102 protein-coding genes, 3 rRNA genes and 7 pseudogenes (1 of these 112 cut by a window edge) are annotated in these 113,535 nt (G+C 71.1%); 45 read left to right on the plus strand and 67 right to left on the minus strand.

Features of this window, described 5'->3' with window-relative positions; translation table 11 throughout:
- Positions 1-177, minus strand: the beginning of a protein-coding gene (locus BN1555_RS13770; RefSeq protein WP_093799657.1) for a VanZ family protein. The gene continues 459 nt to the left of window position 1, outside the view; 177 of the gene's 636 nt are visible here — the first part of the coding sequence; it begins with the start codon at positions 175-177; its stop codon lies off the left edge, out of view.
- Between the two features lie 157 nt (positions 178-334).
- Between BN1555_RS13770 and BN1555_RS13775 the strand changes: the two genes are divergently transcribed.
- From BN1555_RS13775 to BN1555_RS13795, 4 genes are all read left to right on the plus strand, one after another.
- Positions 335-1,516: a sensor histidine kinase gene (locus tag BN1555_RS13775; protein ID WP_176710033.1), complete on the plus strand. Its 1,182-nt coding sequence runs from the start codon at positions 335-337 to the stop codon at positions 1,514-1,516.
- Positions 1,513-2,157, plus strand: a complete 645-nt coding sequence (locus tag BN1555_RS13780; protein WP_093799659.1) for a response regulator transcription factor — start codon at positions 1,513-1,515, stop codon at positions 2,155-2,157. The genes BN1555_RS13775 and BN1555_RS13780 overlap by 4 nt, the downstream gene beginning before the upstream one ends.
- Positions 2,158-2,621: 464 nt before the next feature.
- On the plus strand, positions 2,622-4,268 hold the full coding sequence (locus BN1555_RS13790) for a PH domain-containing protein (protein WP_093799660.1): 1,647 nt from the start codon (positions 2,622-2,624) through the stop codon (positions 4,266-4,268).
- Positions 4,269-4,339: 71 nt separating this feature from the next.
- Positions 4,340-5,083 (plus strand): Mut7-C RNAse domain-containing protein, encoded by a 744-nt coding sequence (locus BN1555_RS13795; RefSeq protein ID WP_093799661.1) that lies wholly within the window; start codon positions 4,340-4,342, stop codon positions 5,081-5,083.
- 76 nt (positions 5,084-5,159) lie between these two features.
- Here the strand turns inward: BN1555_RS13795 and BN1555_RS13800 are convergent, their stop codons facing one another.
- Positions 5,160-5,810: a TetR/AcrR family transcriptional regulator gene (locus BN1555_RS13800; RefSeq protein WP_093799662.1), complete on the minus strand. Its 651-nt coding sequence runs from the start codon at positions 5,808-5,810 to the stop codon at positions 5,160-5,162.
- 83 nt (positions 5,811-5,893) lie between these two features.
- Here BN1555_RS13800 and BN1555_RS13805 point away from each other — a divergent pair, with 83 nt between their 5' ends.
- Both BN1555_RS13805 and BN1555_RS13810 read left to right on the plus strand, forming a co-directional pair.
- Positions 5,894-6,256, plus strand: a complete 363-nt coding sequence (locus tag BN1555_RS13805; RefSeq protein ID WP_093799663.1) for a YnfA family protein — start codon at positions 5,894-5,896, stop codon at positions 6,254-6,256.
- A gap of 10 nt (positions 6,257-6,266) precedes the next feature.
- Positions 6,267-7,022 carry an SDR family NAD(P)-dependent oxidoreductase gene (locus tag BN1555_RS13810; protein WP_093799664.1) on the plus strand — a complete coding sequence of 252 codons (756 nt, stop codon included), beginning with the start codon at positions 6,267-6,269 and terminating at the stop codon, positions 7,020-7,022.
- A gap of 201 nt (positions 7,023-7,223) precedes the next feature.
- Here BN1555_RS13810 and BN1555_RS13815 read toward each other — a convergent pair whose 3' ends face one another.
- The 5 genes from BN1555_RS13815 to BN1555_RS13835 all read right to left on the minus strand — a co-directional run bounded on the left by BN1555_RS13815 (position 7,224) and on the right by BN1555_RS13835 (position 12,041).
- Positions 7,224-7,880: a DUF3618 domain-containing protein gene (locus BN1555_RS13815; RefSeq protein ID WP_093799665.1), complete on the minus strand. Its 657-nt coding sequence runs from the start codon at positions 7,878-7,880 to the stop codon at positions 7,224-7,226.
- Positions 7,856-8,239 (minus strand): phage holin family protein, encoded by a 384-nt coding sequence (locus BN1555_RS13820; protein ID WP_255306026.1) that lies wholly within the window; start codon positions 8,237-8,239, stop codon positions 7,856-7,858. Before BN1555_RS13820 ends, BN1555_RS13815 begins: the two co-directional genes overlap by 25 nt.
- Positions 8,240-8,306: 67 nt before the next feature.
- Positions 8,307-8,981 carry a hypothetical protein gene (locus tag BN1555_RS13825; protein WP_141662849.1) on the minus strand — a complete coding sequence of 225 codons (675 nt, stop codon included), beginning with the start codon at positions 8,979-8,981 and terminating at the stop codon, positions 8,307-8,309.
- A 254-nt stretch (positions 8,982-9,235) separates the two neighbouring features.
- Positions 9,236-10,471: a Cmx/CmrA family chloramphenicol efflux MFS transporter gene (locus BN1555_RS13830; protein ID WP_093799668.1), complete on the minus strand. Its 1,236-nt coding sequence runs from the start codon at positions 10,469-10,471 to the stop codon at positions 9,236-9,238.
- A gap of 376 nt (positions 10,472-10,847) precedes the next feature.
- Positions 10,848-12,041, minus strand: coding sequence for an RtcB family protein (locus BN1555_RS13835; RefSeq protein WP_093799669.1), 1,194 nt, complete (start codon positions 12,039-12,041; stop codon positions 10,848-10,850).
- 159 nt (positions 12,042-12,200) lie between these two features.
- Here BN1555_RS13835 and BN1555_RS13840 point away from each other — a divergent pair, with 159 nt between their 5' ends.
- The 3 genes from BN1555_RS13840 to BN1555_RS13850 all read left to right on the plus strand — a co-directional run bounded on the left by BN1555_RS13840 (position 12,201) and on the right by BN1555_RS13850 (position 15,323).
- Positions 12,201-13,079 carry a hypothetical protein gene (locus tag BN1555_RS13840; RefSeq protein ID WP_093799670.1) on the plus strand — a complete coding sequence of 293 codons (879 nt, stop codon included), beginning with the start codon at positions 12,201-12,203 and terminating at the stop codon, positions 13,077-13,079.
- 41 nt (positions 13,080-13,120) lie between these two features.
- A complete protein-coding gene (locus BN1555_RS13845; RefSeq protein ID WP_093799671.1) occupies positions 13,121-13,831 on the plus strand; it encodes a DUF3558 family protein in 711 nt (236 codons plus the stop codon).
- 166 nt (positions 13,832-13,997) lie between these two features.
- Entirely contained in the window at positions 13,998-15,323 is a 1,326-nt protein-coding gene (locus BN1555_RS13850) for a DUF2637 domain-containing protein (RefSeq protein WP_093799672.1), read from the plus strand.
- Here BN1555_RS13850 and BN1555_RS13855 read toward each other — a convergent pair.
- A complete protein-coding gene (locus BN1555_RS13855) occupies positions 15,320-15,520 on the minus strand; it encodes a hypothetical protein (RefSeq protein ID WP_093799673.1) in 201 nt (66 codons plus the stop codon). The two genes, BN1555_RS13850 and BN1555_RS13855, sit on opposite strands and share 4 nt — an antisense overlap.
- Positions 15,521-15,695: 175 nt before the next feature.
- Complete coding sequence (lysS, locus tag BN1555_RS13860) at positions 15,696-17,462, minus strand: lysine--tRNA ligase (protein ID WP_176710034.1); 1,767 nt, start codon at positions 17,460-17,462, stop codon at positions 15,696-15,698.
- Positions 17,463-17,609: 147 nt separating this feature from the next.
- Here lysS and argS point away from each other — a divergent pair, with 147 nt between their 5' ends.
- Positions 17,610-19,373 (plus strand): arginine--tRNA ligase, encoded by a 1,764-nt coding sequence (argS, locus tag BN1555_RS13865; protein WP_093799674.1) that lies wholly within the window; start codon positions 17,610-17,612, stop codon positions 19,371-19,373.
- 92 nt (positions 19,374-19,465) lie between these two features.
- On the opposite strand, the gene BN1555_RS13870 is transcribed toward argS, so the two are convergent.
- Both BN1555_RS13870 and BN1555_RS13875 read right to left on the minus strand, forming a co-directional pair.
- Positions 19,466-20,338, minus strand: a complete 873-nt coding sequence (locus tag BN1555_RS13870) for a hypothetical protein (RefSeq protein WP_141662850.1) — start codon at positions 20,336-20,338, stop codon at positions 19,466-19,468.
- Between the two features lie 194 nt (positions 20,339-20,532).
- On the minus strand, positions 20,533-20,805 hold the full coding sequence (locus BN1555_RS13875; protein ID WP_093799676.1) for a DUF1876 domain-containing protein: 273 nt from the start codon (positions 20,803-20,805) through the stop codon (positions 20,533-20,535).
- Between the two features lie 187 nt (positions 20,806-20,992).
- On the opposite strand from BN1555_RS13875, the gene BN1555_RS13880 reads away from it, so the two are divergent.
- Positions 20,993-21,865, plus strand: coding sequence for an NAD(P)-dependent oxidoreductase (locus BN1555_RS13880; RefSeq protein WP_093799677.1), 873 nt, complete (start codon positions 20,993-20,995; stop codon positions 21,863-21,865).
- Here the strand turns inward: BN1555_RS13880 and BN1555_RS13885 are convergent.
- Complete coding sequence (locus BN1555_RS13885) at positions 21,855-22,265, minus strand: ATP-binding protein (protein WP_093799678.1); 411 nt, start codon at positions 22,263-22,265, stop codon at positions 21,855-21,857. The genes BN1555_RS13880 and BN1555_RS13885 overlap by 11 nt on opposite strands.
- A gap of 152 nt (positions 22,266-22,417) precedes the next feature.
- On the opposite strand from BN1555_RS13885, the gene BN1555_RS13890 reads away from it, so the two are divergent.
- Both BN1555_RS13890 and BN1555_RS13895 read left to right on the plus strand, forming a co-directional pair.
- The gene (locus tag BN1555_RS13890; protein WP_255306027.1) at positions 22,418-23,203 is read left to right on the plus strand and encodes a helix-turn-helix domain-containing protein; all 786 of its coding nucleotides are present in this window, start codon (positions 22,418-22,420) and stop codon (positions 23,201-23,203) included.
- On the plus strand, positions 23,200-23,388 hold the full coding sequence (locus BN1555_RS13895; RefSeq protein WP_093799679.1) for a DUF397 domain-containing protein: 189 nt from the start codon (positions 23,200-23,202) through the stop codon (positions 23,386-23,388). Before BN1555_RS13890 ends, BN1555_RS13895 begins: the two co-directional genes overlap by 4 nt.
- A 105-nt stretch (positions 23,389-23,493) precedes the next feature.
- Here BN1555_RS13895 and BN1555_RS13900 read toward each other — a convergent pair whose 3' ends face one another.
- The 7 genes from BN1555_RS13900 to BN1555_RS13930 all read right to left on the minus strand — a co-directional run bounded on the left by BN1555_RS13900 (position 23,494) and on the right by BN1555_RS13930 (position 30,889).
- Positions 23,494-24,009: a GNAT family N-acetyltransferase gene (locus BN1555_RS13900; protein WP_255306028.1), complete on the minus strand. Its 516-nt coding sequence runs from the start codon at positions 24,007-24,009 to the stop codon at positions 23,494-23,496.
- A gap of 208 nt (positions 24,010-24,217) precedes the next feature.
- Positions 24,218-25,219, minus strand: a complete 1,002-nt coding sequence (gene hemB, locus BN1555_RS13905) for a porphobilinogen synthase (protein WP_093799680.1) — start codon at positions 25,217-25,219, stop codon at positions 24,218-24,220.
- A 157-nt stretch (positions 25,220-25,376) separates the two neighbouring features.
- Positions 25,377-27,041 (minus strand): bifunctional uroporphyrinogen-III C-methyltransferase/uroporphyrinogen-III synthase, encoded by a 1,665-nt coding sequence (locus tag BN1555_RS13910; RefSeq protein ID WP_093799681.1) that lies wholly within the window; start codon positions 27,039-27,041, stop codon positions 25,377-25,379.
- Positions 27,038-27,997: a hydroxymethylbilane synthase gene (gene hemC, locus BN1555_RS13915; protein WP_093799682.1), complete on the minus strand. Its 960-nt coding sequence runs from the start codon at positions 27,995-27,997 to the stop codon at positions 27,038-27,040. The genes BN1555_RS13910 and hemC overlap by 4 nt, the downstream gene beginning before the upstream one ends.
- Positions 27,994-29,568, minus strand: coding sequence for a glutamyl-tRNA reductase (locus tag BN1555_RS13920; RefSeq protein ID WP_093799683.1), 1,575 nt, complete (start codon positions 29,566-29,568; stop codon positions 27,994-27,996). Before BN1555_RS13920 ends, hemC begins: the two co-directional genes overlap by 4 nt.
- The gene (locus BN1555_RS13925) at positions 29,565-30,335 is read right to left on the minus strand and encodes a redox-sensing transcriptional repressor Rex (RefSeq protein ID WP_093799684.1); all 771 of its coding nucleotides are present in this window, start codon (positions 30,333-30,335) and stop codon (positions 29,565-29,567) included. Before BN1555_RS13925 ends, BN1555_RS13920 begins: the two co-directional genes overlap by 4 nt.
- Positions 30,336-30,607: 272 nt before the next feature.
- On the minus strand, positions 30,608-30,889 hold the full coding sequence (locus tag BN1555_RS13930; RefSeq protein ID WP_093799685.1) for a glutaredoxin family protein: 282 nt from the start codon (positions 30,887-30,889) through the stop codon (positions 30,608-30,610).
- 126 nt (positions 30,890-31,015) lie between these two features.
- Between BN1555_RS13930 and BN1555_RS13935 the strand changes: the two genes are divergently transcribed.
- The 3 genes from BN1555_RS13935 (at position 31,016) to BN1555_RS13945 (ending at position 34,525) form a co-directional block, all read left to right on the plus strand.
- A complete protein-coding gene (locus BN1555_RS13935; RefSeq protein WP_093799686.1) occupies positions 31,016-31,963 on the plus strand; it encodes an HAD family hydrolase in 948 nt (315 codons plus the stop codon).
- Between the two features lie 331 nt (positions 31,964-32,294).
- Complete coding sequence (locus BN1555_RS13940) at positions 32,295-33,077, plus strand: ECF subfamily RNA polymerase sigma factor, BldN family (RefSeq protein ID WP_093799687.1); 783 nt, start codon at positions 32,295-32,297, stop codon at positions 33,075-33,077.
- A 239-nt stretch (positions 33,078-33,316) separates the two neighbouring features.
- Entirely contained in the window at positions 33,317-34,525 is a 1,209-nt protein-coding gene (locus BN1555_RS13945) for a DUF5667 domain-containing protein (protein WP_093799688.1), read from the plus strand.
- A gap of 76 nt (positions 34,526-34,601) precedes the next feature.
- Here BN1555_RS13945 and BN1555_RS13950 read toward each other — a convergent pair whose 3' ends face one another.
- From BN1555_RS13950 to BN1555_RS14000, 11 genes and pseudogenes are all read right to left on the minus strand, one after another.
- Positions 34,602-35,690: a lysophospholipid acyltransferase family protein gene (locus BN1555_RS13950; protein ID WP_093799689.1), complete on the minus strand. Its 1,089-nt coding sequence runs from the start codon at positions 35,688-35,690 to the stop codon at positions 34,602-34,604.
- A 1-nt stretch (position 35,691) separates the two neighbouring features.
- Positions 35,692-36,732, minus strand: coding sequence for an NAD-dependent epimerase/dehydratase family protein (locus BN1555_RS13955; protein WP_093799690.1), 1,041 nt, complete (start codon positions 36,730-36,732; stop codon positions 35,692-35,694).
- Between the two features lie 179 nt (positions 36,733-36,911).
- Positions 36,912-37,010 carry a 30S ribosomal protein bS22 gene (locus BN1555_RS13960; protein ID WP_003948845.1) on the minus strand — a complete coding sequence of 33 codons (99 nt, stop codon included), beginning with the start codon at positions 37,008-37,010 and terminating at the stop codon, positions 36,912-36,914.
- Positions 37,011-37,120: 110 nt separating this feature from the next.
- Positions 37,121-37,333, minus strand: coding sequence for a helix-turn-helix domain-containing protein (locus tag BN1555_RS13965; protein WP_014046653.1), 213 nt, complete (start codon positions 37,331-37,333; stop codon positions 37,121-37,123).
- 130 nt (positions 37,334-37,463) lie between these two features.
- Positions 37,464-38,279, minus strand: coding sequence for a phosphatase (locus BN1555_RS13970; protein ID WP_093799692.1), 816 nt, complete (start codon positions 38,277-38,279; stop codon positions 37,464-37,466).
- Between the two features lie 93 nt (positions 38,280-38,372).
- Positions 38,373-39,548: an acetoin utilization protein AcuC gene (locus tag BN1555_RS13975; RefSeq protein ID WP_093803388.1), complete on the minus strand. Its 1,176-nt coding sequence runs from the start codon at positions 39,546-39,548 to the stop codon at positions 38,373-38,375.
- A pseudogene (locus BN1555_RS13980) lies at positions 39,517-40,720 on the minus strand (MFS transporter). The gene BN1555_RS13975 and the pseudogene BN1555_RS13980 overlap by 32 nt, the downstream one beginning before the upstream one ends.
- Before the next feature lie 41 nt (positions 40,721-40,761).
- Positions 40,762-41,406 carry an HAD family hydrolase gene (locus BN1555_RS13985; protein WP_093799693.1) on the minus strand — a complete coding sequence of 215 codons (645 nt, stop codon included), beginning with the start codon at positions 41,404-41,406 and terminating at the stop codon, positions 40,762-40,764.
- 62 nt (positions 41,407-41,468) lie between these two features.
- Positions 41,469-41,585, minus strand: a 5S ribosomal RNA gene (rrf, locus tag BN1555_RS13990).
- Between the two features lie 75 nt (positions 41,586-41,660).
- Positions 41,661-44,785 (minus strand): 23S ribosomal RNA (locus BN1555_RS13995).
- A 307-nt stretch (positions 44,786-45,092) separates the two neighbouring features.
- Positions 45,093-46,618: ribosomal RNA gene (locus tag BN1555_RS14000) — 16S ribosomal RNA — on the minus strand.
- Together the 16S, 23S and 5S rRNA genes form the textbook arrangement of a ribosomal RNA operon.
- An 833-nt stretch (positions 46,619-47,451) precedes the next feature.
- Here BN1555_RS14000 and trpS point away from each other — a divergent pair.
- Together trpS and BN1555_RS14015 are read left to right on the plus strand one after the other, a co-directional pair.
- Complete coding sequence (gene trpS / locus BN1555_RS14010; RefSeq protein WP_093799694.1) at positions 47,452-48,450, plus strand: tryptophan--tRNA ligase; 999 nt, start codon at positions 47,452-47,454, stop codon at positions 48,448-48,450.
- 82 nt (positions 48,451-48,532) lie between these two features.
- Positions 48,533-48,838, plus strand: a pseudogene (locus tag BN1555_RS14015) (isochorismatase family protein); the annotation flags it as partial.
- A gap of 10 nt (positions 48,839-48,848) precedes the next feature.
- On the opposite strand, the gene proC reads toward BN1555_RS14015, so the two are convergent.
- From proC to BN1555_RS14030, 3 genes are all read right to left on the minus strand, one after another.
- Complete coding sequence (proC, locus tag BN1555_RS14020) at positions 48,849-49,658, minus strand: pyrroline-5-carboxylate reductase (protein WP_093799695.1); 810 nt, start codon at positions 49,656-49,658, stop codon at positions 48,849-48,851.
- A 287-nt stretch (positions 49,659-49,945) separates the two neighbouring features.
- Positions 49,946-50,683 carry an ABC transporter permease gene (locus BN1555_RS14025; protein ID WP_093799696.1) on the minus strand — a complete coding sequence of 246 codons (738 nt, stop codon included), beginning with the start codon at positions 50,681-50,683 and terminating at the stop codon, positions 49,946-49,948.
- The gene (locus BN1555_RS14030; protein WP_255306409.1) at positions 50,680-51,465 is read right to left on the minus strand and encodes an ABC transporter ATP-binding protein; all 786 of its coding nucleotides are present in this window, start codon (positions 51,463-51,465) and stop codon (positions 50,680-50,682) included. The genes BN1555_RS14025 and BN1555_RS14030 overlap by 4 nt, the downstream gene beginning before the upstream one ends.
- A gap of 616 nt (positions 51,466-52,081) precedes the next feature.
- Between BN1555_RS14030 and BN1555_RS14045 the strand changes: the two genes are divergently transcribed.
- Complete coding sequence (locus BN1555_RS14045; RefSeq protein WP_141662851.1) at positions 52,082-52,441, plus strand: hypothetical protein; 360 nt, start codon at positions 52,082-52,084, stop codon at positions 52,439-52,441.
- Positions 52,442-52,705: 264 nt separating this feature from the next.
- Here BN1555_RS14045 and BN1555_RS14050 read toward each other — a convergent pair whose 3' ends face one another.
- From BN1555_RS14050 to BN1555_RS14060, 4 genes and pseudogenes are all read right to left on the minus strand, one after another.
- Positions 52,706-53,158 carry a hypothetical protein gene (locus BN1555_RS14050; protein ID WP_255306410.1) on the minus strand — a complete coding sequence of 151 codons (453 nt, stop codon included), beginning with the start codon at positions 53,156-53,158 and terminating at the stop codon, positions 52,706-52,708.
- A gap of 77 nt (positions 53,159-53,235) precedes the next feature.
- Positions 53,236-53,541, minus strand: a pseudogene (locus tag BN1555_RS40320) (hypothetical protein); the annotation flags it as partial.
- On the minus strand, positions 53,469-53,687 hold the full coding sequence (locus tag BN1555_RS14055) for a hypothetical protein (RefSeq protein WP_093799702.1): 219 nt from the start codon (positions 53,685-53,687) through the stop codon (positions 53,469-53,471). The gene BN1555_RS14055 and the pseudogene BN1555_RS40320, both read right to left, overlap by 73 nt.
- A 23-nt stretch (positions 53,688-53,710) precedes the next feature.
- A complete protein-coding gene (locus tag BN1555_RS14060) occupies positions 53,711-54,061 on the minus strand; it encodes an SH3 domain-containing protein (protein WP_093799703.1) in 351 nt (116 codons plus the stop codon).
- A gap of 127 nt (positions 54,062-54,188) precedes the next feature.
- On the opposite strand from BN1555_RS14060, the gene BN1555_RS14065 reads away from it, so the two are divergent.
- Complete coding sequence (locus BN1555_RS14065; protein WP_093799704.1) at positions 54,189-56,438, plus strand: protein kinase domain-containing protein; 2,250 nt, start codon at positions 54,189-54,191, stop codon at positions 56,436-56,438.
- Between the two features lie 82 nt (positions 56,439-56,520).
- Here BN1555_RS14065 and ilvD read toward each other — a convergent pair whose 3' ends face one another.
- The 4 genes from ilvD to BN1555_RS14085 form a co-directional block, all read right to left on the minus strand.
- A complete protein-coding gene (gene ilvD, locus BN1555_RS14070) occupies positions 56,521-58,371 on the minus strand; it encodes a dihydroxy-acid dehydratase (RefSeq protein WP_093799705.1) in 1,851 nt (616 codons plus the stop codon).
- A gap of 196 nt (positions 58,372-58,567) precedes the next feature.
- Complete coding sequence (locus tag BN1555_RS14075; protein WP_093799706.1) at positions 58,568-59,203, minus strand: TetR/AcrR family transcriptional regulator; 636 nt, start codon at positions 59,201-59,203, stop codon at positions 58,568-58,570.
- 38 nt (positions 59,204-59,241) lie between these two features.
- Positions 59,242-60,060 (minus strand): sugar phosphate isomerase/epimerase family protein, encoded by an 819-nt coding sequence (locus BN1555_RS14080; protein ID WP_093799707.1) that lies wholly within the window; start codon positions 60,058-60,060, stop codon positions 59,242-59,244.
- A 142-nt stretch (positions 60,061-60,202) separates the two neighbouring features.
- Complete coding sequence (locus BN1555_RS14085; RefSeq protein WP_093799708.1) at positions 60,203-61,165, minus strand: Ppx/GppA family phosphatase; 963 nt, start codon at positions 61,163-61,165, stop codon at positions 60,203-60,205.
- 41 nt (positions 61,166-61,206) lie between these two features.
- Here BN1555_RS14085 and BN1555_RS14090 point away from each other — a divergent pair, with 41 nt between their 5' ends.
- The gene (locus BN1555_RS14090; RefSeq protein WP_093799709.1) at positions 61,207-62,034 is read left to right on the plus strand and encodes a DUF3109 family protein; all 828 of its coding nucleotides are present in this window, start codon (positions 61,207-61,209) and stop codon (positions 62,032-62,034) included.
- A gap of 118 nt (positions 62,035-62,152) precedes the next feature.
- Here the strand turns inward: BN1555_RS14090 and BN1555_RS14095 are convergent, their stop codons facing one another.
- Positions 62,153-63,862, minus strand: coding sequence for a BACON domain-containing protein (locus BN1555_RS14095; protein ID WP_093799710.1), 1,710 nt, complete (start codon positions 63,860-63,862; stop codon positions 62,153-62,155).
- Between the two features lie 139 nt (positions 63,863-64,001).
- On the opposite strand from BN1555_RS14095, the gene radA reads away from it, so the two are divergent.
- Both radA and disA read left to right on the plus strand, forming a co-directional pair.
- Positions 64,002-65,417 (plus strand): DNA repair protein RadA, encoded by a 1,416-nt coding sequence (gene radA / locus BN1555_RS14100; RefSeq protein ID WP_093799711.1) that lies wholly within the window; start codon positions 64,002-64,004, stop codon positions 65,415-65,417.
- A gap of 91 nt (positions 65,418-65,508) precedes the next feature.
- Positions 65,509-66,633, plus strand: a complete 1,125-nt coding sequence (gene disA / locus BN1555_RS14105) for a DNA integrity scanning diadenylate cyclase DisA (RefSeq protein ID WP_093799712.1) — start codon at positions 65,509-65,511, stop codon at positions 66,631-66,633.
- Positions 66,634-66,691: 58 nt separating this feature from the next.
- Here disA and BN1555_RS14110 read toward each other — a convergent pair whose 3' ends face one another.
- Positions 66,692-67,594 (minus strand): hypothetical protein, encoded by a 903-nt coding sequence (locus BN1555_RS14110; RefSeq protein WP_093799713.1) that lies wholly within the window; start codon positions 67,592-67,594, stop codon positions 66,692-66,694.
- A 175-nt stretch (positions 67,595-67,769) separates the two neighbouring features.
- Here BN1555_RS14110 and BN1555_RS14115 point away from each other — a divergent pair, with 175 nt between their 5' ends.
- Positions 67,770-68,393, plus strand: a complete 624-nt coding sequence (locus BN1555_RS14115; RefSeq protein WP_093803389.1) for a phosphatase PAP2 family protein — start codon at positions 67,770-67,772, stop codon at positions 68,391-68,393.
- On the opposite strand, the gene BN1555_RS14120 is transcribed toward BN1555_RS14115, so the two are convergent.
- Complete coding sequence (locus tag BN1555_RS14120; protein WP_093803390.1) at positions 68,383-69,060, minus strand: response regulator transcription factor; 678 nt, start codon at positions 69,058-69,060, stop codon at positions 68,383-68,385. The genes BN1555_RS14115 and BN1555_RS14120 overlap by 11 nt on opposite strands.
- A 5-nt stretch (positions 69,061-69,065) precedes the next feature.
- The gene (locus BN1555_RS14125; RefSeq protein ID WP_255306029.1) at positions 69,066-70,844 is read right to left on the minus strand and encodes a sensor histidine kinase; all 1,779 of its coding nucleotides are present in this window, start codon (positions 70,842-70,844) and stop codon (positions 69,066-69,068) included.
- Between the two features lie 30 nt (positions 70,845-70,874).
- Between BN1555_RS14125 and BN1555_RS14130 the strand changes: the two genes are divergently transcribed.
- The 5 genes from BN1555_RS14130 to cseC all read left to right on the plus strand — a co-directional run bounded on the left by BN1555_RS14130 (position 70,875) and on the right by cseC (position 75,282).
- Positions 70,875-71,786, plus strand: a complete 912-nt coding sequence (locus BN1555_RS14130) for an HhH-GPD family protein (RefSeq protein ID WP_093799714.1) — start codon at positions 70,875-70,877, stop codon at positions 71,784-71,786.
- 183 nt (positions 71,787-71,969) lie between these two features.
- Positions 71,970-72,527, plus strand: a complete 558-nt coding sequence (locus tag BN1555_RS14135; protein WP_093799715.1) for a SigE family RNA polymerase sigma factor — start codon at positions 71,970-71,972, stop codon at positions 72,525-72,527.
- Positions 72,528-72,568: 41 nt separating this feature from the next.
- Positions 72,569-73,183: a hypothetical protein gene (locus BN1555_RS14140; protein WP_255306411.1), complete on the plus strand. Its 615-nt coding sequence runs from the start codon at positions 72,569-72,571 to the stop codon at positions 73,181-73,183.
- 30 nt (positions 73,184-73,213) lie between these two features.
- Positions 73,214-73,918 (plus strand): two-component system response regulator CseB, encoded by a 705-nt coding sequence (gene cseB / locus BN1555_RS14145; RefSeq protein ID WP_093799716.1) that lies wholly within the window; start codon positions 73,214-73,216, stop codon positions 73,916-73,918.
- 74 nt (positions 73,919-73,992) lie between these two features.
- Positions 73,993-75,282, plus strand: a complete 1,290-nt coding sequence (gene cseC, locus BN1555_RS14150; protein WP_255306412.1) for a two-component system sensor histidine kinase CseC — start codon at positions 73,993-73,995, stop codon at positions 75,280-75,282.
- A gap of 19 nt (positions 75,283-75,301) precedes the next feature.
- Here the strand turns inward: cseC and BN1555_RS40325 are convergent.
- Positions 75,302-75,419: pseudogene (locus BN1555_RS40325) on the minus strand (VOC family protein); the annotation flags it as partial.
- 151 nt (positions 75,420-75,570) lie between these two features.
- The gene (locus BN1555_RS14160; protein WP_093799718.1) at positions 75,571-77,112 is read right to left on the minus strand and encodes an MDR family MFS transporter; all 1,542 of its coding nucleotides are present in this window, start codon (positions 77,110-77,112) and stop codon (positions 75,571-75,573) included.
- A gap of 143 nt (positions 77,113-77,255) precedes the next feature.
- On the opposite strand from BN1555_RS14160, the gene BN1555_RS14165 reads away from it, so the two are divergent.
- Entirely contained in the window at positions 77,256-77,828 is a 573-nt protein-coding gene (locus tag BN1555_RS14165; protein ID WP_093799719.1) for a TetR/AcrR family transcriptional regulator, read from the plus strand.
- Here BN1555_RS14165 and BN1555_RS14170 read toward each other — a convergent pair.
- The gene (locus BN1555_RS14170; protein ID WP_255306030.1) at positions 77,818-78,519 is read right to left on the minus strand and encodes a M23 family metallopeptidase; all 702 of its coding nucleotides are present in this window, start codon (positions 78,517-78,519) and stop codon (positions 77,818-77,820) included. The genes BN1555_RS14165 and BN1555_RS14170 overlap by 11 nt on opposite strands.
- A 425-nt stretch (positions 78,520-78,944) precedes the next feature.
- Between BN1555_RS14170 and BN1555_RS14175 the strand changes: the two genes are divergently transcribed.
- Together BN1555_RS14175 and dacB are read left to right on the plus strand one after the other, a co-directional pair.
- Positions 78,945-82,277: an NACHT domain-containing protein gene (locus BN1555_RS14175; protein WP_093799720.1), complete on the plus strand. Its 3,333-nt coding sequence runs from the start codon at positions 78,945-78,947 to the stop codon at positions 82,275-82,277.
- A gap of 153 nt (positions 82,278-82,430) precedes the next feature.
- The gene (gene dacB, locus BN1555_RS14180) at positions 82,431-84,065 is read left to right on the plus strand and encodes a D-alanyl-D-alanine carboxypeptidase/D-alanyl-D-alanine endopeptidase (RefSeq protein ID WP_093799721.1); all 1,635 of its coding nucleotides are present in this window, start codon (positions 82,431-82,433) and stop codon (positions 84,063-84,065) included.
- 198 nt (positions 84,066-84,263) lie between these two features.
- Here the strand turns inward: dacB and BN1555_RS14185 are convergent.
- A pseudogene (locus BN1555_RS14185) lies at positions 84,264-86,791 on the minus strand (ATP-dependent Clp protease ATP-binding subunit).
- A 430-nt stretch (positions 86,792-87,221) separates the two neighbouring features.
- Between BN1555_RS14185 and BN1555_RS14195 the strand changes: the two are divergent.
- The gene (locus BN1555_RS14195) at positions 87,222-87,842 is read left to right on the plus strand and encodes an SCO3374 family protein (RefSeq protein WP_093799722.1); all 621 of its coding nucleotides are present in this window, start codon (positions 87,222-87,224) and stop codon (positions 87,840-87,842) included.
- Here BN1555_RS14195 and BN1555_RS14200 read toward each other — a convergent pair.
- From BN1555_RS14200 to BN1555_RS14245, 10 genes are all read right to left on the minus strand, one after another.
- Positions 87,821-88,156: a histone-like nucleoid-structuring protein Lsr2 gene (locus tag BN1555_RS14200; protein WP_093799723.1), complete on the minus strand. Its 336-nt coding sequence runs from the start codon at positions 88,154-88,156 to the stop codon at positions 87,821-87,823. The genes BN1555_RS14195 and BN1555_RS14200 overlap by 22 nt on opposite strands.
- 144 nt (positions 88,157-88,300) lie before the next feature.
- Entirely contained in the window at positions 88,301-88,819 is a 519-nt protein-coding gene (locus BN1555_RS14205; protein WP_093799724.1) for an amino-acid N-acetyltransferase, read from the minus strand.
- A gap of 9 nt (positions 88,820-88,828) precedes the next feature.
- Positions 88,829-89,269, minus strand: coding sequence for a BlaI/MecI/CopY family transcriptional regulator (locus BN1555_RS14210; RefSeq protein ID WP_255306031.1), 441 nt, complete (start codon positions 89,267-89,269; stop codon positions 88,829-88,831).
- A gap of 109 nt (positions 89,270-89,378) precedes the next feature.
- The gene (locus BN1555_RS14215; RefSeq protein ID WP_093799725.1) at positions 89,379-89,564 is read right to left on the minus strand and encodes a hypothetical protein; all 186 of its coding nucleotides are present in this window, start codon (positions 89,562-89,564) and stop codon (positions 89,379-89,381) included.
- Between the two features lie 14 nt (positions 89,565-89,578).
- A complete protein-coding gene (locus BN1555_RS14220; protein WP_093799726.1) occupies positions 89,579-90,145 on the minus strand; it encodes a hypothetical protein in 567 nt (188 codons plus the stop codon).
- Positions 90,146-90,283: 138 nt separating this feature from the next.
- The gene (locus BN1555_RS14225; RefSeq protein WP_093799727.1) at positions 90,284-91,090 is read right to left on the minus strand and encodes a type III pantothenate kinase; all 807 of its coding nucleotides are present in this window, start codon (positions 91,088-91,090) and stop codon (positions 90,284-90,286) included.
- Between the two features lie 3 nt (positions 91,091-91,093).
- The gene (nadC, locus tag BN1555_RS14230; RefSeq protein WP_093799728.1) at positions 91,094-92,095 is read right to left on the minus strand and encodes a carboxylating nicotinate-nucleotide diphosphorylase; all 1,002 of its coding nucleotides are present in this window, start codon (positions 92,093-92,095) and stop codon (positions 91,094-91,096) included.
- A 2-nt stretch (positions 92,096-92,097) separates the two neighbouring features.
- Complete coding sequence (locus BN1555_RS14235; protein WP_093799729.1) at positions 92,098-93,813, minus strand: L-aspartate oxidase; 1,716 nt, start codon at positions 93,811-93,813, stop codon at positions 92,098-92,100.
- Entirely contained in the window at positions 93,810-94,895 is a 1,086-nt protein-coding gene (panC, locus tag BN1555_RS14240; RefSeq protein ID WP_093799730.1) for a pantoate--beta-alanine ligase, read from the minus strand. Before panC ends, BN1555_RS14235 begins: the two co-directional genes overlap by 4 nt.
- Positions 94,892-95,854, minus strand: coding sequence for a Rossmann-like and DUF2520 domain-containing protein (locus BN1555_RS14245; protein ID WP_093803394.1), 963 nt, complete (start codon positions 95,852-95,854; stop codon positions 94,892-94,894). The genes panC and BN1555_RS14245 overlap by 4 nt, the downstream gene beginning before the upstream one ends.
- Before the next feature lie 139 nt (positions 95,855-95,993).
- Here BN1555_RS14245 and BN1555_RS41605 point away from each other — a divergent pair, with 139 nt between their 5' ends.
- Positions 95,994-96,317, plus strand: a complete 324-nt coding sequence (locus BN1555_RS41605) for a hypothetical protein (RefSeq protein WP_093799731.1) — start codon at positions 95,994-95,996, stop codon at positions 96,315-96,317.
- A 192-nt stretch (positions 96,318-96,509) separates the two neighbouring features.
- Here BN1555_RS41605 and BN1555_RS14255 read toward each other — a convergent pair whose 3' ends face one another.
- Positions 96,510-96,797, minus strand: a complete 288-nt coding sequence (locus BN1555_RS14255) for a hypothetical protein (protein WP_093799732.1) — start codon at positions 96,795-96,797, stop codon at positions 96,510-96,512.
- A 105-nt stretch (positions 96,798-96,902) separates the two neighbouring features.
- Here BN1555_RS14255 and BN1555_RS14260 point away from each other — a divergent pair, with 105 nt between their 5' ends.
- Positions 96,903-98,033: a DUF5937 family protein gene (locus BN1555_RS14260; RefSeq protein ID WP_093803395.1), complete on the plus strand. Its 1,131-nt coding sequence runs from the start codon at positions 96,903-96,905 to the stop codon at positions 98,031-98,033.
- 87 nt (positions 98,034-98,120) lie between these two features.
- On the opposite strand, the gene BN1555_RS14265 is transcribed toward BN1555_RS14260, so the two are convergent.
- Together BN1555_RS14265 and BN1555_RS14270 are read right to left on the minus strand one after the other, a co-directional pair.
- The gene (locus BN1555_RS14265) at positions 98,121-99,263 is read right to left on the minus strand and encodes an NADH-quinone oxidoreductase subunit D (RefSeq protein WP_093799733.1); all 1,143 of its coding nucleotides are present in this window, start codon (positions 99,261-99,263) and stop codon (positions 98,121-98,123) included.
- 269 nt (positions 99,264-99,532) lie between these two features.
- The gene (locus tag BN1555_RS14270; RefSeq protein ID WP_255306032.1) at positions 99,533-100,513 is read right to left on the minus strand and encodes an SAM-dependent methyltransferase; all 981 of its coding nucleotides are present in this window, start codon (positions 100,511-100,513) and stop codon (positions 99,533-99,535) included.
- 95 nt (positions 100,514-100,608) lie between these two features.
- Here BN1555_RS14270 and BN1555_RS14275 point away from each other — a divergent pair, with 95 nt between their 5' ends.
- Both BN1555_RS14275 and BN1555_RS14280 read left to right on the plus strand, forming a co-directional pair.
- Positions 100,609-101,811 (plus strand): sensor histidine kinase, encoded by a 1,203-nt coding sequence (locus BN1555_RS14275; RefSeq protein ID WP_093799735.1) that lies wholly within the window; start codon positions 100,609-100,611, stop codon positions 101,809-101,811.
- 66 nt (positions 101,812-101,877) lie between these two features.
- Positions 101,878-102,564: a response regulator transcription factor gene (locus BN1555_RS14280; RefSeq protein ID WP_093799736.1), complete on the plus strand. Its 687-nt coding sequence runs from the start codon at positions 101,878-101,880 to the stop codon at positions 102,562-102,564.
- Between the two features lie 57 nt (positions 102,565-102,621).
- Here BN1555_RS14280 and BN1555_RS14285 read toward each other — a convergent pair.
- From BN1555_RS14285 to BN1555_RS14300, 4 genes and pseudogenes are all read right to left on the minus strand, one after another.
- Positions 102,622-103,637: pseudogene (locus tag BN1555_RS14285) on the minus strand (hypothetical protein).
- An 85-nt stretch (positions 103,638-103,722) separates the two neighbouring features.
- On the minus strand, positions 103,723-104,703 hold the full coding sequence (locus BN1555_RS14290) for an ABC transporter substrate-binding protein (protein WP_093799737.1): 981 nt from the start codon (positions 104,701-104,703) through the stop codon (positions 103,723-103,725).
- A 61-nt stretch (positions 104,704-104,764) separates the two neighbouring features.
- On the minus strand, positions 104,765-105,451 hold the full coding sequence (locus tag BN1555_RS14295; protein ID WP_093799738.1) for an ABC transporter permease: 687 nt from the start codon (positions 105,449-105,451) through the stop codon (positions 104,765-104,767).
- Positions 105,452-105,454: 3 nt separating this feature from the next.
- Complete coding sequence (locus BN1555_RS14300) at positions 105,455-106,195, minus strand: ABC transporter permease (protein ID WP_093799739.1); 741 nt, start codon at positions 106,193-106,195, stop codon at positions 105,455-105,457.
- A 129-nt stretch (positions 106,196-106,324) separates the two neighbouring features.
- Between BN1555_RS14300 and BN1555_RS14305 the strand changes: the two genes are divergently transcribed.
- From BN1555_RS14305 to BN1555_RS14340, 8 genes and pseudogenes are all read left to right on the plus strand, one after another.
- Complete coding sequence (locus tag BN1555_RS14305) at positions 106,325-107,491, plus strand: ABC transporter ATP-binding protein (RefSeq protein ID WP_093799740.1); 1,167 nt, start codon at positions 106,325-106,327, stop codon at positions 107,489-107,491.
- 190 nt (positions 107,492-107,681) lie between these two features.
- Positions 107,682-108,995 (plus strand): annotated as a pseudogene (locus BN1555_RS14310) (phosphatidylglycerol lysyltransferase domain-containing protein); the annotation flags it as partial.
- A 92-nt stretch (positions 108,996-109,087) separates the two neighbouring features.
- Positions 109,088-109,540: a MarR family winged helix-turn-helix transcriptional regulator gene (locus BN1555_RS14315; RefSeq protein ID WP_255306033.1), complete on the plus strand. Its 453-nt coding sequence runs from the start codon at positions 109,088-109,090 to the stop codon at positions 109,538-109,540.
- A gap of 16 nt (positions 109,541-109,556) precedes the next feature.
- Entirely contained in the window at positions 109,557-110,426 is an 870-nt protein-coding gene (gene folP, locus BN1555_RS14320) for a dihydropteroate synthase (RefSeq protein WP_093799742.1), read from the plus strand.
- Positions 110,423-110,875 (plus strand): nuclear transport factor 2 family protein, encoded by a 453-nt coding sequence (locus BN1555_RS14325; protein WP_093799743.1) that lies wholly within the window; start codon positions 110,423-110,425, stop codon positions 110,873-110,875. The genes folP and BN1555_RS14325 overlap by 4 nt, the downstream gene beginning before the upstream one ends.
- 190 nt (positions 110,876-111,065) lie before the next feature.
- Positions 111,066-111,425 carry a dihydroneopterin aldolase gene (gene folB / locus BN1555_RS14330; protein WP_093799744.1) on the plus strand — a complete coding sequence of 120 codons (360 nt, stop codon included), beginning with the start codon at positions 111,066-111,068 and terminating at the stop codon, positions 111,423-111,425.
- On the plus strand, positions 111,422-112,021 hold the full coding sequence (folK, locus tag BN1555_RS14335; RefSeq protein ID WP_093799745.1) for a 2-amino-4-hydroxy-6-hydroxymethyldihydropteridine diphosphokinase: 600 nt from the start codon (positions 111,422-111,424) through the stop codon (positions 112,019-112,021). The genes folB and folK overlap by 4 nt, the downstream gene beginning before the upstream one ends.
- A 93-nt stretch (positions 112,022-112,114) precedes the next feature.
- The gene (locus BN1555_RS14340) at positions 112,115-112,597 is read left to right on the plus strand and encodes a DUF3180 domain-containing protein (RefSeq protein ID WP_093799746.1); all 483 of its coding nucleotides are present in this window, start codon (positions 112,115-112,117) and stop codon (positions 112,595-112,597) included.
- A gap of 58 nt (positions 112,598-112,655) precedes the next feature.
- On the opposite strand, the gene BN1555_RS14345 is transcribed toward BN1555_RS14340, so the two are convergent.
- On the minus strand, positions 112,656-113,525 hold the full coding sequence (locus tag BN1555_RS14345) for an aldo/keto reductase (protein ID WP_255306034.1): 870 nt from the start codon (positions 113,523-113,525) through the stop codon (positions 112,656-112,658).
- Positions 113,526-113,535 lie beyond the last annotated feature (10 nt).

A 113,535-nucleotide genomic window follows, 5' to 3' on the forward strand; every position in this document is an offset into this window, starting at 1 on the left:
CAGCGGGAAGACCGTCAGGGAGAGGACCGCGGCGGCGTAGACGGCGGCGGCCAGCTGCAGCAGGGCACGGCGCGTGTTCCACACGTCGCGCCACACCTGGACGGCGGTGCCGGCAGCGAACAGGACGAGCGCGGGGCCGAGAACGGGCGCGGAGTCCACCTGGTATCGGATGTCCATGAGGGCTGTTCCTTCGATCAGGACGAGCGGCGCTGACGTGGTCCAGCCTCCTTCCGGAGCCGGGTCCGGCAGATCTCCTGAAAGTCCCATTCCCCGGCGGACGGCTACGACTTTCGTCAGAGGGGGCCGGGGGGCGAGCGCGGCTAGATTGCCCACCATGCCCAGTTCACCGCGCGCCGCGGCCGTCGGCCGGTTCGTCGGCGGCGCCTTGCTGCTCTGCGCCCTCGGCCTGGCCCTGCTGATCGACTTCGGCACCGGTGCCCTGGAGCACCAGGGCACCGGAATCCTGCTGTACCTGTCGACGGCCGCGGCGGCGGCCGTCGCCTTCCCGGCGGTGGGAATCACGCTGCCGCCCGCGATGCTGGCGTGGGCGGCGTGCGGAGCGGCCCTGGTGTCGCTGGCCTGCTCGGTCGGACTGCGTGCGGCGGCGGGCAGCGGCTCGCCCCTGAGCCAGGCTTCGGACGCCTACACCCTCTTGGAGCCGGCCGCCCTGATGGTGTTGACGCACGTGACGGCGCGGCGGGGTTCCCCGGCCGGCACCGCCGTCGCTCTGCCGCTGCTCATGACCGCCCTCATCGTGCGGCCGCTGGTGATCGAGGTGGACGAGGGCAGCAGTATCGTCGCGCTCGTCCTGACGCTGGTGGCCAGCGGCGCCCTGGCCTCCGGCCTCACCGGCCGTCTGGTCGTCGTCTCCCGCCGGCAGCGCGAGGAGCAGATCAGGCTCGAACAGCGCCTCGGTTTCGCCCGGGACCTGCACGACTTCGTCGCCCACCACATATCGGGCATCGTGGTCCAGGCACAAGGGGCCCGTGCCGTCGCGGCCAAAAAGCCCCAGGCGGTGGGCGACGCCCTCGAACTGATCGAGACCACCGGAGCGGAAGCGCTGACCGCCATGCGGAAGATGGTCGGCGCCCTGCGCGAGGACATCGTCCCGGACAGACAGGCACCGGGCACGGACGCCGTCCGCGCCCTCGTCGCCGACTGCCGGCTGCCCGGCGCCCGGGTCCGCTTCACCGAGACCGGCCGGACCGACTCCCTCCCCGCGGACGCTGCCCACCTGGTGGAACGTGTCGTCATGGAAGCGCTGACGAACATCCGCAGACACGCCCGCGACTGCACCACCGTGCGGGTGCGCCTGGACGTCTCCCGCCGCCGGGTGACCGTGCGGATCACCGACGACGGACACCAGCACCCGTCCGGCGACACCGGCTACGGACTGCGCGGCCTGCGCGAGGTCACCCACGCCGTCGGCGGCACACTGACCGCAGGGCCCGCCCCGGAGTCCGGCTGGCACGTCGCGCTCGAACTCCCGCTCCCCCTACGACAGGCACTGCGATGACCATCCGTGTCCTTCTCGCGGACGACCAGACGATCGTCCGCACCGGCATGGCCATGATCCTGGCGGCCGAGGACGACATCGAGGTCGTCGCCCAGGCCGCCGACGGGGTCGCCGCGATCCAGCAGGCCGAACAGCACCGCCCCGACGTCGTCCTCATGGACATCCGCATGCCGCGGCTGAACGGCATCGAGGCGCTGAGGCACCTGCACCGGCCCGGGGCCGCGCACGCCCCGCAGGTCGTCATGGTGACGACCTTCGGGGACGACGAGTACGTCCACCAGGCCCTGCACCACGGCGCCTGCGGCTTCCTCCTCAAGGACGCGGGCCCTCGCCTGCTGGCCGAGGCCGTCCGCTCCGCCGCCTCCGGCGAGGCCCTCATCAGCCCCTCCATCGCCGTCCGCCTGCTCCAGCGTTTCGTCCGCCCCGCAGCCGCTCCGGCCCGCCCCTCGCCCCTGTCCCCGCGGGAGACCGAGGTCGCCGCCCTCGTCTCCCGCGGGCACACCAACGCGGAAATCGCCGCCGCCCTGCACATCAGCGCGGGCACCGTGAAGACCCATCTCACCAACGTCCAGGGCAAACTCGGTGTCCGCAACAGGGTCGAGATAGCCGCCTGGGCCTGGGAGTCGGGCCTCGGACGCTGACCGAGAAGCCTTCCTCGGGTGCTTCCCCGGCAGCGCACCCCGGCCGTACGACCGGGCGGCCGGGCGACCGGAATCGGCCCGTCATGTCCGCGCACGGCCTTCAGGACCGGTCGGCGGACACCGCTTCCTGCACGCGTTGCCCTCGGTCGCCAATCCCGTGTCGAACGCCCTGTGCGGGAAGGCGGTTTCGAGCTCGCCGGCCCGTGCGACTCCGAGTTCCCGCCGGGAAGCATCATGCGCTGCAACGACTGGCGCCTGGACCTGATGGCCTGACAGGCCGACGATCCGACAGCCGGGTTCTCCCCGACCGCCGTTCCCGCCCCCCTTTCCCCGCTCGGGCAGTCGTCCGCGCCGCGTACCCGGTCGTGCGGTTATCCAGTCGCCCGGTCGGCAGCGTCGCCGGCCGGAAGACTGCCGCATTGCGCACAAGAACGTACGGCCCTGCCCAGGGCAGCATTTCGTGCATGACCGAGGCCCGTGAAGTGATCTGCCGTTCCCCCTGGACGCGCGCCCTGTGGTTCTCCGTCGGGCTCGGGGCGGCCGGGGCGGTCCTGGCCGCGGTGCGCATGACGTACGGGGGCGGTCTCCTGGACGTGTGGCTGGGTGCCGGCCTGCTGCTCGCGCTGGTGGGCGTCGCGTCGCTCCGCGGGGTCGCCGCCCGGGTGAGCGCCGACGCGTACGGTCTGCACTGCCGGACGCTGCTGCGCCGCCGGAGCGTGCCGTGGCACGACATCGCCGACCTGCGCGTACACCTGAAGCACGTGAACAACCCCCGGGTTCCGGAGACCCGTCGCGCCGGTCTGGTACTGCGCGACGGACGCAAGTGGCTCCTGCCCCTGCCGCGGAGCTGGTCCTCCGACGACCGCCCGGACTTCGACGCGAAGCTGGACGCGCTGCGCGCGCTGCACCGCCGTCACGGCGCCCCGGAGTCGAGCCACGTCCCCGTGGTCTCGTACCGCACCGCCGGGCGCGGCTGGACCGGGTCGGTGGGCCTGTGCGCGCTGCTGCTCGCGGGCGCGGGCGTGGCCGCGTGGTGCGTGCCGGACACCGCGTCGTACGAGCGGGCGTGGGAGTCGGCCGTACCGTGCGCCGCCGGGACGCCCGCCGCGTCCGGGCGGAGCCGGGAGCCGGGGAGGGACTGCCTGACCACGCTGCCGGCGGTGATCGAGCGGGCCGAGGCCAACCGGCCCAGGCAGAGCAGCTGGCTGTACTTCGCCGACAGCCGGCCGATGGAGCGGCTCGGGGTCTCGCAGGAGGGCGCCCAGGGGTTCCGGCCCGGCGACGGCGTCCGGCTGACCGTCTGGCGCGGCGAGGTGAAGGAGGTCGCCGGGGAGCACCACGTGTGGCGCGAGCACGTCCCCGCCCCCGGGGACGTGGCGGTCATCGCGGCCGCACTCGCCCTCGCCGCGGGCTACCCCGGTGCCCAGGTGCTGCTGCGCCTGCGCGGGCGGCGGCTGCCCGACGACGACGTCCTCCCGTCGGCCCTTCCGTTCGCGGGCGCGCTCGCCGGTACGGCCCTGTGGCTGCTGCCGCTCTGTTACCTCCACCCCACGACCCTGCTCACCTCTCCCACGGCGGTCACCTGGGCGGCCGCGGGCTCGTCGGCCACGCTGGGCCTCTTCGTCCTGGCCTGGCGCGCCACCCGCATCCGTACGCCCGGAGAGGTCGGAGGGATCGGACGGGTCGGAGGGATCGGACAGGCAGGCGGGACCGGAGGGGCCCCGGTGGCCCAAGAGGCCGCCGGGGAGGAGAAGGAGGTGTTCCTGGCCGCCCGCTTCCTGGAACACACCGACTACAACCCGTACGGCTTCGGCACCCACGTCGTCCTCGGGGGCGGCCCGCCCGCGGTGACGTCCCACTCCGGTCCGGGCCGGTTCGCGGCGAAACGGATACCGGTGGAGCGGCTCACCGTCCTGGACGTGCGGCGTGCCCGGGGCAGCGACGGCGACACCGTGCCCAGGAGCTGGCACATCGCCGAACTCGACGACGCGGGCACGCCGGTGCGCCTCGCGGCCGCCCCGGCCGACCTGACCCGGATCCTCCACGAGCTGGACCCTGCGGAAGCCGGCCCCGCGAAAGATCACGCGAACACCGTGAACCCCGCGCCATGACCGCCCCCGGCGGCCCCCACCGACCGGAAAGCCGCTGGATGAGGCGTCCGCCCCAGTGGCATGCTGGCGGCGTGAACGGACCGGAGATCCACCTCAGCGTCGCCCCCGAGCTGCACCTCTTCGTCGCGGCGCAGCGGCGCGACGGACGTACGGCCCTGACCACCGACGGCGCCTCGTCGCTCGGCCACGTCGTCGAGTCGCTCGGCATCCCGCTCACCGAAGCGGGACAGCTGCTCGTCGACGGCCGCGAAGTCCCGGCCTCGCACATCCCGGCGGCGGGCGAGAAGGTCGACGTGCGCGCGGTGCGGCGGCCGCAGCGGGTGCCGGGGGCGCCGCTGCGTTTCCTCCTCGACGTTCACCTCGGCACGCTGGCGCGGCGGCTGCGGCTGCTGGGCATCGACACGGCGTACTTCAGCGAGGACATCGGCGACCCGGCCCTCGCGGCGTACTCGGCGCGCGACCGGCGCGTACTGCTGTCGCGGGACCGGGGGCTGCTGCGGCGCCGCGAGCTGTGGGCCGGCGCGTACGTCTACAGCGACCGCCCCGAGGAGCAGCTCGACGACGTGCTCAGCCGGTTCGCGCCCGCCCTCACTCCGTGGACGCGCTGCGTCGCCTGCAACGGCGACCTGGAGGGCGCCACGAAGGAATCCGTCAGCGAATTCCTCGAAGGCGGCACCGAGCGCTCGTACGACGTCTTCGCCCAGTGCACGCAGTGTCAGCGCGTCTACTGGAACGGCGCACACCACTCGCGCCTGCAGACGATCGTCGAGGACGCCCTGCGCACCTACGGCGGCACGGCGGCACGGGCTTCCTGACCCGGTCCCCCTCGACCCGGCGGTCCGGCCGTTCGTCGACCCGGCGGTCCGGCTCGCCGCGCAGTCGGCCGGCGGGTCAGAAACGCCTGCGCCCGCCTCCACCCGCCTGCGGCCGCTCCGCCGTCAGGTACCGCTGCACGGTGGGCGCCAGCCAGTCGACGACCTCCTGCCGCGTCATCTCCACGGCGGGCGGCAGCCGCAGCACGTACCGCGCCAGCGCCATGCCGAGTATCTGGGAGGCCACCAGCGCGGCCCGCTCCGGCGCCTCCTCGGGGTGCGGGACGACAGCGGCGGCGACGGGACCGAGCTGCTCCCGGAACACGGCCCGCATGCGCTCGGCCCCGGCGGCGTTGGTGACACCGACCCGCAGCAGCGCGGTCAGCACCTCGTCCTCCTCCCAGCGGTCGAGGAAGTGCCCGACCAGGACGGCGCCCACCTGCCGGCCCGGCCCGGCCGCCTCCCCCAGGTCCGGCAGCCTCAGGTCGAACTCGGACGCGGCGGCGAACAGTCCCTCCTTGTTGCCGTAGTAGCGCATCACCATCGACGGGTCGATCCCGGCGTCGCGCGCGATCGCGCGGATGGTGGCGCGCTCGTACCCGTCGGCCGCGAACCGCTCGCGGGCGGCGTCGAGGATCGCCGCCCTGGTGGCGTCGGACCGACGGGGCGCGGGGGCGGACACGGGCGCGGGAACAGGGGCGGGTGGAGGCGGGCCGGGTGATTCACTCATGCCAACAAATGTAGGCCAACAACCGTTGACGTGCCATGGCCCGGAAGGAGCGACCGCCCCTCGTCCCGTGGCACGCTGAACGCATGACCGTCGCCCGCTCCGCCGCCCTCTTCCTGCTCGCCGCCCTCCTGGAGATCGGTGGCGCCTGGCTCGTCTGGCAAGGCGTGCGCGGCGGGGGTCAGGGCCACGGGCAGGGACACGGGCGCGGCTGGATCTGGATCGGCGCCGGAGTCGTCGCCCTCGGCGCGTACGGCTTCGTCGCCACCCTCCAGCCCGAGGGCGAATTCGGCCGCATCCTCGCCGCGTACGGCGGGGTCTTCGTCGCCGGCTCCCTCGCCTGGGGCATGATCGCCGACGGCTACCGGCCCGACCGCTGGGACGTCGTCGGCGCCCTCGTCTGCCTCGCCGGAATGGCCCTGATCATGTACGCACCACGCTCTCGCTAGCCTGTACACCATGCCTACGCCTATCGCCGTCATCACCGGAGCAAGCAGCGGAATCGGCGCCGCCACCGCCCGCCGGCTGGCCGCCGCCGGCTACCGAGTCGTCCTCACCGCCCGCCGCAAGGACCGCATCGAGGCGCTGGAGGCCGAACTCACCGCCGCGGGCCACCAGGCGACGGCGTACGCGCTGGACGTCACCGACCGTGCGGCGGTCGACGAGTTCGCCACCGCCTTCCGCACCCTCGCCCTCCTCGTCAACAACGCCGGCGGCGCACTCGGCGCCGACCCCGTCGCCACCAGTGACCCCGCCGACTGGCGCCGGATGTACGAGACCAACGTCATCGGCACCCTCAACCTCACCCAGGCCCTGCTCCCCGCCCTCACCGCGAGCGGCGACGGCACGGTGGTCGTCCTCTCCTCCACCGCCGGCCACGGCACGTACGAGAACGGCGGTGGTTACGTCGCCGCCAAGCACGGCGCGCACGTCCTCGCCGAGACCCTCCGCCTGGAGATCGTCGGCACCCCGGTCCGCGTGATCGAGATCGCGCCCGGCATGGTCAAGACCGAGGAGTTCGCCACCACCCGCTTCCGGGGCGACACCGACAAGGCCGCCAAGGTCTACGAGGGCGTCGCCGAACCCCTCACCGCCGACGACGTGGCCGAGACCGTCACGTGGGCGGTCACCCGCCCCAGCCACGTCAACATCGACCTCCTGGTGGTCCGCCCCCGCGCCCAGGCCTCCAACACCAAGGTCCACCGCGAACTGTGACCGCCCCCGCGCGGCCGGCGGCTCCCCTCCCGGACACCCACGGAACCACCGGCATCACCGGCATCACCGGCATCACCGGCATCACCGGCATCACCGGCATCACCGGCATCACCGGCGGAAGAACGGCCCGCACCGGGAATCAGGATCCCGGTGCGGGCCGTCGGGGAAGAGCGCGTCGCCACAGAGCGCGCCGTGGGCCGCTCACCCCCGCCCGGTCTGGTCCCGGGCCTCGCCCGCGACCGTCTGGCCCGACTGACGCGCCTGCTCCGTGACCTGACCCGCCTGGTCACGCGCCTGCTCCTTCGTCGTACGAGCGGCCTCGGCGGCAGTCTCCTTGACTTCCTGCACCGCCTGCTGCGCGACCTGGGTGGCGTCCTCCTTCAGGTGCTGCGCCGACTCGGCCGCCGCCTGCTTGACCGGTTCGACGGCCCCACTGGCCCGGTCCGACAGCTGCGCGGCCGCCTGCTGCTCGGCCTGCGTACTCGGCAGCATCGAGCCGGCCAGCAGCCCCGCGCCGAAGGCGATCAGACCGGCCGCCAGCGGGTTGCCCTCCGTCTGCCGTATCGCCTCCTCGGGCGCCTTCCTGACCGCTTCGCCCGCCTGGCCCGCCGTCTGGCGCACGGTGTCCGCGGCCTGCCCCGCGGTCTGCTGCGTACGCTCCTGGGCCCGGCTCGTGGTGTGCGAGGCGGTGCCCATGACCCGCTCCCGCACCCCCGACACCGCACCGCGGACCCGCTGGGTGCGGCGGTGCGCCATCCGGCGCGGACTCGTACGGTCGGCCAGCCGGTCGACGTCGCCGGACAGCTTCTCCCGCGTCATCTCGATGTCGGCCCTTACTTGGTCGGGTGACGTGCCCATTGCGCGTCCTCCTTCAGTGTCTGCACGGTCTGTTCCGGCTTCGGTGACACGGTCCGCATCCGGGCGCGTCCCATCACGAACAGGACGGCACCGACCACCGCCCACACCGCGGTGACGATCAGGGCGGCCCAGCCCCCGTCCATCACGTTCGCCAGGCCGAACACGGCTGCCAGTGATGCGAAGAGGGCCGCCATGTATCCGGCGAATCCCGCTCCGCCGTACATCCCTGCGGCCTTGCCCGCCTTGGTGGCTTCCTCACGGATCTCGAGCCGGGCCAGCTCCATCTCCTTGCGGAAGAGCAGCTGCACGTCCGAGGTGACCTCGGACAGCAGTTCTCCCACCGACTTGTCCTCCACCACCGGCCTCTCCTCCACCGGGCTCTGTTGCCTCCGCTTCAGCGGGGCCTGCGGCGAATACGTCGACATCTCACACCTCCGGTGTACCGGGCGTACCGGGTGTACCGGGCAGGTCGCCCCATCCGGCGGCCCGCGGCAGCGTGCCGTCGCCCGGGGGCAGCGTGCCGTCGGCCGGAAGCGGCGGCTGCACCGGGGAAACCTGCGGGGCCGGGCCGACGACGTCACTGCCCGCCGTACCGTCGCTCCCCGTACCGCTGCCGCCCGCCTTGGCGAGCCTGCCGACGGCCAGACCCGCCAGCGCCGCTCCGCCCAGGAACACCCCGGGCCGGCGGCGGGCGAAGCTGCGGACGTTGTCGACCATGCCGCCCACACCGTTCTTCTCCAGGTAGTCGGCAGCGCGGTAACCACCGTCGGCCGCCTGTTCCACCAGGCCGCGCACCGGGGAATCACCAGGCGCGTTCTGCGCCAGCCCGGCGAGGTCGTCCGCCCACTGCCGCACCGTGCCCGCCGCGCGCTCGGTCTGACCCCGCACCTCGTCGTTCACGCGCCCCCGCAGGTCACGCACCGCAGTGCCGGCCTGCTGCCGGGCTTCGTCGGTGACTGCCTTGGCCTGCTGCGCGACCGACCCCGCGACTTCACCCGCGGCCTGCTTGGCCTGGCCGGCCGTGACCGCCGCCTCGTCTTTCGCCGTCTGCCCGGCCTGCTGGACACGCCCGGCACCGCCATTCGCGGACACATCACTCATGGATTCCACCTTTTCCGGGGGACGCGCAGGGCCCCGCACGCCGGCAGAGGCCGGACCGCGGACGGATCGGGGGTGGACCACTCCACCACCGCCACCGCGTGCTGTCGCGCACTCGCCCGGCTCGGTACGCCGGGGCCTGCGCCACGCCCCGTGTGCTCTTGTGCTGGCTGGGACAACCTCCGGGTAACCCACCAGAAGCGGACGAAACGAACGAAAACCATATTCCGAAATCGCGCCGCGCACAGGACGCCTCCTCACACCTCCCCGCCCGCCGCCTCTCGCCCCCGTATCCCGCAGGACACGCGTCCGGCCTCGCCGTCCGAGCGGTTCCCGGCGGCCCGGTCCCGCCGCCGCACCATCAGCAGCAGGACCCCGAAGGTGACCAGTGCGAGGACCATCGACCCGGCACTCACCCACACCGGCGAACGGAAACCGAACCCCGCCCCGATCGCGAGCCCGCCGGCCCACGGACCGGCCGCGCCGCCCACGTTGAACGCCGCCGTGGCGAACGCCCCGGCCAGCGTCGGCGCCTTCACCGCCAGGCGGAACACCCGCGAGATCAGCACCGTCCCGGTACCGAACGCGAGCATCCCCTGCACGCCTACGAGCACGATCGCCGCCACCGGACTCCCGGCGGCCACCGCGAGCACCGCCCACCCGAGCGCGAGCGACGCCATGCCGGCCACCACCAGCACGTCCGGCCGCACATCGGCGATCCGTCCCGCGACGGTCACACCGACGAACGACCCCACCCCGAAGAGCGCGAGCACGGCCGGTACCCACAGGGCCCCCAGCCCGGTGACATGCGTGACCAGCGGCTCCACATAGGAGAACGCGCAGAACGTGGCTCCCTGTACGAGCGCCATCGTCACCAGCGTCAGCAGCAACGGAGCCCCCCGCAGAACCCGCAGTTCCTCCCGCGCGCTCACCTCCCCGGCCCCGGTCCGCTCGTCCGGGATCGTCCGCGCGATCGCGAGGACAGCCGGCAGCGACAAGACGGCCACCGCCCAGAACGCCGACCGCCACCCCCACTGCTCCCCCAGCAGCGCGCCACCGGGCACACCCGCCACGCAGGCGACGGTGACCCCGCCGACCACGACGGACGTGGCACGCGCCCGGGCCTCGGGCGCGACCATGCCGACGGCGGCCACCAGGGCGACGGCCCAGAACCCGGCGTTCGCGAGCGCCCCGGCCACCCGCGTCGCGAGCAGCACCCCGTAGCTGGGAGTGACAGCGCCGATCACATGGACGGCGACAAAGACCCCCAGGAAGAACAGCAGGGCCCGCCGTCGCGGCCACTTCCGGCTCCAGAGCGCCATCAGGGGCGCCCCGATCACCATCCCGACCGCGAACCCCGAGGTCAGCAGCCCGGCGGCCGGGATGGACACGTCCAGATCGTCGGCGATGTCCGACACCAGGCCGGACAGCATGAACTCCGATGTGCCCTGGGCGAAGACGGCCAGCCCGAGCACGAAAACAGCGAATGGCATGAAGGAACCCCAGAAGCGGTCGGCGAATCAACCAGTGAGACCGGTGAGACCGGTGAGAAACGGGCGCCCGCACGCACAGAACGAAACGAGGGGGGCGGCCCACGAAGACCCGGTGATCCGGCGACGACAGCCGCGCGAAGCACGCCCACGGCCTCTCGGGCCGGCGGCTTCAGCGCGCCCAGGGGTCAGCCACCGGACGACCGGTGGCTAGCCTCTGTCGGATTCAGGGCAGGACATGCCGGTGAAGTTACCAGCGCGCCCCCCGGGCCCCTCCACCGGTTTCCGGACGCGCGGAAGGCCCCGGCAACCACAGCCGGGGCCTTCCGTCTTCCGTCTTCCGCCTTCCGCCTTCCGCCTTTCCACGCCCAGGGCGTCGTCAGCCCTTCACGCAGATGACCTGCTTCAGCTTCGCGACGACCTCGACGAGGTCCCGCTGCTGGTCGATGACCTGCTCGATCGGCTTGTACGCGGCCGGGATCTCGTCCACGACACCGGAGTCCTTCCGGCACTCCACGCCCCGCGTCTGCTCTGCCAGGTCCTGCGCGGAGAAGCGCCGCTTCGCCGCGCTGCGGCTCATCCGCCGGCCGGCGCCGTGCGAGGCCGAGTTGAACGACTTCTCGTTCCCCAGCCCCTTCACGATGTACGAGCCCGTGCCCATCGAGCCCGGGATGATCCCGAAGTCACCGGAACCCGCCCGGATCGCCCCCTTGCGGGTGACCAGCAGGTCCAGGCCCTCGTAACGCTCCTCGCTGACGTAATTGTGGTGACAGGAGATGACCGGATCGAAGGTCACCCTGGCCTTCTTGAACTCCCGGCGGACCACGTCCTGGAAGAGCCCCATCATGATCGCGCGGTTGTGCTTCGCGTACTCCTGCGCCCAGAAGAGGTCGTTGCGGTACGCCGCCATCTGCGGAGTGTCCGAGACGAAGACCGCCAGGTCGCGGTCGATCAGCCCCTGGTTGTGCGGGAGCTTCCGGGCCTGGCCGATGTGGTACTCGGCCAGCTCCTTCCCGATGTTCCGCGAGCCGGAGTGGAGCATCAACCACACGGAACCGGCCGAATCGATACAGAACTCGATGAAGTGATTCCCCGACCCCAGGGTCCCCATCTGCTTCGCGGCACGCTCCTGACGGAATTTGACCGCATCGGCCACACCGTCGAACCGCCCCCAGAAGTCGTCCCACTTCGCCGTCGGGAAGCCGTGCAGCCGCCCGGGGTCGACCGGACTGCCGTGCATCCCCCGGCCCACCGGAATCGCCTGCTCGATCTTCGACCGGAGCCGCGAGAGGTCGCCCGGAAGGTCGTTCGCCGTCAGTGACGTCTTCACCGCCGACATGCCGCAGCCGATGTCCACACCGACCGCGGCCGGGCAGACCGCTCCGTGCATCGCGATCACCGAGCCGACGGTGGCGCCCTTGCCGTAGTGGACGTCCGGCATGACGGCGAGGCCCTTGATCCAGGGCAGGGTGGCGACGTTCTGGAGTTGCTGCATCGCGCCGCCCTCGACCGTGGCCGGATCCGCCCACATCCGGATCGGAACCTTCGCGCCCGGTACCTCTACGTACGACATAACTCCCTAATTCCCCCGAAATAAAGAAAACGCAAATCTGGCACCAAGTACCGCGAAAGAGACAGCGGACCGGCGTTTGGCCAGCGCGTGCGATACACATTGTGTCCATCGGCCGCCATCGCGCGGCAACCGCATTTCTGATCGAAGGGAGCCTGGGCCGTGCAGCGAAAGGCGTACGTACCCGGCGTCGCGCTCCTCGCGGCGCTCGCCGCCGGCTGTACCGGCGGCTCCGGCACCGACGACTCCACCGCCGACTCCAAGGTGGGCGAGACCACCACCTCCGTCGCCGCCCCCGGGAAGTACCGCACGCTCCGCGAGCCCTGCGGCTCCGTCGACCGGGGCACCCTCCGCAACCTCCTCCCCGGTGCCGCCACGCTCCCCCAGGAGCAGCAGGAGAAGGTGTACGCGGGCACCGCCGCCGTCACGTACGACACGGACCGGCGCGTCGGCTGTCGCTGGAAGGCGGACTCCCCGGGCACCACGCACCAGCTCCTGGTCGACTTCGAGCGGGTCGTCTCGTACGACTCCGACGTCAGCGACGACGACCGCGCGAAGGAGGTGTACGCCAGGCAGGAGGCCGCGGCGGACCTCCCGGCCCCCGTCGAGCGTCCGGCGGAGAGCGAGAACGAGAACGCCACGGGCGAGGACGCGGGCGGAGAGAAGGGCGGCGAGGGAGAAGCGAGCACGTCCCCCGGAGCCGGCGAATCCCCCACCGCGCCCGCCTCCGGGGCCGCTGACGAGTCCGGCGACGAGTCCGGCACCACGCCCGGCACCGGCACCCAGACCCCCGAAGGTCTTGAGCCCCGCATCCTCACCGGCCTCGGCGACGCCGCCTTCCTGGACGACGCCCTGACCCGCTCCGGCTCGACCATCCAGCGCCGTACCGTCAGCGTGGTGTTCCGCACCTCGAACGTCATCGTGACCGTCCAGTACAGCGCGCAGCCCACCCTGACCACCGATGTCCCCGACAGCAGGGAACTGCAGGAGAAGACGCGGGCCCTGGCCCGCAGACTCGCCGAGCAGTTCAGCGACCAGTGAACAGCCGACCAGTGACCAGCCGACCCATGAGCGAAGGAACCATGCACCGATCAGCCCCGCGACTCTCTCGCACACTCGCCTGCGCAGCCGTCCCGCTGATGCTCGTCGCCGCCGGCTGCTCCTCGGGCTCCGAAGGCGAGAAGGACGCGTCCCCGTCCGCCAGCGCCTCGCCCACGGCGTCGGCGACGCCGACCGTCGAGCCCGCGGTGTTCTCGAAGCTGCCCGAGCCCTGCAAGTCGATCAAGAAGAAGACGGTCGACTCGCTGGTGCCCGAGGCGAAGGACGAGTCCGGTACCGCCGACAAGTCCAAAGACGTCTCCACGCGCGGCGGTTGCTCCTGGAACGGCCTGGACAACAAGGGCGTCGACGGCTCCCAGTACCGCTGGCTCTCCGTCTCCTTCATGCGCTACGACTCCGACCAGACCCGCGGCCCCGGCGACAAGCTGGCCGAGGAGTACTACGCGAAGCAGGTCGACGGCGCGAAGGCGACGGACGGCGCGAAGAAGGTCGAGTCGGAGGCCGCCGAGTCCATCGGCGACCAGGCGACAGTGGTGACGTACGACCTGCGCAAGACGGACGCGGACTTCAAGTACGCAACGGTCGTGACACGTACGGAGAACGTCGTCGCCACCGTCGTCTACAACGGCGCCGGCTACCAGGGCGCCAAGTCCCCCAAGACCTCCGACCTGCTGAAGGACGCCCGGAAGGCGGCCAAGGAGACCGTGGCCTCGGTTGCCGCGGCGAACAAGTAGCACTCGGCAGGAAAAGGGAAACCGGCGCGTACCGGCTGATTCCCGGCAGCTCACGGAGCCCGGCCCTCCCCCGGAGGCCGGGCTCCGTCCGTACCCCCGCAACGGGCCCCGCACGCATGTGCCAGGCTGACCCCGCCAAGTCCGACGTAACGGGAGGGGATCGCGGGTGGCCGCGATGCAGTTGACACGCACGCACCGCATATTGATCGGTGTCGTCGTCGCGGGAGCGGTCGTCATCGCCGCGATCGGTTTCGCCGGCTCGTACGCCGCCGTGCGCGAACTCGCCGAGGAGAAGGGCTTCGGGGACTTCTCGCTGGTCTTCCCGATCGGCATCGACGCGGGCATCTGCGTCCTGCTGGCCCTGGACCTCCTCCTGACCTGGATGCGCATCCCGTTCCCCCTCCTGCGCCAGACGGCGTGGCTGCTGACCGCCGCGACGATCGCCTTCAACGGCGCGGCGTCCTGGCCCGATCCGCTGGGCGTCGGCATGCACGCCGTCATCCCGGTCCTCTTCGTGGTCTCGGTCGAGGCGGCGCGGCACGCGGTCGGCCGGATCGCCGACATCACGGCCGACAAGCACATGGAGGGCGTGCGCCTGACCCGCTGGCTGCTCTCGCCCCTGCCGACGTTCAAGCTGTGGCGGCGCATGAAGCTGTGGGAGCTGCGTTCGTACGAGCAGGTCATCAAGCTGGAGCAGGACCGCCTGATCTACCAGGCACGCCTCCAGGCCCGGTACGGGCGTGCCTGGCGCCGCAAGGCCCCCGTCGAGTCGCTGATGCCGCTGCGCCTCGCGAAGTACGGTGTCCCGCTCGCGGACACGGCCGCCGCGGGCCTGGCCGCGGCCGGCATCGAGCCGGCGCTGCTGCCCCCGGCCCCGGAGATCGAGGCGCAGTCCCAGGAGCGCCGGGCACTGCCGCACCAGCCCCAGTCCCAGCCGGTACGCGAACAGCAGGAGCAGGCCCCGGAGCGGACGCACGGGCAGCCCCACCCCGACGAGGAGTGGCTGGAGGCCCCGGACCTGGACCACGAGGACGAGCACGAGGCGCACGCCACCCCGGAGGAGGGCCCCGGCTCGCACGAGAGCCCGTGGTTCGCCGCACCACAGGCACAGCAGACACAGCAGACACAGCAGACACAGCAGGCGTACGGCAACGCCTACGACCCGACGGCGTACGCCGAGGCCCCGGACCCCGCCCACCCCCTCGGCTCCGTCCCCGGCCCGCGCCATGAGCAGGACCCGGCGCAGTACCCGGCGCAGTACCCGGATGCCGAGCACTACCCCGAGTCCGAAGAGGTCTCCCCCGAGGAGATCTACTACGACGCGTTCCGCAGGTACCTGAGCGAGTACAGCGCCTTCCCGTCGCCCCGTCAGTTCGGCTCCTACGTCCACGACATGTACACCGAGGCCCCGACCCCCGGCGAACTGGCGGAGTACACGAAGCGCTTCAGGGTCCGCTACGAGCACGAACTCGACGCCGAGCACATCGCCTAGGCCCGCTTCCTGCGCGCCGCCCCTCCCCACAGCGCCAGGACGGCCCCGGCCACGGCGAGGGCGACGTAGCCCCCGGCCGGGACGACCCACCACTGCTGCAACAGGCCCCAGGGATGGTCCCCGAAGACGCTCCCGGCGACGCCCGGTGCGCCCTGGACGCCGATGACCCAGCCGACGGTTCCGGTGATCCCTCTCATGTCTCCACGATCACCCGCCGGGCCCCGGAAGCGTCCCGCCCCCGGCCGAACCCCGAGTACACCGAAGGACGCAGCGCCACCGGCCCCCCTCCCCCGCGCGTCCCCCGCACACGAACGGAAGGGCCGCCGCCCCGGCAGTCCGGGAGCGGCGGCCCTTCCGTCGGCGCGGGAGCGGTTACGCCCCGAGCAGCTTGCGCACCCGGTCCGCCCCCACCGCGAGCAGCAGCGTGGGCAGTCGCGGTCCGGTGTCCCGCCCGACCAGCAGCTGGTAGAGCAGCGCGAAGAACGACCGCTGCGCGACCTTCAGCTCCGGCGTCGGCTTCGCGTCCGGTTCCAGCCCCGCCATCACCTTCGGCACGCCGTAGACGAGCGTCGTGAGCCCGTCCAGCGACCAGTGCGAGTCGAGCCCGTCGACGAGCAGCCGCAGCGACTCCCGTCCGGCCTCGTCCAGCGAGCCCAGGATCTCCGCGTCCGGCTCGCCGCGCACGACCGTGCGCTGCTCGGCCGGGACCTGGGTGGTGATCCAGTTCTCGGCGCGGTCGAAGCGCGGCCGCACCTCGTCGAGCGACGTGACCGGGTGCTCCGGGTCCAGCTCGCTCAGGATGCGCAGCGCCTGGTCCTCGTGCCCGGCGGTGATGTCGGCCACCGAGGCGAGCGTCCGGTACGGCAGCGGGCGCGGCGTGCGCGGCAGCTCACCGGCGGCCGTCCTGATCGCGCGCGAGTGCGCCGCCGCGTCGGCCGGCAGCACGGTCCCGTCCGCGACCTTCTTCTCCAGCGAGTCCCACTCGTCGTAGAGCCGCTGGATCTCCTGGTCGAAGGCGATCTTGAACGACTGGTTGGGCCGCCGGCGCGCGTACAGCCACCGGAGCAGCGGCGCCTCCATGATCTTCAGCGCGTCGGCCGGCGTCGGCACGCCGCCCTTGCTGCTGGACATCTTCGCCATCCCGCTGATCCCCACGAAGGCGTACATCGGCCCGATCGGCTGCACCCCGCCGAAGACCTCGCGCACGATCTGCCCGCCCACCACGAACGACGACCCGGGCGACGAGTGGTCGACACCACTCGGCTCGAAGACCACGCCCTCGTACGCCCAGCGCATCGGCCAGTCGACCTTCCAGACCAGCTTGCCGCCGTTGAACTCGCTCAGCAGCACGGTCTCGGAGTGCCCGCAGGCGCACGTGTACGACAGCGCGGTGCTCTCGTCGTCGTACGCCGTCACCGTGGTGAGGTCCTTGCCGCACACCGTGCAGTACGGCTTGTACGGGAAGTACCCCGCGCCGCCGCCGCTGCCGTCGTCCTCGTTCGCCGCCCCGGACCCCTCGGCGGCCTCCAGCTCGGCCTCGTCGACCGGCTTCTGGCCCTGCTTCTTGACCTGCTGCTTGGGGTCCTTCTTCGTCCGGTACCGGTCGAGCACGGCGTCGATGTCGGCCCGGTGCTTCATCGCGTGCAGGATCTGCTCGCGGTAGGCGCCGCTCGTGTACTGCTCGGTCTGGCTGATCCCGTCGTACTCGACGCCGAGCTCGGCGAGCGCCTCGGTCATGGCGGCCTTGAAGTGCTCGGCCCAGTTCGGGTACGCCGACCCGGCCGGGGCGGGCACCGACGTCAGCGGCTTGCCGATGTGCTCGGCCCACGACTCGTCGATCCCCGGGACGCCCGCCGGCACCTTGCGGTACCGGTCGTAATCGTCCCACGAGATGAGGTGCCGGACCTCGTACCCGCGCCGCCGGATCTCGTCCGCGACCAGGTGCGGGGTCATGACCTCGCGCAGGTTGCCCAGGTGGATCGGCCCGGAGGGGGAGAGGCCGGACGCGACGACGACCACCGGGGCGCCGGCACCATCGTGTTTCGCCCCAGGGGCACGTCGCTCCGACTCGGCGATGACCTCGTCCGCGAACCGGGAGACCCAGTCGGTCTCTGTGCTGCTCTGAGCCACGATCGGCACGTCCTTCTTCCTCGATAGCTGGCACAGCCATTCTCCCAGACCGGGCGACCCCGTCCGAGGCTGCCTTTATACGAGAGGACCGCCCCCCGCCCCACATGAAATACTCGTCTGCACATTCCACTTTCCTCTCGACAGGAACGGCAGCTCATGGCCTCGGTCCATTCCCTCGCTTCGACCGTCAACCAGCGCGTCGCGGACGCCCTCTCGGCAGCCCTGCCGGAGGCCGGTGCCGCCGACCCGCTGCTGCGACGGAGCGACCGGGCCGACTTCCAGGCGAACGGCATCCTCGCGCTCGCCAAGAAGGCCAAGGCCAATCCGCGCGAGCTGGCCACGCGGGTCGTCGCGGGCCTGCCCGCCGGCAGCGACCTGATCAAGGAGATCGAGGTCTCCGGCCCCGGTTTCCTGAACATCACGGTCGCCGACAGGGCGATCGTCGAGACCCTCGCGGCCCGCGCCGCCGACGACCGCCTCGGCGTACCGACGGCCGAGAAGCCGGGCACGACCGTCATCGACTACGCGCAGCCGAACGTCGCCAAGGAGATGCACGTCGGGCACCTGCGCTCCGCCGTGATCGGCGCGGCGATGGTCGAGATCCTCGAGTTCACCGGTGAGAAGGTCGTACGCCGCCACCACATCGGCGACTGGGGCACCCAGTTCGGCATGCTCATCCAGTACCTGACCGAGCACCCGCACGAGCTGGACCACCAGCACGGCGGCCCGGAGGAGGGCGAGGCGGCGATGTCGTCCCTCAACCGCCTCTACAAGGCGTCGCGCGCGCTCTTCGACTCCGACGAGGACTTCAAGGCGCGCTCCCGGGACCGTGTCGTGGCCCTCCAGGCCGGCGACCCGCAGACCCTCGCCCTGTGGCAGCGCTTCGTCGACGAGTCGAAGATCTACTTCTACTCGGTCTTCGACAAGCTCGACGTGGAGATCCACGACGAGGACGTCGTCGGCGAGTCCGGCTACAACGCCATGCTCGAGGAGACCTGCCAGATCCTGGAGGACTCGGGCGTGGCGGTCCGTTCCGACGGCGCGCTGTGCGTCTTCTTCGACGACGTGAAGGGCCCGGACGGCAAGCCGTCCCCGCTGATCGTGAAGAAGTCGAACGGCGGGTACGGCTACGCCGCCACCGACCTCTCCGCCATCCGCGACCGCGTCCGGAACCTCGGCGCGAGCACGCTGCTGTACGTCGTGGACGCCCGCCAGTCCCTCCACTTCAAGATGGTCTTCGAGACCGCCCGCCGGGCCGGCTGGCTCAACGACGACGTGCAGGCGGTCCAGCTCGCCTTCGGCACGGTCCTCGGCAAGGACGGCAAGCCGTTCAAGACGCGTGAGGGCGAGACGGTCCGCCTGGTCGACCTCCTCGACGAGGCGATCGAGCGCGCGTCGGCCGTCGTGCGCGAGAAGGCCCAGGACCTGACCGAGGAGGAGATCGCCGAGCGTGGCACGCAGGTCGGCATCGGCGCGGTGAAGTACGCCGACCTCTCGACCTCCGCCTCCCGCGACTACAAGTTCGACCTGGACCAGATGGTGTCGCTGAACGGCGACACGTCGGTGTACCTCCAGTACGCGTACGCCCGTATCCAGTCGATCCTCCGCAAGGCGGGCGACGTGCGGCCGGCCGCCCACCCGGAGCTCGGACTCGCCGGCGCCGAGCGGGCGCTGGGTCTGCACCTGGACCGGTTCGCGGAGAGCCTGGCCGAGGCGGCGTCGGCGTACGAACCGCACAAGCTGGCGGCGTACCTCTACCAGCTGGCCTCGCACTACACGACGTTCTACTCGGAGTGCCCGGTCCTCAAGGCCGAGTCCCCGGCCCAGGTCGAGAACCGCCTCTTCCTCTGCGACCTGACCGCCCGCACACTCCACCGGGGCATGGCCCTGCTCGGCATCCGTACGCCCGAGCGCCTCTGACGATTCCCGTACGCGCACGACGGCGCTGTTCCTCCCCCGCACACAGCGGTGGGGAGGAACAGCGCCGTTCTGCACGCTTCAGCGCTCAGGAATCAGGCGTAGTAGTGGAGGGTTCCCCGGAGTTTCGGACCGTTGCAGTCGTGCGTGAAGGTGGCCGCCAGGGCGGTCACCCTGCCCGAGTCGTCGGCCGCGAGCCGGGTGACGGTGAACTCTCCCCCCACGGTGCAGCCGCGCGGATCGTTGGTCACGTCGAGCTTCGCCGCGCCGAGGGTACCGCGCCAGGTCGCCTGGTAGGTCCGGCCCACCGTCAGCGACTCGCCCTGGGGCGCCGCCAGAATGACCTTCCAGCTGTCGCGCCGGCCGGATGCGGTGAAGGTGACACCGCTCTGCACGCTGCCGGTCAGTCCGAAGGTCGAGGTCGCTCCGGTGAGCGTCTTGCTGAGGCCCTGGCCGATCCATTCCTCCGGGTCGCTGTCGTAGCGGTACGACAGGGGGTACGCGTGATAGCGGACGTTCCCCCGCAGAGCGGGCGCGTCGGCGGCCTCACAGCTCTGGTTGAAGTTCGCCTCCAGCAGGGTCACCGCCCCGGACGCGTCCCGTTCGATCTGGTGCACGGTGAACGTGCCGTAGACCTCCTGGCAGGTGGTGCCGGTCTGACGGACGTCGAGCCCCGGTGCACGTCCGGTACGCGTCCCGGCGTTCTCCGCGTCCCGGTACACCCCGGGGCGCAGCTTCTCGCCGCGCGGCGGCGCGAGGTGGATGTCCCACTCCTCACCCTCGTGGAACACCGAGACCCACAGTGCGTCCGGGTCGTCCTGCCCGGCGCGCAGAGTGATCGTGTCGGCGGGCGCCCGGTACGTCGCGCTGCGACCTCCCCCGACGGGGTCGCCCTCAGCGCTGGTGAACGAGTACGCCGTGACGGCCGCCGGCGCCGGAACAGCGGCCTGCACAGGTGCGACCGTCATGCCCAGCACTGCTCCGACGGCCACAGCGGCGACCAGTCCGGCTCTTCTCGCACGGCTCCATAAGGCCGTACGCCCCTTCTGCGACACTATGTGCCATCCCTCCCTGGTGTGGGCACCCCGATCGGGGTGCCCACACCAGGATGCTGTGAATTCGGTTCACAGGCAAGAGGTTGGTGAACCGCTCTTCAGTCAGTTCACGACGTCAGGGGGTAGGACGGCCGCCCCGCCGCCTCGTCGATCTCGCCGTGCGCCTTCCCCAGGAGCTGCGACGCGAGGTCCATGAGCGCACGCGCGCCCGCGACCTCCTCGCCGACCCGCAGCTGCTCGACGTCGGTCGGGTGCCGTTTGGCGTACCCGTGGGCCCGCAGCTCCACGCCGTCGCTGAGCCGCACCATCGCGGCCGCCCTGGTCCTGCCCTCGTGCTCCTCGAACTCCATCTCGATGTGCCATCCGACGAGTGTGTGCATGGCCGCTCACCTCCAGCAGTTCCCTTTCCCCTCCTCTCCCAGGGTGCGCCGCCGGACCACTGATCACCACTCCCCACTTACCACGAGGTAAGTACCTGACTTAATAGTCGGTACTTGTTGCCAACTCGGCACCCAGCAAGGATCGAAGGGCCCCGGAAACATCAGAAACTTCCCCCCAGGAGCCCCGATGTCCCAGCCCCTTCCCCTTCCCCCCGTGTCCGTCCTCGGCCTCGGCATGATGGGCAGCGCCCTGGCCGCCGCCCTCCTGAAGGCCGGCCACCCGGTCACCGTCTGGAACCGCTCCGCCGCCAGGACCGGCCCCCTGGTCGCGCAGGGAGCGACCCCCGCCGGGACGGTCACCGGGGCCGTGGCGGCGAGCCCGCTGGTGATCGTCTGCCTCACCACCAACGACAACGTCACCGAGACCCTCGCCGACACCGACCTCACCGGCAGGACCCTCGTCAACCTCACCAACGGCACCCCGGCCCAGGCCCGCGACCTCGCCGCCCGCGCCGGGAAGCAGGGCGCGGCGTACATCGACGGCGGGATCATGGCGGTCCCGCAGATGATCGCGACCCCGGCGGCGTACATCCTCTACAGCGGCGACGAGCAGGCGTACGAGACCCACCGGCCCACCCTGGCCGCCCTCGGCGGCACCCAGTGGGTCGGCACCGACCCGGGCCGGGCGGCCCTCCACGACCTGTCGCTCCTCACCGGCATGTACGGCATGGTGATCGGCCTGGCGCAGGCCTTCGCCCTGATCCGTACGGAGGACGTCACGGCCACCGAGTTCGCCGAGCCGCTGCACGCCTGGGTCTCGGCGATGCTGAGCGGACTGATCCCGGAGATGGCCACGGCCATCGACTCCGGACAGCACCTCACCGACGTCTCCAGCCTCGGCATCAACCAGGCGGCTTTCCGGAACTTCCTCGCCACGTACGACGACCAGGGCGTCAGCTCCGAACTCTTCGTCCCCTTCCAGAAGCTCCTGGACCGCTCGGTGGAGGAGGGCCACGCGGCGGACGGCCTCTCGCGCCTGGTGGACCTGCTCAAGAAGTAACGTCCGCCACGGCGAACTCGCACCACACGGTCTTCCCGGGCTCGCGCTCACCGACCCCCCACATGTCGGCGAGCGCCGCGACGAGCAACAGCCCCCGCCCGGACTCCCCGTCCGGCTCCCGCGCCCGGGGCAGCCCGCCACCGCTGTCGTGCACCTCGACCCGCAGGATCCCGCCCCCGTACAGCCACAGGCACAGCCGGTACCCCCGCCCCGGCGGAACCCCGTGCACCAGCGCGTTGGTCGCCAGCTCGCTCACGCACAGCAGTACGTCGTCCACGCGCGCGTGGAGCCCCCATTCCACGACCGCCGCGCGCGCGAACTCCCTGGCACCGGGCACGGACCGACGCTCACGGCGGTAGAACCGCTCGCGCAGGAGGGGGTGTTGTTCCGTCTCGTTCATGAGACAAGGGTCACTGCCTGTGACTACGGTGATGCAGTGCGCGCACCCGTACAAGAAATCCGTACGGGTCGTTCAGGCGTGACGTACGGATGGGGGTGGGGAGTTGGACAGTCATGCACCCCAGGAAGCGACAGCGGAAGAACGCCTCGGCGATGAAGCTTGTGGGCGCGCTGGTGGCCCGGTTCCGGGAGGCCGCGGGGTTCACACAGCGGGAGCTGGCGGAGCAGAGCTGCACGGGCGAGGAGACGATCGCTTCCATCGAGCAGGGCAGACGACCGCTCAAGCCGGACCTGGCAAGGCTGCTGGACCGCCTGCTGGACACCAAGCACGCGCTGGAGACGGCGGTGGAGAACATGCCGGAGATCGACCTGATCCCGGCGTGGGCGGAGCAGTACATGGACCTGGAACGAGAAGCGATCGCGCTGTCGTGGTTCGAGAACCAGGTGCTGCCGGGCCTGCTCCAGACGGAGAGTTATGCCCGTGCGGTCTTCCGTACTGATGTACCGGCTCTCAGCGAGGAGGAAATCGAGCAACGCATCGCAGCCCGCATAGGACGACAGGAGATTTTGCAGCGCACCGAGCCTCCAACAGCGAGCTTCATCATCTCCGAGGCCGTCGTGACCGACCGCCTGGGCGGGGACGAGGTGTACACCGAGATGCTGCGGCACGTCCGAGCCTGCGCAGATATCCCGGGCGTCGCCCTTCAGCTCATGCCGCTCGGACGACAGACCCACGCGGGGCTCTCCGGCCTCTTCATCCTGTTGGAATCTCCGGACCACCAGCACCTCGCGTACGCCGAGACCCAACGCGGCAGCCAGCTCATCTCTCATCCAGACGAGGTGAGCATCCTGGAGCGCAAATATGCAATGCTGCGGACGCAGGCCCTCAACACCGAGGAAACGAAGGGCCTGTTGGACCGGCTGCTAGGAGAGCAATGAACACCGCACTTGAGTGGTTCAAGTCCAGCTACAGCAGCGAGCAAGGCGGCGCCTGCGTGGAAATCGCCACCTGCCCCACCGCCGTCCACGTCCGGGACTCCAAGATCCCCGACGGTCCGGCCCTCACCCTCGCGCCCACCACCTGGTCCTCCTTCGCGACGTACGCCGCCTCCCACGACGGCTGACCGCCCCCGCGACCGGCCGGGCGGGGAGCGAGGAGCGACCCCGGCGCTGCGACCCGCGCCGGGGGCCGGCAGCGGAGTCAGTCACCACCGCCGGCCCCGGGATCGCTACTGGCTCACGCCCGCCGCCCCGGTGGTGCGGCGGAAGCGGGCGACGGTTCCGTCGTCGCTCCAGCGCTCCAGTCCGGCCTTCTCCAGCACACGGACCGAGGCCGGGTTGGACAGCTCCACGCCCGCCCGGACCGTGTGGACGCCGGGTGCGGTCAGGGCGTACTCCACCAGGGCCCGGGTGGCCTCGGAGGCGTAGCCGCGGCCGCGCCGGGACTCGACGATGCCGTAGCCGACCTCAAGAGAGCCTTCACTGGGCGGCCAGAACAACCCGATGGAGCCGACCACCAGATCACCGGCCCGCTCGACGACCTTCCGGTGGCCGTACGCGTTCAGGCCCTCGGGGTGCTCGGCGAGGAACCCCGCGATGACACGGTCGCCTTCGGCGGGGAAGTCCTCCGCCCAGTGCGGCAGGCGGGAGTCGCGGAGAACGGCGGCGAGTTCGTCGGGGGACCACGGCCGCAGCACGAGGCGGTCGGTGATCAGGTCCGTACCGGTCAGGGAGAAAGAAGGCACGCGACACTCCTGGTCGTCGTCAGAGGCGACCGGACCGCTCGACTACCCTCGCGCGGCCCGGACAAGGACATGCTGATGAGGCGCCCGGCGGGCCATATTCATCAACCTCCCTCGTCGCGGCGGCAGTCGCGGGTCTCGCGCGTGGGCGGATCGTACCAAGGGGAGGGAGGCGGCCGGTCCTGCCGGCCGCCTCGCCGCGGTCCGGCGGTTACCGCTCCCGGCCGAGCCGGTGCGCGACCTCGGTGGCCCAGTACGTCAGGATCATGTTCGCGCCGGCGCGCTTGATGCCCGTCAGCGACTCCATGATCGCCTTGTCCCGGTCGATCCAGCCGCGCTCCGCCGCCGCCTCGATCATCGCGTACTCACCACTGATCTGGTACGCCGCGACCGGCACGTCCACGGCCTCCGCGACCTTCGCCAGAACGTCCAGGTAGGGCCCGGCCGGCTTGACCATCACCATGTCGGCGCCCTCCTCCAGGTCCAGCGCCAGCTCCCGCAGGGACTCGCGCACATTGGCCGGGTCCTGCTGGTACGTCTTGCGGTCGCCGCGCAGCGAGGAACCGACGGCCTCCCGGAAGGGACCGTAGAAGGCGGACGAGTACTTCGCCGTGTACGCGAGGATCGAGACGTCCTCCTTGCCGATGGTGTCCAGCGCGTCACGGACGACGCCGACCTGGCCGTCCATCATGCCGCTGGGGCCCACCACGTGCGCGCCCGCGTCCGCCTGGACCTGCGCCATCTCGGCGTACCGCTCCAGCGTCGCGTCGTTGTCGACGCGGCCGTCCGCGTCCAGGACGCCGCAGTGCCCGTGGTCGGTGTACTCGTCCAGGCACAGGTCGGACATGATCACGAGATCGTCGCCGACCTCGGCCCGCACCTCGCGCAGCGCAACCTGGAGGATCCCGTCCGGATCGGTCCCGGCCGTCCCGGCGGCGTCCTTCTTCTCGTCCTCGGGAACGCCGAACAGCATGATCCCCGCGACACCCGCCTCGACGGCCTCGACGGCCGCCTTGCGCAGCGTCTCCAGGGTGTGCTGCCGGACGCCCGGCATGGCCGAGATGGCCACGGGCTCGCTGATGCCTTCCCGTACGAACGCCGGAAGGATCAGATCGGCGGGGTGCAGCCGATTCTCGGCGACCATGCGGCGCATGGCGGGGGTGGTGCGCAACCGACGGGGCCGGGCCCCGGGAAAGGATCCATACACAGTCATGCCAACCACGCTACGCCGCCGGACCGCCCCCTTTTACCGTCACCCCGTCGGTACCGGAAGGGGCGGGCAGGGGAGAAAGTGCCGCGGGCAACCCGCACCGCGCACTCCACCCGCACCCGCCCCACCCACGGACCGCCCCGCGAAACCGCGCCTCGCGTTAAGTGGTCCGCCGCCGCCGGGACCCCGGCCGCCGCTCGCTCGGCCGCGTCACGTGCTCGCCCGCCGCGATCGCCGCCCCGCGCCGCTGCGCGCCGAAGTCGGCCAGCGCCTCGGCCAGCTTGTGCACCGAGGGCTCCGGCGACAGGACGTCGACCCGCAGTCCGTGCTCCTCCGCCGTCTTGGCGGTGGCAGGACCGATGCACGCGATCACGGTCACGTTGTGCGGCTTGCCGGCGATGCCGACCAGGTTCCGCACCGTGCTCGACGAGGTGAACAGCACCGCGTCGAACCCGCCGCCCTTGATCGCCTCGCGCGTGTCCGCCGGCGGCGGCGACGCCCGCACGGTCCGGTACGCCGTGACGTCGTCGACCTCCCACCCGAGCTCGATCAGCCCCGCGACCAGCGTCTCGGTGGCGATGTCCGCCCGCGGCAGGAAGACCCGGTCGATCGGGTCGAAGACCGGGTCGTACGGCGGCCAGTCCTCCAGCAGCCCGGCCGCCGACTGCTCCCCGCTCGGCACGAGGTCCGGCTTGACACCGAACTCGACCAGCGAGGCGGCCGTCTGCTCGCCCACCGCGGCGACCTTGATCCCTGCGAAGGCGCGGGCGTCGAGCCCGTACTCCTCGAACTTCTCCCGGACGGCCTTCACCGCGTTCACCGACGTGAAGGCGATCCACTCGTACCGTCCCGTGACGAGCCCCTTGACCGCCCGCTCCATTTGCTGGGGGGTGCGCGGCGGCTCGACGGCGATGGTCGGCACCTCGTGCGGCACCGCGCCGTAGGACCGCAGCTGGTCGGAGAGCGACGCCGCCTGCTCCTTCGTCCGCGGAACCAGCACCCGCCACCCGAACAGCGGCTTCGACTCGAACCACGACAGCTGTTCGCGCTGGGCAGCGGCGCTGCGCTCGCCGACCACGGCTATGACGGGCTGGTGGCCCTCGGGCGAAGGCAGCACCTTCGCCTGCTTCAGGATCTGGGCGACCGTGCCGAGCGTCGCGTTCCAGGTGCGCTGCCTGGTCGTCGTACCGGCGACCGTGACCGACATCGGCGTATCGGGCTTGCGCCCGGCCGAAACCAGCTCGGCCGCCGCGGCGGCGACCGAATCCAGCGTCGTGGAGACCACGGCCGTGGCGTCGCTGGAGCCGATTTCGGCCCAGCATCTGTCGTCGGCGCTGCGCGCGTCCACGAAGCGCACATCGGCGCCCCGTCCGTCGCGCAGCGGCACACCGGCGTACGCGGCCACGCCGACGCCCGACGCGACGCCGGGCACGACCTCGAAGGGAATGCCCTCGGCGGCGCAGGCGAGCATCTCCTCGCCCGCGTTGCCGTCGAGACCGGGGTCACCGGAGATCGCACGCACGACCCGCCTGCCGCCCCGCGCGGCCTCCATGACAAGATTGACCGCATCCCTGATCGCGGGGATCCCGGCGGCTGTTGACACATCGTCAACCACCGTCAGCTGAGGCGTGCTTACGCCCGCCCTCGCATGGGTGCGCACGACGTCGAGCACGTGCGGCTCGGCGATCAGCACGTCCGCGTTCGCGAGCGCCTCGACGGCGCGCAGCGTCAGCAGACCGGGATCACCGGGTCCGGCGCCGAGGAAGGTGACGTGTCCTGATGCGGAGAACGCCGAAGGTACAGAGGCAGAGGTGGTGGGGCTCATTGTGCTCGCTCCCCCATAAGACCGGCCGCACCCTTCGCGAGCATCTCGGCGGCGAGTTCGCGACCGAGAGACATGGCGTCGTTGTGCGACGTGGGTACGGGACCGGTGGTGGACAGCTGCACCAGCTCGGAGCCGTCGGTCGAACCGACGACGCCGCGCAGGCGCATTTCGTTGACAACCTGTCCGTCGGCCAGCAGGTCGGCCAGTGCACCCACAGGTGCGCTGCAACCGGCCTCCAGGGCGGCGAGCAGGGATCGCTCGGCGGTCACGGCGGCCCGCGAGTGCGGGTCGTCGAGCTCGGCGAGCGCGGCAGCGAGGTCGACGCTCGTGGCGGCGCACTCGACTGCCAGGGCCCCCTGGCCGGGGGCGGGCAGGACCAGGTCGACCGCCAGGAACTCGGTCACCTCGTCGATCCTGCCGATGCGGTTGAGGCCGGCGGCGGCCAGAACCACCGCATCCAGTTCCCCGCTCCGTACATATCCGACACGAGTGTCGATGTTTCCGCGAATCGGCACGGTCTCGATGTCGAGACCGTGGCCGCGCGCGTACGCGTTGAGCTGCGCCATGCGGCGCGGCGATCCGGTGCCCACGCGGGACCCGGCCGGCAGCTGCGCGAAGGTCAGCCCGTCGCGCGCGACGAGCACGTCACGCGGGTCCTCGCGCCGCGGCACGGCGGCCAGCGTCAGATCGTCCGGCTGGGTGGTCGGCAGATCCTTGAGCGAGTGGACCGCGAAGTCCACCTCGCCCCTCAGCAGCGCGTCGCGCAGTGCGGTGACGAAGACGCCCGTACCGCCGATCTGCGCGAGCTGCTCGCGCGAGACGTCTCCGTACGTGGTGATCTCCACCAGCTCGACGGGACGCCCCGTGATCCGGCGCACCGCCTCGGCGACGTGTCCGGACTGGGCCATCGCGAGCTTGCTGCGCCTGGTCCCCAGCTTCAAGGCATTAGTCGTCATGCCCGTCCTCTATTCCCACCGTCGGGGGTGTCGTTCAGGTCGGCCCTGCTGACGGCGGCGACCGTCTGAGGGTCGAGATCGAAGAGTTCACGCAGCGCGTCCGCGTACCCGGCGCCACCGGGCTCGCTGGCGAGCTGCTTGACCCGCACGGTGGGCGCGTGCAGGAGCTTGTCGACGACGCGGCGCACGGTCTGCGTGATCTCCGCGCGCTGCTTGTCGTCCAGTCCGGGAAGCCGGCCTTCCAGCCGGGCGACCTCGTTGGTGACCACGTCGGCGGCCATGCTGCGCAGGGCGACGACGGTCGGTGTGATCTGCGCGGCCCGCTGGGCGGCACCGAAGGCCGCGACCTCGTCGGACACGATGGTCCGCACCTGGTCCACGTCTGCGGCCATGGGCGCGTCGGCGGAAGCCTCGGCCAGCGACTCGATGTCCACGAGCCGTACGCCGTCGAGCCGGTGCACGGCCGCGTCGATGTCACGCGGCATGGCGAGGTCGAGCAGCGCGAGCCGCACCGGTCCGCCGCGCACGCCGGCCCGCTCCCGCGGACGCCCCTGGGCGACGGCGAGAGCGTTGTCGGCCCAGGCGCCGTGCTGCTCCATGGAGCCGGCCGGTCCGGCGACGCCGGCCTGCCGGGCGGCGGGCACGACGACGGTCTCGTCCAGCACGGGGCAGCCCGCGGCCGCACCCGCACCACGTCCCGCCGCGGCCGTGGCGTGCTCCGCACCGGCCGCGCTGTCCACGGCCACCCCGAGCGCGGCGGCGACGTTCTCCGCCGTCAGGACAAGGCCCGTCGCGCCGGTGCAGGAGACGACGACGTCGGCCCGTGCCAGCTCGCGCGCCACCTCGCCCATCGGCACCGCGCGCGCGACACCCCCGGCCTCGCCGAGGATCTCCGCCAGCCGCTGCGCGCGCTCCTGCGTCCGGTTCGCGACGACGACTTCGGCGACCCCGGTGCGTACGAGCGTCGCCGCCGCCAGCGAGGACATCGAGCCCGCGCCGATCACCAGCGCCCGCTTGCCCGCGGCCCACTCGGCGACCGGCTCACCGGCGGCGAGCTGTTCGAGCCCGAAGGTGACGAGCGACTGCCCGGCCCGGTCGATGCCGGTCTCGGAGTGCGCCCGCTTGCCGACGCGCAGGGCCTGCTGGAAGAGGTCGTTGAGGAGCCGGCCCGCGGTGTGGAGCTCCTGCCCCAGCGCGAGCGCGTCCTTGATCTGGCCGAGGATCTGGCCCTCGCCGACGACCATCGAGTCGAGCCCGCACGCCACCGACAGGAGGTGGTGGACGGCCCGGTCCTCGTAGTGCACGTAAAGATAAGGAGTGAGCTCTTCGAGCCCCACCCCGCTGTGCTGCGCGAGCAGCGTGGACAGCTCGGCGACACCCGCGTGGAACTTGTCCACGTCGGCGTACAGCTCGATGCGGTTGCACGTCGCGAGTACGGCGGCCTCGACCGCCGGCTCCGAGGCGAGGGTGTCCTGGAGCAGCTTGGCCCGGGTGTCGGCGGCCAGCGACGCCCGCTCCAGCACACTGACCGGAGCGCTGCGGTGGCTCAGCCCGACGACGAGGAGACTCATGCCGGCATCACGGCGGGGACGTCCCCGTCGGGTCCCTTCCGGTTCGCGGCCGGCCCCCCGCGCAGGGGCGGCGGCGTCACGTCGGCACCCGACGCGGCGGTTTCCTCGCCGGCCTTGCGCTGCTCGTGGAAGGCGAGGATCTGGAGCTCGATGGAGAGGTCGACCTTGCGTACGTCGACCCCTTCCGGCACCGAGAGGACAGTCGGCGCGAAGTTCAGGATCGAGGTGACGCCGGCGGCGATGAGCCGCTCGCTGACCTGCTGGGCAGCGCCCGCGGGGGTGGCGATCACGCCGATGGAGACGCCGTTGTCCTTGATGATCTTTTCGAGCTCGTCGGTGTGCTGCACGGGAATCCCGGCGACCGGCTTGCCCGCCATGGCGGGGTCGGCGTCTATGAGCGCGGCGACGCGGAAACCACGGGAGGCGAACCCGCCGTAGTTGGCGAGGGCGGCTCCGAGGTTGCCGATGCCGACGATGACGACCGGCCAGTCCTGGGTCAGCCCCAGCTCACGGGAGATCTGGTACACGAGGTACTCGACGTCGTATCCGACACCACGCGTCCCGTAGGACCCGAGGTACGAGAAGTCCTTGCGCAGCTTCGCGGAGTTGACCCCGGCCGCGGCGGCGAGCTCCTCGGAGGAGACCGTGGGGACCGAGCGCTCGGAGAGCGCCGTCAGGGCGCGCAGATACAGCGGAAGGCGGGCGACGGTGGCCTCGGGAATGCCTCGGCTACGGGTCGCCGGTCGGTGATTTCGGCCAGTTGCCACGGTGCTCCTGCGGGATGAGCGGGGCTGCAGGCGGCCGTATGTCCCAGGACCGCCCCGTCTCCAGCAGGCTATGCCTTTGTGAACGCGTGCACAAAGATGGTGTCCGTTTTGTCCGGCCAAAGTGACCGGGGTCACGCATGCCGGCCGCCCGATCCCGGAACCGCGGACCGCGCGGACTCGCCGAAGACCCGAAGGGGGCATAACCGCACACACTCCTCACGACCACGCTCCCGAGATCGCCCAAAACGCCCATGATGGCAACCGCCTTTCGGTCAGCCACCCAGCGCCTTGCGCAGCCTCTCCGCGTCCACCCGCCAGAAGGTGTGCTGCTCGCCGTCGACCAGGACCACCGGGATCTGCTCCCAGTACGCCCGGTTCAGCTCCTCGTCCTGCGTGATGTCCTTCTCCTCCCAGGGCACCCCGAGCTCCCCGCACACCTCACCGACCACCTCTCTCGCGTCGTCACAGAGATGACAGCCCGGCTTGCCCACCAGGGTGACCAACCGCTCGCCGGGCTTCCTCTTCGTGTGCGCACGTCGCAGCAAGGGACTCATACCGCCATTCTGGCCCCGTCCGGCCGCGCCTTCCGTCCCCCCGCGCAACGCCGGCGTCCCGCAGAGTTCACTCCACCGCATCCCGCCGGGTCGGGAAGTACCGAACAGACTGGCTATGCTCACGCCATGGCCGCACTGGGATGGCTCACCCCCCGTAGACGCTCCGCGACAGCACGGAGCGTGCTGGCGGGAGAGGCAGCAGCCGAGGCAGCACGCAGGACGTCGCAGGAACTCGAAGAACTCGAAGGTCTCGGCACGACGCCTTCGGGCACGCCCGGAGAGCCCGCGTTCCCCGTCGTCGGAGACGACCGGGCCGCCGCCTTCTTCGATCTCGACAACACCGTGATGCAGGGCGCCGCGATCTTCCACTTCGGCCGCGGCCTGTACAAGCGGAAGTTCTTCCAGCGCCAGGAGCTGGCCCGCTTCGCCTGGCAGCAGGCATGGTTCCGGCTCGCCGGCGTCGAGGACCCCGAACACATGCAGGACGCCCGCGAGAGCGCGCTGTCCATCGTCAAGGGCCACCGCGTCTCCGAGCTGATGTCCATCGGCGAGGAGATCTACGACGAGTACATGGCCGAGCGCATCTGGCCCGGCACCCGCGCCCTCGCCCAGGCCCACCTCGACGCGGGCCAGAAGGTCTGGCTGGTCACCGCCGCTCCCGTCGAGACGGCCACGATCATCGCCCGCCGCCTGGGTCTGACCGGCGCGCTGGGCACGGTCGCCGAGTCCGTCGACGGCGTTTATACGGGCAGGCTCGTCGGCGAGCCCCTGCACGGCCCCGCGAAAGCCGAGGCGGTCCGCGCCCTGGCCACCGCCGAGGGCCTCGACCTGGCCCGCTGCGCGGCGTACAGCGACTCCCACAACGACATCCCGATGCTCTCGCTCGTCGGTCATCCGTACGCCATCAACCCCGACGCGAAGCTGCGCAAGTACGCCCGCGAACGCGAGTGGCGGCTGCGCGACTACCGGACCGGCCGCAAGGCCGCCAAGGTCGGCATCCCGGCGGCCGCCGGGGTCGGCGCCCTCGCCGGCGGCACCGCGGCCGCGATGGCCCTGCACCGCCGCCGCCGCTAGCGGCCCACCGCGACGCGCGAGCCCCGGCAGGCAATCCGGGGCTCCTACCCTCCCGTCCCCGCCGCCAGTCCCACCACCGCGACTCGGGCACAACGCATTCAGCAATCACGCAGATTACGAAGTGATCCGATCAGCAAATGATCACGACCTGCCACTCGAACCGTCACATAGACGCCACAGAAGCGACGGAATCGACGATTTGAGCAACTAGGTGTAGCGCTGCCTGTACGAAGCGTTATTCTCCTCAGACGCATACCGGACCCCACCCGTCAGCACGACGAGTGAACGGTCCCGCACTGAACGTGTTGGAAGCTCTGCCTCTGGGAGTCCCGTGTACCCACACGTCGGGGTTGACGCCTCGGGCCTGGCTACGCTGCGCGCAACGGTCGTGGACCGTTTGCGCGGCTTCGTCCCCACCGCGTACGCCGTCCCCGCCCTTGCCGCCCCTGCACTTGTCGGCCCCTGCTACGCCCTGGCCGACGGCGGTGCGGCGGTCGCCAGACGCAGCCGCGGCGCCGGCTCGGGCACCGGCACGTCCACCGCCCGTCGGCCCAGCGCCGACAGCGACAGCGCACGCATGATGGACCTCGTCGAACGCGCTCAGGCCGGCGAGGCCGATGCGTTCGGCCGCCTCTACGACCAGTACAGCGACACGGTCTACCGGTACATCTACTACCGCGTCGGCGGAAAGGCGACCGCGGAAGACCTGACCAGCGAGACGTTCCTGCGCGCCCTGCGCCGCATCTCCACCTTCACCTGGCAGGGCCGCGACTTCGGCGCCTGGCTGGTCACCATCGCCCGCAACCTGGTCGCCGACCACTTCAAATCGAGCCGGTTCCGTCTCGAAGTGACCACCGGCGAAATGCTCGACGCCAACGAGGTCGAGCGCAGCCCGGAGGACTCCGTCCTCGAATCCCTCTCCAACGCGGCTCTCCTCGAAGCGGTCCGCAAACTCAACCCGCAGCAGCAGGAGTGCGTCACCCTGCGCTTCCTCCAAGGGCTCTCGGTCGCCGAGACGGCCCGCGTGATGGGCAAGAACGAGGGGGCGATCAAGACCCTCCAGTACCGGGCCGTACGTACACTGGCCCGGCTCCTGCCCGACGACGCCCGCTGACATCCGAAAACGCCGATCGGTCGGCCACGACTCACAGTTGGTGACGCCTCCATGACGTTGTGGTCCGTTCATCCTTCGCGCGTAACCCAAGTGCCGCGACGCTCGTTGTGCGGGATGCAGGCCCCCTGCGGTCACGCCATGCCCGCAGCCACTCACTCGATCGGGTGGATGCACTCATGGCGTGCAACCTTCCGGACCCCCAGGGGAGTCGATCGTCATGACGAGAGGAGGTGCCGCCAGTGATCGCGAACGTATCGGCGCACCGGCGGGCGAACGCCTTCGCCCAGGCGCTGGAGGCACAGACGCCCCAGGGCACGGCGGCAGATCAGCCCGAAGAAACAGCTGAAGGGCCGGAGACCACACGGCTTCTGGCCCTGGCGAACGGTCTCGGCGAGCTGCCGTCACCGGAGTTGGACCCCGAGGTCAAAGTCGTCCAGCGGGCCCAGCTCATCGCCGCCATGGAGGCCATGGTCGCCGAGGGCGGTACGCCAACGGGCCCTACGGTGCCCGAGCAGCGGACCGGCCGGGGCGCCCACCGGGCATCCCCGCTCCGGAAGCTGCGCCCGCGCTCCCGATGGTCGAAGGGCATCGCTGCGGGCGGGCTCACCGTCGGTGTGGCCGCAGGAGCCTTCAGCGGAGTGGCCGCTGCGAGTTCCGACGCCCTGCCGGGTGATTCGCTGTACGGGCTGAAGCGCGGTATGGAGGACGTCAAACTCGGCATGGCCGACGACGACGCCGCCCGTGGTGAGCTCTACCTCAACCAGGCGTCGACCCGCCTCCAGGAGGCCCGCCGCCTCATGGAACGCGGCCGGGCCGCCGAGCTCGACCACGAGCAACTGGGCGAGGTCAGACGCACGCTGAGCGGGATGACACACGACGCGGGCGAAGGCCACCGCCTCCTCACCCGTGCCTACGAGCGCGACGGCTCCATCGGCGCGATCCAGACCCTGTCGTCCTTCGCCGAGTCGCACCGCAAAGCATGGAGCAGCCTGCGGGAGCGGCTTCCGGCGCAGCTGACCGATGTGGGCGACCAGGTCAACTCGGTCTTCGAAGCCATGGACGAAGAGGTCGCCCCCCTCCAGTCGCTCCTGCCGCCCACGCCGCAGCCGACCCGGAACCCGGAACGCCCCGGATCCACCCAGGACCGTACGGGCACACCGGACACGGACCGCCCCGCCCCTTCCACCACCACGTCCTCCGGCGGCCGCACGGGCGGTGACACCAAGCCCAACCCTCCCTCGTCCCCCGGCAAGTCCGAGGACGAGGGCCTGCTCGGCGGCAAGCCGGGCGACCTCCTGGATTCCCCGCCGGCCGACCTGACACCCCCGTCGCCCCCGTCCTCCAAGGACAGCGACAGGCGGCCGCCGGTCCCCGACGTCACCGTTCCTCCGCTGCTCCCCGGAATCCTCCCGGGCCTGGGCATCGACGAGGAAAAGGCGCCGGAGTAAGGCAGCAGGACAGCCACACCATGGGCCCGCTCTCCCCGGAGACCGGGCCCATACCCCTGCCCGCCCCGCCGCGCACTCAGAAGAACACCGACCGCCGCTGCACCAACAGCTTGTACAGGGTGTGCTGGATCTGCTCCCGCACCTGATCCGTCAGGTTGAACATCAGCATCGGGTCCTCCGCCGCCTCCGCCGGATACCCCTCCGTGGGAATCGGCTCCCCGAACTGGATCGTCCACTTCGTCGGCAACGGCACCGCCCCCAGCGGTCCCAGCCAGGGGAACGTGGGCGTGATCGGGAAGTACGGAATCCCGAGCACCCGCGCCAGCGTCCGCGCGTTGCCGATCATCGGGTAGATCTCCTCCGCCCCCACGATCGAGCACGGCACGATCGGCGCGCCCGCCCGCAGCGCCGTGGAGACGAACCCGCCCCGCCCGAACCGCTGCAGCTTGTACCGCTCCCCGAACGGCTTCCCGATCCCCTTGAAGCCCTCCGGCATCACACCGACGACCTCGCCCCGCCGCAGCAGCTCCTCCGCGTCCTCCGCGCAGGCCAGCGTGTGCCCGGCCTTGCGGGCCAGCTCGTTCACGACCGGCAGCATGAACACCAGGTCAGCCGCGAGCAGCCGCAGGTTCCGGCCGGCCGGATGGCTGTCGTGCACCGCGGCCTGGAGCATCAGCCCGTCCAGCGGCAGCGTCCCCGAATGGTTGGCGACGATGAGCGCCCCGCCCTCCGAGGGGATGTTCTCGATGCCCTTGACCTCCACCCGGAAGTACTTCTCGTAGAGGGGCCTGATCGTCGACATCAGGACCTTGTCGGTGAGCTCCTCGTCATACCCGAACTCGTCGACCTCGTAGTCACCGGTGAGCCGCCGCCGCAGGAACGCGAGCCCACCCGCGATCCGCCGGTCCCAGCCGCCCCCACTCCCCGGGCCCGCCTTCGGCTCCTCCGGCGCCACGGTCTCCGCGGCCCCCACGCCCACCGCACCGCCCGGACCCGCAGGCTGCTCCGGTACGGGCGCGAGCGGCCCGCCCTTGCGCCCCGGCGGGCGCTTCCCCTTGGCCCCGGTGGAGGCTGCGGCCGCGGAAGAAACCGCGTCCTTGGACCTGGGCCTGGCTCGCCTCGTCCTCGGTTCATCACCGAAGGGGATGACCTTGGCATCGGCCATGTCAGATGCGCTCCTTGCTGACGAGAGTGGAGAGCCGGTCGACGGTACGGGCAAGAGCCTCGGGCGGCAGCAGACCCCCGCCCCGGCTGTCCGCGAAGTCCGAGAATGCCTCCGCGGTCGTGTACGTGGGGTCGAACCCCAGTGTCTCGCGCATCTGAACGGTCCTGACGACCCGTCCGTGCGTCAGCAGCCGGATCTGCTCGGGCGAGAAGTCGGTCACCCCGACGGTCCGCAGCGCGGATCCGACCCAGGTGACGGCGGGCAGCAGCACCGGCACGGTCGGCCGCCCCAGCCGCCGTGAGCACTGCGAGAGCGTCAGCACCCCGTCGCCGGCGACATTGAAGGTCCCGCTGTTCATCGTTCCGCGCCGCGGGTCGTGCGAGGCGATGCGCAGAACGTCGATGACATCGTCCTCATGCACGAACTGAAGCCGCGGGTCGTACCCGAACACCGTGGGCAGCACCGGCAACGAGAAGTAATCGGCCAGCGGGGAGTCCGCACAGGGCCCGAGGATGTTGGCGAAACGGAGCACGCACACGGCCACGTCGGGCCGCCGGCGCGCGAAGCCCCGTACGTACCCCTCGACCTCGACCGCGTCCTTCGCGAAGCCGCCGCTCGGCAACGACTTCGGCGGTGTGGTCTCGGTGAAGACGGCGGGGTCACGCGGCGCCGACCCGTACACGCTCGTACTCGACTTCACGACGAGCCGCTGCACGGCCGGCGCCTTCTGGCACGCGCCGAGCAGCTGCATGGTGCCGATGACGTTGGTCTCCTTCACCGACGTACGGCTGCCGCCGGTGCCCAGCGGCGTACCGGTGACGGCCATGTGCACGACGGTGTCGACCCGGTGCTCGGCGAGCACGCGCGCGATGGCGGGCCGGCGGATGTCCGCCCGCACGAAGTCGGCGTCTCCCAAGGGGTGGTCGGGGGTGACCATGTCGACGCCGATCACCCGCTCCACCTCGGGATCACGCTGGATGCGCCGTACGAAGCGGCCACTCAGCTGCCGGGCCACACCTGTGACGAGCACGACCTTGCCCAAGATCAGCGCCTTCCCTCGGACTTCCCTGCCGCAACCGTAGCGGTTGGGCATTGCTCTGTGATGACCTCACGACACCCGAAATGGCGGCGGACGCGCGCACCCGGGCCACCCGGCCCGGAACGCACCGCAGCCCTCCCACCATGACGGTGGAAGGGCTGCGGGTCACGTACAGCTGCCGCTTACTTCTTGTTGCGACGCTGAACGCGGGTGCGCTTGAGCAGCTTGCGGTGCTTCTTCTTGGCCATCCGCTTGCGCCGCTTCTTGATAACAGAGCCCACGACTACCCTCGCTCACTTCTCTTCACTCGGTGCGGGGCGTCTGGGCCCACACGACCTACGAGGGCCTAGCCTACCCGCCACCGGGAGAGGGACGTAATCCGAGGCCCTCGTCAGGCTGATTCCACCCCCACAAAGGACTCACGGAGGTACTCGTGAACCGCTTGCTCCGGAACCCGGAAGGACCTGCCCACCCGGATCGCCGGCAGATGACCGCTGTGCACCAATCGGTACACGGTCATCTTGGACACTCGCATCACCGAGGCGACTTCCGCCACGGTCAGAAACTTGACCTCGTTGAGAGGCCTCTCGCTGCCAGCAGCCATGACCCACCACCTGTACCTTCCGCACCCGACGCGCACCGGCTTCCCCTCCGGTGACTCTTCGTCGCTGTGCGCTCACTCCCAGACTAGGGGCGGGTGGTACGAGTGGGGAAGAGGAGCAGCCATCGACCACCTACTGTGACAGACACGCCCGATTGAGTACATAGCGAGTAAGCGGCCGGTAGTAATCAGACCGCACAGCGTCATCAAGCGGAACGGCGACAGACACCTGCCCCTCGGCCTCTCCGACGAACAGCGCGGGGTCGTCCGTATCTGCGAGTCCGATGGCCTCAATACCGAGCTGACCTGCACCGCAGACCCACCCGTGGTCCCCCACGACCAGTCCGGGCAGAGGGCCGCCGCCTTCCCCCGCAGCGGCGAGCGCGACCCGGATCGGGAGGGGGGAATGGCTGTGTGCGCCGGTCTCACTCGCGGGGCCGCGCACGCCGGGTTCGCGCATCAGCGCGACTCCTCGTACGTAGTCAAGGCTGTACGTACGTACGCCGAACCGGGTCGTTATGTCGACACATCGCCCCTGCGCGGGTGTGAGGACGAGGCACCCCGCCGCCGACAAAGCGTCTGCGAGGCCGGCGTAGAACTCGAGCAAACGGTGCGGATGCCCGGTCCCGAACAGCACCGGCACCCGCCGTGCGGCGGCTTCCCCCAGCCTCCGCGCGAAGGCCTCCAGCCCGGCCAGAGTCCGCTCGGGGTCAATCACATCAGTCCCGGTGACACATCCCGGATCATCAGAAACCCCACACTTGTCGGCCATCAGAGCCATCACGTCGAGCTCGTCCCAGGCCCATTCGGGATCGAGCCCGAGCAATACCCGCGGATCCCGCGCGGCGAACAGCCGATAGCTCCGCAGGCTCTTCTCGCGCGAGGTGGCCACGGGCCCGGCCAGCCGGGCCGCCAACAGATGCGCACGCAGCGCGCCGGTACTCAACACCCTCCCGATGCTCCCGCACCCTCACCCCCTTTTTCCCGAAACCCCGAACACACCCCACACTCGGCGTAACCCGGCCCGCCGCGCTCCACCGCCCTACGCCAGCAACCCCCGCAGAGGAAACACCGCTCGCCGGGCCGCCAGCACCGCCTGGTCCAACCGGTCCGCCGGGTCGTACCCCGCGTCCCACCCCTTCCAGGCCGGCGTGAGCCCGTCCGTCATCCGCCCCGGACCCAACTGCCGCGTACGCGCGTACACTTCGTCCCGCCAGGACGCCGGGATCACCGACTCCGGATCAATCGGCCGGTGCGCCGCGATCCCCACCAGGTGCGTCCAGGAACGCGGTACGACGTCCACCACCGCATATCCCCCGCCCCCCAGCGCCACCCATGCCCCACCTTCCACGTACTCATGAGCCAGGTCGTGGCAGGCCGCCTGCACCGCCCGCTGGGCGTCCAGCGAAACGGCCAGATGCGCCAGCGGATCCTCGAAGTGCGTGTCCGCCCCGTGCTGCGTGACCAGCACCTGAGGCCGGAAGTCCGCCAACAGCTCCGGCACGACCGCGTGGAACGCCCGCAGCCACCCCGCGTCCCCCGTCCCCGCCGGCAGCGCCACGTTCACCGCCGAACCCTCCCCCGCCCCGCTCGCGCCCGTCTCCTCCGGCCACCCCGTCCCCGGAAACAGCGTCCTCGGGTGCTCGTGGAGCGACACCGTCAGAACCCGCGGGTCGTCCCAGAACGCCGCCTGCACCCCGTCCCCGTGGTGCACGTCCACATCCACGTACGCGACCCGCTCCGCACCCAGCTCCAGCAGTCGCGCGATCGCGAGCGCCGCGTCGTTGTAGATGCAGAACCCCGCCGCGCCTCCCGGCATCGCGTGGTGCAGCCCGCCCGCGAAGTTCACCGCGTGCGCGGCCTCCCCCCGCCAGACCGCCTCCGCCGCCCCCACCGACTGCCCGGCGATCAGCGCGGAGGCCTCGTGCATGCCGGCGAAAGCCGGATCGTCGACGGTTCCCAGCCCGTACGCCTGATCCGCTCCCCGCGGATCCGCCGAAGCCGCCCGCACCGCCGCCACGTAGTCCTCGCGGTGCACGAGCCGCAGCGTCGAGTCCCCCGCGACCGGCGCGGCGACCACATCCACCACCCGGTCGAGCCCGTACGCCCGTACCAGTCCCATCGTCAGGTCGAGCCTGACCGGGTCCATCGGGTGGCTCGCCCCGAAGTCGTAGCCAGTTACCGCGTCATCCCACATCAACAGTGCGCGCCCGCTCATGCCCGCCACCGTATCGGTCGGTCCCCGGATGCGAACGACCGGGCGTACACCAGCGTCACCAACACCAAACCCATGGGTACGAGCATGGCCCCCCGATAGCTCCATGCCTCCCCGAGCGCCCCCACCAACGGCGCCCCGACCAGGAACCCCACGTAATTGAAGACGTTGAGCCGGGCGACAGCCGCGTCACTCGCCGCCCCGGGAAACAACCGCCCCGCCGCCGCGAACGTCTGCGGCACGATCACGCACAGCCCGAACCCGAGCATCGTGAACCCGAGCATCCCCGCGCCCGTCCCCGGCGCCCCCGCCACCACAGCGAACCCGCCCGCGGCGAGCAGCGTCCCTCCCCGCACCACGGCGACGGACCCGAAGCGCCGCACCCCAAGGTCCCCGACGGCCCGCCCGACCAAGGTCGTGACCATATACACGTTGTACGGAAGAGTCGCCGCCTGCTCCGACGAACCGAGCACGTCCTGAAGGTACTTGGCGCTCCAGTTCGAAACCGTCGCGTCCCCGATGTAAGCGAACGTCATCACCAGGCACAGCGGCAGCAGCAGCTTGAAGCCACCCGGCCCACTCCCCGAAGCGGCTTCCTCCTCCCCCGCCGCAACCACACCGTCGGCATACCACCGGCTGCCGCCAAACGCCGCAGGCAACAGCACGACCACCACCGGCAGATACGAGGCGAGCAGCGAGATTCCTCCCTGCGCCCCCACCCACGCCAGCGACGCCCCCACGATCCCACCCAGGCTGTACGCCGCATGGAAACCGAGCATGATGCTGCGCCCGGACGCCCGCTGAAGGCTCACCCCCAGCATGTTCATCGACGCGTCCAACGCCCCGACCGCAAGCCCGAACGCCCCCAGCGCCACACCCACTTGCCACATCTCGCTGCCGGCCCCGACCCCGAGAAGCGCCAGCAGCACCACCGGCTGCGACCACCGCAGCACGGCGCTCGGTGCGACCCGCTTCACCAACTGCTCAGTGCCGACGCTGCCCACACCCGCCAGGATCGGCACGGTGGCCAGGAAGACGGGAAGCAGCCCGTCGGATATCCCGTACCGGTCCTGAACGGCCGGCAGCCGCGTCACGAGAAGCGCGAACGCCACACCCTGTGCGAAGAAGCTCAACCCCAAGGAAGCCCTGCCGTGCCGCAGACGCGCGTCAGTCATGGCCGCACAGCGTAGGCCCGTCACCTACCCACAGGTAGACATCACGCAAGCAACGCCGGCAGCTCTCTCAGCTCGGAGAAATACCCGGTGGCCCCGGGCAGCCTGTCCGCCGGAGTCATGGCCGTGAAGCCGTACACGTGCATCCCCGCGGCCCTGGCCGCCTCCACCCCGAGCGGACTGTCCTCCACCACGACACACCGCTCTGCCGGTACGCCCATCCGCTGCGCGGCGTGAAGGAAGAGGTCCGGCGCCGGCTTGCCCCGCCCTACGTCCTGTGAGCTGAAGATCCAGCTCTCCTCGAACCACTCGTCCAGCCCGGCCACCAGGTGCCCGACCCTGATCCGCTCATGACTCCCGGAGGACGCGAGACAGTACGAGGTCCCGTCCGCCACCAGTTGCCCCAGCAGCTCCTCCGCCCCGGCAACCGGCTTCAGCTCCTGCTCGAAGGCGGCGAAAATCCGGGCATGCAGCGTCTTGTCGAAGTCCTCGGGCAGCCGCTGCCCGGACCGCTCCAGCACGACATCGTGAATCCGGTGCACTGCCCCGCCCAGGAAGTCCCGCAGCGACTCCTCGTAGGAGGTGGGGTGTCCCAGCTCGCTCAGGTAACCGGCGAGGACGGTGTTGGAAATCGGCTCACTGTCCACAAGGACGCCGTCATTGTCGAAAATGATGAGGTCGTAGCGCATGACTTGACCTTAAACGCAAAAAAGCCCCGCACCAGAAGGTGCGGGGCTCTCCCACAAGAATTGTTCGGCGGTGTCCTACTCTCCCACAGGGTCCCCCCTGCAGTACCATCGGCGCTGAAAGGCTTAGCTTCCGGGTTCGGAATGTAACCGGGCGTTTCCCTAACGCTATGACCACCGAAACACTGTGAAGTTGAACCAACCGGACATGGGCACGGTTCGTTACTTCAGAACAAACACAGTGGACGCGAGCAACTGAGGACAAGCCCTCGGCCTATTAGTACCAGTCAGCTCCACCCGTTGCCGGGCTTCCACATCTGGCCTATCAACCCAGTCGTCTACTGGGAGCCTTAACCCCTCGAAGGGGGTGGGAACACTCATCTCGAAGCAGGCTTCCCGCTTAGATGCTTTCAGCGGTTATCCTTTCCGAACGTAGCCAACCAGCCATGCCCTTGGCAGGACAACTGGCACACCAGAGGTTCGTCCGTCCCGGTCCTCTCGTACTAGGGACAGCCCTTCTCAATATTCCTACGCGCGCAGAGGATAGGGACCGAACTGTCTCACGACGTTCTAAACCCAGCTCGCGTACCGCTTTAATGGGCGAACAGCCCAACCCTTGGGACCGACTCCAGCCCCAGGATGCGACGAGCCGACATCGAGGTGCCAAACCATCCCGTCGATATGGACTCTTGGGGAAGATCAGCCTGTTATCCCCGGGGTACCTTTTATCCGTTGAGCGACAGCGCTTCCACAAGCCACTGCCGGATCACTAGTCCCGACTTTCGTCCCTGCTCGACCCGTCGGTCTCACAGTCAAGCTCCCTTGTGCACTTACACTCAACACCTGATTGCCAACCAGGCTGAGGGAACCTTTGGGCGCCTCCGTTACTCTTTAGGAGGCAACCGCCCCAGTTAAACTACCCATCAGACACTGTCCCTGATCCGGATCACGGACCGAGGTTAGACATCCAGCACGACCAGAGTGGTATTTCAAGATTGACTCCACACACACTGGCGTGCATGCTTCAAAGTCTCCCACCTATCCTACACAAGCCGAACCGAACACCAATATCAAACTGTAGTAAAGGTCCCGGGGTCTTTCCGTCCTTCTGCGCGAAACGAGCATCTTTACTCGTAGTGCAATTTCACCGGGCCTATGGTTGAGACAGTCGAGAAGTCGTTACGCCATTCGTGCAGGTCGGAACTTACCCGACAAGGAATTTCGCTACCTTAGGATGGTTATAGTTACCACCGCCGTTTACTGGCGCTTAAGTTCTCAGCTTCGCAACCCCGAAAGGTCACTAACCGGTCCCCTTAACGTTCCAGCACCGGGCAGGCGTCAGTCCGTATACATCGCCTTACGGCTTCGCACGGACCTGTGTTTTTAGTAAACAGTCGCTTCTCGCTGGTCTCTGCGGCCACCCCCAGCTCGGAGTGCAAGACTCGTCACCGGTGATGGCCCCCCTTCTCCCGAAGTTACGGGGGCATTTTGCCGAGTTCCTTAACCATAGTTCACCCGAACGCCTCGGTATTCTCTACCTGACCACCTGAGTCGGTTTAGGGTACGGGCCGCCATGAAACTCGCTAGAGGCTTTTCTCGACAGCATAGGATCATCCACTTCACCACAATCGGCTCGGCATCAGGTCTCAGCCTTGATGAGGGACGGATTTGCCTACCCCTCGGCCTACACCCTTACCCCGGGACAACCACCGCCCGGGCTGGACTACCTTCCTGCGTCACCCCATCGCTTACCTACTACCACCTTGGGCCGGCGGCTCCACCACTTCCCTTTGCCCGAAGGCTCCGGGACGGCTTCACGGCCTTAGCATCAGAGGATTCGATACTGGGCGTTTCAAAGCGGGTACCGGAATATCAACCGGTTGTCCATCGACTACGCCTGTCGGCCTCGCCTTAGGTCCCGACTTACCCTGGGCAGATCAGCTTGACCCAGGAACCCTTAGTCAATCGGCGCACACGTTTCTCACGTGTGTATCGCTACTCATGCCTGCATTCTCACTCGTGTACCGTCCACCACTGCCTTCCGGCGCGGCTTCACCCGGCACACGACGCTCCCCTACCCATCCACACTCCCGTTGGGGATATATGTGTGAATGACACGACTTCGGCGGTACGCTTGAGCCCCGCTACATTGTCGGCGCGGAATCACTTGACCAGTGAGCTATTACGCACTCTTTCAAGGGTGGCTGCTTCTAAGCCAACCTCCTGGTTGTCTCTGCGACTCCACATCCTTTCCCACTTAGCGTACGCTTAGGGGCCTTAGTCGATGCTCTGGGCTGTTTCCCTCTCGACCATGGAGCTTATCCCCCACAGTCTCACTGCCGTGCTCTCACTTACCGGCATTCGGAGTTTGGCTAAGGTCAGTAACCCGGTAGGGCCCATCGCCTATCCAGTGCTCTACCTCCGGCAAGAAACACACGACGCTGCACCTAAATGCATTTCGGGGAGAACCAGCTATCACGGAGTTTGATTGGCCTTTCACCCCTAACCACAGGTCATCCCCCAGGTTTTCAACCCTGGTGGGTTCGGTCCTCCACGAAGTCTTACCTCCGCTTCAACCTGCCCATGGCTAGATCACTCCGCTTCGGGTCTAGAGCGTGCAACTCAACCGCCCTGTTCGGACTCGCTTTCGCTACGGCTTCCCCACACGGGTTAACCTCGCTACACACCGCTAACTCGCAGGCTCATTCTTCAAAAGGCACGCAGTCACGACCGCATGTGCAAGCACATACAGCGACGCTCCCACGGCTTGTAGGCACACGGTTTCAGGTACTATTTCACTCCGCTCCCGCGGTACTTTTCACCATTCCCTCACGGTACTATCCGCTATCGGTCACCAGGGAATATTTAGGCTTAACGGGTGGTCCCGCCAGATTCACACGGGATTTCTCGGGCCCCGTGCTACTTGGGTGTTGCACAAGCAAGCCGTTGATGTTTCAGCTACGGGGGTCTTACCCTCTACGCCGGACCTTTCGCATGTCCTTCGCCTACACCAACGGTTTCTGACTCGCCCAACAGCCGGCAGACTGTTGAAGTGCAATCCCACAACCCCGCATGCGCAACCCCTGCCGGGTATCACACGCATACGGTTTGGCCTCATCCGGTTTCGCTCGCCACTACTCCCGGAATCACGGTTGTTTTCTCTTCCTGCGGGTACTGAGATGTTTCACTTCCCCGCGTTCCCTCCACGCACCCTATGTGTTCAGGTACGGGTGACAGCCCATGACGACTGCCGGGTTTCCCCATTCGGAAACCCCCGGATCAAAGCCTGGTTGACGGCTCCCCGGGGACTATCGTGGCCTCCCACGTCCTTCATCGGTTCCTGGTGCCAAGGCATCCACCGTGCGCCCTTAAAAACTTGGCCACAGATGCTCGCGTCCACTGTGCAGTTCTCAAGCAACGACCAGCCACCCATCACCCCACCCTTACAGGTGAGTGCACTGGGGCCGGCATCGCGAAGCCACAGACCAAACGGTCCGTGCCCTCAGACACCCAACAGCGTGCCCGACCCGATCCACCCGGCCTCACGTTCCACACCCCGAAGGGCAGTACTGGCAAACCTTGCGAACCGTGCCGAGTAGTCAACGTTCCACCCATGAGCAACCAGCACCGGACGTTCGCCGATGAACTGGCCCCTGGACCGGCAGAGCCGGCCTGGAAGTGCTCCTTAGAAAGGAGGTGATCCAGCCGCACCTTCCGGTACGGCTACCTTGTTACGACTTCGTCCCAATCGCCAGTCCCACCTTCGACAGCTCCCTCCCACAAGGGGTTGGGCCACCGGCTTCGGGTGTTACCGACTTTCGTGACGTGACGGGCGGTGTGTACAAGGCCCGGGAACGTATTCACCGCAGCAATGCTGATCTGCGATTACTAGCAACTCCGACTTCATGGGGTCGAGTTGCAGACCCCAATCCGAACTGAGACCGGCTTTTTGAGATTCGCTCCGCCTCGCGGCATCGCAGCTCATTGTACCGGCCATTGTAGCACGTGTGCAGCCCAAGACATAAGGGGCATGATGACTTGACGTCGTCCCCACCTTCCTCCGAGTTGACCCCGGCGGTCTCCTGTGAGTCCCCATCACCCCGAAGGGCATGCTGGCAACACAGGACAAGGGTTGCGCTCGTTGCGGGACTTAACCCAACATCTCACGACACGAGCTGACGACAGCCATGCACCACCTGTATACCGACCACAAGGGGGCACCCATCTCTGGATGTTTCCGGTATATGTCAAGCCTTGGTAAGGTTCTTCGCGTTGCGTCGAATTAAGCCACATGCTCCGCTGCTTGTGCGGGCCCCCGTCAATTCCTTTGAGTTTTAGCCTTGCGGCCGTACTCCCCAGGCGGGGAACTTAATGCGTTAGCTGCGGCACCGACGACGTGGAATGTCGCCAACACCTAGTTCCCAACGTTTACGGCGTGGACTACCAGGGTATCTAATCCTGTTCGCTCCCCACGCTTTCGCTCCTCAGCGTCAGTAATGGCCCAGAGATCCGCCTTCGCCACCGGTGTTCCTCCTGATATCTGCGCATTTCACCGCTACACCAGGAATTCCGATCTCCCCTACCACACTCTAGCCTGCCCGTATCGAATGCAGACCCGGGGTTAAGCCCCGGGCTTTCACATCCGACGCGACAAGCCGCCTACGAGCTCTTTACGCCCAATAATTCCGGACAACGCTTGCGCCCTACGTATTACCGCGGCTGCTGGCACGTAGTTAGCCGGCGCTTCTTCTGCAGGTACCGTCACTTGCGCTTCTTCCCTGCTGAAAGAGGTTTACAACCCGAAGGCCGTCATCCCTCACGCGGCGTCGCTGCATCAGGCTTTCGCCCATTGTGCAATATTCCCCACTGCTGCCTCCCGTAGGAGTCTGGGCCGTGTCTCAGTCCCAGTGTGGCCGGTCGCCCTCTCAGGCCGGCTACCCGTCGTCGCCTTGGTGGGCCACTACCCCACCAACAAGCTGATAGGCCGCGGGCTCATCCTTCACCGCCGGAGCTTTCAACCTCTTCGGATGCCCGAAGAAGTGTTATCCGGTATTAGACCCCGTTTCCAGGGCTTGTCCCGGAGTGAAGGGCAGATTGCCCACGTGTTACTCACCCGTTCGCCACTAATCCACCCCGAAGGGCTTCATCGTTCGACTTGCATGTGTTAAGCACGCCGCCAGCGTTCGTCCTGAGCCAGGATCAAACTCTCCATGAATGTTTTCCCGTGATCGGGACCACACATCACGAAAGAGCGGAACAGAACGGGCCGGAATAAGACCCGCTGTCCTCAACGTCCTCGCTGTGATTCGCCCGGCCACCGCACGGGCGGCCGGGACTTCTTCAAAGGAACCTCAGCCCACCACAGGTGGGCCGGGGTATCAACATATCTGGCGTTGACTTTTGGCACGCTGTTGAGTTCTCAAGGAACGGACGCTTCCTTCGTACTCACCCTCGCGGGCTTTCCTCCGGGCTTTCGTTCGGCATTTCGTGTTCCCGACTCTATCAGACCCTTTCCGGTCCGACTTCCTCGGCACCTTCAAGTTCCCCGCTTCCGCGTTTCCCTTTCCAGCGATTCCGACTCTATCAGATCCTTTCGGACCCGATCCCCGGTCGGCGGGATTTGCCTTTCCGGCCCTTGGGCCGTTCCGACGAGTGAGACATTAGCGGAATCCTCAGCCCCGAGCTAATCGGGGTTTCGTTCCTTCGAACGTGGATTCCTCATTTCGCAAATGCGCACAAGAACGGGGCGACGACAGTCGCTCGCTCAGTGGTTACTGCGAAATGGTTGTCCGGGGCCGGCCGGGGCCGGTGCTCACGTCGGACAACTCGGAGAACACTACGTAGGTGTCAATCCCCTGTCAACCGGGGGCTCCGCCGCTATCGTGGGGGCCATGACTTCGCGTACGTACCCCCAGGGGTGGCGGGCCGCCTGACGGCGGCCGGCAGACACGTATGCGCTCAACGGCCGCCGCTTCGGCGGCCGTTGGCGTTTCTCCCTCCGGGAGGCCGGCCGCCGGTGGTGGCGGCTCCTACCAGGAGGCAAGAGAGATGACGCGGATCTTCAGCGGGGTCAAGCCGACCGGGCACCTGACGCTGGGCAACTATCTCGGGGCCGTGCGGCGGTGGGCCGAGACCGATCAGCACCGGGCCGACGCGCTGTTCTGTGTCGTGGACCTGCACGCGCTGACCGTCGAACACGATCCGGCGCGGGTACGGCGGCTCAGTCGGCAGGCCGCCACGCTGCTGCTGGCGGCCGGGCTCGATCCGGCGCTGTGCACCGTGTTCGTGCAGAGCCACGTGGATGAGCACGCGCGGCTGTCGTACGTAATGGAATGCACGGCCACGGACGGTGAGCTGCGGCGGATGATCCAGTACAAGGAGAAGAGCGCGCGGGCGCGGGCGGCCGGGGAGAGTGTGCGGTTGTCGTTGCTGACGTATCCCGTGCTCATGGCGGCGGACATCCTGGCTTACGGGACGGACGAGGTTCCTGTGGGGGACGACCAGACGCAGCACGTCGAGCTGACGCGGGATCTGGCGGTGCGGTTCAACCAGAGGTACGGGCACACCTTCGTGGTGCCGAAGGCCACGCGTCCGGAGGTGGCCGCTCGGGTCATGGACCTTCAGGAGCCGACTTCGAAGATGGGGAAGTCGCACGCGGCCACCGCGGGGATCGTCTATCTGCTCGATGAGCCCGAGGTGGTGCGGAAGAAGATCATGCGGGCCGTGACGGACAGTGGGCGCGAGGTGGAGTACGACCGGGAGGAGAGGCCCGGGGTCGCGAATCTGCTGGATGTGCTCGCGGCTTGTGAGGGTGGGAACCCGGAGGAGCTGGCCGGTGTATACGAGTCGTACGGGGCGTTGAAGAAGGACACCGCGGAGGCTGTCGTCGAGTTGCTGCGGCCGGTGCGGGAGCGGCACGCGGAGCTGGCGGCCGATCCCGGTTACGTGGATCAGGTGCTGAGGGAGGGAGCGGAGCGGGCTCGGGGGATGGCGCGGCCGACGGTGGACGCCGCTTATCGGGCCATCGGGCTGCTGCCTGCGGGCTGAGGGCGGCGGAAGGCCGCGCGGTAGTCGCGTGGGCTGGTGGCGAGGTGGGCCGCGAAGTCTGAAGGGGGTGGGGGGCACGGGCGGGGTGCGGCAGATCGTCGTGGCCGGGATCCAGACCAACATGTGCGCCGAGACGACGGCTCGGATGGGCGGGAACCTGGGGTACGAGGTGCTGTTCGCGCTGGATGCGACGTACACCTTCGACGGGGTCGGGCCGTGGGGGTGGACGCTGAGCGCCGATGAGCTGGCGCGGGCCACCGCCGTGTCGCTGCACGACGGTGGGTTCGCGCAAGTGGTGGGGGCGGAGGAGCTGGTGCGGGCGGCGGAGCGGGTGGGCGGTTCCGGTTCGCCGGCCCTGGCCCCGGGCGCGGGTGCGGGTGTCGGGTAGTCGCCTGGGCTCAGCCGTTGCCCGAGGCGAGCTCGCGGCTGCGGTCGCGGGCCGCTTCGAGGGCTGCGATGAGGGCGGCTCGTACACCGTGGTTCTCGAGCTCGCGGATCGCGTTGATGGTGGTTCCGGCGGGTGAGGTGACTGCCTCGCGGAGCTTCACCGGGTGTTCGCCGCTGTCGCGGAGCATCACGGCCGCGCCGATGGCTGCCTGGACGATCAGGTCGTGGGCCTGGGCGCGGGGCAGGCCGAGGAGGATGCCGGCGTCGGTCATCGCCTCGACGAGGTAGTAGAAGTACGCCGGGCCGGAGCCGGAGAGGGCTGTGGCCGCGTCCTGCTGGGACTCGGGGACGCGGAGTGTCTTGCCTACACCGCCGAAGATCTCCTCGGTGTGGAGGAGGTGCTCGGGGGTGGCGTGGGTGCCGGCCGAGATGACGGACATCGCCTCGTCCACGAGGGCGGGGGTGTTCGTCATGACGCGGACGACCGGGGTGTTGGGGGCGAGGCGCTCTTCGAAGTAGGCGGTGGGGATGCCGGCGGCGCCGCTGATGACCAGGCGGTCGGCGGGGACGTGGGGGGCGAGTTCGTCGAGGAGCTTGCCCATGTCCTGCGGCTTGACCGTGAGGATGAGGGTGTCGGCGCGCTTGGCGGCTTCGGCGTTGGTCACCGGTTCGACGCCGTAGCGGGTGCGGAGTTCTTCGGCGCGCTCGGGGCGGCGGGCGGTGACCAGGAGGTCGGCGGGGCGCCAGCCGGCTCGGATCATTCCGCTGAGCAGGGCCTCGCCGATTTTTCCGGTGCCGAGGAATGCGACTGTCTGGGTCATGCGGTTCACCTCGCCGGTGGGCGCGTCCGGTGTTGTCCGGTGCGTCTGGTTCTCTGTCGTTCAGGGGACATCTTCGCACCGGGGGGCGGGGCGGGGGCGGGGTGTCCGGTGGGCGGAACGGGATGGGTGACCTGGGGCGGGGTGAGGTGGGGCGGGCGCTGCGTGGGGTTGTTCCCCTGCACGTCTCCTTTCGGAACTCAGGCGGGCCCCAGGCCCCCTTTGCCCTCGACCGCCGGGCGGGCTCGAGGTGGCCGGGCGGAAGTGGGACGGTCCGGTGGGATGAGGTACTACGTGGTGCGGCGGCGGAGGGTGGCTGCGCCCAGGATGAGGACCAGGAGGGCTACGGCCGCGACGATCGCGGCGTCCCGGACGAAGGTGAACGTCACGTCCGTGTGGCGCAGGACTTCGTTCATGCCGTCCACGGCGTACGACATGGGAAACACGTTCGAGATCGCCTCCAGGGCCGGCTGCATCGTGTCGCGGGGAGTGAACAGGCCGCACAGAAGCAGCTGCGGGAAGATCACCGCCGGCATGAACTGGACGGCCTGGAATTCCGACGCGGCGAAGGCCGAGACGAACAGGCCCAGTGCTGTGCCCAGCAGTGCGTCGAGGAGGGCGATCAGGAGCAGCAGCCAGGGAGAGCCGACCACGTCCAGGCCCAGGAACCAGAGGGAGGCCCCTGTGGCCAGGGCTGATTGGACTACGGCCAGGAGGCCGAAGGCCAGGGCGTAGCCCGCGATCAGGTCGGCCTTGGCCAGGGGCATGGCGAGGAGGCGTTCGAGGGTGCCCGAGGTGCGTTCTCGCAGGGTGGCGATCGATGTCACCAGGAACATCGTGATGAGGGGGAAGATCCCGAGCAGGGACGCGCCGATGGAGTCGAAGGTCCGCGGTGACGCGTCGAAGACGAAGCGCAGCAGCGTGATCATCACTACCGGGACGAGGAGCATGAGCGCGATCGTCCGGGGGTCGTGGCGCAGCTGGGTCAGGACGCGGGCGGCTGTGGCGAGGGTGCGGGAAGCGTTCATCGGGTTGCCTCCTGGCGGGAGTCCGCCTCGTCGACCAGGTGGAGGAACGCCTCTTCCACCGTGGCGCGGTGCGTACGGGAGCGGAGGGCTTCGGGGGTTCCCTCGGCCAGGATCTCGCCCTCGCGCATGAGGAGGAGGCGGTGGCAGCGTTCGGCCTCGTCCATCACGTGGGAGGAGATGAGGAGGGTGGCGCCGCGGTCCGCGAGGGTGTGGAAGAGAGTCCACAGGTCACGGCGCAGGACCGGGTCGAGGCCGACGGTCGGTTCGTCCAGGACGAGGAGTTCGGGCATGGCGAGGAGGGCCACGGCCAGGGACACGCGGCTGCTCTGGCCGCCGGAGAGGCTGCCGGCCAGGGCGGCCTGGTGCGAGGTGAGGTCGACGTCGGCGATGGCGCGGGTGACGGCGTCGTGGCGGGCTTCGCGGTGGTCGCGGCCGGGCCGGAGAACGGTCGCGAAGTAGTCCAGGTTCTGACGAACCGTGAGATCGGCGTAGACGGAGGGAGCTTGGGTCACGTAGCCGATGCGGGGGCGGAGGGTCGCGTCGCCGGCCGGGCGGCCCAGGACTTCGAGGGTGCCGGTGACTTTGGCCTGGGTGCCGACGACGGCTCGCATGAGGGTCGTTTTGCCGCAGCCCGAGGGGCCCAGGAGGCCGGTGATTCTGCCTCGGGGGACGGCGAAGTCGAGGTTTCGCAGGACGGTGCGCCGGCCTCGTACGACGGTGAGGCCGTGGGCGGTCACGGCGGCCCCGTCTGCCGTGACCGCGGGCTCGGGGGCGTAATTCATCATGTGTTGAATAATGCTCCCGGTGGTGGTGTGCGTCAAGGACCCGGGCGGTTGATACGCCGCCGGGTCGCGGCCCGGCGGTGGTGGGTCGGGCCCCGCGGGTCTGTGGGGTTCTGGGCCCGTGGGGCTGTGGGGTTCCGGGCCCGTGGGGCTATGGGGCCCTGGGGCTGTCGGGCTGTGGGGCCGTGGAGTCGGTTCCGGGCCGGGAGGCCGCGGACCAGGGCGGGGTGGCGGATGCCAGGCGCAGAGCGCGGATCGTGGAACGTACGATCTGCTCCTTCACGAAGGCGGCCCCGCGGCCGGCCGGTGAGGACGCGCTCGCGGGGCGAGCCGTCGGCGCGAGTCGTCGGCGCGAGTCGTCGGCGCGAGTCGTCGGCGCGCACGAACCGGATCCGGCCCTCGCGGCGTCCCGGACTCACGCACGGGATCATGTACCGGAACTTCAGGGGCTCGGGCTCCTGGCACCGGGCCTCCGCGATGACGGATACGGCGGCGTGCGCGCCCGTGGGCCGGACCGCGGCGCAGGACATGCGCAGGCCGGCGGCCGAGTAGCCCTGCGGCGCGGGTCCCGGGGTGCGGGACCGAGCGCAGGGCCGCGGCCACACGGATGCGGCCCGTGCCGTCGAGGGCCGGGCCGGCGGTGGCCGTCGGCCCGGTGCGGGCGGTCATCGCGCCGGCCCGGACGACGGTACCGGGCGACCGTGCCGGAGCCGTCGGCATGGTGCCCCTCTCCGACACGCACCCCGAGCGCTTCGAGCGTCGTACGGACAGGGGCGCGGTCGCGGAAGGGGAGACCCGGAGCGAGCTGCCCGCCGGTCAGCAGCCGGGCTCGGCGGTGGCCGTCTCGATGCTGGGGAAGTCGCCGCCGATGACGATGACGGCGAAGGCGGGGGCGGCCGGGATGATGCCGGTGGCGCGGGCGGTGTCGTGCTGGGCGCCGGTACCCCGAGGAGCCGGGACAGCGGGTGGGTGGTGAGGGGCGGGCACCGGCGGCGGGTTCGTGCCGGCGTACGGGCGCGGATCGCGGGTCTCGCCGTCCGGGAGCGCCGGCCGGCGCGGCCAGGTCTCCTCTGCGGCGGTGGTGGCGACCGATCCGGTGATGCGGCAGGCGATGCCCCGGAGGCGTGTGTGCTGTTCCTCGAACGCGTCGAGGTCCGCCCCGGAGCCGGTCCTCGCCCGGGGCGGCCGGGGACATCCACGGGCAGGGGGCCGTCCGCGCGGCCTCCTGCCGCCGGGCCCGCTACCGGCGTCGCCTGGGCTTCTTCTTGCGGGCCGCCGGGTTGCCCGTGCGGGATCCCCGGCGGCGTTCGTACTGGATGAGGGCCGTCTCGTACTCGCTGCGGTGCAGCTTCTCGCCCGGGGCCTCGGTGAGCGAGCGGAAGAAGTACGCGAGGAGTACGCCGATGAAGCCGATGCTCTTCAGGCTGCGCAGCGAGGCCTCGGCGGCGGGGTCGGGGCGGTGTGCGTACCCCGTCCAGGTGCGGCGGAAGGCGATCGCGCTGCAGATCGCGAACATGGCGACCACCAGGATGTTCAGGAAGCTGCCGACGTCGGCGATCGCCAGGCCCTGGTAGGCGAAGCGCAGCACGAAGCAGCCGGCGGCAGCGGCGGCCAGTGAACCGACGGCGGCCCCGGCCCGGCGCAGCCCGTAGCCGTTGCCGTGGTCCACCCAGGTCGTGCCGAAGAACCGGATGGGCTCGGGCTGCGGGCCGCCGCCTCCGCCGTCGCCCGGGGCGGCGGGGGTGGTCGGGGTGCCGTCGGCGTTTTCGCTCACGGGTCGATTATCCCCGGTGGGCTAGGGGTGGGAGAGGCGGGCGGTCGGGCGCAGCGCACGGCGACGCGACCGTCGCGGTCCGTATTCACGCGTGCGTCCGAAACGAACTGCCCGCCCGCGATGTTCTCCCGACAGCTCGGGTGTCCCGTACGGGCCCGTGACCGTCTCGCCCGGCTTCCGGCAGTGGAGCAGCAGACGGGAACTCCGACGCCGTACGGCAGGGTCTCGATCAGCCGGTACTGCGTTCCCGGGCCCGGCCTGGCGTTGAGGCGTCAGCCGGGTGCGACCGGGTACCGAGGACCTCGTCGGCCAGGGCTCCGCCGGGGGTGGCCGCGCACCCGGCCGGGGCGGACGCTGCCGTCACTCCGGCGGCGCCCACCACCCGTCCGAATGCGACCAGGGTGCCGTCGACGGTGACGGCGGGTCCGGCGGGACCGGTGGGAAGCATGTGGCGTGCCCCCCTCGTCGTCGTCAGGCGCAGCGCACGGCGACATAGCCGTCGCTGCCGGTGTTGATGTACGCGTCCGAAACGAACTGGCTGTTCGCGATGTTGGACCAGAGGTTCGTCGTCCCGTACGGCCCCGACACGGTCGTCCCGGGGCACTGGCAGTTGATCGGCACGCGTGCGTCGTACGGCAGGACCTTGACGATCCGGTAGTTGGTGCCGGGGCCACTGCGCACGTTCACCCGGTAGCCCGGAGCGACGGGATACCGCACCGCCAGCGTCTCCGCGGTGGCGGTGGCAGCCGTGGTCGCGACTGCCTCCCCGGCGGCCTTCTCGGCGGTCTTCTCGATGGTTCCCGCGTCTTCTCCCACGGCCATGAGGCCCTCCCCCGTCGATGTACGTATTTCGTACGCCGCGCAGGCTAGCAAGCCACACCGACATCGCACGCATCATCGACTAGGCTCCGTGCGTCTCGCTTGCGGACGATTCACACGGGGGTGGACGATGCCGCCGCTGCGCAGCACCGGGACAGGACCGGAAGCGGAGCATCCGGATTACGCCGGGCAGTACCGGCTCGAAGCCGTGCTCGGCTCAGGAGGCATGGGTGTGGTCCATCTTGCCACCTCCGGCTCCGGGTTGCGTCTCGCCGTCAAGGTGGTGCACGCCGACTTTGCCGCAGATCCCGAGTTCAGGGCTCGCTTCCGGCAGGAGGTCTCCGCCGCCCGCCGGGTGAGCGGGGCGTTCACCGCACCCGTCGTGGACGCCGACACGGATGCCGAACGGCCTTGGATGGCCACCCTGTTCATCGAGGGCCCCACCCTTGCCGAACGCGTCAAGCGGAACGGTCCTCTGAGTACAGAGGAGTTGCTCAGACTCGGCGCTGGACTCGCCGAGTCGCTGCGCGACATCCATCGCGCGGGCGTGGTGCACCGCGATCTCAAGCCGAGCAACGTGCTGCTGGCGGCCGACGGGCCCAAGGTCATCGACTTCGGCATCTCCCGGCCGACGGACAGCGATCTGCGGACGGAGACCGGCAAGCTGATCGGTACGCCGCCGTTCATGGCGCCCGAGCAGTTCCAGCGCCCGCGCGAAGTCGGACCGGCAGCGGACGTGTTCGCGATGGGGTCCGTGCTCGTCCACGCGGCGACCGGACGCGGCCCCTTCGACTCCGACAGCCCGTACATCGTCGCGTACCAGGTGGTGCACGACGAGCCGGACCTGACGGACGTACCGGAAGCCCTGGTCCCGCTGTTCACGCGGTGCCTGGCGAAGGATCCCGCCGACCGGCCCACGCCGGACGCGCTGATGGCCGCGCTGCGGTCCGCGGCGTACCGGACCACCGACGACACCCAGGTGTTCATACCGGCCCAGAGGGTTCCGGGCGGGGCGGAGGAAACCGCCGCAAGGAGAAAGCCTCCGGCGAAGGCAGCGACTGCCACGGGAGCCGCGCCGGCTGCTGGGACCGACGCGCCGACCGGGCCGGCCGGGGCCGTTGCCGCCGCTCCCGCCCGCCGGCGCGAGAGCGGCCTCCGGCGGGCCGCGCTCACGGTGGCTCTGGCCTCGTCGCTGGTCGTGGGCGGCGTTCTCGGCGTACGCGCGCTGGTGGACGACGGCCGCCCCGGTCCCACGCCTGTCGCGCAACGGGCCGGGGCGAGTGAGACCGCCCGTCCCTGGAGCGTCTCCCTGTCGGCCGGCGCGCGGAGTCACGCGCCTGCCTGTGCGTACGCGGACGGCGCCCTCTACTGCAGCGCCACCGGTGTCAAGGCTTCCCGTCTGAACCCGGCCGACGGAAAGGCCGACTGGTCGGAGAAGACGGCCGGCGACGCGCCCCGTTCCCGCTCGGACGACAGCGCTCCCGTCCTCGCCGGAGGGCTCCTGCACGTCGTGACACCCGGTGGAGACCGGCTGGAGGCCCTCGATCCGCGGACCGGCGTCCGCCGGTGGAGTACCGGTATCGGCGCCTCCGGCGGCACCGTCGTCCTCCACACCGCGAAGTCGGCGCTCCTGGCCGGCCCGGACGGAGCCGTCAGGGCCGTCGACAACACCACGGGCAGAACCCTCTGGTCGGAGCGGCACGGCGGCGTCGGCACCCGGTGGGTGACATCGCCCGGCCGCCGGGGGCCGGTCTACGCGACCACGGTGTCGGACGACGGTACGTCGACCACGGTCGTCGCGGTCGATCCGGACGACGGCGAAGCGCAGTGGGAACAGCGGCTGAGCGGGATACTCGGCCCGGTCGACACCTCGGACGGCGCTCTGTTCCTGCTGGAGGACGACACCGACGGCGTGACGCGGGCGGTCGTACGCCTCGACACCACGGCGCGCACCGCCCGCCGCGTTCCGCTCGTCGCACCGCTCGACCAGGCGCAGGCCGCGGTGCGCGGGAACACGGCGTACCTCTTCGGTGTCAACGGCTCCCTGATCGCCGTCGACATGCGCGGTACGGGGGATGCGGGGGGCGCGGGGAGTGCTGAGCGCGCGCAGCGGTGGCGGCTGGAGACGTCGGTCAGCCGCGCCTCACGACCGGTAACGGCCGGAGGCCGCGTCTACCTTTCGGCCGCCGACGGGCGGCTGCTGGCGGTCGACGCCGCCGACGGCAGGCTGCTGGGCCAGACCACGCCCCGCATGGGTGAGGGACCGTACACCTTCGCGGCCTCGCTCCCGGCCCCCGTCACCGCTCCCGGCAAGGTGTTCGCCACCGCGCCCGACGGGTCCGTCTTCGCCGTGGGGGACGGGGATCCGGCGCGCTGGTGAGGAAGAGCTGGTGGGAGAACGGGGCCGGGCGGGACGGAGTGGGTTGCTCCGTCCCGCCCGGCCCCGCCGGTGAAGGCTCCGTTCAGCCCAGCTTCGAGACGTCCCGCACCGCGCCCTTGTCGGCGCTGGTCGCCATCGCGGCGTACGCGCGCAGGGCCTGCGAGACCTTGCGGTCGCGGTTCTTCGGGGCGTACACGCCGCCGAGGGCCTCGCGGCGGGCCGCCAGGTCCTCGTCCGCGACGAGGAGTTCGATCGTGCGGTTCGGGATGTCGATGCGGATGCGGTCGCCGTCCTCGACGAGCGCGATCGTGCCGCCCGACGCCGCCTCCGGGGAGGCGTGGCCGATGGACAGGCCCGACGTACCGCCCGAGAAGCGGCCGTCCGTGACGAGCGCGCAGGTCTTGCCGAGGCCGCGGCCCTTCAGGAAGGACGTCGGGTAGAGCATCTCCTGCATGCCGGGGCCGCCCTTGGGGCCCTCGTAGCGGATGACGACGACGTCGCCGTCCTTGATCTCCTTGCGGAGGATCTTGTCGACGGCCTCGTCCTGCGACTCGCAGACGACCGCCGGGCCCTCGAAGGTCCAGATCGACTCGTCGACACCGGCGGTCTTCACGACGCAGCCGTCGACGGCGAGGTTGCCCTTGAGGACGGCCAGGCCGCCGTCCCTGGAGTACGCGTGCTCGACGGAGCGGATGCAGCCGCCCTCGGCGTCCGTGTCCAGGGTGTCCCAGCGCTCGGACTGCGAGAAGGCGGTCGCGGAGCGGACGCAGCCGGGGGCCGCGTGCCACAGCTCGACGGCCTCGTCGGACGGGGAGCCGCCGCGCACGTCCCACGTCTTCAGCCACTCGGCGAGGGTGGCGGAGTGGACGGTGTGCACGTCCTCGTTGAGGAGGCCGCCGCGGTAGAGCTCGCCCAGGATGGCGGGGATGCCGCCCGCGCGGTGCACGTCCTCCATGTAGTACGTGCCGCCGGGGGCGACGTTCGGCGCGACCTTGGCCAGGCACGGGACGCGGCGCGAGACCTCGTCCATGTCGTCGAGGCCGAAGTCGAGCTCGGCCTCCTGGGCGGCGGCCAGCAGGTGCAGGATCGTGTTGGTGGAGCCGCCCATGGCGATGTCGAGCGCCATGGCGTTCTCGAAGGCCTCGCGGGTGGCGATGTTGCGGGGCAGGACACTCAGGTCGTCCTGCTCGTAGTGGCGCTTGGTGATCTCGACGATCATGCGGCCGGCGTTCTCGTACAGGGCCTTGCGGGCGGTGTGCGTGGCGAGGACCGAGCCGTTGCCGGGCAGGGCCAGGCCGATGGCCTCGGCGAGGCAGTTCATCGAGTTGGCGGTGAACATGCCGGAACAGGAGCCGCAGGTCGGACAGGCGTTCTCCTCGATACGGAGGATGTCCGCGTCCGAGATCTTGTCGTTGACCGCGTCGGAGATGGCGTCGACCAGGTCGAGCTTGCGGACCGTGCCGTCGACCAGGGTGGCCTTGCCGGCCTCCATCGGGCCGCCGGAGACGAAGACCGTGGGGATGTTGAGGCGCAGCGCGGCCATCAGCATGCCCGGCGTGATCTTGTCGCAGTTGGAGATGCAGATCAGTGCGTCCGCGCAGTGCGCCTCGACCATGTACTCGACGGAGTCGGCGATCAGGTCGCGGGAGGGCAGGGAGTAGAGCATGCCGCCGTGGCCCATCGCGATGCCGTCGTCGACGGCGATCGTGTTGAACTCGCGGGGGACGGCGCCCGCGGCCAGGATCGCGTCGGAGACGATCCGGCCGACCGGCGCGAGGTGGGTGTGCCCCGGGACGAACTCGGTGAAGGAGTTGGCGACCGCGATGATCGGCTTGCCGATGTCCGCGCTCGCTACGCCCGACGCCCGCATAAGGGCGCGCGCGCCCGCCATGTTGCGGCCGTGGGTGACTGTGCGGGACCTCAGCTCGGGCATCGTCGCTCGCTCCTTAGGCAGATGGGACGTACGAGGCTTACTCACGAGAGTAGCTTCGAGCGTACGCCTCGGATCCACGATCTGGACAGCTCGTCCGATATGCGGGACGGGGCGCTCGGCCTGCGTCACGGTCCCGGGCAGGAAACGGGCCGGGGACCCGGCCGTACCTCGCGCCCTGCCCCGCGTCACGCCCGTGTCACTCCTGCGTCAGATACCGCTGGAGCGTCGGGGCCACCATCGCGATGATCCGCTCCGGATCCGCCGACGCCAGCGGCTCCGCCTTGATGACGTACCGCAGGATCGCGATCCCGACCATGTGCGAGGCCGCGAGCTCCACCCGGAAGGTCGGGTCCGGTACGTCGAGCTCCGCCGCCACCCGCTCCAGCAGCCGGCGCAGCACGAACGTGCGCAGCACCTTCGCCGCCGTCTCGTTCGTCAGCGCGGACCGGACCACCGCGAGCAGCGGTGCCCTGGTCGCCGGGTTCTCCCACACGCCGATGAAATAGCGGGCCAGCCGCTCCCCGACGCCGTCCGTGCCTCCCTGGCCGAGGACCGCGGGGATCACCAGGGCGGGCTCGAAGGACATCTCGATGGCGGCCGCGAAGACGTCGTCCTTCGTACCGAAGTAGTGGTGGACGAGCGCCGCGTCGACGCCCGCCGCCTTCGCGATGCCGCGCATCGACGTCTTGTCGTAACCGCGCTCGGAGAATTCGTCGCGGGCGGCCTGGAGGATCCGCTCGCGGGCTCCGGGGCCTGCGTCCCCGGGCGACCGGCGGGGGCGGCCCCGGCGGCGGGGCTCCGGCGCCGTACCGCTGCTCGCCGTACCGCTCACTGGTCCCCGCTCACTGCTGCTCGCTCACTCGTGTCCGCTCACTGCTGCGACACCCGGGACGCCAGGTGCAGCCGGGTGAAGGCGAGGGCCTCCGCCAGGTCTGCCTCACGTTCGGCGGACGACATGGCCCGCCGTGTATTGACCTCGATGACGACATGGCCGTCGAAGCCGCTGAGCGCCAGGCGCTCCAGCAGTTCGGCGCAGGGCTGGTTGCCGCGCCCGGGGACGAGGTGCTCGTCCTTCGCCGAGCCCTTGCCGTCCGCGAGGTGCACGTGCCCGAGCCGGTCGCCCATCCGGTCGACCATGGCCATGGTGTCGGTGCGGGCGGTCGCGGTGTGCGACAGGTCGACGGTGAAGTGCCGGTAGTCGTCCTTGGTCACGTCCCACTCGGGGGCGTACGCCAGCATCTCGCGGTCCCGGTAGCGCCACGGATACATGTTCTCGACGGCGAAACGGACGTCGGTCTCCTCCGCCATCCGCCAGATACCGGTGACGAAGTCGCGGGCGTACTGCCGCTGCCAGCGGAACGGCGGGTGTACGACCACGGCCGACGCACCGAGCTTCTCGGCGGCGGCCTGTGCCCGCCGGAGCTTCGTCCACGGGTCCGTGGTCCACACGCGCTGGGTGATCAGCAGACAGGGCGCGTGGATGGCCAGGACGGGGACGCCGTGGTAGTCGGAGAGTCTGCGCAGCGCCTCGATGTCCTGGCTGACGGGGTCGGTCCACACCATGACCTCGACACCGTCGTAACCGAGGCGTGCGGCGATCTCGAAGGCCGTCGCCGTCGACTCCGGATACACGGACGCCGTGGACAGCGCGACCTTCGCATCGGGGATGCGCACCACTGGTTCTGCCACGAGGAACAGCGTACGGGCCGTTCCCGGGCGGATGTCGGGCGGGCGGTGGCAGGCGGGTGGACCGGCGGGCGGTCGGGCGGTCGGCCAGACACGGACGGGCGGCCGGGTGGGTGGGTGGGTGGGTGGGCGAGCGGGCGCGCCGTCAGACGGGCGGATGAACAGGCGCGCGGTCAGACGGCGGGGGCAGGTGGTCCAGGCGGCGCAGGATGACGCCTTCGCGCAGCGCCCACGGGCAGACCTCCAGCGTGTCCACCCCGAAGAGGTCCATCGCCCCTTCCGCCACCAGGGCCCCCGCCAGCAGTTGCGCGGCACGGCCTTCCGAGACTCCGGGCAGGCCGGCGCGCTGGACTATCGGCATCGCGGCGAGCTTGGGCACCCACTCCTCCAGCGATCTGCGACTGAGCTCACGCTGGATGTGCAGTCCCTCGGCGGAACGGGCCGCGCCCGCGATCCGCGCCAGCTGCCGGAAGGTCTTGGACGTAGCGACCACGTGGTCGGGCCGGCCGAAGCGGCTGAATTCGCCGACCGTACGGGCGATCTGCGCCCGTACGTGACGGCGCAGCGCCTTCACGTCCTGCGGGTCCGGCGGGTCGCCCGGCAGCCAGGCCGCGGTGAGCCGGCCCGCCCCGAGCGGCAGCGACACCGCCGCGTCGGGTTCCTCGTCGATGCCGTACGCGATCTCCAGGGAGCCGCCGCCGATGTCCAGGACCAGGAGCTTGCCCGCCGACCAGCCGAACCAGCGGCGGGCGGCGAGGAAGGTCAGCCGCGCCTCCTCCGCGCCGCTCAGCACCTGGAGCTCGACCCCGGTCTCGGCCTTGACCCGGCCCAGGACCTCGTCGGCGTTGGTCGCCTCGCGCACGGCGGAGGTCGCGAACGGCAGGACGTCCTCGCACCCCTTGTCCTCGGCGGCCTGCAGTGCGTCGCCGACCGTCGCCACGAGGCGGTCGATGCCGGCGGCGCCGATGGCCCCGTCCACGTCGAGGAGCTCGGCGAGCCGGAGCTCGGCCTTGTGCGAGTGCGCGGGCAGGGGGCGGGCGCCGGGGTGCGCGTCGACCACCAGCAGATGAACCGTGTTCGAACCCACGTCGAGGACTCCGAGTCTCATAGACGGAACGCTACTGCGGCCCCGCGCTTACCCTTGGCCACGTGTCGAAGACGAAAAAGGCGAAGCCGGGCAAAGCCACGAAGCAGCCGAAGACGACCCCGCCGGTCCCCGCCGTCCGGGACGAGAAGGGCGGGCTCGATTTCGCCCGTGCCTGGGTGGAGTTCCCCGACCCCGCCGACGACGAGCAGGTCTTCCGCTGCGACCTGACGTGGCTGACATCACGCTGGAGCTGCGTCTTCGGCAGCGGCTGCCAGGGCATCCAGGCGGGCCGTGCCGACGACGGCTGCTGCACGCTGGGCGCGCACTTCTCGGACGAGGACGACGAGAAGCGCGTCGCAGGCCATGTGGCTCGCCTCACTCCCGACGTGTGGCAGTTCCACGACGTCGGTACGGAGTCCGGCTGGACCCAGACCGACGACGACGGCGAGCGCCAGACGCGCCGCTGGAACGGCTCCTGCATCTTCCAGAACCGCCCCGGGTTCGCGGGCGGCGCGGGCTGCGCGCTGCACATCCTGGCGCTGAAGGAGGGCAAGGAGCCGCTGGAGACGAAGCCGGACGTGTGCTGGCAGCTGCCGGTACGGCGTACGTACGACTGGATCGACCGGCCCGACGACACGCGTGTCCTGCAGATCTCGATCGGCGAGTACGACCGCAGGGGCTGGGGTCCCGGGGGGCACGACCTGCACTGGTGGTGCACGTCGGCGACCTCGGCGCACGGAGCGGGGGAGCCGGTGTACGTCTCGTACCGGCCGGAGCTGACGGAGCTGATGGGGAAGGCTGCGTACGACCGGCTCGTGGAGCTGTGCGAGGAGCGTCTGGCGGCGCTGCTTCCCATGGCCCCGCACCCGGCGGACCCGACTCCGGCCTGACGCTCCCGGCGGACCCGGCCCCGGCCCGGAACACTCCCGGCGGACCCGGATCCGTCCGGTGCCCGAGGACGACGCCCGCGGGGCGTCCGGCCCCGGGGTGCCGGGGCCGGGGCCGCCGCTAGGGCGCCGGTGAGGTCGCGTCCGTCGGGGTCGGGTCCGGTGACGGCGGCGGAGTCGTCGGGTCCGTCGGAGTGGGCTCCGGCGGCGGCGTCGTCGGGGCCGTGGGGGTGGGGGACGCGGTCGTGGGCGGTGGTGTCGGGTCCGGCGACGGGGGCGGTGGCGTCGGATCCGGGGACGACGGCGCCGGCGCGGTCCGGCCGTGGCCCTGCACCACGACGACCGCGCCCGTCGGGTCCACGCCGATGCGCGCGCGCCACGGGCCCGCCGGCTCCCGCTCATGGTCCACGGACACGTACAGCGTGACCGTTTCTCCAGGGGCGAGCGTGCCCGAGGACTGGCTCAGGTAGAGCCAGGACGCGTTCGTCCACGCCGACCAGGACACCGGTGAGCCGCCCGCCGCCCGCAGGGTGACGACGGTCGTGCTGCCCGCGGACCTGGCCTCCACCGTCAGCCGGTCCGCGCCGGACCCCGGGCCGCCCGGCCTCGCCGTACCGCCGCTGACGACCTCGACGGACACGTCCGGCGACCGGCTGCCCGCCGTGAAGCGGGGGTCGGGGGTCGTGCGCGCGTTGCCCGTGTTCTCGTACGCGCCGTTGCCCGTGCCGCCGGGGCCGCCGTACGGGTCGCCGTCGAGCCCGTCGGAGTTGTCCGCCTCGCTCGCGCTGACCGACGCGCCGTGGCTCTCACCGGTGAGCGGCGCGCCCCGGTACGCCGCCCAGAGGGCGAACACGGGGGCGGCGACGACGGTCGCGACGACCGTCGTCGTGACCGCCCTGGTCCGCAGCCGGTCGCGCCGCGCCGCGTGGTCCTTGGGGTCCAGCGGGAAGCCGTTGCGGCCGAACCGCGGCGAGCCCCCGCGCGTCCGGGGTGCGCTCGTCCCCGCCGCGTAAGCGGCCGCCCGCGGTGCCTCGACGAGTGGCAGCGTGGCGGGCGCGGCGCCCGTCCCCGGCCACGGGCCGCCCGCTCCGGCCCGCTCGGCGGAGCGCCGGCAGCGCGGGCAGTCGTCGACGTGCCGGACGAGCTCGCGGCACAGGGCCGCGCCGAGCAGCACCTGGTTGTCACCGGTCAGACGGGAGACGATCGGGCAGCCGCCGTTCTCCACGACGGCGAGCGCGGCCCGGGTGCGCTCCACCTCGCAGGCCGCGGCGGCCAGCAGTTCGCGGGCGGCGGGGTAGTCCATGCCCAGGACGGAGGCGACCTCGCGCGGGCCGAGGCCGTGGCGCACGGCGAGCTCCAGCGCCTCGCGCTGCTCGGGGGTGGTGCCCGCGGCCTCGGGCCAGGCCAGCAGGGCCAGCTCGCGCCGGCGGCGCAGGGCGGTCTCGTCCGCCTCGGCGCTCACCTGCCCGGGGGCGGGGTCCGGCGCGCGGTGCCCGCTGTGCGCCCCCTGCCTGCGCCGCTTCCGCTCCGCGAGCCTGCGCAGGCAGGCCCACCGCGCCAGGGCGTACAGCCAGGCCCTGCGCTCCGGCTCGCGGGACGGGCAGCGCCCGTGCTGCCGCTCGGCGACGGCCAGTACGTCACCGAGCACCGCCGTCGCCGCGTCGTGGTCGCAGAGGACGGACAGGCAGTAGGTGAACAGGCCGTCGAGATACGGCTCGTACGGTTCGTACCGGGCGGGCGGGGCCTGCGCGGGCGTGGGCCGGGGCGCACGGCTGTGCGCCCGGTGTGCGCCGGTGATGTGCGTAGGGGGTTCCAGCCTGCTGCTTGTCACCCGGCGACCGTAGGCAAAGGAGACAGGGCTCTTCGTACCCCTTGAGCAGTTTTAACCCGTACGGGTGAACAGATCCCCCGAAAGGGGACAGGAATTCGGAATTCCGTGACTGTCGGACCCAGCCTGTACGGTCACCACCATGGCTGCCCGTACATCTCGTTCATCCGCGAAGGACCGGCCGTCCTACCGCTGCACCGAATGCGGCTGGACGACCGCGAAGTGGCTCGGCCGCTGCCCCGAATGCCAGGCATGGGGGACGATCGAGGAAACCGGCGCGCCCGCCGTACGGACCACCGCGGCCGGCCGGGTGAGTTCCGCCGCGCTCCCCATCGGCCAGGTCGACGGCCGCACCGCCACCGCCCGCTCCACCGGCGTCGACGAGCTGGACCGCGTCCTGGGCGGCGGCCTCGTCCCCGGCGCCGTCGTGCTGCTCGCGGGCGAGCCGGGCGTCGGCAAGTCGACGCTGCTCCTGGACGTGGCGGCGAAGGCGGCGAGCGAGGACCACCGCACGCTGTACGTCACCGCCGAGGAGTCCGCGAGCCAGGTGCGCCTGCGCGCCGACCGGATCGGCGCGCTCAACGACCACCTCTACCTCACCGCCGAGACCGATCTGTCGGCCGTCCTCGGGCACCTCGACGCGGTCAAGCCGTCCCTTCTCGTCCTCGACTCGGTCCAGACGGTCGCGTCGCCCGAGATCGACGGCGCACCGGGCGGCATGGCCCAGGTCCGCGAGGTCGCGGGCGCGCTCATCCGGGCCTCCAAGGAGCGCGGCATGGCGACGCTCCTGGTCGGCCACGTCACCAAGGACGGCGCCATCGCGGGGCCGCGCCTGCTGGAGCACCTCGTCGACGTCGTGCTGTCCTTCGAGGGCGACCGGCACGCGCGCCTGCGGCTCGTACGGGGCGTCAAGAACCGGTACGGCGCGACCGACGAGGTCGGCTGTTTCGAGCTGCACGACGAAGGCATCACCGGCCTCGCCGACCCCTCGGGGCTCTTCCTCACCCGGCGTGCCGAGGCCGTACCGGGGACGTGCCTGACCGTCACGCTCGAAGGGCGCCGCCCGCTCGTCGCCGAGGTGCAGGCGCTCACCGTCGACTCGCAGATCCCCTCCCCCCGGCGCACCACCTCGGGCCTGGAGACCTCACGCGTGTCGATGATGCTCGCCGTGCTGGAGCAGCGCGGCCGCATCACCGCCCTCGGCAAGCGCGACATCTACAGCGCGACGGTGGGTGGCGTGAAGCTTTCCGAGCCGGCCGCCGACCTCGCGGTGGCCCTCGCGCTCGCCAGCGCGGCCAGCGACACCCCGCTGCCGAAGAACCTGGTCGCGATCGGCGAAGTGGGCCTCGCGGGAGAGGTCAGGAGGGTCACGGGCGTGCAGCGCAGACTCGCCGAGGCCCACCGTCTCGGCTTCACGCACGCCCTGGTCCCGACCGATCCGGGGAAGGTCCCGGCCGGCATGAAGGTCACCGAGGTCGCCGACATGGGCGACGCCCTCAGAGTCCTTCCCCGCCGCTCTCGCGCACAGGCCCCACAAGGCGAGGAACAGCGCCGGTAGACTTTGCCCTGGTCTCGCCCACCCGTACGAGCACGCGAGGCGAAGTTCAGTGCCCTCCAGGGCACCGCAACCCCGTGACCGGAGGAGTGCAGTGGCAGCCAACGACCGGGCAGCAGCATCCGGAAAGTCCGGCTCAGGCTCGGGCACCGAAGCGCTGATGCGCGCCTCGCTGAGCGCTGTCGCGCCCGGCAAGGGCCTGCGCGACGGCCTGGAGCGCATCCTCCGCGGCAACACCGGCGGCCTCATCGTCCTCGGCATGGACAAAACCGTCGAATCGATGTGTACCGGCGGTTTCGTGCTGGATGTGGAGTTCACCGCGACCCGTCTGCGCGAGCTGTGCAAGCTCGACGGCGCGCTCATCCTCGACAAGGACATCACCAAGATCCTGCGGGCCGGCGTCCAGCTGGTCCCGGACGCGTCCATCCCGACCGAGGAGACCGGCACCCGCCACCGCACGGCGGACCGTGTCTCCAAGCAGTGCAACTTCCCTGTGGTGTCGGTCTCGCAGTCGATGCGCCTGATCGCGCTGTACGTCGACGGGGAGCGCCGGGTCCTGGAGGAGTCGGCGGCGATCCTGTCCCGCGCCAACCAGGCCCTGGCCACCCTGGAGCGCTACAAGCTCCGCCTCGACGAGGTCGCCGGCACGCTGTCCGCGCTGGAGATCGAGGACCTGGTGACGGTCCGCGACGTGACGGCGGTGGCGCAGCGCCTGGAGATGGTGCGCCGCATCGCCACCGAGATCGCCGAGTACGTGGTGGAACTGGGCACCGACGGGCGCCTCCTCTCCCTCCAGCTCGACGAGTTGATCGCGGGCGTCGAGCCGGAGCGCGAACTGGTCGTCCGGGACTACGTACCGGAGCCGACGGCGAAGCGTTCCCGCACGGTCGACGAAGCGCTGACCGAGCTGGACGCGCTGTCCCACACCGAACTGCTCGAACTTCCCGTCGTGGCGCGGGCGCTGGGCTACAGCGGCTCCCCGGAGACGCTCGACTCCGCGGTCTCGCCGCGCGGCTACCGGCTGCTCGCCAAGGTCCCGCGGCTGCCCGGCGCGATCATCGAGCGGCTCGTCGAGCACTTCGGCGGCCTCCAGAAGCTGCTCGCCGCGAGCGTCGACGACCTCCAGGCGGTCGACGGCGTCGGCGAGGCGCGGGCGCGCTCGGTGCGTGAGGGCCTGTCCAGGCTGGCCGAGTCGTCGATCCTGGAGCGCTACGTCTGAACCGGGCGGCGGCGCCCGGCCCCGGCGGGCGGGCCCGCGCCCGGGTCCGGGCCCTTCCCTAGTCCTTCTTCAGTGTGAACGTGGCCGGTGACTTCGCGCCCGGCATCTCCAGCAGGTAGGTCCCGTCGCCGACGGACGTGGCGGGCGGTGTCGCGCACTTCGGCGCGCTCTGGCTGAGGTCCCACTGGACGGTGTGCTTGACGGTGCTGTGCGCGGGGACGCGGAGCAGCAGGCTGCCGGAGGTCCGCGGGCAGTGCTTGGAGGACCACACCGTCTCGTTGTCGTCGTCGGTGATGGTGAGCACGGCGGCCTTCGGTCCGAAGTCCATCTTGCAGGCGGCGCCCGAGGTGTTCTCCACGATCAGCTCGAACTTGGGCTTCTCGCCCGCCTCGTACTCGTTCTTGAAGCTGCGCAGGGTCAACTCGATGGTCGCGGCGGTGCAGTCGGGAATGCTGGAGCCGGCCGGTACGCGCTGACCGCCGCCGGTGCCGCCGACAACGCCCCCGGTGCCCGCTCCCGCGCTGCCGCTGCCGCTGCCGCTGCTGCCTCCGGAACCGTCGCTGTCGCCGTCACCGCCGCCGCCGTCGGCCGCGCCGTCGCCACCGCTGCCGTCGCCGCCCGCGTCCGTACCGCCGTCTTCGCCACCGTCGTCTCCGCCGCCGCCGCCGCTGCCGCTGCCGCTGCCGCCATCGCCGGAGCCGGAGCCGCCCGTGTCGTCGCGGCCACCCGGGTCCTCACTGATGGCGGGGCCCGACGAGTCCGGCCCGGGGGTGATGGTGGTGGTCGGCTCGGGCGTGGCGCCGCTGTGGGCCCTGTCGTCCTTGTCGCCCTCGCCGCCGGTGGACATGACAATCCATAGGGCCAGCAGTACGAGCAGCACCATCAGGGACAGCGCGACTGCCCTCCGGCGCCAGTAAATGGAGGAGGGAAGCGGCCCGACTGGATTGCGCATAGATCCCACGGCGCAAACTGTACGAGAGATCGCAGCCAACTCCTGCCCCACCCGCCGCCTGCAACCCCAACTTTTCACGATCATCATTTCGGTCCGCCGCGCCAACCCCTGCCTTTCGTCGGGGTACGGCACCTGACGATCGCTCAATGTCACGGCGCCACCAGGATTCATACGGTCTGTGACCATGGACAGCACCGAGCTCTACCGAGGCGTCACCGCCTTCGCCCGTACCACTCCTTCCTGGGTCCGGCACCTCGCCGAGGTCTGGACGGAGGCGGGCATCCTGCTCTTCGGCCTCCTCTTCGCCGTGGCGTGGTGGCGCGCGCGGAACGGGGACGCGCGCGCCGTCGCGCCGGCGGTGCTCGCGCCGCTCGCGACCGCCGCCGCCTACGGGGCGAGCGAGCTGCTGAAGACGGTGGCCGACGAGGAGCGTCCGTGCCGCGCCGTCGCGAACGCGGCGGCCTCGCTCGTGCCGTGCCCGCCGTCCGGGGACTGGTCGTTCCCCAGCAACCACGCGACGATCGCGGGCGCGGCGGCGGTCGGCCTCGCCGTCGCCTGGCGGCGGCTCGCGTCCCTCGCCGCCTCGACGGCCCTGCTGATGGCCTTCTCGCGCGTCTTCGTCGGTGTGCACTATCCGCATGACGTGGTCGCGGGACTGCTGCTCGGCGCGGTGGTGGCGGCGGTCGCGCTCCGGACCCTCGCGCGCCCCGCGCAGGCGGTCGTCACGGCGATGCGTACGAGCCGGCTCGCCCTCGCGGCCTGGCTCGCGGGACCGGGACCGGGGCCGGGTCGGGGTCTCAGGCCGTAGCGCCGGCGCCCTCCGCCCCGCCGGTCAGCCCCGCCTCGTACGCGACGATCGCCGCCTGGACGCGGTTCCTGACCTCCAACCGCTCCAGGACAGCGCTCACATATGCCTTGACCGTGCCCTCGACGAGATGCAGCCGTGCCGCGATCTCCGGGTTGGACAGCCCGGCGCCGACCAGCGCGAGCACCTCGCGCTCACGGGGCGTCAGCCGCTCGGTGCGGGCGCGGGCGGCGGCGGCGCGGCCCAGCTTCTCGCCGCCGAGCTCCGCGATGACATGGCGGGCCACCTTCGGCGAGAGGAAGGCGGCGCCCTCGGCCACCGCCCGTACACCCGCGACGAGTTCGTGCGGATCGCCGGACTTGAGGAGGAATCCGGTGGCGCCACCGGACAGCGCGCGGGCGATGTACGCGTCCGCCGAGAACGTCGTCAGGATCGCCACGGCGGTCCCCGGAACGGCCCTGGTCACCTCCGCGCAGGCGGCGAGGCCGTCGAGGCGCGGCATGCGGATGTCGAACAGGGCGACGTCGGGTCGGTGGGCGCGGACCAGTTCGACGGCCTCGTGGCCGTCGGCGGCCTCCGCGACGACCTCGATCCCCGGGTCCGCGGCGAGGATCGCCCGTATCCCCGCCCGCATCATCGTCTCGTCGTCCGCCAGCACCACACGGATCACCGCGTTCACTCCTTCTCCCCTTCTCCGGCGTGTTCCCGAGTGGTGCTCAGCGTGGGCACCACCGTCTTCGACACGAGACGGCCGTCCGCGAAGCAGACCCTTAAATGCCCTACCGCCACGAAGAGTTCGCGGCTCGCCCGGTAGTAGCGGCAGTCGGCGCCGGGCGGCGGCGCGGGCGCGCGCTCGACGGGCGGGTCGGTGACGGACCGGTCCGGCAGGACCCGTGCGGCCGCGGCCTCACTCTCCCCGACGCGCAGGCTCGCGTAGTCGGCGGGGGCCAGGACGGAGTGGGACCTGGTGTACGCGTACCAGCCGAGGGCGCCCGCGACCAGTACGGCTCCGGCGCTCCCCGCCACGGCGAACGACACGGCGGCGCGGCGCCGGGCCCGCCGCCGTGCCAGCAGGAAGGCTTCGGGGGCGCGGCTCTCCGCTGCGGCCCCGGCGCCGCCGCGCGGCCGCGCCTCACCGGGGCCCGGGAGCGCGGCCGTCACGCGGAAGCCGTCGCCGTGCGGGCCCGCGCTGAACGCGCCGCCCGCCAGGGCCACGCCCTCCCGCAGGCCCAGCAGGCCGGAGCCCGTGCCCGGGGGGCCTTCGCCGGAAGGGCGCCGGGAGGGCCCGTTCGTGACCGTGACCGTCGTCGCGCCACTGCCCGGGGCCGTGGTGACGTCGACCGTCACCGCCGCCCCCGGCGCGTGCTTCGCCGCGTTCGTGAGTGCTTCCCGGACCACGCGGTACGCCGTGCGCTCCGGCACCCCGGACCGGGCCGGACGTACCGCCGAAGCGGGTGGTGACGACAGCAGACGCACCGGAAGGCCGGAGTCCGCCGCCCGTGCCACCAGGCCCTCGATCGTCTCCCCCGCCGGAGCGAGCGGGGGCCCGGCCGGCGGCTCCCCCTCCCGCAGTACGCCGATGATCTCCCCGAGCCGGTCCGTCGCGTCGGACGCCGCGGCCCGCAGCTCCCGCGCCGCGTCCCGGTGCGGCGCGGCCAGACCGGGCGCGACCTGGAGCGCGCCCGCCCGTACGGCGATCAGGCTGAGCTCGTGGCCCAGCGAGTCGTGCATGTCCTGGGCGATCCTGGCCCGCTCCAGCAGCCGCGCCCGGTCCGCCACGATCCGCTGTTCGCGCTCCAGCTGCGCGGCCCGGCTCCATCCGGCGACGACCAGTTCGCGGCGCTGGCGCCAGTACCGGCCCGCCAGCCACGGGAAGACCGCCCCGAACAGCAGCGTCCCCAGCAGGACCAGCCACTCCACGACCGGGTCGACGCGGCGCACGGCGATCACCGCGGTTCCCGCCGCGGCCACCGCACCGAAAAAAAGCGACGCGCCGCGCACCCGCGCCGCGCGGAGTCCGAGCAGCAGGCAGAAGAGGGAGAGGGCGGGCCCGTACGAGAGGGTGAGGAGCGAGCGCGACACGGCCAGGCCGAGCGCCGCGGCCAGGCCCGCCGCCACCGCGGGCCGGGTCCGCCAGACCGACGCGGCCGCGGCCAGCACCACGAGGCCGACGGCTTCCTGCCACCCCGGGCGCGGCTCGTTCAGGCCCATCCGGTCGACGGCGAGCGCGGGCACGGCGAGCGCCGCCCAGAGCAGGGCGTCGGCGAGGAAGGAGCGTGGGGGGCGACGGGCGGGGCGGGCAGGACGAAGGGGGCGGAAGCAGGCAGGACGAAGGGTGCGGAAGCGGACGGGACCAGGGATGCGGAAGCGGGCGGGCGGCATCCCGCCGACGCTACAAGCGGCCGTGCCGTCCGCGCCCCTGCCGATCGTCAGGTCCTGGCGTGCCGGGATCACGCGCCGAAACGTGTCAGGATCGGTGGTGCCATGACTGCCACAAGTGAGACCCCCGCGAACGCCACCGCCGCCACCGCCCTCCACACCCCCGTCATCGCGTGGTTCGACGCGAACGCCCGCGACCTGCCCTGGCGCCGGCCCGAAGCCGGCGCCTGGGGTGTGATGGTCAGCGAGTTCATGCTCCAGCAGACGCCGGTCAGCCGTGTCCTGCCGGTGTACGAGCAGTGGATGCGGCGCTGGCCGTGCCCCGCCGACCTGGCCGCCGACGCCCCCGGCGAAGCGGTCCGCGCCTGGGGCAGGCTCGGCTACCCCCGCCGCGCGCTGCGGCTGCACGGCGCGGCCGTCGCGATGACGGGCCGGCACGACGGCGACGTACCGAGCGACCACGCCCAGCTCCTCGCCCTGCCCGGGGTCGGCGAGTACACGGCCGCGGCCGTCGCCTCCTTCGCGTACGGGCAGCGCCATCCCGTCCTCGACACGAACGTCCGCCGCGTCTTCGCCCGTACGGTCACCGGCGTCCAGTACCCGCCGAACGCCACCACCGCCGCCGAGCGCAGGATCGCCCGCGCCCTCCTCCCCGACGAGGAGGCGCGGGCGGCCCGGTGGGCGGCGGCCTCGATGGAGCTCGGCGCGCTCGTGTGCACCGCGAAGAGCCCGGACTGCGGGGTCTGCCCGGTCTCCGGACAGTGCGCGTGGCGGCTGGCGGGCAAGCCGGCGCACGACGGGCCGCCGCGGCGCGGTCAGACGTACGCCGGTACGGACCGCCAGGTGCGCGGCAAGCTCCTCGCCGTGCTCAGGGACGCGGACGAGCCGGTTCCGCAGGCCGCGCTCGACGCGGTGTGGCACGAACCGGTGCAGCGGGCGCGGGCGCTGGACGGGCTGGTCGCGGACGGGCTCGTGGAGCCCCTGGGGAACGGCTTCTACCGGCTCCCCGCCGCCTGAGCACAGCGCCGCCCGGGCACGGCCCGTACACAGCCGCCGTCGCACGTCCGCCGTTACACGACCGATGGGTAGCCGTGCGTTTGCCGACGGCTGCCCCGGACAGTGCCGTGACAACGCCTCCGTAGCGTCATCGCCGTAAGCAAGCAGGTCACGGGGTGGCAAGTGGGACGGAGGCGGTTCTTGATGGCGCACGGCGAGGTGCTCGAATTCGAAGAGTACGTACGCACTCGGCAGGACGCCCTGCTGCGCAGTGCCAGGCGTCTGGTCCCCGACCCGGTGGACGCCCAGGACCTCCTCCAGACCGCGCTGGCGCGTACGTACGGCCGCTGGGACGGCATAGCGGACAAGTCGCTGGCCGACGCCTACCTGCGCCGTGTCATGATCAACACGCGGACCGAGTGGTGGCGCGCCCGCCGGCTCGAAGAGGTCCCGACCGAGCAACTGCCCGACGCGAGCGTCGAGGACGGCACCGAGCAGCATGCGGACCGCGCCCTGCTGATGGACATACTCGGCGTACTGGCACCCAAGCAGCGCAGTGTGGTCGTGCTGCGACACTGGGAGCAGATGAGCACGGAGGAGACCGCCGCGGCCCTGGGCATGTCGGCGGGTACGGTCAAGAGCACGCTGCACCGGGCACTGGCCCGACTCCGGCAGGAGCTGGAGAGCCGCGAACTGGACGCGCACGCCCTGGAGCGTGCGGAGCAGGGCGACGAACGGGAGACGGAGCGTTGCGCGGCCTAGGCAGGGGCAGCAGGTCCTCACTGGCGGCGGGCGGCACGGCGATGGCCGGTGCCGCCGTCGTCGGCCTGTTCGTGGTGTCGTGCCACGCCGGGGGGACGGGCGCGCGGGACGCGGGTCCGGCGCGTACGGACCCGGTGGCCAGGGCCACCCTCTCGGAGGGCGAGCCGTCGCAGCCCGCCGCCAAGCGGGTCGACGCGGTGGCGCTGCTCCAAGGGGACCCGGAGGTCAGCGCCACGGTGAAGCGGGACCTGAAGCCGTGTGTCAAGGACGAGTACCCGGTCGACACGTCGTACGGGAAGCTGACCGGCGGGACCGCCAACGACGTCGTGGTGAACGTGATGACGTGCGGGGACGCCGTGGGCATCGGGACGTACGTGTACCGCGAGGACGAGGGCGCGTACAGGAACGTCTTCGCGGCCGAGAGCCCGGCGGTCTACGCGGAGATCGACCGCGGCGACCTGGTGCTGACCAAGCCGGTCTACGGGAAGAACGACCCGATGGCGTACCCGTCCGGCGAAGAAGTGATCACGTACCGCTGGTCCGGGAGCAGGTTCACCGTGCAGGACCACGTGCACAACGACTTCAGCCGTGCGGTCGGCGGGGACGGCGACGCGGTCGGACCCGAGGCTGCTCCGACCGGCCCGTCGGACGGCTGAGGGAACGACCGAGAGAGCAGAGAGCAGCCGATGGCCGAGACCCATGTCCTGTTCGTGGAGGACGACGACGTCATCCGCGAGGCGACACAGCTCGCGCTGGAGCGCGACGGCTTCACCGTCACCGCCATGCCCGACGGGCTGTCGGGCCTCGAGGCCTTCCGCAGCGACCGGCCGGACATCGCGCTGCTCGATGTGATGGTGCCCGGCCTGGACGGCGTGAGCCTGTGCCGGCGCATCAGGGACGAGTCGACGGTGCCGGTGATCATGCTGTCGGCGCGGGCCGACTCGATCGACGTCGTACTGGGCCTGGAGGCGGGGGCCGACGACTACGTGACGAAGCCTTTCGACGGGGCGGTGCTGGTGGCCCGGATCCGCGCGGTGCTGCGCCGCTTCGGACACGCGGGCGGACCGGACCGCCGTACGTCCGACGGGGACGTGGGGCCGGACGGCGGGCTGCTCGTCTTCGGTGAGCTGGAAGTCGACACCGAGGGCATGGAGGTCCGCAGGAGCGGTGAGCCGGTGGGGCTGACGCCGACGGAGATGCGGCTGCTGCTGGAGTTCTCGTCCGCGCCGGGCACGGTGCTGTCGCGCGACAAGCTGCTGGGGCGGGTCTGGGACTACGGGTGGGGCGGGGACACCCGGGTGGTGGACGTCCACGTGCAGCGCCTGCGTACCAAGATCGGCCAGGACCGCATCGAGACGGTCCGCGGCTTCGGCTACAAGTTGAAGCCGTGAGCCGGCGTTTCCAGCCCGTCCGGCGCCCGGGGGCCGGTGCGCGGGGCGGCGCCCCGGCCGCTCCGCGCCCCGCCCTGCGCACCGGTGTCCGCTGGAAGATCAGCATCGCGATCGCCGCCGTCGGCGCGCTCATCGCCGTCGCGCTCAGCCTCGTCGTGCACAACGCCGCCCGCGTCTCGATGCTCGACAACGCCCGTGACGTGCAGATCGAGCGCCTGCAGTTCGCCCAGCGGTGGTACGAGTCCTCGCGCGAGCCCCGGTTCGGCACCAAGCTCAACGATCCGGCCCTGCCCGAAGAGCTCAAGGCCAGCATGGCCAACGGCCGCCGGGCCACCTACGTCACGGAGGGCCGCGACGACGTGCCCGACGTGTGGGCCGCCGCACCCCTCCACAACGGGGACGTCCTGTCGCTGCACACCCGGTTCACCGACCGAAGCGCCACCGTCATGGACGACCTCGACCGCGCCCTGGTCATCGGTTCGGTCTCGGTCGTCTTCGGCGGCTGCGCGCTCGGCGTGCTGATCGGCGGCCAGCTCTCCCGCCGCCTGCGCAAGGCGGCCGCCGCCGCGGGCAAGGTCGCGCAGGGAAACACGGAGGTACGCGTGCGGGACGCCATCGGCGGTGTCGTACGCGACGAGACCGACGAGCTCGCGCGCGCGGTCGACGCCATGACCGACGCCCTCCAGGAGCGGCTGGAAGCGGAGCGCCGCGTCACCGCGGACATCGCCCACGAACTGCGCACCCCGGTCACCGGCCTGCTCACGGCGGCCGAGCTGCTGCCGCCCGGCCGTCCGACCGAGCTCGTGCGGGACCGGGCGCAGGCCCTGCGCACGCTCGTCGAGGACGTGCTGGAGGTGGCGCGGCTCGACAGCGCGGCGGAGCGGGCGGAACTCCAGGAGATCGCGCTCGGCGAGTTCGTCGGCCGCCGGGTCGCGCTCTTCGACCCGGACGCGGTGGTCCGGGTGGTGCACGAGTCGTGGGTGAACACCGATCCGCGCCGCCTGGAGCGCATCCTCGTCAACCTCCTCGGCAACGCCGCCAAGCACGGCAGGGCTCCCTTCGAGGTCACGGTCGAGGGCCGGGTCGTCCGGGTCCGCGACCACGGGCCCGGATTCCCGGAGGCGCTGCTCAAGGAGGGGCCGAGCCGGTTCCGTACGGGCAGCAGCGACCGGGCGGGGCGCGGGCACGGCCTGGGCCTGACGATCGCGGCCGGCCAGGCGCGCGTCCTCGGGGCGCGCCTCACCTTCCGCAACGCGCAACGGGACGGCGGGGCGATCGCGGTCCTGTGGCTGCCGGAACACGCGCCGACCGCCACCGGCAGCTTCCCGGTCGTACGGCTCCCGGACGCCGGGACCCGCCCCTAGCGGGCGGGCCCCGGCGGTCCTAGCAGATCCAGTCCTTCTCCATGCCGAGGCCGCCCTGCCGGGCCTGGGTGAGACGAGAACCAGTTCCCGGAGTCGTCCCGGAAGATCGACTCCGTGCCGTACGGGCGCTCCTGCGGCGCGGCGCGGTGCGCGGTGGCCGGGGCCGTGGTGTCCACGTCCTCGATGCTGCCATGCGGCACGGACAGCGGACGGCCCCCGGCGCGAACACCGGGGGCCGTCCCACGTCCCACACGCCCCACAGGACCGCGGGGGAGCTTTTCCCGCCGCTCAGTCGGCCGCCGGCGCCGGCTGCGGACCCGCACCCCGCAGCGGCACCTCCTTCACGAAGAAGGCCGCCGCGAACCCGATCACCGCGACCAGTCCGCCCAGCAGGAACGCCGCCTGCGTCCCGGAGGCCACCGCGAACTGGTACGCCTCCCGCACCTGGTCCGGCAGTTTCGCCAGGCTCGCCGCGTCCAGCTGAGCCGACTGCCGGGTGACGGCCGCCCCGCCCCGCTCGGTCATCGCGTCCTGCACCCGGCTGTTGAAGAGCGCGCCCATGACCGAGACGCCGAAGGAGCTGCCGAGCGTACGGAAGAGGGTCGCCGAGGAGGACGCGACGCCCATGTCCTTCATCTCGACGCTGTTCTGCGCGACGAGCATCGTGATCTGCATCAGGAAGCCCATGCCGGCGCCCAGTACGGCCATGTAGACGCCCGAGGTCAGCCGCGACGTGTCCGTGTCCATCCGGGAGAGCAGCAGCAGTCCGACGACCATCAGCGCGCCGCCCACGATGGGGAAGATCCTGTACTTGCCGGTGCTGGTGGTCATCCGGCCCGCGATCAGCGAGACGACCATCATCGACATCAGCATCGGGAGCAACAGCAGACCGGAGTTGGTCGCCGAGGCGCCCTGGACGGACTGCTGGAACAGCGGCAGGAAGAGCACCGCGCCGAACATCACGAAGCCCGTCAGGAAGCCGATCACCGACATCAGCGTGAAGTTGCGGTTGCGGAAGATGTGCAGCGGCACGATCGGCTCGGCGGCCCTGGACTCGACGAAGAGGAAGCCGACGAGTGCGGCGACACCGAGGGCGATGAGCTCCATGATGACGGCCGAGGACCAGGCGTACTCCGTACCGCCCCAGGTCGTGACCAGCACGATCGCCGTGATGCCGACCGTCAGCAGCCCCGCGCCGAGGTAGTCGATCCGCGCCTGCGACCGCTCCTTCTTCGGCAGGTGCAGTACGGCGGTGACCATCGCCAGCGCGATCGCGCCGAGCGGCAGGTTGATGTAGAAGCTCCAGCGCCAGCCCAGGTGGTCGGTGATGGTGCCGCCGACGAGCGGCCCGCCGATCATGGCGAGCGCCATCACGCCGGCCATCATGCCCTGGTACCTGCCGCGCTCGCGCGGCGGGATCAGGTCGCCGATGATCGCCATGACGCCGACCATCAGACCGCCGGCGCCGAGCCCCTGGACGGCGCGGAAGCCGATCAGCTGGCCCATGTCCTGGGCCATGCCGCTGAGCACGGATCCGAGGAGGAAGACGACGATGGCGGTGAGGAAGACGCCCTTGCGTCCGTACAGGTCGCCGAGCTTGCCCCAGACGGGTGTCGAGGCCGCGGTGGCCAGGGTGTACGCCGTCACCACCCAGGACAGGTGCTCCAGGCCGCCGAGCTCGCCCACGATGGTCGGCATGGCGGTGCCGATGATCATGTTGTCGAGCATGGCCAGCAGCATCGCGATCATCAGCGCGAGCAGCACGACCCGCACACTGCGCGGCTGGGGCTCCGCCTTCACCGGTTTCGTCTGTTCCGCGGTCGCGCTCATGTACCTGCTCCCTGTCCACTGCCCGCATTACCGCCCGCAGTGCCGCCTACCGCCACTTACTTGCCGCCCGGCAAGTTGACTACACTGGGTGAAAGTAGACCTCAACTAGCCGGTCGTCAAGTAAGTTTTCTTGGGAGAGCAGCGTGTCCAGAGGCAACACTCGCCAGCGCATCCAGGACGTCGCCCTGGAGCTCTTCGCCGAGCAGGGGTACGAGAAGACCTCGCTGCGCGAGATCGCCGAGCGGCTCGACGTCACGAAGGCGGCGCTCTACTACCACTTCAAGACCAAGGAAGACATCATCGTCAGCCTCTTCCAGGACCTCACCAGGCCCGTGGACGAGCTGGTCGCCTGGGGGCAGGAGCAGCCGCGCACCCTGGAGACGAAGAAGGAGATCCTGACCCGCTACAGCAAGGCCCTCTCCGCCGCCGCCCCCCTCTTCCGCTTCATGCACGAGAACCAGGCGACGATGCGCGACCTGAGCATCGGCGAGACGTTCAAGGAGCGCATGTTCGTGCTGCTGGAGCTGGTGAAGGACCCGGACGCGGTGCTGACCGACCAGGTCCGCTGCGTCAGCGCGCTCTTCACGATGCACGCGGGGATGTTCACGCTCAGGGACGCCGAAGGCGACCCCGAGGAGAAGCGCAAGGCCGCTCTCGAGGTCGCCATCGATCTGGTGAGCCAGGCACACGGCCAGGCTCCGGGGGTCACACGCTGAGGCCCTCCGAGCGGAGGAACATCACGGGGTTGATCGCCGTGCCGTAGTTCGGCGTCGTACGGATCTCGAAGTGCAGGTGCGGGCCGCTGGAGTTTCCGGTGTTGCCGGAGAGGGCTATGCGCTGACCCGTCTTGACCTGCTGGCCGGGGTACACGTTGATCTTCGACAGGTGCGCGTACTGCGAGTACGTGTTGTTGTCGTGCTTGACCACGATCGCGTTGCCGTACGCCGGCCCGTCACCGGCACCGTTCGGGCCCGCCTTCACGACGGTGCCGCCGTGCACGGCGTCGACGGCGGTGCCGACGGGCACCGCGAAGTCCTGCCCGGAGTGCTTGCTGGCCCACATGCTGCCGCCCTTGCCGTACGTGGCGCTGAGCGTGTAGTGCTGGACCGGCTTCATCCAGGAGGCCGCCTTCTCGGCCGCCGCCTTCTTCTTCGCCGCCGCCTGGGCGGCCTTCTTCACAGCCGCCGCCTTCTTCGCGTCGGCGGCGGCCTTCTTCGCACCGGCTGCCGCCTTGGCCTGAACCTCGGCCTGCTTCTCGACGGCAGTGGCAGCGGTCCCCTCGACGGCGAACGCCACGCCCGCCGTGCCGAGCATCATCGACGCGCCGAGCCCGGCGGCCACGACGGCGTTACGACGGGTACGGACGGACGAGGAGCGGGCTCGGGAGAACATGTCGAACTTCGGCATACGGGAGGGACCTCCGGGAGTGAGTGAACCCGGCAGTCCGCCGGGCTGGCTTCACATTGGTAACCCGCGCCCCCGCCACACCCAAAACGGCCTATCTACTACTAATGACCGTATTACCGTTATCAACTATTCGACTCTTGACGACATCTCCATCACCCTCCCGAAGCTTGGGAATAAACCTGCTTAGGGTGGTTTAAAGGCACGCCAGACCGGCGCAAACCGGCCGCCGACCTAGGTTTTCACCCCTCCTCCCGCGTGGACCGAAGGTCCTGCCGCCCACCACCCGAAAGTCCTCCGCCCGGCACGCGGCGGGCCCACTACCGCGCCTCGTAGGCCCTGAAACCGCTGTGCGCCTTGTCACCGCGAGGCCCCCCGATACGCTGATCCAACAGCGCACAGCACAGACCTCGGGGGAGGGACCGCGCGTGGATCCCGCAGTCATCGGCGCCCGTCTCGCATCGAGCGTCGCCGGGCCACTGGTGAAGAAGCTGTTCGTGGCACAGCCCTCCGGCGCCGGCCTGGTCGACCGACCGGTCCGCCTGGCCGGTTACGTCTCCTTCCGGGGCGAGAAGCGCACCCTCGCCCACTGCGACCTGCGCAGACTGGCCGCCGAGCTGGTCAAGCAGGCGCTGCGCGCGGCCGGTCCCGGCGAGCGCCCACTGCCCGCCGGCGAGGACCAGGCGGTCGTGGACGCCCTGACCACGACGTTGTACGCCCTGGGGGACCTCACCCTCACGGACGTCGAGGCCGTCGGCCTGGGCCACACCGCCCTGGCCACGGAACTGCGCCGCGCGAGCGACAGCCCCGAGCGCCACCTGTCGGCCGACGCGACGTACTTCTACGAGCGCCTCCTGACCGCCACCTGCCTGCACATCGTCCACTTCTTCACCCAGCGCTCGACCTTCGTCGCGGCGACCCTCGTCGCGCAGAGCCGCCGCCAGGGCGAACTGATCGCCAAGGTCGACGCCCTCATCGCCCGCAGTCCGCTGCCGGGGGCCGAGGACGTGGCCTTCGAGGGGCGTTACCTGGCGCACATGACGAAGAAGCACGGCAAACTGACGATCTTCGGCATCGACCTGAGCAACTCACCGGGGAAGTGGCCGCTGGACGCGGCGTACCTGAGCCTCGAGGCGGCGGCCACCGCGCCCGCCGAGGACGATCTGGCCCAGGTCTTCCGGGAGTCGCGCGACAAGTACGGGGACCACCACCGGCTCCTGGCGGGCCGGATCGACTGGAAGACGGCCCCGGCCCCCGGGCCCGGCGACACCGAGGCGCTCCCGCGCGCGTTCCCCGGAACCCGCCCCGCCGACCAGGTCCTCGCCGACCACGAACGCGTCCTGCTGCGCGGCGAGGCGGGCTCCGGCAAGACCACGCTCGTCCAGTGGCTCGCGGTCTCCGCCGCCCGCCGGGACGGCGCCGACCGGGACGGCACCGGCCGGATGGCGTACCTCCACGACCGGATCCCCTTCGTCCTCCCCCTGCGCACCCTGACCCGCCACGGCGAGCGCCTCCCCGCCCCCAAGGACTTCCTGACCGCAGTGGGCTCCCCGCTCGCCGGGGAACAGGCCCCCGGCTGGGAGTCGCGCGTCCTGACGGCGGGCCGCGCCCTCGTCCTGGTCGACGGCATCGACGAGATCCCGGACGCCGAACGCTCCCGCACCCACGCCTGGCTGAGCGACCTGATCGACACGTACCCGGGGAACCGCTGGCTGGTGACCTCCCGCCCCTCGGCCGTACGGGAGGACTGGCTGGCGGGCGAGGGCTTCACCGAGCTGACGCTCTCCTCGATGAGCCCGGCGGACGTGGCGGCGTTCATCCAGCGCTGGCACGCGGCGGCCCGTACCGGTTCGGACGACGAGGACGCGTCCTCGATGCCGTACGAACGCCAGCTCCTCGCAGCGGTACGCGCCAAGCCCGACCTGAACCGTCTCGCCACCAACCCCCTGATGTGCGCCCTGATATGCGCCCTGCACCGGGACCGCCGCGGCTTCCTTCCCCTCGGCCGCAAGGACCTCTACACGGCGGCACTCTCGATGCTGCTGGTCCGCCGCGACCGCGAGCGCGACATGGGCGGCGTACCCGAACTGCGCGAAGAACCGCAGGTCCAGCTCCTCCAGCGCCTCGCGTACTGGCTGATCCGCAACGGCCGCACCGAGATGGACCGTTCGCGCGCCGAGAGCATCATCGCCGACACCCTGCCCGCCGTCCCGGAGGTGGCCGCGCTCGGTGACGCGAAGGCGGTCTTCGACCACTTCCTGCACCGCAGCGGTCTGCTCCGCCAACCGGGCCCGGTCACGGTCGAGTTCATCCACCGCACCTTCCAGGACTTCCTCGGCGCATGGGCCGCCGTCGACGAGGGCGACTTCGGCGTCCTGACCGGCCACGCGGCCGACGACCAGTGGGAGGACGTCATCCGCATGGCGGTCGCCCACGCACGCCCGCGCGAACGCGCGGAGTTCTTCACCGGCCTGCTCGCGCACGGCGACGCCCACGCGGACCCGGCCGCGCGGACCCGCGTCCACCTGCTCGCGGCGGCCTGCCTGGAGGAAGCCGCCGAACTGTCCCCGGCCGTACGCCAGGAGACCGAGCGCCGCGCGGCGGTCCTGATCCCGCCGGCGGACACCCGGGCGGCCCGCGAACTCGCGGCGGCCGGCCCGATGATCCTGGACCTGCTGCCGGATCCGGAGGATCTGGACGAACGCACCGCCGTGCTGGTGGTCGTCGCCGCGTCCCACGTGCCGTCGGACCGTGCGATCGCGTACCTCGCCCGGTTCTCCGGGCACGAAGGCCGGCGTGTCCGCGCTCAACTCATCTGGTCCTGGGCCCGGTTCGACACCGGCCCGTACGCCGAAGAGGTCATCGCCCGGATCGACCCCGCCGGCCTGTACTTCACCGCCACGGCGGACGGCCACCTCGCGGCCCTGGGCGCGCTCGGCACCCGGCCGATGCTCGACGCGAGAGGCGACCTCTCCGCACACGCCCTGCGGACGTACACGGCCGAGGCGTCGCTCACCCATGCCCGTATCCGCGAGAATCCGTCCCTGCGGGATGTGTCCTTCCTCCGGGGCCAGGACGGGCTCTCGGAGCTGTTCGTCTCCGAGTGCCCCCGGCTGACGGATCTCGCGGGGCTCGAAGGACTGCCCCTGCGGGCGCTCACCCTGGACCTGGCCGACGATGCCGCTCCCGGCCCGCTGTCGTCCCTGGAACGCCTGGAGTCCCTCACCCTCAGGGGGAGCGGGGCCCGCTGGTCCCTGCGGGACCTGCCCGTGTCGGCGCCCCTCGCCTTCCTCAACCTGGAGAAGGCAGCCGGACCGGCCGGCGGCCTGCGCGGACTCCGGAAGTACGGCGAGACCTTGACCGCCCTCCACCTGGGATCGCGGAGCGCGCCGCAGGACCCGGAGGAGTGGGAGGAGATCAGCCGGCTGCCCGGACTGTCCACCCTCGCGGTGACCGGCGACTTCGTCGCCCGGGCCCCCCGCTCCCTGGCCGTCCCGTCCGTCACGAAATTCTGGTTCCGCGACGAAACTCCGGAACCCTCGCTCGCCAGAGTCCCGGAACTGTTCCCCCGCTTCGAAGAACTGACGCTCCAAGGCTCCGCCCCGGAGCCCTTCGACGTCACGCCCCTGGCGTCACTGCCCGGGCTCCGCGTCCTCGACTTCTCCCGTCGCACCCGCACCGTGTACGGCCTGGACCGCCTCCCCGGGCACATCGAGGTGTACGGATACGACCACCGGCGCCCCACGGCCGGTCCGAGCTGAAACCCCGCCCCCTCCCCTCCCCCGGCCTCTTGCCCGTCGAGGCGCGACGCGCACACTCCGCACACCCCGCACGCCACCGGGACGGAGGCGGCCGGGACGAACGCGGCCGGGCGTCCTTCCCGGAACCACCCCCGTCCGGGATGCTCCTGTGCCATGAGTAGACCCGTGATCCGCGCCAAGCGCCGCACGCTCCCTACGCACCCCACCCGCACCCGCGCCCGCCGCACCCACCCCTGGATCTGGCCCGTCGCCGTCGGTCTCGCCTGCACGCTCACCTGGAGCTCGCCCGCCGGAGCCGGCCCCTCCGACACCGGTCTCAAGGGCGCCATCGACACGATCCTCACCGACGCCCGCCTCGACGGCGGCGCCGCGAGCGTCGTGATCGCCGACGCCACCACCGGCGAGACGCTCTACCGGCGCGACGGCGCCGACCGCCTCATGCCCGCCTCCAACACCAAGCTGCCCACCTCCGTCGCGGCCATGGCCCTCCTCGGCCCCGACTACCGCTACCGTACGGACGCCCTCTCCACCGGCAGCCGCCACGGCTCCGTGCTCCGCGGCGACCTCTACCTGCGCGGCACCGGCGACCCCACCACCCTCGCCGAGGACTACGACGAACTCGCCGCCCAGGTGGCGGAATCCGGCATCAAGCGGATCACCGGCCGCCTGATCGCCGACGACACCCGCTTCGACACCCAGCGCCTCGGCCGCTCGTGGGCCGCCGACGACGAGTCGTCGTACTACTCCGCCCAGATCTCGGCGCTCACCGTCGCCCCGGACACCGACTACGACTCCGGCACGGTCGTCGTCGAGGCCGCCCCGGGCACCGAGCCGGGCGCCGCGCCCCGCTTCACCCTCACCCCGCCCACCGGCTACGTGGCCGTCGACGCCCGTGCCGCCAGGACCGTCCCCGCCGGTCAGCCGGACACCCTCACCGTCGAACGCCAACACGGCTCGAACACCATCAGCATCACCGGCAACATCCCTGTCGGCGCGAACCCCACCAAGGAGTGGGTCACCGTCTGGGAGCCGACCGGCTACGCCGCCGCCGTCTTCGCCGACGCGCTGACCGCCCACGGCGTACGCGTCACAGGCCCCACCCGCCTCGGCCGCCCCACCCCCGAGGACGCCAAGCCCCTCGCCACCCACACGTCCATGCCCCTCAAGGAGCTGATGCACCCCTTCATGAAGCTGTCGAACAACATGCACGCCGAGGCCCTCACCAAGACCATCGGCCACGAGACGGCCGGCAAGGGCACCTGGAACGCCGGCCTCGCCGCCATCTCCGCCCACCTCGCCACAGAGGGAGTGGACACGGCCACCCTCCGCCAGGTCGACGGCTCCGGCCTCTCCCGGATGAACAACATCCCGGCCGCCCAGCTCGCCAAGCTCCTCCTCGCCGTACGCACGGCGCCCTGGTACGCCGACTGGTACGCGTCCCTCCCCGTCGCCTGCGCCCCGGACCGCGCCGTCGGCGGCACCCTCCGCTCCCGCATGTGCAAGACCCCGGCCGCCCTGAACGCCCGGGCCAAGACCGGCTCCCTGACCGGCGCCTCCGCCCTCTCCGGGTACGTCACGGACGCGGGCGGCCGCGAGCTGGTCTACAGCATCGTCCTCAACAACTACCTGGCCTCCTCGGTCAAGAGCATCGAGGACGCGATCGTGACCACCCTCGCCTCCTCGACCGGGACCACCACCACCCCGGTACGTCCGCCCGCCCCCCGGGCCGCCGCCCCCGCCACCGACACCACCCTCGAATGCTCCTGGCGCAAGCCGGCTCCCTGCTGAGACGGCATCAGCCCCTGTCAGCACCTGCTCCATGGCGCCGCCGGCGGCCGAGGCCCCGCCGCCGGCCGGGGAAGACCCCGCACGCGCGTCGTCCGGGGCGCCGTCGGCGGCAGTTCCAGCGGCAGCGGGCACGGGTAAAGGGGCGGCCCCGGAACCACGAGGGTTCCGGGGCCGCCCCTTCAGGCCGTCAGGGCGCCGTTACGCGTCCTTCGACATGTTCGGGCCGCTGCTGCCGCCCGTCGCCTGCTCGATCGGGGGGACGTCGGGCAGGGCCGACTTCTCCTCGCCGCGGAAGGTGAACTTCTTCGCCTCACCCTCGCCCTCGACGTCGACGACCACGATGTGGCCGGAACGCAGCTCGCCGAAGAGGATCTTCTCGGACAGGACGTCCTCGATCTCCCGCTGGATCGTCCGGCGCAGCGGCCGGGCGCCCATGACCGGGTCGTAACCCTTCTTCGCGAGCAGCGACTTGGCTTCCGAGCTGAGCTCGATGCCCATGTCGCGGTCCTTCAGGCGCTCGTCCACCTTGGCGAGCATGAGGTCGACGATCTGGATGATGTCTTCCTCGGTGAGCTGGTGGAAGACGACCGTGTCGTCGACACGGTTGAGGAACTCGGGGCGGAAGTGCTGCTTGAGCTCTTCGTTGACCTTGTTCTTCATCCGCTCGTAACCGGTCTTGACGTCGCCCTGGGCCGCGAAGCCCAGGTTGAAGCCCTTGGAGATGTCCCGGGTCCCGAGGTTGGTCGTCATGATGATGACCGTGTTCTTGAAGTCCACGACCCGGCCCTGGGAGTCGGTCAGGCGACCGTCTTCCAGAATCTGGAGCAGGGAATTGAAGATATCGGGGTGGGCCTTCTCGACCTCGTCGAAGAGAACGACGGAGAACGGCTTGCGGCGCACCTTCTCGGTGAGCTGTCCGCCCTCTTCGTATCCCACGTAACCGGGGGAGAACCGAAGAGGCGGGAAACCGTGTGCTTCTCGCTGAACTCCGACATGTCGAGGGAGATCAGCGCGTCCTCGTCGCCGAAGAGGAATTCGGCGAGCGTCTTGGAAAGCTCGGTCTTACCGACACCGGACGGGCCGGCGAAGATGAACGAGCCACCGGGGCGCTTCGGGTCCTTCAGACCGGCTCGCGTACGGCGGATCGCCTGCGAGAGGGCCCTGATGGCGTCCTTCTGGCCGATGACGCGCTTGTGGAGCTCGTCCTCCATGCGCAGCAGGCGGGAGGACTCCTCCTCGGTGAGCTTGAAGACCGGGATGCCCGTGGCCGTGGCCAGGACCTCCGCGATCAGTTCCTCGTCCACCTCGGCGACGACGTCCATGTCGCCGGCCTTCCACTCCTTCTCGCGCTTGGTCTTGGCCGCGAGGAGCTGCTTCTCCTTGTCGCGAAGAGAGGCCGCCTTCTCGAAGTCCTGCGAGTCGATCGCGGACTCCTTGTCCCTGCGGACACCGGCGATCTTCTCGTCGAACTCACGGAGGTCCGGCGGTGCGGTCATCCGGCGGATGCGCATCCGGGAACCGGCCTCGTCGATCAGGTCGATCGCCTTGTCCGGCAGGAAGCGGTCCGAGATGTAGCGGTCGGCCAGGGTGGCCGCCGCGACCAGCGCCGAGTCCGTGATGGAGACGCGGTGGTGCGCCTCGTAGCGGTCGCGCAGGCCCTTGAGGATCTCGATCGTGTGGGGGAGGGAAGGCTCCGCCACCTGGATCGGCTGGAAGCGGCGCTCCAGCGCGGCGTCCTTCTCGAGGTGCTTGCGGTATTCGTCGAGCGTCGTCGCACCGATGGTCTGGAGCTCACCACGGGCGAGCATCGGCTTCAGGATCGAAGCCGCATCGATCGCGCCCTCGGCGGCGCCCGCACCCACCAGGGTGTGGAGCTCGTCGATGAACAGGATGATGTCGCCGCGGGTGCGGATCTCCTTCAGGACCTTCTTCAGACGCTCCTCGAAGTCACCGCGGTAGCGGGAACCGGCGACGAGCGCGCCGAGGTCGAGGGTGTAGAGGTGCTTGTCCTTGAGGGTCTCGGGCACCTCGCCCTTGACGATCGCCTGCGCCAGGCCCTCGACGACCGCCGTCTTTCCGACGCCGGGCTCGCCGATGAGGACCGGGTTGTTCTTGGTGCGGCGGGACAGCACCTGCATGACCCGCTCGATCTCCTTCTCGCGCCCGATGACCGGGTCGAGCTTGGATTCGCGAGCGGCCTGCGTCAGGTTGCGGCCGAACTGGTCCAGGACGAGGGAGGTCGAGGGCGTGCCCTCGGCCGGGCCGCCGGCGGCGGCGGTCTCCTTGCCCTGGTAGCCGGAGAGCAGCTGGATGACCTGCTGCCGCACCCGGTTCAGATCGGCGCCCAGCTTCACGAGGACCTGGGCGGCGACACCCTCGCCCTCGCGGATCAGGCCGAGCAGGATGTGCTCCGTACCGATGTAGTTGTGGCCGAGCTGAAGGGCCTCGCGGAGCGACAGCTCCAGGACCTTCTTTGCACGGGGGGTGAAGGGGATGTGACCGGACGGGGCCTGCTGGCCCTGACCGATGATCTCCTCCACCTGCTGGCGGACCGCCTCGAGCGAAATCCCGAGGCTCTCCAGGGCCTTAGCGGCGACACCCTCACCCTCGTGGATAAGGCCCAGGAGGATGTGCTCGGTGCCGATGTAGTTGTGGTTGAGCATCCGGGCTTCTTCCTGAGCCAGGACGACAACCCGCCGCGCGCGGTCGGTGAACCTCTCGAACATCGTTAATCGCTCCTCAGAGCGGTCAGGCAGTTAGGGGTCGGTCCCCTCCCTGTCCTTCCGCATGCTAGTCCCGCTGGGCAGGACAGCTCATTCCAACTGCCGACACCCGTCCTTGGCCTCCTGCCCCGAACAGCCGACAACTGCTCCAACCTGATGGTGCGAGACGATGTTCCCGCAGGCCAAGCAGATACCCGTTCATCCACTACGCCGATGGCGAACGTGAGACGCTCCGGCCAGCGTGTCGCCCCTTCCCACTAGGGATGTCTTACCCGCAAGCACTGACACTCCATGCGGCGCGCGCTGGTTCCCTCAGCTATGGGCGAACATCTTTGCGCCACCGAATGCCTCCGCACGCCCCCGCGAAGGCAACGCATCGCACCCGGGCGGAGACGCAGCGTAACCGCGGAGCGCTTCGGCAGTTGGTCCGGACATGACGCCCACGGTTCCGCCGCCGCGCACACCGCCGCCTCTGCCGCCCGAGGACGGCGTCGCTCAGTGGTACGAGCACGAACTCGGCTGGGCCACCGCACCGGCCGCAGCGGAGGGCCTGCCGGTCCGGCTGCTGACGGGGCTCCGCTTCGACGTACTGGAGCTGCCCGAGGACGCGGGTCTCGCCGTACTGCGGCGTCACGCGGGGCTCACGGCTCCCGTCGCGCTCAGGGGGCGGCGGATGCGGCTGCTGGTGGCCGCGGGGAGCGCCGAGGAACTGCCCGGGCTGCTCGACTGGCTGGAGTGGGGCGACGTCGCCCTGGATCTGCGCGCGATCGGCGCGGGCGGGCGGATGACCGCGCCCTCGCCGCCGGGGCGGACCGGCCGGCAGGGCGGCGGATCACCGGGCGACGGGTCGCAGGGGGCCGCCGTCTGGCTGCGGCCCCCCGAGCCGCGGCACGAGGTGGAACCGACGCTGCCGGCCTTCGCCGGGCTCGGATGCCGTGGGGAAACACCCGATCTCGTACGACTCGTGAGCACGGCGGCGACGGAATGCCACCGGGCCCAGTTGTTGCGTGCGAATTCCGCTCACGCGAATGCTCAGCCGTTGGCCTTCTCGTAGGCCTCACGGATGTCGGCCGGGACGCGGCCGCGGTCATTCACGTTGTAACCGTTGGCCTTGGCCCACTTACGGATCTCGGCGGTGTTCTGGTTGCCGCCCGTGGTCGCGCGCGTCTTGCCACGGCCCGAAGCCGCACGGCCACCGGTGCGCCGGCCGCTCTTGGTGTACGGGTCGAGCAAGCTACGGAGCTTGTCCGCGTTCGCGGTGGTGAGGTCGATCTCGTAGGTCTTGCCGTCCAGAGCGAACGTCACGGTCTCGTCCGCCTCGACGCCGTCGAGGTCATCGACAAGAAGGACCTGAACCTTCTGTGCCACCGGATTTCCTTTCATCGAAAATGCAGTACGCGGAAAGGAAACCGCTTTTCCCTGGAAAACACAAACCCCCGGAGGAGGTTCAGTACCTCAAGAAGACGGGAAACGTGCGCGTTTCGGACATAGGGATCTGACCGCTTCTGCCGATCACAGGTGCAGAAGCATCCGGCTGTTGCCCAAGGTGTTCGGCTTCACTCGTTCGAGACCGAGGAACTCTGCTACACCCTCGTCATAGGAACGCAGCAGCTCGCTGTAGACATCTCCGTCGACCGGCGCCTCTCCGATCTCCACGAAGCCGTGCTTGATGAAGAACTCGACTTCGAAGGTGAGACAGAAAACCTTGCGCACACCGAGCCAGCGGGCGGTCTGGAGCAGCTTGTCCAGCACGTGATGTCCGACTCCGGCGCCCTTGAAGGACGGGTCCACGGCGAGAGTGCGGACTTCGGCGAGGTCTTCCCACATCACGTGCAGCGCACCGCAGCCGACCACGGCCCCGTCCTCGTCGCGTTCGGCGACCCAGAACTCCTGGATGTCCTCGTAAAGGGTCACGTTCGCTTTGTCGAGCAGGATCCGCTTCTGCGCGTACGTGTCCACGAGGCGGCGTACGGACGGCACATCACTGGTCCTCGCCCGCCGGACGGTGATGGCTTTTAGCTCTGAAGACATACCTGGACGCTATCGCCCCGGGCCGCCGGGGCTCTCGTCACCCTCTGCCGGTTCGGTTGCCGTATCAGTTGCGGGATCGGTTGCGGGATCGTCGCGCTGAACGACGCGCATCGCGTCCTGAAGGGCTTCGCGCTGCTCCGCCGACATCATGCCGAAGAACGCGACAAGAGCCGCCGCGGGGTTGTCACTCGTCGACCAGGCTTCGTTCATCAGTGCGGCCGAGTAGGCGGCCCGGGTGGACACGGCCGTATATCGATAGGCGCGGCCGTCGACTTCCCTGCGCACCCAGCCCTTCTGATGGAGATTGTCCATTACGGTCATGACCGTGGTGTAGGCGATGGACCGTTCCTTCTGAAGGTCCTCGAGGACTTCCCGGACGGTGACCGGCCGGTTCCACTGCCACACGCGCGTCATGACGGCGTCTTCCAGCTCTCCCAATTGGCGAGGCACAGCGCCACCATAGTAGGAAATATCGGTAATGGCAGGTTATTTGCTCAGCGAAAAGGGCGTACGGCTCGAAACGAGTCGTACGCCCTGGTGAAGTGCGGGGCGGGCGGAGTCAGGCGCCGCCGGTCTTGGGGGTTCCCGCCTGCCGGGCGGACTCGGCACGGGCGAGGGTGGCGTCCACGGCCGCGTCTTCCTTGGCCTTGTTGGAGCCGCCCTGCGTCTTGACGATCGTCGTGACCAGGGCGATGAAGAACGCGGCCATCACCACGGGGGGCAGGAGCGCGGAAACGTAGTCCATGCCGTCCAGGGTAGCTACCCCGCCACCCTTCGTTCCCGCGGGGGCGCGGGGCGCCTGCGGGGCGGGAACACCTCGGAAGGCTTCGGCATCGGACGCTGCGCGGGCTCGCGTCCCGGCGACGGACCCCTGGGCTTCGACGGTTCGTCGTCGGCCGTGGCGCGGCCGCCGGCGATGGCCAGCAGCCGGGCGCGCGGGAGGGGCGCGTCGCTGCGGCCGGCCAGGCGGGCCCGTACGGACTCTTCCACGATGGCCCGGCAGCGGTCGTGGAGCAGCTCGCCGGCCGGCATGCCGCGCAGGGTGCGCAGCGCCACGAGGTCGTCGGGGGTCGGCTGGTAGCCGGTGGCCAGGGCGTCCTGGAGCAGCCCCAGGTAGCCGCCGGCGGCCGCGGGGAGCGCGTCCCGGTATCGGGCGAGGTCGGCGAGGAGGAACGCGCGCAGCCGGCCCGCCTCGCGGACCGCCTCGTCCAGGGTGCCGGCGAGGCGCAGGCAGTCCTGGACGTCTTCGTCGGACAGTGACGCGGGATGGAGGGCGATGGCGAGGGCGCGTCGGAGCACACGCAGCTCGTCCGCGCCGAACGCCATGCCGCCACGGGAACCGTATGGCGTGGGCATGTAGTGACAATACGCACTAAACAGACACAATCTGCTTAATGCATGTATGACGGCGCGCCGGACGGCCCTCCCGCGGTCACGACCGCCCGGCGTCACATCCGCCCGGCGTCACATCCGGGCGACGTTGCGCTCGTACACCAGGCGCAGGCCGATCAGGGTCAGCCACGGTTCGTGCTCGTCGATCTCCGAGGACTCGCCGAGCACCATCGGGGCCAGGCCGCCCGTCGCGATGACGGTCACGTCGTCCGGGTCGCCGTCGGGGCCCACGAGCTCGCGAGCCATGCGCTGCGTGACGCCGTCGACCTGGCCCGCGAAGCCGTACACGATGCCCGACTGCATGGCCTCGACGGTGTTCTTGCCGATCACGCTGCGGGGGCGGGCCAGCTCGATCTTGCGCAGCTGGGCCCCCTTGACGCCGAGCGCCTCGACCGAGATCTCGATGCCCGGGGCGATGACGCCACCCGTGTACTCGCCGCGCGCCGACACCGCGTCGAACGTCGTCGCCGTACCGAAGTCCACGACGATCGCCGGACCGCCGTAGAGCTCGACCGCCGCGACCGCGTTGATGACGCGGTCCGCGCCGACCTCCTTCGGGTTGTCCATCAGGATCGGCACGCCCGTCTTGATGCCCGGCTCGACGAGCACGGCCGGGACGTCGCCGTAGTAGCGGCGGGTCACCTCGCGCAGTTCGTGCAGGACGGACGGGACGGTGGAGCAGATCGCGATGCCCTCGATGCCGTCGCCCAGTTCGTCGCCGAGGAGCGGGTGCATGCCCATCAGGCCCTGGAGGAGCACGGCGAGCTCGTCGGCCGTGCGGCGGGCGTCGGTGGAGATGCGCCAGTGCTCGACGATCTCCTCCCCGTCGAACAGGCCGAGGACGGTGTGCGTGTTGCCGACGTCGATGGTGAGCAGCATGGGTTACTCCGCCTCGCGCAGGTCGAGGCCGATGTCGAGGATCGGGGAGGAGTGCGTGAGCGCCCCGACGGCGAGGTAGTCGACGCCCGTGTCCGCGTACGCGCGGGCGTTCTCCAGGGTGAGGCGGCCGGAGGATTCGAGGGTCGCGCGGCCGTTCACGAGAGCGACCGCCTCGGCGGTCCGCTCCGGGGTGAAGTTGTCCAGGAGGATCAGGTCGGCGCCCGCCTCCAGCACCTCGGCGACCTGGGCGAGCGTGTCGGCCTCGACCTCGACGGGAACCTCGGGGAACGCCTTGCGCACGAGCGTGAACGCCTCGGCCACACCGCCCGCCGCGACCACGTGGTTGTCCTTGACGAGCGCCGCGTCCGAGAGGGACATGCGGTGGTTGACGCCGCCGCCGCAGCGGACCGCGAACTTCTCCAGGGCGCGCAGGCCGGGCGTCGTCTTGCGGGTGTCGCGGACCTTGGCGCCCGTGCCCTCCAGAGCGTCCGCCCACGCGCGCGTGGCGGTCGCGATGCCCGACAGGCGGCACAGCAGGTTGAGCGCGCTGCGCTCGCCGGTGAGCAGGTCGCGGGTGCGGGTGGTGACGCTGATCAGCTTCTGCCCGGCCTCGACGCGGTCGCCGTCCTCGACGTGCCGCTCGACCTCGAACTCGTCCGTGCAGACGATGGACAGGACCGCTTCGGCGACGCGCAGGCCCGCGACGGTGCCGGCCTCGCGGGCCGTGAAGTCGCCGGTCGCGACGGCGTCCTCGGGGACGGTCGCGACGGTGGTGACGTCGGGGCCGTGGGCGAGGTCCTCGGCCAGGGCGACGTTCGCGACGTCCTCGACCTCGACGGGGTCGAGGCCCGCCGCGACGAGGAGCTGGACGAGGTCGGGGTCGAGGCCGCACTCGGCGGTGTCGAGTTCGTACGTCGCCTCCGTCCCGTCGCCTTCGCAGCCGCAGGAGTCGCCGCATCCGCCGGACGCGGTCGGCAGGAGCTGGGGGTTGTCGGGCGTACTCACGGTTACTGCTCCCTCGGGAGGTGTACGGGCGGGAATGCGGCGGATTCGGTGCGGTGTACGGCGAGGGTGCGGCCGGGCGTGAGCCGTACGACGAGGTGGCTGCGCCAGGTGTCGTCGTCGCGGTCGGGACGGTCCTCGCGCCAGTGGCAGCCGCGGGTCTCCTCGCGCGCGCGGGCGGCGGCGACCAGGACGCGCGAGACGAGGAGGAGGTTGGTGGCCTCCCAGGCGTCGACGCCGGGCTCCGTGTCCTTGGTGTCGTCGGTGCCGTCCCCCCGGTCCCGGTCCGCTTCGGCGGCCGCGCTGCGGTACAGAGCCTCCAGGGCGTCCGCCGCGTGGTCGAGGCTGGCCGCCGACCGGAGCACTCCCGCGCCCGCCGTCATGATCCGCTGGATCTCGATGCGGGTGGCCGGGTCGAGGAGCGGGCCGGGGGCTTCCTCGCTCCGTACGGCGGGGCCGGGGGCGGCGGGGCGGGCCGCGATGTCCTCGGCGATGCGTTCCGCGAAGACCAGGCCCTCCAGGAGGGAGTTGGACGCGAGCCGGTTCGCGCCGTGCACGCCCGTGCAGGCCACCTCGCCGCACGCGTACAGGCCCGGGACCGTCGTACGGCCGTGCAGGTCCGTCCGTACGCCGCCGGACGCGTAGTGGGCCGCCGGGGCGACCGGGACCGGCTCGGTGACCGGGTCGATGCCGTGGGAGCGGCAGGCCGCCAGGATGGTGGGGAAGCGGGACTCCCACATCTCGGCGCCGAAGTGCCGGGCGTCGAGGTACATGTGCTCGGCGCCCTGCTCGCGCATCCGCCGCATGATGCCCTTGGCGACGATGTCGCGGGGGGCCAGCTCCGCCAGTTCGTGCTGCCCGACCATGAAGCGCACGCCGTCCGCGTCGACCAGGTGGGCGCCCTCGCCGCGTACCGCCTCGGAGACCAGCGGCTGCTGGCCCTCCGCGTCGGCGCCCAGGAAGAGCACGGTGGGGTGGAACTGGACGAATTCGAGGTCCGAGACCTCCGCACCGGCGCGCAGGGCGAGCGCGACGCCGTCGCCCGTCGAGACGGACGGGTTGGTGGTGGCCGAGAAGACCTGCCCCATGCCGCCGGTGGCGAGGACGACGGCCGGGGCACGGACGGCGCCGACGCCGTCGTGCTGGCCCTCGCCCATGACGTGCAGGGTGACGCCCGCCGTGCGCCCGTCGGGGTCCGTCAGCAGGTCCAGGACCAGGGCGTTCTCGATCGTACGAAGAGAGGCGGACCGTACGGCCTCGACGAGCGCCCGGGAGATCTCCGCGCCGGTCGCGTCGCCGCCCGCGTGGGCGATGCGGCGGCGGTGGTGGCCGCCCTCGCGGGTGAGCTGGATGGCGCCCGATTCGGGGTCGGTGTCGAAGAGGGCACCGGTGTCGATCAGGCGGCGTACGGCGTCCGGGCCCTCGGTGACCAGGGTCCGTACGGCCTCCTCGTCGCACAGGCCCGCGCCCGCGACGAGCGTGTCGTCCAGGTGCTGTTCTGGGGTGTCCCCGTCGCCGAGGGCGGCGGCGATGCCGCCCTGCGCCCAGCGCGTGGAGCCGTCGTCGAGACGGGCCTTGGTGACGACGACCGTGCGCAGGCCGGCGGCGGTGCAGCGCAGGGCGGCGGTGAGGCCGGCGACGCCGGAGCCGACGACCACGACGTCGGCCTCGACGGTCCAGCCGGGGGCGGGGGCCTTCAACCGTATACCGGTACGGGTCATGCCGAAGCTCCCTGCTCGCTGTCCTGGCTGTCTTCGCTGCCTTCGCCGGCTCCGTGGGCGAAGGCCAGCGGGATGTTGTCGATCAGCCGTGTGGCGCCGACCCTGGCGGCCACGGCGAGGACCGCGTCGCCGCGGTAGGTGTCGGGGACCTCGGTGAAGTCGGACGGGTCCACCAGGGCGACGTAGTCGAGGGTGAGCGGCGGGTCGGAGCGCGTGGCGGTGTCCAGGACGGCGGATGCCGCCGCGCGGACGGCCGCGGGACCGCTCGGGTCCGCGTGGCCCGCCTGCTCGACGGCGTGCGCGTCGGCCGCCGCGCGCGTCTCGCCGACGGCCGAGAGGGCTGCGGCGCGGTCGGGGTGCGGGCCGCCGAGAGCGGTCGCGCGCGCGTGCAGTGCCTCCTGGGCGGCGAGCCGGTCACGGCCGGCGAACAGCGCGCGGGAGAGGGCGAGCGCGGTGCGGCGCTCGGCCGGCGAGAGGTAGCGGTTGCGGCTGGACAGGGCCAGGCCGTCGTCCTCACGGACCGTCGGTACGCCGACGATCTCGACGGGGAAGTTCAGGTCGCGCGCCATGCGGCGGATCAGGGCGAGCTGCTGGGCGTCCTTCTGCCCGAAGAAGGCGGCGTCGGGCCCCGTCAGGTGCAGCAGCTTCGCGACGACGGTCAGCATGCCGTCGAAGTGGCCGGGGCGGGACGCCCCTTCGAGGCGTTCGCCCATCGGTCCTGCGGCGATACGGACCTGCGGATCGCCGCCCGGGTAGACCTCGTCCACGGACGGCGCGAACACGGCGTTCGCACCGGCCTGTGCGGCGAGGGCGAGGTCGGCGTCCAGAGTGCGGGGGTAGCGGTCGAGGTCCTCGCCGGCGCCGAACTGGAGCGGGTTGACGAAGACGGTGACGACGACGAAGCCCTCGGGCCCCACGTGGTCCCGTGCGGCGCGGACGAGCGTCGCGTGGCCCTCGTGCAGGGCGCCCATGGTCATGACGACGGCGGTGCGGCCGGGGGCGTACTGGCCGAGGACGTGCTGGAGGTCCTCGCGCGTGGGGACCAGCCGGAAGGCCCCGGAGGTCCCGGAGGTGCTGCTCATCGGTCGTCTCCCTCGGCCCCGTCGGTCCCGGCCCGGTCGGTCCCGGCCCCGTCGGCCAGTACGTCCAGAAGGTCCTCGGCGAGCTCCGGCTTGAGCAGCCCGTGCGCGAGGGCGCGGTCGGCGGTCGTACGGGCCATGGCGAGGTATCCGGCGACGGTCTGCGGCGCGTGCTTGCGGAGCTCCGTGACGTGCGCGGCGACCGTCCCCGCGTCGCCGCGCGCGACGGGTCCCGTGAGGGCCGCGTCGCCGGAGCGCAGGGCGTTGTCGAGGGCGGCGCCCAGGAGCGGGCCGAGCATCCGGTCGGGGGCCCCGACACCTGCCGTACGGAGCAGCTCCATGGACTGGGCGACCAGGGTGACCAGGTGGTTCGCGCCGAGGGCGAGGGCCGCGTGGTAGAGCGGACGCGCCTCTTCCGCGACCCACTCGGGCTCACCGCCCATCTCGATGACCAGGGCCTCGGCGGCGAGACGCAGCTCCTCGGGCGCGGTGATGCCGAAGGAACAGCCGGCCAGCCGCTGGACGTCCACGGACGTTCCCGTGAACGTCATGGCGGGGTGCAGGGCGAGGGGCAGCGCGCCGGCGCGCAGGGCGGGCGCGAGGACGCCCGTCCCGTACCGCCCCGAGGTGTGCACGATCAGCTGTCCCGGACGGACGGCGCCGGTCTCGGCGAGACCCTCCACCAGGCCCGGCAGGGCGTCGTCGGGGACGGTCAGCAGGACGAGCTCGGCGCGGGCCAGAACCTCGGCGGGGGTGACGATCGGGACGTCGGGCAGGAGCGCGGCGGCCCTGCGCACGGACGCGTCCGAGACGCCGGAGACGGCGACCGGGCGGTGGCCCGCGAGCCGCAGCGCGGCGGCGAGCGCGGGGCCGACCCGGCCGGCTCCGACCACGCCGACGGTGAGGCGGGCGGGGCGGTCCCTGGCGTCCAGGGGCTCATGTGCTGCGTTTGGTGCGTTCACGTTCACGCGAGGACGGCCTTCCGTTCCAGTCCGCGGGGGGTACCGGACGATTTCCCGTCATGCTACGCCAGCGTTTCGCGCGTCCGCTTCGCTGTCCACAGGCTGTGGGCGCGGGCACAGCCGTACACGACGCCGGCTGATGACGGACACCGGCGAGCGGGAACAGCGCAGGCGCGGGCTCACCGCGTGGAAGGACTCCGGCCGCGTACTTTCGCGCTCCTCCGCGCGGACGGCGCCCGGGGAGCGGCCGACGGCGCCGCCCGGCCTGGCGCGGGAGCTGCCGCGACTGCCGGAGTGCGCGGCCCCCGCGAAGGCGGCGGCGGAGGGGTTCCGGGCGGCGGGTGCGCCGTGGTTCCGGGGGCGTCCCCGGCCGCCGCACACGCACCGGTTCCAGGTGTGGCCGCTCTGCCCGGCAAAGGCGCTGACCAAGGCGGCGGTGCGGCAGGCGGAGGAGACGGGGTGACGCTGCTCCGCCGGTGGTTCGCGGGCACGCCGCCGGAGCTGTCCGGCACGGAGGTGACGGTGGCGGGCGGGGACGGTGCCGGAGCCGGAGCGGACGGCCGGTGACGTGGTGGCAGCGGTGACGGCGGTGGCGGACTCCACTGAGCGGCCGGCGCAGCGGTGGCGCGCTCCGCGGGCGGCACCGCGCCACGCATCAGCCGCACGCGCGGGGGGCGCCGGGGCCCGCCGGACGGGCTCGCGCGGCGCGGGGCCGGGGTGCGGAACCGCGGGCGGCAAGGTCGCGGAGCGCGAGCAGGTGCGTCAGTGCGATCCGGAGCCGGCGGGCCAGCGGCGGCCGGCCCTCGACCACCGCGCGGAAGCGCCAGTAGTCGCGGACCTCCCGGACCGCCTGCCAGTCGTTGAGACCGGGCGCCGGCGGGACGGGAGCACCGAGCCGGGTGGCGCGATAGGCGTCGAGCATGTGCTGCTGAGTGGCGTTCATGTCCTCACCATGCGTACACCGCACCGCGCACCGCGCTTCGTTTGACGACCCCCGTCAATCGGCGGCCGTACTGTCGGTGCCGGCGGGCACGATGGACCCATGAGCGTGTCCATCGACATCACCGGCCTGCCGTCCGAGCGCATCGTCTTCGAGACCTCCCCGCTGGCGGAACTCGGCATGGCCCTGCACGCCCTGTCCGAATCCGGCCACCATCCAGGGCTGCACGGCTGGGCGACCGCGACCGCCGCCTCCCTGAAGCCGGACCTCGCCGACCGGCTGAGCGAGGCGGACTTCCTGTGGCGCAGCACGTTCTCCGACGTCTTCATGCCGTTCGCCGGCGTGCGGGGCGGCGACGGCAGGACGGGCGCGACACTCAGCGGGGACCTGGACGCGCTGGACCGGCTGGACGACGAGCGGTTCGTCTCCTCGGCACTGGAGTTCACCTGCTCCAGTACGTACGGCACCGGCGGCCCCTCCCCGCTCGTCGATCCGGCGGTGCGCGAACGCGCGCTGGACCTCGCCGCCGCGCGCGGGCCGAAGCAGACGGACTTCGCCCGGCGGCTGCTGGCCGACCCCGCGTCCGTACGGGCCTGGCTGCGGCGGCTCTTCGAGGACTGCGACCAGGCGTTCTTCGCCGACACCTGGCGCCGCGCACGGGTCCAGCTGGCCGCCGACGCCCGGCACAAGGGCGAACTGCTGCGCCACAAGGGCCTGGCGGAAGCGCTGCACGCGGTCTCCCCCGCCCTGACCCTGGTGGAGAGCGGCGGCGCGGGCGGGGCCAGGACCCGTATCCACGTCGACAAGCTGGCCGACGGCCGCACCAGCGCCGTGGAGGCGGCGGTCGGCGCGGGGCTCACCTTCGTCCCGTCCAGCTTCGGCTGGCCGCACCTGTCCGTCCTGCACGCTCCCGGCTGGCGGCCGGTGATCCACTACCCGGTCGGCGCCCCCGAACCGCCGAGCCCGGCGTCGGTGGAGCTGCTGAAGCTGCGGATGGAGGCGCTGGCCCACCCGATGCGCATGCGCCTGTGCCGCAACCTGGCCCGCTCCCCGTACACGACGGGCGAACTCGCCGACACGCACGGCATCACCGCGCCCGAGGTCTCCCGCCACCTGTCGGTCCTGAAGAAGGCCGGCCTGCTGACGACACAGCGCCGCGGCCGGTACGTCCTGCACAGCCTGGACCTCCAGGTGGTGTCCCGGCTGGGCAGCGACTTCCTGGAGGGCGTACTGCGCTAGGCGGTGACACGCGCCCGGCCTTGCCCGGCCTTGCACGCCGGCGCACGCTTTCCGGGGCGCCGGCCCGGTCGGGTGGCGGTGCCCCGGTCATTTGTCGATGTCGCCGACGACGAAGAAGAGCGACCCGAGGATCGCCACCATGTCGGCGACGAGCGTTCCCGGGAGCAGCTCCGTCAGGGCCTGGATGTTGTTGAACGACGCCGAGCGCAGCTTCAGGCGGTACGGCGTCTTCTCGCCCTTCGAGACGAGGTAGTAGCCGTTGATGCCGAGCGGGTTCTCGGTCCAGGCGTAGGTGTGGCCCTCCGGGGCCTTCAGCACCTTCGGCAGCCGCTGGTTGATCGGGCCGGGCGCGAGGTCGGCCATGCGGTCCAGGCAGGCGTCCGCCAGGTCCAGGGCGTTGTGCGTCTGGTCGAGGAGGACCTCGAAGCGGGCGAGGCAGTCGCCCTCGGTCCGGGTGGCGACCTCGAGGGTGTCCTGGAGTTCGCCGTAGGCGAGGTACGGCTCGTCGCGCCGGAGGTCGAAGTCGACGCCGGAGGCACGGGCGATGGGGCCGCTCACCCCGTACGCGTGCACGGCCTCGGGCGACAGCACGCCGACGTCGCGCGTACGGCCGCGGAAGATCTCGTTGCCGAGGACGAGGCTGTCGTACACCTCCATCCGGGACCGGACGTCCGCGACGGCCTCGCGGGCCCGGCCGAGCCAGCCCGCGGGCAGGTCCTCCTTGAGGCCGCCGACCCGGTTGAACATGTAGTGGATGCGGCCGCCGGAGACCTCCTCCATGACGGCCTGGAGCTCTTCGCGCTCGCGGAAGGCGTAGAAGACGGGGGTGATTCCGCCGAGTTCGAGAGGGTACGACCCGAGGAACATCAGGTGGTTGAGCACCCGGTTCAGCTCGGCGAGGAGCGTGCGGGTCCACACGGCGCGCTCCGGGACCTCCATGCCGAGCATGCGCTCGACGGCCATGACGACGCCCAGCTCGTTGGAGAAGGCGGACAGCCAGTCGTGACGGTTCGCGAGCATCACGATCTGGCGGTAGTCGCGGGCCTCGAAGAGCTTCTCCGCACCCCGGTGCATGTAGCCGATGACCGGCTCGGCGTGCTGGATGCGCTCGCCGTCGAGCACGAGTTTGAGGCGGAGGACGCCGTGCGTGGAGGGATGCTGGGGGCCGATGTTGAGCACCATGTCGGTGCTCTCCGCCGCGCCGCCGATGCCGACCGTGGTCTCCGTCATGCGGACAGTATCCCCCGGCGGGGCGGGGCGGGGACGGGGCGGGTGGACGGGCCGGCGGGCGGGGGCGCGTGGGGTGCGGGAGCGGGTGCGGAGTCGTGCGGGGTCGGGGGCGTGTGGGGTCGGGGGCGTGCCGGGGCGTCTCCTCGGGTACCGAACGTCCGGGCACGGGGACTTCTTCGGGGTGGCTGCGTTCGGCACCCTGCGGGGAGCCCCCGGGTACGCCCCCTCCCGCCACCGTGGCATGCGACACGGGAGCGGTGGCCGGCCTCTCACCCGGCCGGCGGGAGCGGCTGGGTCAGCCAGGTGAAGTCGCCCAGGCCGCCCCGGGCCGTGAGCTCCGCCGCCTCGCCCGCCCCCGCCAGCGCTCGTACGTACGCCGCCGGGTCCGTGGACGCCAGGGCCAGCGGGGGGCGGCCCGCCGTCACGCCCAGGCGGTGCAGCGCCTCCCGCTGCGACAGCAGCTCCGCGCCCGGCAGCGCGCACGCGTCCAGTGCGACGTGGGACGTGAGGTCGCACGTGCCGTCCGGGACCGGGCGTACCTCCCGGCCCGCCCGGAAACCCGTCAGCGTGCCGAAGGGCGGCCGCGCCGCGCGCGTGTGGGCGTAGTCGACGGCGACCGCCAGGCCCGCGTCGAGCGTCGCGACCGCCGCCGCCCACGCCGTGTCGCGCGGGCGGCCGATCTCCGCCCGCAGTCCGGGCCCGCCGCCGTGCGGCCACGGCCACCAGCGCGCGAGCCACTCGGCGTCCGCCCCGGTCACCGGGTCGCCGAGGCGCTCCTCGCCGTCCCGGCGTACGAGCACGTACCGCGCGGCACCCGCCGCGTCCGTCTCGGCCACCTCCACCGGGACGTTGTCCAGCCACTCGTTCGCGAACAGCAGCCCGGCCACGCCCGACGGCGGCTCGGCGAGCCACTCGACGCGGTCGTCCAGGCCGGCCGGGCGGTGCGCGCGTTCCACGGCGTACGCCCTCACTCGTACCGAAAGCTCCGGCGCCAGCGCCGCGAGTACCGCCGTCACCAGCTCGCCCCGGCCCGCCGCGACATCGACCAGCGCGAGCTCCCGCGGGTGGCCGAGCGACGCGTCGACGTCCCCGAGCAGCCGGGCGACCGCTCCCGCGAACAGCGCGGACGCGTGCACCGAGGTACGGAAGTGCCCCGAGGGACCCGGTCCTCCGGGGGCCACGTAGAAGCCCCCGGGGCCGTACAGCGCCTGCTCCGCCGCCTCCCGCCACCCATGCCACTCATCCGTCACGACACCAAGTCTCCACCTTGGGGAGTAGGCTTCGGCCCACCGGATCGCTCCTCCGGTTGACCCTGCACCTATTCGTTTTCCCTACGCTGGGTTACGTGCAACGCCTCTACGATTTCATCCGCAGGCACCCGACGAGTGTCGACAGCTTCTGGGCTGTGATGCTCTTCGGGTTCTCCCTGCTGTGGGCCGTCCAGGCGTCCATGGGCACCGAGCCGCGCATCGCGGCCGTCCCGATCGTCACGCTGCTCTCCCTCGTGGTGGCCCTGCGCCGCCGCGCACCGGAGAAGATGCTGCTGCTGGCCCTCCTGATGGGCGTCGCCCAGCTCGTGTTCGACGTGGAGGTCAACCCGGCCGACTGGGCCATGCTCGTCATCGTCTACACCGTCGCCGCGAGCGACGGGCCCCGCTGGGCCTCACGGGCCGCGCTCGCCGGCGGCCTGGCCGCGGCTCCCCTGGCGCAACTGCGCTGGCCCCCGCCGGACAGCGGCCCGGTCCTCGCGTCGGTCTTCTTCGTGATCGTCATGGCCCTGCCGTTCGCGCTGGCGTGGGTGCTCGGCGACTCGCTGCGGACCCGGCGCGCGTACTTCGCCGAGCTGGAGAAGCGCGCCACGCGCCTGGAGAAGGAGCGCGAGGCGCAGTCGAAGGTGGCGGTCGCCGCCGAGCGGGCCCGTATCGCCCGCGAACTGCACGACGTCGTCGCGCACAACGTCTCCGTGATGGTGGTCCAGGCGGACGGCGCGGCGTACGTCCTGGACGCCTCGCCCGCACAGGCCAGGCAGGCGCTGGAGACCATCTCGACGACCGGGCGCCAGGCGCTCGCCGAGATGCGACGGCTGCTGGGCGTCCTGCGGACCGGCGAGCCGCAGGAGGGCGGCGAGTACGTGCCGCAGCCCGACGTCGAGCAGATCGAGGACCTCGTGGAGCAGGTACGGACGGCCGGGCTGACGGTCGACTTCAAGGTCGAGGGCACGCCGCGGCCGCTGCCGAGCGGGGTGGAGCTCACGGCGTACCGCATCGTGCAGGAGGCCCTCACCAACGCGCGCAAGCACGGCGGTCCGGACGTGGGCGCGAGCGTACGGCTCGTCTACTTCGACGACGGACTGGGCCTGCTCGTCGAGGACGACGGGCGGGGCGCGACGCACGACCTGTACGAGGACGGCGGCGCGGACGGGCAGGGCCACGGCCTCATCGGCATGCGCGAGCGCGTCGGTATGGTCGGCGGCACGCTCGACGCGGGGCCGCGGCCGGGCGGCGGCTTCCGGATCAGCGCGCTGCTCCCGCTCAAGCCGGCCCACTGAGCCCCTCGCCCGTCCCCTTCCCCCTGCCCGTTCCCCCGCCCGCGCCGACGAAAGGCACCCCACCCCATGTCCATCCGCGTGATGCTCGTAGACGACCAGGTGCTGCTGCGCACCGGCTTCCGGATGGTCCTCGCCGCCCAGCCGGACATGGAGGTCGTCGCCGAGGCCGGTGACGGGGCGGAGGCGATCGAGGTGCTGCGCGCCACGGCGGTGGACGTCGTTCTGATGGACGTACGGATGCCGAAGCTGGACGGGGTCGAGGCGACGCGGCGCATCTGTACGGACCCCGGGGCACCGAAGGTCCTCATCCTGACCACCTTCGACCTGGACGAGTACGCGTTCTCCGGGCTGAAGGCGGGGGCCAGCGGCTTCATGCTGAAGGACGTGCCGCCGGCCGAACTGCTGGCCGCCATCCGCTCGGTGCACAGCGGGGACGCGGTCGTCGCGCCGTCGACCACGCGGCGCCTGCTGGACCGCTTCTCGCCGATGCTGCCGGGCACGGGCAAGGAGACGAAGGCGGCCGACACCGCGCTGGCCCGGCTGACCGACCGTGAGCGCGAGGTGATGCTGCTCGTGGCCCAGGGGCTGTCGAACGGCGAGATCGCGGCCCGGCTGGTGCTGTCGGAGGCCACCGTCAAGACCCATGTCGGCCGCATCCTGGCCAAGCTCAACCTGCGCGACCGTGTCCAGGTCGTGGTCCTGGCGTACGAGTCGGGGCTGATCCGCGCGGGCGGCGGCCACGCGTCCGCATAGGACACAGAGGGCACATGAGGCACGCAGGACGCGTCGGCCGCCGGGCGGCGGCCCCGTTCACGAGATCGCGCTGCGCAGCTCCACCACGTCGAACCGTTCCGTCTCGTCATGGGCCGTCAGGTCGATGACCTGGCCCACCACCGGGGCCGCCGAGTCCCGGCGCGCATCCGCCAGGGCCTCCTGGCCGACCACGTCCGCGAGGTCCTCGTCCTGGACGGCTTCGATCGCCGCCTCGGCCGACCTCTGGGTGCCGAAGAAGTCGAAGCCGCCCTGCACGCGCGAGGCGCGGCGGCGCTGGGCGGCGTACGGCATGTCCGCGGAGGCCGCCGCGGCGCGGCGCGAGACGATGGCGGACGACGGGCGCGCGCGGTCCGGAAGGGACACGGCGTCGGTACCGGCGGCCGCCTCGTGCTTCCCCTCCGGCTCCGCCACCCCGCGTCCCTGGGTCTCGCGCCCCTGGCCGGCGGTGCCCCGCACGTCACGGCTCCGCGCTTCGCGCGTCCTCCGGGCCCCCTGGTCCGCCGCGTCGCGCGCGAGCTTGTCCAGCGCCATGGAAGCCCGCAGGTACGCGGACGGCGTCGGCGAACTGCCCACCGCGGGCAGCGCCTTCGCGGGGCCGACACCTCGATCGCCAGCAGCCGCCGGCCCTCCAGTGCGCTGGCCCGCTCGGTCTCCGCGGTCGCGTAGCGCCGCAGCAGCGCGGCGTGCTCGCCGCGCAGGGCGGCCAGTTCGGCCCGCTTGCTGCGCAGTTTCGCGTCGAGCCTGGCGCGCAGCTCGCGCGACTCCTCCAGGTCCGACTCGAGGTCCGCTATCCGCTCCTCGGTCTTCCACTCGTCGCTGACGCGGGCCCGTGTCAGCTCGGCCACCCGCCGACCCGCCGAACGGTCCCAGCCACGCATGAGAACCGCGCCGGTGACCGCCGCGGCCGCGGCCGCGGCGACCAGGCCGCGCAGCACCACCGGTTCCGCGAACAACCAGGCGCCGGCGGCGCAGAGCATCGACGCGCCGGCGACCGCCGAAGGCGGAAGGATCCTGTGCAGGGGTGGCGAATGGCGGTGGCGTCCACGTGGCATGGCCTGAAATTTACCGTGCGTACGCAGGAGATGGGGACCCGCCCGGCAATCTGTTCCCGGGCGGTTACCCAATTCCTTGCGTGATCTACTTCTTGATCAGGCCCTTGGACTCCAGATACTCCTTCGCCGCGTCGGCGGGCTTCGCCCGATCGGAGTCGATCTTGCGGTTCAGCTCGACCAGATCACCGGTCGTCAGCACCTTGGTGAGCTTGCCGAGAGCATCGGCTATCTCCTGCGTTCCGGCGTCCTTCGCATTGACCACCGGCAGTACGTTGTCGGCGTTCTGGAGCTTCTTGTCGTCTTCCAGGAGTACGAGCCCGAAGCTCTCCAGCGTCGCGTCGGTGGTCGTGGTCAGCACCAGCTGATCGGCGCCGTCCTTGACGGCCTGCTTGGACTGGGGAGTGCCTACGCCCTTGGGATCGACGCCGGTGACGTCGATCCCGTACTCCTTCTTCAGGCCCGGTGCGCAGAAGGGCCGGATCTCGCATTCGTCGCCCGCCGCGATCTTCACCTTCAGCTTGGACTTACCAAGATCGGAAAGCGTCTCGAGGTTGTTCTTCTCGGCGTATTCCTTGCTCACCGCGAAGGCGTTCTGGTCGACGGCCCCGCCGGCCGGCAGCACCTTCAGTCCGCGTGGCTCCGCGAGCTTCTCCAGTGCTTCGAAGGTGGCGGTCACATCGCTGGACGCGACCGGATTCTTCTCCGGCGCCTCGGGGCCGTTCGCCTTCGCGTTGAGGAATTCGGCAAGCGTAGCGGCGTATTCCGGTACGACGTCGATCTCGCCCCTCTCCAGGGCGGGTGCGTACAGTTCGCGGTTCTCCACGGTCTTGACGGAGGTGCCGTATCCGGCGTCGGAGAGGAGCTGCGCGTACAGCTCGGCCAGCACCTTCGACTCGGTGAATCCGGCCGAACCCACCACCAGCGACCCCTTCTTGCCGGCCTCGCCGGTCTCGGCCGCACCACCGTCCCTGCCCTTCTCCAGGCTCTCACCGCCGCATGCCGCCAGCCCGCCGGCCAACGCGATCACGGCCACTACCGCACCCGCTGTGCGCGAGGTCCTGCTCATGACGTTCACCATCCAAGAGGAGAAATAGAGGAGAAACAGGGGAAACAATCCGGGGAGTCCGTCAGGCGGCCGGCCGGTCCGCGCCGCGCCGCCGCATCGGGTCGAGCAGCCGGTCCGCCGCCACCAGCACTCCCTCGACCAGGAGCGCGAGGACGGCGACGAGCAGTGCGCCCGCCACCACCTGCGGCGTGTCGTACGTGTTGAAGCCGGCCGTGATGATCCGGCCGAGGCCGCCCTCGCCCGCCATCGCGGCGAGCGTGGCCGTGGCGACCACCTGGACGGCCGCCGACCTGAGCCCGGTCATGACCAGCGGGTACGCGAGGGGCAGCTCGACCCGTACGAACAGCTGCCACCCCGACATGCCCATCCCGCGCGCGGCCTCCACCACCGCCCGGTCCACCTCCCGCATGCCGATGTACGCGTTGGTCAGCAACGGCGGTACGGCGAACAGCACCAGCGCGATGATCGTCGGCAGGTCCCCCTGTCTGCCCAGAGGGGTGAGCGTCAGCAGGACCAGCACCGCGAGGGTGGGGACCGCCCGCCCCGCGTTGGAGAGGTTGACGGCGAGCGCGCCGCCCCGGCCCACGTGTCCGAGCCGGAGCGCCACCGGCAGCGCGATCAGGCAGGACAGCAGCAGGCACACACCGCTGAAGTACAGATGCTCGGTGAGCCGGTTCCAGATACCGCTCTCGCCCTGCCAGTTGGCGCCGGACGCCAGCCAGGCGAAGGCTTCCCCGATCGCTCCCACGGCTCAGCCGGCCTTGGCGGCAGAGGCGGGGACAGGGGCGGTGCGGGCGGTACGTATGCGCGGTGCACACGGCCGGGTCCACGGCGTCAGCAGTCTTTGCAGCCCGAGCAGCAGCAGGTCGGCCGCCACCGCCAGCAGCACACAGATCACCGAAGCGGTGAGCACCTGCGCCTTGAAGAGGGAGTCGAGGCCGTCCACGATCAGCGTCCCCAGTCCGCCGTACCCCACGATCGCGCCGACCGTCGTCAGGGCGACCGTCGAAACGGTCGCGATCCGCACCCCGGCGAGCAGCGCCGGGAGCGCCAGCGGCAGCTCGACCTCCCACAGCAGCCGCCCGCGTCCGTACCCCATGCCCAGCGCGGCCTCCCGCGCCTCCGCCGGCACCGCTTCGAGCCCGGCCAGGATGTTGCGCACGAGAACGGTCAACGAATAGAGGACCAGCCCCGTGACCACCACGGCCGCCGAAAGCCCGAACACCGGCAGCAGCAGTGAGAACATCGCCAGCGAAGGGACCGTGTAGAGCACGGTCGTGAGGCCGAGGACCGGTCCCGCGAACCGGGACCGGCGTCCGTCCCGGTCACGCGCGAGCAGGGCCAGCGGAAAGGCGATCAGCAGGCCGATCAGCACGGAGACCAGGGTGATCCACACATGCTGGACGGTCGCGTCGGTCAACTCCTGGCCCCGGGAGCGGACGTACTCCCCGCAGATCCAGTCGTTCGACGTCAGGCAGCTTTGGCCGCTCATGCCGCCCCACCTCCCCCCGAGATCCCGAACTCATGTCCGACGACCCTATCCCCGGCCACTGACAGCCACCGGAATCCGCCGTGTTCCCGCACCATGGTCCCGACACCGGACCGGCCACAAGGGGGACTCATGATCCGATTCGAGCACGTCACCAAGCGGTACGCCGACGGCACCACCGCCGTCGACGACCTCTCCTTCGAGGTCGCCGAGGGTGAACTGGTCACACTCGTCGGGCCTTCCGGCTGCGGCAAGACCACCACCATGAAGATGGTGAACCGGCTGACAGAGCCGACCGGCGGCCGGATATTCCTCGACGGGGACGACATCTCCACCATCGACCCGGTACGGCTGCGCCGCCGCATCGGCTATGTGATCCAGCAGGTCGGCCTCTTCCCCCACAAGACGGTTCTGGACAACACCGCGACCGTGCCCCACCTCCTCGGTGTCAAACGCGCCAAGGCCCGTGAGCGCGCCGCCGAACTCCTCGACCTGGTCGGCCTCGACCCGTCCGTCCACGGCCACCGCTACCCCGACCAGCTCTCCGGCGGCCAGCGCCAACGCGTCGGCGTGGCCAGGGCCCTGGCGGCCGATCCGCCCGTACTCCTGATGGACGAGCCCTTCGGCGCGGTCGACCCGGTGGTCCGCGAGCGCCTCCAGAACGAGTTCCTGCGGCTCCAGTCCCAGGTGCGCAAGACCGTCCTCTTCGTCACCCACGACATCGAGGAGGCCGTCCGGCTCGGCGACCGCATCGCCGTCTACGGACAGGGCACGATCGAGCAGTTCGACGCCCCGGCCGCCGTCCTCGGGGCGCCCGCCACCCCGTACGTCGCGGACTTCGTCGGCGCGGACCGCGGCCTCAAGCGCCTCTCCGTCACGCCCATCGAGCCGGGCGACCTGGAGCAGCCGCCGGTCGTCCATCTCGACGACCCGGTCGGGAAGGCTGCCGCCAAGCTGGGCTCCGAGGGGGCCCGGTGGGCCGTCGTCCTCGACAGCGCCGACGATCTGCACGGCTGGATCTCCGCGGAACAGGCGCGGACGGCCACCGGGACCGTACGCGAACACGCCCGCCGCATGGAGGCGTGGCTGCCCGTCGGCGCCTCCCTCAAGCAGGCCTTCTCCACGATGCTCCAGCACGACGCGGGGTGGATCGCGGTCATCGACGAGGAGGGCGCGGGACGCTTCCTCGGCGTCCTCACACCGGCCCGTCTCCACGAGGCGCTGCGCCGTTCCATCGACGCGGACGCGCAGGCCGTTCCCCGTACGGCGGTGGAGGTGGAGTCCGTCGGCCGAGGCTGAACCGCCGGCCCGTCCACCGGCTCGTTCACCGGCCGCCCACCGGCCCGTCCACCGGCCCGTCCACCGGCTTTCCGGCTGAGATTTTCCGCGCGCGAGTGAACCCGGCCCCCGGATGCTCCGTCCTAGAGGGCGCAGATTGTCCGAATGCTTCGGCACGGGCAGAAGATCTCTCGCAGAGCCACGGGAAGCGATGTCTATCAGCCTGGACGCGGACAACTCAGGGGCGGTTCCGGACCGGACACGACGGATACGGGGCGTCCGGGGGGTACGGCGGATCCTGCGGGGCCCGCGTCCCGAGCGGGTGCCTCCCCTGGCCGGTACGGCCTGCGCGGCCCTGGGGGTCCTCGACATCGCCGCCGGCGTCTTCCCGCGCTTTCGGCACAGCAGGACACACGCCGTCGCGGAGGTGGTGCCCGGGGCGCTCGGTCCGTTCGCGGCCGCCCTCGCGATCAGCGCGGGCGTACTGCTGCTGCTTCTCGCACACGGCCTCAGGCGCCGCAAACGCCGTGCCTGGCGGGCCGCCGTGGTCCTGCTGCCCGCCGGGGCGGCGGCGCAGTTCACGTACCGGCACTCGGTCATCGGCGTACTGCTCCCGGTGGTGCTGCTGGTGCTCCTGGGGCGCCATCGCGGCCAGTTCGCGGCCCTGCCCGATCCGCGCAGCCGCTGGAAGGCGCTCGCCAACTTCTTTCTCCTGGGCGCCGGTTCGCTCGTCACCGGCCTGGCCGTCGTCAGCTCGCACCCGGCGCAGGTGATCGGCGACCCGAGCGTGGCGGAGCGGCTGGAACACGTCCTGTACGGGCTCTTCGGCTTCGAGGGCCCCGTCGGTTACACGGGCGGCGCCTCCTCGACCGTCGGCCACTCGCTCGGCGCCCTGGGCCTGCTCACCGCCGTCACCACCCTCTACCTGGCCCTGCGGCCCGAGCCCCCGGCGGCCCGTCTCACCGCCGACGAGGAGCAGCGGCTGCGCGCCCTGCTGGCCCGGCACGGCGGCCGCGACCCCCTGGGCCGCTTCGCGCTGCGCCACGACAAGGCCGTCGTCTTCTCCCCCAGCGGCAAGGCCGCCGTCACCTACCGCGTCGTCTCCGGCGTGATGCTCGCCGGCGGCGACCCGATCGGCGACGTGGAGGCCTGGCCGGGAGCCATCGAACGCTTCCTGGACGAGGCCAGGACCCACTCCTGGACCCCCGCCGTGACGGGCTGCAGCGAGGCCGGCGGTGAGGTGTGGACCCGCGAGAGCGGGCTCGCCGCACTGGAGCCCGGGGACGAAGCGGTGGTGCACGTGCCGGATTTCTCCCTGGCCGGGCGTGCCGTGCGCACCGTACGCCAGAGGGCCAAGCGCATCGACCGGAGCGGTTACGAAACCCGTGCGCGCCGCGTCCGTGACGTCGGCGACGGCGACGGCAAGCTGGAGCGCACCGGGCGGGCCGCCGCCGACCGGCGCGGCACGGACACCGGGCGCGGTTTCCCCATGGCGCTCGGCCGCATCGGGGGCCCGGCGGCGGGGACCGCGTGATCGCGACCGCCCACGCAGTTCCACGGGCGAACGGCAGACATCAATGCTTTAGATCATCAAGTTTCGCGCGGTAGGCTGCCCCCATGGCAGAGACAATCCGGACGATCCCCACCGAGGCCCAGCTCATGGAACGGCTCGCCGAGGCCTTCAGCGGCTACTACGGCGACTTCTCCCTGGCCGCCGCCGAAGCGGGCCTCACCGCCAGCCAGGCCAAGACCCTCGGTGTGCTGCGCGCGGCCCCCGCCTCGATGCGCGCCCTCGCCACCACCCTGGCCTGCGACGCCTCCAACATCACCGGGATCATCGACCGGCTGGAGAAGCGCGATCTCGTACGCCGCGAGGTCAGCCCCACCGACCGGCGCGTCAAGAACGTCGTCCTCACCCCCGCGGGCGAGGAGACCATCGACGCCATCCGGGCCCGCATGCACACCACCCGCGCCGCCCTCGGCGCCCTCGACGACTCCGGCCGCGCCATCCTCCACGACCTCCTCGGGCGCGTCTTCTGCGGTTCGCGCGGTCCGGGCACCACTGCCTGACGCCTACGCTGGACGCATGAGTACGTTGCGCACGCGTGGCCGGGTCGACGGTCTGCCGGAGTGGGACCGCTGTGCGGTGATGGGGGTCGTCAATGTGACGCCCGACTCCTTCTCCGACGGCGGCCGCTGGTTCGACACGACCGCCGCGGTCAAGCGCGGCCTGACCCTCGTCGCCGAGGGCGCCGACCTGATCGACGTCGGCGGCGAGTCGACCCGCCCCGGCGCCTCCCGCGTCGACGCGGACGAAGAGCTGAAGCGGGTGATCCCCGTGGTGCGCGGCCTCGCCTCCGAGGGCGTCACCGTCTCCGTGGACACCATGCGCGCCGCCGTCGCCGAACAGGCGGTCGCGGCGGGCGCGGTCCTGGTCAACGACGTCAGCGGCGGTCTGGCCGACCCCGCCATGATCCCGGCGGTCGCGGCGGCCGGAGCGCCCTTCGTCGTCATGCACTGGCGCGGCTTCAGCGAGCAGATGAACAGCCGTGCGGTCTACGCAGACGTGGTCGGCGAGGTCGTCTCCGAGCTGCGCGCGCGCGTGGAGGCCGTGATCGCGGGCGGCATCACCCCCGAGCGCATCGTCGTCGACCCGGGCCTGGGCTTCGCCAAGCAGGCCGAACACGACCTGGCCCTGGTCGCCCACCTCGCCGACCTGCGCGCCCTGGGCCACCCCCTCCTGGTCGCCGCCTCCCGCAAGCGGTTTCTCGGCCGTGTACTGGCGGCCGAGGCCGGCGAGGGAGCCGCACCGCCGCCCGCCCGCGAACGGGACGCGGCCACCGCCGCCGTCTCCGCCATCGCCGCCCACGAGGGCGCCTGGGCGGTGCGCGTCCACGAGGTACGGGCGACCGCCGACGCCGTACGGGTCGCCAGGGCCGTAGAGGGAGCCCGGTGAGCCCCGCGCCCACGGACGCCGAGCAGGTCGAACTGGCCAACACCGCGTTCTACGAGGCCGTGGAGCGCGGTGACTTCGAGGAGCTGTCGACGCTCTGGCTCGAGGACGAGGTCTCCTGCGTCCACCCGGGCTGGCCGGTGCTGACGGGACGCGGCGAGGTGCTCCGCTCGTACGCCCTGATCATGGCCAACACGGAGTACATCCAGTTCTTCCTCACGGACGTGAAGGTGACGGTGCTCGCCGACACCGCGGTGGTGACCTGCACCGAGAACACTCTCAGCGGCGGCCCGGCCGAGGAGTCCGGCGAGCTGGGCCCGCTGGTCGGCCAGCTGATCGTGGCCACCAACGTGTTCCGGCGCACCCGGGAGGGCTGGAAGCTGTGGTCGCACCACGGGTCTCCCGTTCTGGCCGAAACCGATGACGGAGAGGACGACGAGACACCCGCCTGAGTGGGTAGGGGCCTGTGGAAGGTTGGCGTCCGGGCTCCCTGGGTAGGGGCGGCTACCAGCCGGACGCGCTTCTGTCCATAGCCCCCGTGGGCGCCCGGTGTCAGTACCCGCAGGTAGATTCGGGCGAGGGTGGTATGCCGACCGCACTCGGCATGTGCCCTCGTTCTCTACGACAGCAGGAGTGATTCGCGTGGATCGTGTCGCGCTGCGCGGCCTCAAGGCCCGTGGGCACCACGGCGTGTTCCCCCGGGAGCGCGAGGAAGGCCAGACCTTCATCGTCGACCTGGTTCTCGGTCTCGACACCCGCCCCGCGGCGGCCGACGACGACCTGGCGAAGACCGTGCACTACGGCGTCGTGGCGGAGGAGGTCGTGGAAGTCGTCCAGGGCGAACCGGTCGACCTGATCGAGACGCTCGCCGAGCGGATCGCCCAGCAGTGCCTCAAGCACGACGGCGTGGAGGAGGTCGAGGTCTGCGTCCACAAGCCGGACGCCCCGATCACGGTCCCCTTCGACGACGTGACCATCACCATCACCCGGAGCCGAGTATGAACCGCACACCGAGTGACCCCACCGTGCAGCCGGTACCCGCCTCCGTGGTGGAGCAGGTGGACGCCGCGGACATCACGCTGTCCAACCCGAAACGGGCCGTGATCTCCCTCGGCTCGAACCTGGGCAACCGCCTGGAGACCCTCCAGGGCGCGATCGACGCACTGGAGGACACCCCGGGCCTGCGGGTCAAGGCCGTCTCCCCGGTGTACGAGACGGAGCCCTGGGGCGTCGACCCCGGCTCCCAGCCGTCGTACTTCAACGCGGTCGTCGTCATCAAGACCACCCTGCCGCCGTCCTCCCTGCTGGAGCGCGGGCAGGCCATCGAGGAAGCCTTCGACCGGGTCAGGGAGGAGCGCTGGGGTCCGCGCACGATCGACGTGGACATCGTGGCGTACGCCGACGTGGTCTCCGAGGACCCGGCCCTCACCCTTCCCCACCCCCGCGCCCACGAGCGGGCCTTCGTGCTCGCCCCGTGGCGCGACGTGGACCCCGAGGCCCAGCTGCCCGGCCGCGGCCCCGTCGTGGAGCTGCTCGACGGCGTCGGCGCGGGCGGCGTACTCCCCCGCCCCGACCTGGAACTCCGTCTGCCCGAGTAGTCGTTAGGCTGACGGACCGCTGACGGTCCGGCAGTGGCCGTGACCTGATGATCATGACTGGATGATCGTGACCGCATGTGAGGGGCGCTCTCGGTGAAGCAACTTCGGCTCGGGGTACTGGCCGGTCTCTTCGCCGCGGCAGGAGTCCTGTCCTGGGGCGGCGCCCGCCTCTGGGACACCGTCGGCACACTGCCGAGCGTGCCGCTCGCGGCGCCCGTCGTGCTGGCCGTGATCGCCGTCGTGCTCCTGGCGACCGCGCTCTCGATCCGTTCCCGGCTGCGCGCCCAGCGTGAGCGCCGCCCGGGCGCGAAGGGCGTGGAGCCGCTGATGGCGGCCCGCGCGGTGGTGTTCGGCCAGGCGAGCGCGCTCGTCACGTCCCTGGTCTGCGGGATGTACGGCGGCGTGGGCCTCTTCCTGCTGATGAACAGCCTCGACGTCCCCGCCCGCCGGGACCAGGCCATGTACGCGGGCCTGTCCGTCCTGGCGGGCGCGGGCGTCGTCGCGGCGGCGTTCTTCCTGGAGCGGGTCTGCAAGCTCCCCGACGACGAGGACCAGGGCACCGCCCCCGCGGCCTGAGTCCTTCCGGGCCGGAGGCGGCGCGGGGAGCGCGCCCTCCGGGCCTCTCGCGGGCGCCCTACAGCAGCGTGCCGCCCTCGACGCGGGTCTGCGCGAGGATCGCGTCCAGCCGCCCCAGTACGCCGGCGGGCAGTTCCACCCGCGCGGCTGCCAGGTTCTCCCGGATGCGGGCGGGCGTACGACTGCCGGAGATCGGCACGACGTGCTCGTCCTGGTGCAGCAGCCGGGCCAGCGCCAGCTGCGCCGGGGTGATCGAGAGCTCCTCGGCGACGGCCCGCACCGGCGCGAACCGGTCCTTGTTCGCCTGCTGGTTGGCGGCGTCGAAACGCGGCATCTGCCGCCGGAAGCCGCCCTCCTTCACCTCGCCGACCGTGCCGGTGAGGAAACCGGCACCCAGCGGTGACCAGGCGACGAGGCCCACACCCAGCTCACGGGCGGCGGCCAGCAGCTCCGGGTCCACGGGCCGCCACATCGACCACTCGGTCTGCACGGCCGCCACCGGGTGCACCGCGTGCGCGGCGCGCGGCTGTCCGGCCGTCACGTTCGAGAGCCCCAGGTGGCGCACCGGGCCGGCACTGATCAGGTCGGCCACAGCGCCCACGGTGTCGGCCGGCGGCACCTGCGGGTCCGGGAAGTGCGGGTAGTACAGGTCGATGCGGTCGGTGCCGAGCTCGCGCAGGCTGGCCCCGGCGTAACCGCGTACGTGCTGGGGATCGGCATTGACCGCCAGCTCGCCGAAGGCGAAGCCGACCGGGAAGGGGTGCGCCTCGACGCCCTCCGGGAGCCGGAAGCCGAACTGGGTCGCGATGACGACCTCGTCGCGCCTGCCGCGCAGGGCCTTGCCGACGAGCCGTTCGTTGTGGTCGTCCTGGCCGTAACCGTCGGAGGTGTCGACGAAGGTGGCGCCCGCGTCGAGCGCGGCGAGCATCGCCCGCTCG

The sequence above is a fragment of the Streptomyces sp. Wb2n-11 genome, from assembly GCF_001049855.1.
Taxonomy (GTDB): domain Bacteria; phylum Actinomycetota; class Actinomycetes; order Streptomycetales; family Streptomycetaceae; genus Streptomyces; species Streptomyces altiplanensis.

Coding starts and splice junctions, on each gene's coding strand:
- ilvD (WP_093799705.1), bottom strand. CDS start 58,371: ATGCCCGAGCTGAGGTCCCGCACAGTCACCCACGGCCGCAACATGGCG.
- cseB (WP_093799716.1), top strand. CDS start 73,214: ATGGCCGAGACCCATGTCCTGTTCGTGGAGGACGACGACGTCATCCGC.
- BN1555_RS13985 (WP_093799693.1), bottom strand. CDS start 41,406: ATGCGCTACGACCTCATCATTTTCGACAATGACGGCGTCCTTGTGGAC.
- BN1555_RS13845 (WP_093799671.1), top strand. CDS start 13,121: ATGCACCGATCAGCCCCGCGACTCTCTCGCACACTCGCCTGCGCAGCC.
- BN1555_RS13835 (WP_093799669.1), bottom strand. CDS start 12,041: ATGTCGTACGTAGAGGTACCGGGCGCGAAGGTTCCGATCCGGATGTGG.
- BN1555_RS14315 (WP_255306033.1), top strand. CDS start 109,088: ATGGCAGAGACAATCCGGACGATCCCCACCGAGGCCCAGCTCATGGAA.
- BN1555_RS14235 (WP_093799729.1), bottom strand. CDS start 93,813: ATGACCCGTACCGGTATACGGTTGAAGGCCCCCGCCCCCGGCTGGACC.
- proC (WP_093799695.1), bottom strand. CDS start 49,658: ATGACCCAGACAGTCGCATTCCTCGGCACCGGAAAAATCGGCGAGGCC.
- BN1555_RS14280 (WP_093799736.1), top strand. CDS start 101,878: ATGTCCATCCGCGTGATGCTCGTAGACGACCAGGTGCTGCTGCGCACC.
- folP (WP_093799742.1), top strand. CDS start 109,557: ATGAGTACGTTGCGCACGCGTGGCCGGGTCGACGGTCTGCCGGAGTGG.
- BN1555_RS13950 (WP_093799689.1), bottom strand. CDS start 35,690: ATGGCCGATGCCAAGGTCATCCCCTTCGGTGATGAACCGAGGACGAGG.
- BN1555_RS14170 (WP_255306030.1), bottom strand. CDS start 78,519: ATGCCGAAGTTCGACATGTTCTCCCGAGCCCGCTCCTCGTCCGTCCGT.
- BN1555_RS13830 (WP_093799668.1), bottom strand. CDS start 10,471: ATGCCATTCGCTGTTTTCGTGCTCGGGCTGGCCGTCTTCGCCCAGGGC.
- BN1555_RS14205 (WP_093799724.1), bottom strand. CDS start 88,819: ATGTCTTCAGAGCTAAAAGCCATCACCGTCCGGCGGGCGAGGACCAGT.
- BN1555_RS14220 (WP_093799726.1), bottom strand. CDS start 90,145: ATGGCGTTCGGCGCGGACGAGCTGCGTGTGCTCCGACGCGCCCTCGCC.
- folK (WP_093799745.1), top strand. CDS start 111,422: ATGAACCGCACACCGAGTGACCCCACCGTGCAGCCGGTACCCGCCTCC.
- BN1555_RS14265 (WP_093799733.1), bottom strand. CDS start 99,263: ATGACGGAGACCACGGTCGGCATCGGCGGCGCGGCGGAGAGCACCGAC.
- BN1555_RS13895 (WP_093799679.1), top strand. CDS start 23,200: ATGAACACCGCACTTGAGTGGTTCAAGTCCAGCTACAGCAGCGAGCAA.
- BN1555_RS13890 (WP_255306027.1), top strand. CDS start 22,418: ATGAAGCTTGTGGGCGCGCTGGTGGCCCGGTTCCGGGAGGCCGCGGGG.
- radA (WP_093799711.1), top strand. CDS start 64,002: ATGGCTGCCCGTACATCTCGTTCATCCGCGAAGGACCGGCCGTCCTAC.
- BN1555_RS14115 (WP_093803389.1), top strand. CDS start 67,770: ATGGACAGCACCGAGCTCTACCGAGGCGTCACCGCCTTCGCCCGTACC.
- BN1555_RS14225 (WP_093799727.1), bottom strand. CDS start 91,090: ATGCTGCTCACCATCGACGTCGGCAACACGCACACCGTCCTCGGCCTG.
- trpS (WP_093799694.1), top strand. CDS start 47,452: ATGACGCGGATCTTCAGCGGGGTCAAGCCGACCGGGCACCTGACGCTG.
- BN1555_RS14300 (WP_093799739.1), bottom strand. CDS start 106,195: ATGAGCGGCCAAAGCTGCCTGACGTCGAACGACTGGATCTGCGGGGAG.
- BN1555_RS13870 (WP_141662850.1), bottom strand. CDS start 20,338: ATGACGGTCGCACCTGTGCAGGCCGCTGTTCCGGCGCCGGCGGCCGTC.
- BN1555_RS13780 (WP_093799659.1), top strand. CDS start 1,513: ATGACCATCCGTGTCCTTCTCGCGGACGACCAGACGATCGTCCGCACC.
- BN1555_RS14055 (WP_093799702.1), bottom strand. CDS start 53,687: ATGCTTCCCACCGGTCCCGCCGGACCCGCCGTCACCGTCGACGGCACC.
- BN1555_RS41605 (WP_093799731.1), top strand. CDS start 95,994: ATGACGGACACCGGCGAGCGGGAACAGCGCAGGCGCGGGCTCACCGCG.
- BN1555_RS13975 (WP_093803388.1), bottom strand. CDS start 39,548: ATGAGCGGGCGCGCACTGTTGATGTGGGATGACGCGGTAACTGGCTAC.
- BN1555_RS14160 (WP_093799718.1), bottom strand. CDS start 77,112: ATGAGCGCGACCGCGGAACAGACGAAACCGGTGAAGGCGGAGCCCCAG.
- BN1555_RS13965 (WP_014046653.1), bottom strand. CDS start 37,333: ATGGCTGCTGGCAGCGAGAGGCCTCTCAACGAGGTCAAGTTTCTGACC.
- BN1555_RS14030 (WP_255306409.1), bottom strand. CDS start 51,465: ATGAATTACGCCCCCGAGCCCGCGGTCACGGCAGACGGGGCCGCCGTG.
- BN1555_RS13855 (WP_093799673.1), bottom strand. CDS start 15,520: ATGAGAGGGATCACCGGAACCGTCGGCTGGGTCATCGGCGTCCAGGGC.
- BN1555_RS14215 (WP_093799725.1), bottom strand. CDS start 89,564: ATGGACTACGTTTCCGCGCTCCTGCCCCCCGTGGTGATGGCCGCGTTC.
- BN1555_RS14065 (WP_093799704.1), top strand. CDS start 54,189: ATGCCGCCGCTGCGCAGCACCGGGACAGGACCGGAAGCGGAGCATCCG.
- BN1555_RS13875 (WP_093799676.1), bottom strand. CDS start 20,805: ATGCACACACTCGTCGGATGGCACATCGAGATGGAGTTCGAGGAGCAC.
- BN1555_RS13775 (WP_176710033.1), top strand. CDS start 335: ATGCCCAGTTCACCGCGCGCCGCGGCCGTCGGCCGGTTCGTCGGCGGC.
- BN1555_RS13885 (WP_093799678.1), bottom strand. CDS start 22,265: ATGAACGAGACGGAACAACACCCCCTCCTGCGCGAGCGGTTCTACCGC.
- BN1555_RS14255 (WP_093799732.1), bottom strand. CDS start 96,797: ATGAACGCCACTCAGCAGCACATGCTCGACGCCTATCGCGCCACCCGG.
- BN1555_RS14140 (WP_255306411.1), top strand. CDS start 72,569: ATGGCCGGTGCCGCCGTCGTCGGCCTGTTCGTGGTGTCGTGCCACGCC.
- BN1555_RS13805 (WP_093799663.1), top strand. CDS start 5,894: ATGACCGTCGCCCGCTCCGCCGCCCTCTTCCTGCTCGCCGCCCTCCTG.
- BN1555_RS14305 (WP_093799740.1), top strand. CDS start 106,325: ATGATCCGATTCGAGCACGTCACCAAGCGGTACGCCGACGGCACCACC.
- BN1555_RS14060 (WP_093799703.1), bottom strand. CDS start 54,061: ATGGCCGTGGGAGAAGACGCGGGAACCATCGAGAAGACCGCCGAGAAG.
- BN1555_RS14135 (WP_093799715.1), top strand. CDS start 71,970: ATGGCGCACGGCGAGGTGCTCGAATTCGAAGAGTACGTACGCACTCGG.
- hemC (WP_093799682.1), bottom strand. CDS start 27,997: ATGACGACTAATGCCTTGAAGCTGGGGACCAGGCGCAGCAAGCTCGCG.
- BN1555_RS14025 (WP_093799696.1), bottom strand. CDS start 50,683: ATGAACGCTTCCCGCACCCTCGCCACAGCCGCCCGCGTCCTGACCCAG.
- BN1555_RS14085 (WP_093799708.1), bottom strand. CDS start 61,165: ATGAGACTCGGAGTCCTCGACGTGGGTTCGAACACGGTTCATCTGCTG.
- dacB (WP_093799721.1), top strand. CDS start 82,431: ATGAGTAGACCCGTGATCCGCGCCAAGCGCCGCACGCTCCCTACGCAC.
- BN1555_RS13910 (WP_093799681.1), bottom strand. CDS start 27,041: ATGAGCCCCACCACCTCTGCCTCTGTACCTTCGGCGTTCTCCGCATCA.
- BN1555_RS13810 (WP_093799664.1), top strand. CDS start 6,267: ATGCCTACGCCTATCGCCGTCATCACCGGAGCAAGCAGCGGAATCGGC.
- BN1555_RS14195 (WP_093799722.1), top strand. CDS start 87,222: ATGACGCCCACGGTTCCGCCGCCGCGCACACCGCCGCCTCTGCCGCCC.
- BN1555_RS13920 (WP_093799683.1), bottom strand. CDS start 29,568: ATGAGTCTCCTCGTCGTCGGGCTGAGCCACCGCAGCGCTCCGGTCAGT.
- BN1555_RS13815 (WP_093799665.1), bottom strand. CDS start 7,880: ATGGGCACGTCACCCGACCAAGTAAGGGCCGACATCGAGATGACGCGG.
- BN1555_RS13790 (WP_093799660.1), top strand. CDS start 2,622: ATGACCGAGGCCCGTGAAGTGATCTGCCGTTCCCCCTGGACGCGCGCC.
- BN1555_RS14345 (WP_255306034.1), bottom strand. CDS start 113,525: ATGCTCGCCGCGCTCGACGCGGGCGCCACCTTCGTCGACACCTCCGAC.
- BN1555_RS14130 (WP_093799714.1), top strand. CDS start 70,875: ATGACTGCCACAAGTGAGACCCCCGCGAACGCCACCGCCGCCACCGCC.
- BN1555_RS13935 (WP_093799686.1), top strand. CDS start 31,016: ATGGCCGCACTGGGATGGCTCACCCCCCGTAGACGCTCCGCGACAGCA.
- BN1555_RS13880 (WP_093799677.1), top strand. CDS start 20,993: ATGTCCCAGCCCCTTCCCCTTCCCCCCGTGTCCGTCCTCGGCCTCGGC.
- BN1555_RS13825 (WP_141662849.1), bottom strand. CDS start 8,981: ATGAGTGATGTGTCCGCGAATGGCGGTGCCGGGCGTGTCCAGCAGGCC.
- BN1555_RS13930 (WP_093799685.1), bottom strand. CDS start 30,889: ATGAGTCCCTTGCTGCGACGTGCGCACACGAAGAGGAAGCCCGGCGAG.
- BN1555_RS14290 (WP_093799737.1), bottom strand. CDS start 104,703: ATGAGCAGGACCTCGCGCACAGCGGGTGCGGTAGTGGCCGTGATCGCG.
- panC (WP_093799730.1), bottom strand. CDS start 94,895: ATGAGCAGCACCTCCGGGACCTCCGGGGCCTTCCGGCTGGTCCCCACG.
- argS (WP_093799674.1), top strand. CDS start 17,610: ATGGCCTCGGTCCATTCCCTCGCTTCGACCGTCAACCAGCGCGTCGCG.
- hemB (WP_093799680.1), bottom strand. CDS start 25,219: ATGACTGTGTATGGATCCTTTCCCGGGGCCCGGCCCCGTCGGTTGCGC.
- BN1555_RS13800 (WP_093799662.1), bottom strand. CDS start 5,810: ATGAGTGAATCACCCGGCCCGCCTCCACCCGCCCCTGTTCCCGCGCCC.